The organism is Streptosporangium sp. NPDC000563, from assembly GCF_040299985.1.
Lineage (GTDB): Bacteria > Actinomycetota > Actinomycetes > Streptosporangiales > Streptosporangiaceae > Streptosporangium.
In genome coordinates this window covers 118,373-233,715 of sequence record NZ_JBEPDA010000004.1, presented here as the reverse complement: position 1 = coordinate 233,715, position 115,343 = coordinate 118,373, and the positions used below count along the sequence as shown (strand labels likewise).

Annotated in this window: 103 protein-coding genes and 2 pseudogenes (2 of these 105 running past the window's edge); 50 read left to right on the top strand and 55 right to left on the bottom strand. The window is 68.8% G+C overall.

Annotated features, from left to right (window positions below):
- On the top strand, positions 1-637 hold the 3' end of the coding sequence (locus ABT352_RS13870; protein ID WP_350945151.1) for an FAD-dependent oxidoreductase. It extends 653 nt beyond the left edge of the window; the window shows 637 of its 1,290 coding nt (coding positions 654-1,290); its start codon lies off the left edge, out of view; its stop codon occupies positions 635-637.
- 124 nt (positions 638-761) lie between these two features.
- On the opposite strand, the gene ABT352_RS13865 is transcribed toward ABT352_RS13870, so the two are convergent.
- Positions 762-1,619: a DMT family transporter gene (locus ABT352_RS13865; RefSeq protein ID WP_350945150.1), complete on the bottom strand. Its 858-nt coding sequence runs from the start codon at positions 1,617-1,619 to the stop codon at positions 762-764.
- 125 nt (positions 1,620-1,744) lie between these two features.
- Positions 1,745-2,110, bottom strand: a complete 366-nt coding sequence (locus tag ABT352_RS13860) for a VOC family protein (protein WP_350945148.1) — start codon at positions 2,108-2,110, stop codon at positions 1,745-1,747.
- 478 nt (positions 2,111-2,588) lie between these two features.
- Here ABT352_RS13860 and ABT352_RS13855 point away from each other — a divergent pair, with 478 nt between their 5' ends.
- From ABT352_RS13855 to ABT352_RS13845, 3 genes are all read left to right on the top strand, one after another.
- On the top strand, positions 2,589-3,764 hold the full coding sequence (locus tag ABT352_RS13855) for a DMT family transporter (RefSeq protein ID WP_350945147.1): 1,176 nt from the start codon (positions 2,589-2,591) through the stop codon (positions 3,762-3,764).
- A gap of 395 nt (positions 3,765-4,159) precedes the next feature.
- The gene (gene secA2, locus ABT352_RS13850) at positions 4,160-6,361 is read left to right on the top strand and encodes an accessory Sec system translocase SecA2 (protein WP_350945389.1); all 2,202 of its coding nucleotides are present in this window, start codon (positions 4,160-4,162) and stop codon (positions 6,359-6,361) included.
- A gap of 290 nt (positions 6,362-6,651) precedes the next feature.
- A complete protein-coding gene (locus ABT352_RS13845; RefSeq protein ID WP_350945146.1) occupies positions 6,652-7,455 on the top strand; it encodes a helix-turn-helix domain-containing protein in 804 nt (267 codons plus the stop codon).
- A gap of 114 nt (positions 7,456-7,569) precedes the next feature.
- On the opposite strand, the gene ABT352_RS13840 is transcribed toward ABT352_RS13845, so the two are convergent.
- The 13 genes and pseudogenes from ABT352_RS13840 to ABT352_RS13785 form a co-directional block, all read right to left on the bottom strand.
- Positions 7,570-9,039, bottom strand: coding sequence for a PepSY-associated TM helix domain-containing protein (locus ABT352_RS13840; protein WP_350945145.1), 1,470 nt, complete (start codon positions 9,037-9,039; stop codon positions 7,570-7,572).
- A gap of 321 nt (positions 9,040-9,360) precedes the next feature.
- A complete protein-coding gene (locus tag ABT352_RS13835) occupies positions 9,361-9,906 on the bottom strand; it encodes a hypothetical protein (protein WP_350945144.1) in 546 nt (181 codons plus the stop codon).
- Positions 9,907-9,969: 63 nt separating this feature from the next.
- Positions 9,970-11,097, bottom strand: coding sequence for a CU044_5270 family protein (locus ABT352_RS13830; RefSeq protein WP_350945143.1), 1,128 nt, complete (start codon positions 11,095-11,097; stop codon positions 9,970-9,972).
- Positions 11,090-11,725 (bottom strand): RNA polymerase sigma factor, encoded by a 636-nt coding sequence (locus ABT352_RS13825; RefSeq protein WP_350945141.1) that lies wholly within the window; start codon positions 11,723-11,725, stop codon positions 11,090-11,092. Before ABT352_RS13825 ends, ABT352_RS13830 begins: the two co-directional genes overlap by 8 nt.
- A 302-nt stretch (positions 11,726-12,027) precedes the next feature.
- Positions 12,028-13,851 carry a GH39 family glycosyl hydrolase gene (locus ABT352_RS13820; RefSeq protein WP_350945139.1) on the bottom strand — a complete coding sequence of 608 codons (1,824 nt, stop codon included), beginning with the start codon at positions 13,849-13,851 and terminating at the stop codon, positions 12,028-12,030.
- 102 nt (positions 13,852-13,953) lie between these two features.
- Positions 13,954-15,576, bottom strand: coding sequence for a glucoamylase family protein (locus tag ABT352_RS13815; protein ID WP_350945137.1), 1,623 nt, complete (start codon positions 15,574-15,576; stop codon positions 13,954-13,956).
- Between the two features lie 18 nt (positions 15,577-15,594).
- The gene (locus tag ABT352_RS13810; RefSeq protein ID WP_350945135.1) at positions 15,595-16,404 is read right to left on the bottom strand and encodes a carbohydrate ABC transporter permease; all 810 of its coding nucleotides are present in this window, start codon (positions 16,402-16,404) and stop codon (positions 15,595-15,597) included.
- A 68-nt stretch (positions 16,405-16,472) separates the two neighbouring features.
- Positions 16,473-17,420: a carbohydrate ABC transporter permease gene (locus tag ABT352_RS13805; RefSeq protein ID WP_350945133.1), complete on the bottom strand. Its 948-nt coding sequence runs from the start codon at positions 17,418-17,420 to the stop codon at positions 16,473-16,475.
- A gap of 2 nt (positions 17,421-17,422) precedes the next feature.
- Positions 17,423-18,673, bottom strand: a complete 1,251-nt coding sequence (locus ABT352_RS13800) for a sugar ABC transporter substrate-binding protein (RefSeq protein ID WP_350945132.1) — start codon at positions 18,671-18,673, stop codon at positions 17,423-17,425.
- Positions 18,670-19,728, bottom strand: a complete 1,059-nt coding sequence (locus tag ABT352_RS13795; RefSeq protein WP_350945130.1) for a LacI family DNA-binding transcriptional regulator — start codon at positions 19,726-19,728, stop codon at positions 18,670-18,672. The genes ABT352_RS13800 and ABT352_RS13795 overlap by 4 nt, the downstream gene beginning before the upstream one ends.
- Before the next feature lie 304 nt (positions 19,729-20,032).
- Positions 20,033-20,722 (bottom strand): NADP-dependent oxidoreductase, encoded by a 690-nt coding sequence (locus ABT352_RS13790; protein WP_502992865.1) that lies wholly within the window; start codon positions 20,720-20,722, stop codon positions 20,033-20,035.
- A gap of 42 nt (positions 20,723-20,764) precedes the next feature.
- Positions 20,765-21,073 (bottom strand): annotated as a pseudogene (locus ABT352_RS40770) (alcohol dehydrogenase catalytic domain-containing protein); the annotation flags it as partial.
- 64 nt (positions 21,074-21,137) lie between these two features.
- Positions 21,138-22,133, bottom strand: coding sequence for a zinc-binding dehydrogenase (locus ABT352_RS13785; protein ID WP_350945128.1), 996 nt, complete (start codon positions 22,131-22,133; stop codon positions 21,138-21,140).
- Positions 22,134-22,442: 309 nt separating this feature from the next.
- Here ABT352_RS13785 and ABT352_RS13780 point away from each other — a divergent pair, with 309 nt between their 5' ends.
- The 6 genes from ABT352_RS13780 (at position 22,443) to ABT352_RS13755 (ending at position 26,973) form a co-directional block, all read left to right on the top strand.
- Positions 22,443-22,787, top strand: coding sequence for a hypothetical protein (locus ABT352_RS13780; RefSeq protein WP_350945126.1), 345 nt, complete (start codon positions 22,443-22,445; stop codon positions 22,785-22,787).
- A complete protein-coding gene (locus ABT352_RS13775; protein WP_350945124.1) occupies positions 22,780-23,409 on the top strand; it encodes a DUF6879 family protein in 630 nt (209 codons plus the stop codon). The genes ABT352_RS13780 and ABT352_RS13775 overlap by 8 nt, the downstream gene beginning before the upstream one ends.
- Positions 23,410-23,686: 277 nt before the next feature.
- The gene (locus tag ABT352_RS13770) at positions 23,687-24,451 is read left to right on the top strand and encodes a hypothetical protein (protein ID WP_350945123.1); all 765 of its coding nucleotides are present in this window, start codon (positions 23,687-23,689) and stop codon (positions 24,449-24,451) included.
- Positions 24,452-24,725: 274 nt separating this feature from the next.
- Positions 24,726-25,472, top strand: coding sequence for a phosphotransferase family protein (locus ABT352_RS13765; protein ID WP_350945121.1), 747 nt, complete (start codon positions 24,726-24,728; stop codon positions 25,470-25,472).
- A gap of 279 nt (positions 25,473-25,751) precedes the next feature.
- Positions 25,752-26,174, top strand: coding sequence for an Rrf2 family transcriptional regulator (locus ABT352_RS13760; protein WP_350945119.1), 423 nt, complete (start codon positions 25,752-25,754; stop codon positions 26,172-26,174).
- 82 nt (positions 26,175-26,256) lie between these two features.
- On the top strand, positions 26,257-26,973 hold the full coding sequence (locus ABT352_RS13755; protein ID WP_350945118.1) for an NIPSNAP family protein: 717 nt from the start codon (positions 26,257-26,259) through the stop codon (positions 26,971-26,973).
- 68 nt (positions 26,974-27,041) lie between these two features.
- Here the strand turns inward: ABT352_RS13755 and ABT352_RS13750 are convergent, their stop codons facing one another.
- Both ABT352_RS13750 and ABT352_RS13745 read right to left on the bottom strand, forming a co-directional pair.
- Positions 27,042-27,650 (bottom strand): hypothetical protein, encoded by a 609-nt coding sequence (locus ABT352_RS13750; RefSeq protein WP_350945117.1) that lies wholly within the window; start codon positions 27,648-27,650, stop codon positions 27,042-27,044.
- A gap of 54 nt (positions 27,651-27,704) precedes the next feature.
- Complete coding sequence (locus ABT352_RS13745; protein WP_350945116.1) at positions 27,705-28,403, bottom strand: alpha/beta fold hydrolase; 699 nt, start codon at positions 28,401-28,403, stop codon at positions 27,705-27,707.
- A gap of 200 nt (positions 28,404-28,603) precedes the next feature.
- On the opposite strand from ABT352_RS13745, the gene ABT352_RS13740 reads away from it, so the two are divergent.
- The gene (locus ABT352_RS13740; RefSeq protein ID WP_350945388.1) at positions 28,604-29,254 is read left to right on the top strand and encodes a formylglycine-generating enzyme family protein; all 651 of its coding nucleotides are present in this window, start codon (positions 28,604-28,606) and stop codon (positions 29,252-29,254) included.
- Between the two features lie 103 nt (positions 29,255-29,357).
- Here the strand turns inward: ABT352_RS13740 and ABT352_RS13735 are convergent, their stop codons facing one another.
- Positions 29,358-30,302: an NADP-dependent oxidoreductase gene (locus ABT352_RS13735; RefSeq protein WP_350945114.1), complete on the bottom strand. Its 945-nt coding sequence runs from the start codon at positions 30,300-30,302 to the stop codon at positions 29,358-29,360.
- Between the two features lie 50 nt (positions 30,303-30,352).
- On the opposite strand from ABT352_RS13735, the gene ABT352_RS13730 reads away from it, so the two are divergent.
- The 3 genes from ABT352_RS13730 (at position 30,353) to ABT352_RS13720 (ending at position 35,674) form a co-directional block, all read left to right on the top strand.
- Complete coding sequence (locus tag ABT352_RS13730; RefSeq protein WP_350945113.1) at positions 30,353-30,970, top strand: TetR/AcrR family transcriptional regulator; 618 nt, start codon at positions 30,353-30,355, stop codon at positions 30,968-30,970.
- 166 nt (positions 30,971-31,136) lie between these two features.
- Entirely contained in the window at positions 31,137-34,037 is a 2,901-nt protein-coding gene (locus tag ABT352_RS13725; protein ID WP_350945112.1) for a DUF7824 domain-containing protein, read from the top strand.
- Between the two features lie 230 nt (positions 34,038-34,267).
- Positions 34,268-35,674, top strand: a complete 1,407-nt coding sequence (locus tag ABT352_RS13720) for a S41 family peptidase (RefSeq protein WP_350945110.1) — start codon at positions 34,268-34,270, stop codon at positions 35,672-35,674.
- 199 nt (positions 35,675-35,873) lie between these two features.
- On the opposite strand, the gene ABT352_RS13715 is transcribed toward ABT352_RS13720, so the two are convergent.
- The 6 genes from ABT352_RS13715 to ABT352_RS13690 form a co-directional block, all read right to left on the bottom strand.
- Positions 35,874-37,046 carry a sensor histidine kinase gene (locus ABT352_RS13715; RefSeq protein WP_350945109.1) on the bottom strand — a complete coding sequence of 391 codons (1,173 nt, stop codon included), beginning with the start codon at positions 37,044-37,046 and terminating at the stop codon, positions 35,874-35,876.
- A gap of 163 nt (positions 37,047-37,209) precedes the next feature.
- Entirely contained in the window at positions 37,210-37,863 is a 654-nt protein-coding gene (locus ABT352_RS13710; protein WP_350945107.1) for a response regulator transcription factor, read from the bottom strand.
- A gap of 282 nt (positions 37,864-38,145) precedes the next feature.
- A complete protein-coding gene (locus ABT352_RS13705) occupies positions 38,146-39,396 on the bottom strand; it encodes a hypothetical protein (RefSeq protein WP_350945105.1) in 1,251 nt (416 codons plus the stop codon).
- A gap of 296 nt (positions 39,397-39,692) precedes the next feature.
- On the bottom strand, positions 39,693-41,252 hold the full coding sequence (locus tag ABT352_RS13700) for a serine/threonine-protein kinase (RefSeq protein ID WP_350945104.1): 1,560 nt from the start codon (positions 41,250-41,252) through the stop codon (positions 39,693-39,695).
- A 339-nt stretch (positions 41,253-41,591) separates the two neighbouring features.
- Entirely contained in the window at positions 41,592-42,173 is a 582-nt protein-coding gene (locus tag ABT352_RS13695; protein WP_350945102.1) for a hypothetical protein, read from the bottom strand.
- A gap of 22 nt (positions 42,174-42,195) precedes the next feature.
- Positions 42,196-43,140: an SDR family oxidoreductase gene (locus ABT352_RS13690; RefSeq protein WP_350945101.1), complete on the bottom strand. Its 945-nt coding sequence runs from the start codon at positions 43,138-43,140 to the stop codon at positions 42,196-42,198.
- Between the two features lie 197 nt (positions 43,141-43,337).
- Here ABT352_RS13690 and ABT352_RS13685 point away from each other — a divergent pair, with 197 nt between their 5' ends.
- The 4 genes from ABT352_RS13685 to ABT352_RS13670 all read left to right on the top strand — a co-directional run bounded on the left by ABT352_RS13685 (position 43,338) and on the right by ABT352_RS13670 (position 46,656).
- Positions 43,338-44,177 (top strand): helix-turn-helix transcriptional regulator, encoded by an 840-nt coding sequence (locus tag ABT352_RS13685; RefSeq protein ID WP_350945099.1) that lies wholly within the window; start codon positions 43,338-43,340, stop codon positions 44,175-44,177.
- A 179-nt stretch (positions 44,178-44,356) separates the two neighbouring features.
- The gene (locus ABT352_RS13680; RefSeq protein ID WP_350945098.1) at positions 44,357-44,938 is read left to right on the top strand and encodes a hypothetical protein; all 582 of its coding nucleotides are present in this window, start codon (positions 44,357-44,359) and stop codon (positions 44,936-44,938) included.
- Between the two features lie 522 nt (positions 44,939-45,460).
- Positions 45,461-46,045 carry a hypothetical protein gene (locus ABT352_RS13675; protein ID WP_350945097.1) on the top strand — a complete coding sequence of 195 codons (585 nt, stop codon included), beginning with the start codon at positions 45,461-45,463 and terminating at the stop codon, positions 46,043-46,045.
- An 8-nt stretch (positions 46,046-46,053) separates the two neighbouring features.
- The gene (locus ABT352_RS13670; RefSeq protein ID WP_350945096.1) at positions 46,054-46,656 is read left to right on the top strand and encodes a DUF6461 domain-containing protein; all 603 of its coding nucleotides are present in this window, start codon (positions 46,054-46,056) and stop codon (positions 46,654-46,656) included.
- Between the two features lie 151 nt (positions 46,657-46,807).
- Here ABT352_RS13670 and ABT352_RS13665 read toward each other — a convergent pair whose 3' ends face one another.
- On the bottom strand, positions 46,808-47,176 hold the full coding sequence (locus ABT352_RS13665; RefSeq protein ID WP_350945095.1) for a hypothetical protein: 369 nt from the start codon (positions 47,174-47,176) through the stop codon (positions 46,808-46,810).
- A gap of 212 nt (positions 47,177-47,388) precedes the next feature.
- Between ABT352_RS13665 and ABT352_RS13660 the strand changes: the two genes are divergently transcribed.
- From ABT352_RS13660 to ABT352_RS13650, 3 genes are all read left to right on the top strand, one after another.
- Positions 47,389-47,853 carry an RNA polymerase sigma factor gene (locus tag ABT352_RS13660; protein WP_350945387.1) on the top strand — a complete coding sequence of 155 codons (465 nt, stop codon included), beginning with the start codon at positions 47,389-47,391 and terminating at the stop codon, positions 47,851-47,853.
- Between the two features lies 1 nt (position 47,854).
- Positions 47,855-48,769, top strand: coding sequence for a hypothetical protein (locus tag ABT352_RS13655; protein WP_350945093.1), 915 nt, complete (start codon positions 47,855-47,857; stop codon positions 48,767-48,769).
- A 206-nt stretch (positions 48,770-48,975) separates the two neighbouring features.
- A complete protein-coding gene (locus ABT352_RS13650; RefSeq protein ID WP_350945092.1) occupies positions 48,976-50,067 on the top strand; it encodes a hypothetical protein in 1,092 nt (363 codons plus the stop codon).
- Between the two features lie 230 nt (positions 50,068-50,297).
- Here the strand turns inward: ABT352_RS13650 and ABT352_RS13645 are convergent, their stop codons facing one another.
- Genes ABT352_RS13645 through ABT352_RS13630 form a run of 4 tightly spaced genes read right to left on the bottom strand, consistent with a single transcriptional unit; the run spans position 50,298 to position 51,937 of the window.
- Complete coding sequence (locus ABT352_RS13645; RefSeq protein WP_350945091.1) at positions 50,298-50,924, bottom strand: dihydrofolate reductase family protein; 627 nt, start codon at positions 50,922-50,924, stop codon at positions 50,298-50,300.
- Positions 50,921-51,412, bottom strand: coding sequence for an SRPBCC domain-containing protein (locus tag ABT352_RS13640; RefSeq protein WP_350945090.1), 492 nt, complete (start codon positions 51,410-51,412; stop codon positions 50,921-50,923). Before ABT352_RS13640 ends, ABT352_RS13645 begins: the two co-directional genes overlap by 4 nt.
- Complete coding sequence (locus ABT352_RS13635; protein WP_344746984.1) at positions 51,409-51,747, bottom strand: ArsR/SmtB family transcription factor; 339 nt, start codon at positions 51,745-51,747, stop codon at positions 51,409-51,411. Before ABT352_RS13635 ends, ABT352_RS13640 begins: the two co-directional genes overlap by 4 nt.
- Before the next feature lie 28 nt (positions 51,748-51,775).
- Positions 51,776-51,937, bottom strand: a complete 162-nt coding sequence (locus ABT352_RS13630; protein ID WP_350945089.1) for an NUDIX hydrolase — start codon at positions 51,935-51,937, stop codon at positions 51,776-51,778.
- A gap of 143 nt (positions 51,938-52,080) precedes the next feature.
- On the opposite strand from ABT352_RS13630, the gene ABT352_RS13625 reads away from it, so the two are divergent.
- A complete protein-coding gene (locus ABT352_RS13625) occupies positions 52,081-53,238 on the top strand; it encodes a hypothetical protein (RefSeq protein ID WP_350945088.1) in 1,158 nt (385 codons plus the stop codon).
- A gap of 103 nt (positions 53,239-53,341) precedes the next feature.
- Positions 53,342-53,695, top strand: a complete 354-nt coding sequence (locus tag ABT352_RS13620; RefSeq protein WP_350945087.1) for a hypothetical protein — start codon at positions 53,342-53,344, stop codon at positions 53,693-53,695.
- A gap of 391 nt (positions 53,696-54,086) precedes the next feature.
- On the opposite strand, the gene ABT352_RS13615 is transcribed toward ABT352_RS13620, so the two are convergent.
- The gene (locus ABT352_RS13615) at positions 54,087-54,275 is read right to left on the bottom strand and encodes a hypothetical protein (RefSeq protein WP_350945086.1); all 189 of its coding nucleotides are present in this window, start codon (positions 54,273-54,275) and stop codon (positions 54,087-54,089) included.
- A gap of 172 nt (positions 54,276-54,447) precedes the next feature.
- Here ABT352_RS13615 and ABT352_RS13610 point away from each other — a divergent pair, with 172 nt between their 5' ends.
- Positions 54,448-54,849, top strand: a complete 402-nt coding sequence (locus ABT352_RS13610) for a hypothetical protein (RefSeq protein WP_350945085.1) — start codon at positions 54,448-54,450, stop codon at positions 54,847-54,849.
- 94 nt (positions 54,850-54,943) lie between these two features.
- Here the strand turns inward: ABT352_RS13610 and ABT352_RS13605 are convergent, their stop codons facing one another.
- On the bottom strand, positions 54,944-55,231 hold the full coding sequence (locus tag ABT352_RS13605) for a hypothetical protein (RefSeq protein ID WP_350945084.1): 288 nt from the start codon (positions 55,229-55,231) through the stop codon (positions 54,944-54,946).
- 280 nt (positions 55,232-55,511) lie between these two features.
- Between ABT352_RS13605 and ABT352_RS13600 the strand changes: the two genes are divergently transcribed.
- Entirely contained in the window at positions 55,512-55,976 is a 465-nt protein-coding gene (locus ABT352_RS13600; RefSeq protein ID WP_350945083.1) for a hypothetical protein, read from the top strand.
- Positions 55,977-56,197: 221 nt separating this feature from the next.
- Here the strand turns inward: ABT352_RS13600 and ABT352_RS13595 are convergent, their stop codons facing one another.
- The 6 genes from ABT352_RS13595 to ABT352_RS13570 all read right to left on the bottom strand — a co-directional run bounded on the left by ABT352_RS13595 (position 56,198) and on the right by ABT352_RS13570 (position 60,025).
- Positions 56,198-56,941, bottom strand: coding sequence for a hypothetical protein (locus tag ABT352_RS13595; protein ID WP_350945082.1), 744 nt, complete (start codon positions 56,939-56,941; stop codon positions 56,198-56,200).
- 72 nt (positions 56,942-57,013) lie between these two features.
- On the bottom strand, positions 57,014-58,060 hold the full coding sequence (locus ABT352_RS13590; RefSeq protein WP_350945081.1) for a hypothetical protein: 1,047 nt from the start codon (positions 58,058-58,060) through the stop codon (positions 57,014-57,016).
- A 42-nt stretch (positions 58,061-58,102) separates the two neighbouring features.
- On the bottom strand, positions 58,103-58,645 hold the full coding sequence (locus tag ABT352_RS13585; RefSeq protein WP_350945080.1) for an NUDIX hydrolase: 543 nt from the start codon (positions 58,643-58,645) through the stop codon (positions 58,103-58,105).
- A 5-nt stretch (positions 58,646-58,650) separates the two neighbouring features.
- Positions 58,651-58,803 carry a hypothetical protein gene (locus tag ABT352_RS13580; protein ID WP_350945079.1) on the bottom strand — a complete coding sequence of 51 codons (153 nt, stop codon included), beginning with the start codon at positions 58,801-58,803 and terminating at the stop codon, positions 58,651-58,653.
- A 115-nt stretch (positions 58,804-58,918) separates the two neighbouring features.
- The gene (locus ABT352_RS13575; RefSeq protein WP_350945078.1) at positions 58,919-59,497 is read right to left on the bottom strand and encodes a hypothetical protein; all 579 of its coding nucleotides are present in this window, start codon (positions 59,495-59,497) and stop codon (positions 58,919-58,921) included.
- Positions 59,498-59,566: 69 nt separating this feature from the next.
- Entirely contained in the window at positions 59,567-60,025 is a 459-nt protein-coding gene (locus ABT352_RS13570; RefSeq protein WP_350945076.1) for an ATP-binding protein, read from the bottom strand.
- Positions 60,026-60,380: 355 nt separating this feature from the next.
- Between ABT352_RS13570 and ABT352_RS13565 the strand changes: the two genes are divergently transcribed.
- Genes ABT352_RS13565 through ABT352_RS13555 form a run of 3 tightly spaced genes read left to right on the top strand, consistent with a single transcriptional unit; the run spans position 60,381 to position 61,735 of the window.
- Positions 60,381-61,274: a helix-turn-helix domain-containing protein gene (locus ABT352_RS13565; protein ID WP_350945074.1), complete on the top strand. Its 894-nt coding sequence runs from the start codon at positions 60,381-60,383 to the stop codon at positions 61,272-61,274.
- 14 nt (positions 61,275-61,288) lie between these two features.
- On the top strand, positions 61,289-61,495 hold the full coding sequence (locus ABT352_RS13560; protein ID WP_350945073.1) for a DUF397 domain-containing protein: 207 nt from the start codon (positions 61,289-61,291) through the stop codon (positions 61,493-61,495).
- A gap of 30 nt (positions 61,496-61,525) precedes the next feature.
- Positions 61,526-61,735 (top strand): DUF397 domain-containing protein, encoded by a 210-nt coding sequence (locus tag ABT352_RS13555; RefSeq protein WP_350945071.1) that lies wholly within the window; start codon positions 61,526-61,528, stop codon positions 61,733-61,735.
- 64 nt (positions 61,736-61,799) lie between these two features.
- Here the strand turns inward: ABT352_RS13555 and ABT352_RS13550 are convergent, their stop codons facing one another.
- From ABT352_RS13550 to ABT352_RS13540, 3 genes and pseudogenes are all read right to left on the bottom strand, one after another.
- Entirely contained in the window at positions 61,800-62,705 is a 906-nt protein-coding gene (locus ABT352_RS13550) for a serine/threonine-protein kinase (protein ID WP_350945070.1), read from the bottom strand.
- Positions 62,705-64,900 (bottom strand): annotated as a pseudogene (locus tag ABT352_RS13545) (UvrD-helicase domain-containing protein); the annotation flags it as partial. The gene ABT352_RS13550 and the pseudogene ABT352_RS13545, both read right to left, overlap by 1 nt.
- 85 nt (positions 64,901-64,985) lie before the next feature.
- A complete protein-coding gene (locus tag ABT352_RS13540) occupies positions 64,986-71,516 on the bottom strand; it encodes a DEAD/DEAH box helicase (protein ID WP_350945068.1) in 6,531 nt (2,176 codons plus the stop codon).
- A 134-nt stretch (positions 71,517-71,650) separates the two neighbouring features.
- On the opposite strand from ABT352_RS13540, the gene ABT352_RS13535 reads away from it, so the two are divergent.
- A complete protein-coding gene (locus ABT352_RS13535; RefSeq protein WP_350945067.1) occupies positions 71,651-72,283 on the top strand; it encodes an NYN domain-containing protein in 633 nt (210 codons plus the stop codon).
- A 269-nt stretch (positions 72,284-72,552) separates the two neighbouring features.
- On the opposite strand, the gene ABT352_RS13530 is transcribed toward ABT352_RS13535, so the two are convergent.
- The 4 genes from ABT352_RS13530 to ABT352_RS13515 form a co-directional block, all read right to left on the bottom strand.
- Positions 72,553-77,754 carry a CoA-transferase family III protein gene (locus ABT352_RS13530; RefSeq protein WP_350945065.1) on the bottom strand — a complete coding sequence of 1,734 codons (5,202 nt, stop codon included), beginning with the start codon at positions 77,752-77,754 and terminating at the stop codon, positions 72,553-72,555.
- The gene (locus tag ABT352_RS13525; RefSeq protein WP_350945064.1) at positions 77,751-80,555 is read right to left on the bottom strand and encodes a DEAD/DEAH box helicase; all 2,805 of its coding nucleotides are present in this window, start codon (positions 80,553-80,555) and stop codon (positions 77,751-77,753) included. The genes ABT352_RS13530 and ABT352_RS13525 overlap by 4 nt, the downstream gene beginning before the upstream one ends.
- A gap of 10 nt (positions 80,556-80,565) precedes the next feature.
- The gene (locus tag ABT352_RS13520; protein WP_350945062.1) at positions 80,566-81,582 is read right to left on the bottom strand and encodes a serine/threonine-protein kinase; all 1,017 of its coding nucleotides are present in this window, start codon (positions 81,580-81,582) and stop codon (positions 80,566-80,568) included.
- An 81-nt stretch (positions 81,583-81,663) separates the two neighbouring features.
- Positions 81,664-81,804, bottom strand: coding sequence for a hypothetical protein (locus ABT352_RS13515; protein ID WP_350945060.1), 141 nt, complete (start codon positions 81,802-81,804; stop codon positions 81,664-81,666).
- A 368-nt stretch (positions 81,805-82,172) separates the two neighbouring features.
- On the opposite strand from ABT352_RS13515, the gene ABT352_RS13510 reads away from it, so the two are divergent.
- From ABT352_RS13510 to ABT352_RS13480, 7 genes are all read left to right on the top strand, one after another.
- Positions 82,173-84,074: a hypothetical protein gene (locus ABT352_RS13510; protein WP_350945058.1), complete on the top strand. Its 1,902-nt coding sequence runs from the start codon at positions 82,173-82,175 to the stop codon at positions 84,072-84,074.
- Complete coding sequence (locus tag ABT352_RS13505) at positions 84,074-84,610, top strand: hypothetical protein (protein WP_350945056.1); 537 nt, start codon at positions 84,074-84,076, stop codon at positions 84,608-84,610. The genes ABT352_RS13510 and ABT352_RS13505 overlap by 1 nt, the downstream gene beginning before the upstream one ends.
- A 10-nt stretch (positions 84,611-84,620) precedes the next feature.
- Entirely contained in the window at positions 84,621-85,289 is a 669-nt protein-coding gene (locus ABT352_RS13500) for a vWA domain-containing protein (RefSeq protein ID WP_350945054.1), read from the top strand.
- 157 nt (positions 85,290-85,446) lie between these two features.
- Entirely contained in the window at positions 85,447-86,280 is an 834-nt protein-coding gene (locus ABT352_RS13495; RefSeq protein ID WP_350945053.1) for a protein phosphatase 2C domain-containing protein, read from the top strand.
- 1 nt (position 86,281) lies between these two features.
- Positions 86,282-87,823: a hypothetical protein gene (locus ABT352_RS13490; protein WP_350945051.1), complete on the top strand. Its 1,542-nt coding sequence runs from the start codon at positions 86,282-86,284 to the stop codon at positions 87,821-87,823.
- Positions 87,820-89,163, top strand: a complete 1,344-nt coding sequence (brxD, locus tag ABT352_RS13485) for a BREX system ATP-binding protein BrxD (protein ID WP_350945050.1) — start codon at positions 87,820-87,822, stop codon at positions 89,161-89,163. The genes ABT352_RS13490 and brxD overlap by 4 nt, the downstream gene beginning before the upstream one ends.
- 71 nt (positions 89,164-89,234) lie before the next feature.
- The gene (locus tag ABT352_RS13480) at positions 89,235-91,331 is read left to right on the top strand and encodes a DEAD/DEAH box helicase (protein WP_350945048.1); all 2,097 of its coding nucleotides are present in this window, start codon (positions 89,235-89,237) and stop codon (positions 91,329-91,331) included.
- A 277-nt stretch (positions 91,332-91,608) separates the two neighbouring features.
- On the opposite strand, the gene ABT352_RS13475 is transcribed toward ABT352_RS13480, so the two are convergent.
- Positions 91,609-91,845, bottom strand: coding sequence for a type 2 periplasmic-binding domain-containing protein (locus ABT352_RS13475; RefSeq protein ID WP_350945047.1), 237 nt, complete (start codon positions 91,843-91,845; stop codon positions 91,609-91,611).
- Between the two features lie 380 nt (positions 91,846-92,225).
- Between ABT352_RS13475 and ABT352_RS13470 the strand changes: the two genes are divergently transcribed.
- Together ABT352_RS13470 and ABT352_RS13465 are read left to right on the top strand one after the other, a co-directional pair.
- Complete coding sequence (locus ABT352_RS13470) at positions 92,226-92,534, top strand: hypothetical protein (protein ID WP_350945045.1); 309 nt, start codon at positions 92,226-92,228, stop codon at positions 92,532-92,534.
- 115 nt (positions 92,535-92,649) lie between these two features.
- Positions 92,650-94,767, top strand: a complete 2,118-nt coding sequence (locus tag ABT352_RS13465; RefSeq protein ID WP_350945043.1) for an NACHT domain-containing protein — start codon at positions 92,650-92,652, stop codon at positions 94,765-94,767.
- Between the two features lie 810 nt (positions 94,768-95,577).
- On the opposite strand, the gene ABT352_RS13460 is transcribed toward ABT352_RS13465, so the two are convergent.
- The 4 genes from ABT352_RS13460 to ABT352_RS13445 form a co-directional block, all read right to left on the bottom strand.
- Entirely contained in the window at positions 95,578-96,033 is a 456-nt protein-coding gene (locus tag ABT352_RS13460) for a hypothetical protein (RefSeq protein ID WP_350945041.1), read from the bottom strand.
- Positions 96,034-96,392: 359 nt separating this feature from the next.
- Positions 96,393-96,770: a hypothetical protein gene (locus ABT352_RS13455; RefSeq protein WP_350945040.1), complete on the bottom strand. Its 378-nt coding sequence runs from the start codon at positions 96,768-96,770 to the stop codon at positions 96,393-96,395.
- 215 nt (positions 96,771-96,985) lie between these two features.
- Positions 96,986-97,663: an ARPP-2 domain-containing protein gene (locus ABT352_RS13450; protein WP_350945039.1), complete on the bottom strand. Its 678-nt coding sequence runs from the start codon at positions 97,661-97,663 to the stop codon at positions 96,986-96,988.
- A gap of 268 nt (positions 97,664-97,931) precedes the next feature.
- Positions 97,932-98,570: a TetR/AcrR family transcriptional regulator gene (locus ABT352_RS13445; protein ID WP_350945038.1), complete on the bottom strand. Its 639-nt coding sequence runs from the start codon at positions 98,568-98,570 to the stop codon at positions 97,932-97,934.
- 61 nt (positions 98,571-98,631) lie between these two features.
- On the opposite strand from ABT352_RS13445, the gene ABT352_RS13440 reads away from it, so the two are divergent.
- The 3 genes from ABT352_RS13440 to ABT352_RS13430 all read left to right on the top strand — a co-directional run bounded on the left by ABT352_RS13440 (position 98,632) and on the right by ABT352_RS13430 (position 100,863).
- On the top strand, positions 98,632-99,300 hold the full coding sequence (locus ABT352_RS13440; RefSeq protein WP_350945036.1) for a class I SAM-dependent methyltransferase: 669 nt from the start codon (positions 98,632-98,634) through the stop codon (positions 99,298-99,300).
- Between the two features lie 69 nt (positions 99,301-99,369).
- Positions 99,370-99,840: an SAM-dependent methyltransferase gene (locus ABT352_RS13435; protein WP_350945035.1), complete on the top strand. Its 471-nt coding sequence runs from the start codon at positions 99,370-99,372 to the stop codon at positions 99,838-99,840.
- 135 nt (positions 99,841-99,975) lie between these two features.
- Positions 99,976-100,863: a serine/threonine-protein kinase gene (locus ABT352_RS13430; RefSeq protein WP_350945033.1), complete on the top strand. Its 888-nt coding sequence runs from the start codon at positions 99,976-99,978 to the stop codon at positions 100,861-100,863.
- Here ABT352_RS13430 and ABT352_RS13425 read toward each other — a convergent pair.
- Positions 100,853-101,650, bottom strand: a complete 798-nt coding sequence (locus ABT352_RS13425) for a serine/threonine-protein kinase (protein ID WP_350945031.1) — start codon at positions 101,648-101,650, stop codon at positions 100,853-100,855. The two genes, ABT352_RS13430 and ABT352_RS13425, sit on opposite strands and share 11 nt — an antisense overlap.
- 882 nt (positions 101,651-102,532) lie before the next feature.
- Between ABT352_RS13425 and ABT352_RS13420 the strand changes: the two genes are divergently transcribed.
- Positions 102,533-103,177, top strand: a complete 645-nt coding sequence (locus ABT352_RS13420) for a DUF4352 domain-containing protein (RefSeq protein ID WP_350945030.1) — start codon at positions 102,533-102,535, stop codon at positions 103,175-103,177.
- A gap of 100 nt (positions 103,178-103,277) precedes the next feature.
- Here ABT352_RS13420 and ABT352_RS13415 read toward each other — a convergent pair whose 3' ends face one another.
- Together ABT352_RS13415 and ABT352_RS13410 are read right to left on the bottom strand one after the other, a co-directional pair.
- Positions 103,278-104,294 (bottom strand): CU044_5270 family protein, encoded by a 1,017-nt coding sequence (locus tag ABT352_RS13415; RefSeq protein WP_350945028.1) that lies wholly within the window; start codon positions 104,292-104,294, stop codon positions 103,278-103,280.
- Positions 104,287-104,946 carry an RNA polymerase sigma factor gene (locus tag ABT352_RS13410; protein WP_350945385.1) on the bottom strand — a complete coding sequence of 220 codons (660 nt, stop codon included), beginning with the start codon at positions 104,944-104,946 and terminating at the stop codon, positions 104,287-104,289. Before ABT352_RS13410 ends, ABT352_RS13415 begins: the two co-directional genes overlap by 8 nt.
- Before the next feature lie 286 nt (positions 104,947-105,232).
- On the opposite strand from ABT352_RS13410, the gene ABT352_RS13405 reads away from it, so the two are divergent.
- Entirely contained in the window at positions 105,233-106,600 is a 1,368-nt protein-coding gene (locus ABT352_RS13405; protein WP_350945027.1) for a hypothetical protein, read from the top strand.
- A complete protein-coding gene (locus ABT352_RS13400; RefSeq protein ID WP_350945026.1) occupies positions 106,600-107,382 on the top strand; it encodes a hypothetical protein in 783 nt (260 codons plus the stop codon). Before ABT352_RS13405 ends, ABT352_RS13400 begins: the two co-directional genes overlap by 1 nt.
- Positions 107,383-107,583: 201 nt before the next feature.
- Here the strand turns inward: ABT352_RS13400 and ABT352_RS13395 are convergent, their stop codons facing one another.
- The 3 genes from ABT352_RS13395 to ABT352_RS13385 are packed head-to-tail and all read right to left on the bottom strand — an operon-like array spanning position 107,584 to position 110,041.
- Entirely contained in the window at positions 107,584-107,769 is a 186-nt protein-coding gene (locus ABT352_RS13395; RefSeq protein WP_350945024.1) for a hypothetical protein, read from the bottom strand.
- A complete protein-coding gene (locus tag ABT352_RS13390; protein WP_350945022.1) occupies positions 107,766-108,719 on the bottom strand; it encodes a class I SAM-dependent methyltransferase in 954 nt (317 codons plus the stop codon). Before ABT352_RS13390 ends, ABT352_RS13395 begins: the two co-directional genes overlap by 4 nt.
- Entirely contained in the window at positions 108,716-110,041 is a 1,326-nt protein-coding gene (locus tag ABT352_RS13385; protein WP_350945021.1) for a cytochrome P450, read from the bottom strand. The genes ABT352_RS13390 and ABT352_RS13385 overlap by 4 nt, the downstream gene beginning before the upstream one ends.
- A 251-nt stretch (positions 110,042-110,292) precedes the next feature.
- Between ABT352_RS13385 and ABT352_RS13380 the strand changes: the two genes are divergently transcribed.
- The 6 genes from ABT352_RS13380 to ABT352_RS13355 form a co-directional block, all read left to right on the top strand.
- The gene (locus ABT352_RS13380; protein WP_350945020.1) at positions 110,293-110,679 is read left to right on the top strand and encodes a hypothetical protein; all 387 of its coding nucleotides are present in this window, start codon (positions 110,293-110,295) and stop codon (positions 110,677-110,679) included.
- Positions 110,680-110,769: 90 nt separating this feature from the next.
- Positions 110,770-111,723 carry an ABC transporter ATP-binding protein gene (locus ABT352_RS13375; protein WP_350945018.1) on the top strand — a complete coding sequence of 318 codons (954 nt, stop codon included), beginning with the start codon at positions 110,770-110,772 and terminating at the stop codon, positions 111,721-111,723.
- A 5-nt stretch (positions 111,724-111,728) separates the two neighbouring features.
- A complete protein-coding gene (locus ABT352_RS13370) occupies positions 111,729-112,559 on the top strand; it encodes an ABC transporter permease (protein WP_350945384.1) in 831 nt (276 codons plus the stop codon).
- A 51-nt stretch (positions 112,560-112,610) separates the two neighbouring features.
- Positions 112,611-113,813 carry a cytochrome P450 gene (locus ABT352_RS13365; RefSeq protein WP_350945016.1) on the top strand — a complete coding sequence of 401 codons (1,203 nt, stop codon included), beginning with the start codon at positions 112,611-112,613 and terminating at the stop codon, positions 113,811-113,813.
- Positions 113,803-115,038, top strand: coding sequence for a flavin monoamine oxidase family protein (locus ABT352_RS13360; RefSeq protein ID WP_350945014.1), 1,236 nt, complete (start codon positions 113,803-113,805; stop codon positions 115,036-115,038). Before ABT352_RS13365 ends, ABT352_RS13360 begins: the two co-directional genes overlap by 11 nt.
- Positions 115,038-115,343 carry the 5' portion of a Rieske 2Fe-2S domain-containing protein gene (locus ABT352_RS13355; protein WP_350945013.1) on the top strand. It continues 774 nt past the right edge of the window, so 306 of the gene's 1,080 nt are visible here — the first part of the coding sequence; the start codon lies at positions 115,038-115,040; its stop codon lies beyond the right edge, outside the window. Before ABT352_RS13360 ends, ABT352_RS13355 begins: the two co-directional genes overlap by 1 nt.

Here is a 115,343-nt window from a genome sequence, read left to right as displayed (position 1 = left end):
CCCCGCGGGCGGCGGCGGTGGAGACCAGCTGGCCGAGCTGCGACGCCTGTTCGGCGACTGGCACTCCCCTATCCCCGAGCTGCTCGCCGCGGCCTCATCGGAGAAGGTCCTGAGAAACGACATCCGCTACCTCGCCACCCCCCTGCCCGCCATGCACCGGGGCAGGGTCGCCCTGCTGGGCGACGCCGCGCACGCCATGACTCCCAATCTGGGTCAGGGCGCCTGCCAGGCGATCGAGGACGCGGTGGTGCTGGCCCACGTGGTCGGCGACGGCGAGGGGTTCACCGGCGGCACCGGAGCGAACGCCGTACCGGTGGGTGAGAGCCGCGCGACGACGGGCGGGAACGCCAGGGCGACGGGTAAGAGCCGTGGAGCGCACGACGGAGACACGGGGAACGACGGAGCGGCCGGCGGAAACGGTGAGGGTGACCTCTTGGCCGGTTACACCGCCGCACGGCTGGAGCGTACGTCCAAGATCGTGGCCCGGTCCGCCGCGATCTGCCGCGTCACCCGGATGCGCGGCCCGCTGGCCGTGCGGCTGCGCGACGCGATGACGGCGCTCAGCTGGCGGCTCGCCCCCTCAAGCGTGAACGGCCCGATGGACGAGGTGTTCGGCTGGACACCGCCCTCCGCGTGACCGTTTCTCCCGGGAAAATCACCGGAAAACCTCCGGGACCCGCACGAACGCGAGAGAATCGCCCGGCGGAAACCGTGCGAACGCGAGAAAGCCGCCTGGCGGAAACCCGTACGGACGACGCCCGCTAAACGACGCCCGCCTTCTCGCGCACCGCGGCGGGAACCCCCCGGTCGGGGGAGAGCCGCCCCAGGGTGATCGTCCCCCAGACGAGCAGCGCGGCGGCGAGAAGGGCGGGGATCACGTTCAGCCAGCCGCTGGGCACCGCCTCGTCGAGCAGGAGCGCCCCCGCGAGGATGGAGACGATCGGGTCGACGATCTGGACCGCGGCGTAGGACATGCCGAAGTAGCCCACCTCGTAGGTCTTCTGCAGCAGCACGACCGCGCAGACGAGCAGCACGGGGATGGCGAGCGTGAACCAGTTGAGCAGCGTGCGCAGGTCACCGTCGAAGCCGCCGCCCACCACCCGTACGAAGGTGGAGACGCTCGCCGTCACGGCCCCCGCCGCGACCGACAGCACGAGCGCGTGGGCCTGGCCGGTCATCCTCCGCCCCACCAGATGGGTCACGAGCACGACCAGCCCGACGCAGCCGAGGAAACCCAGCGCCTCCGAGTTCGTCATGTGCGGTTTCACCGGGTGCACGGGGACCAGCAGCAGCAGTCCGAGCAGTCCGACGGCCACCGCGCCCGAACCGACGAGCTCCGCCCTGTGCGGGCGCCTGCCGTGCAGCATCGCCGCCAGCGGTACCGCGAACACCAGCGTCAGCACGCTGATCGGCTGCACCATGATGAGCGGCGCGAAGCTGAGGGCGACGGCGTGCAGGGACGCCCCGGTGAAACCGACGATGCCGCCGATCCACCAGCGGGGCCGCCTCATCAGTTTCAGCGAGGCGCCCTCGGAGACCGCCTCGAACTGCTGGAGCGCGGCCCCCAGGGCGTAGCCCAGCGCCCCGACCAGGGCGATGGATATCCCGACCCAGGTCATCGCCACCCCACACAACGGACAAGGCATCCAGAAAGAAGCGAATCACGGGTCACCCCGCAAGCTTAGAGCGCCCGGCGAACGGGTAGGGAATTTCGCCGACTTGCACGAGATCCTGTCTGTGGTGGTCACTGACCGCTCGGCGGGCAGACGCAGAACAGGTGCCCCTCGGGGTCGGCGAGCACGACCCACTTTCCCTCGCCCGGCTGGAAGTCGGGGCGGGTGGCTCCGAGCTCCAGGTAGTCCCTGACGGCCTCCTCCAGGTCGGAGACGCGGACGTCCAGGTGGAACTGCTTGTCGGGACCGGGCCACGTGGACGGCTTGCGGTCGAGATTCTGCTGGAAGTGGATGCTCATCGTGTCGTCGCCGATGCCGGCGTAGGTGTCCTCCGCGTACCGAACCTCGTAACCGAAGACGGCCGCGTAGAACTCGGCGAGCCGCCTGGGCTCGGCACAGTCGATGGTCACGGCGATGAATTGCGCTTTTGCGGTCATGGAGCGATCGTCTCGCCCATACCTGTCAACCGCTGTCACGTTTGCCAGGACATCTCCATCCGTGTGGTGACCGCCGTGAGGGCACCTGATCCGTAAGCGGGGAACGCTGCGAGGAGGATCCGGTCCACAGGTGATGCCCGCCATGACAGGCGCCCGGCCCGTGAGCGGTCGCCGCCGCGAGGGGCGCCTGTCCCACAGGTGAGACCCTCGCAAAGGGCATCTGTCCCACAGGGGAGCCCCTCGTAAAGGGCATCTGTCCCATGAGCAGTGACCTGTGTGAAGGGCAGCGGCCCATAAGCGGTGGCCGCCGCGCAGGGCACCTGACTAGGGTTACCCCGTGCTTCCGATCATTTCCCCGCCCCCCGCCCTCTAGCGGGCGGCCTTTCTCTCCTGACGACCGGACCCGAGTGGTCCGGTGGGTGCTTGCCGTCCGCATACGTGCGACCTGACGACGACCACCTCACCTGGAGAGATCTCCATGACGCATGTCTCCGTACGGCGGGGCCTGCTGTACGTGTCCATCGCGGCGACCGCCTGGGGCACCGGCGGCGCGGCCGGCGCGCTGCTCCACCAGACGGGCGGGCTCGGCCCCGTCGCCGTCTCCTTCTGGCGGTTCGCCGCCGGAGCGGCCGTGCTCCTGCTGGCCAGATTCCTGTTCGGCCTCGGCAGGCCCGGGACCGCCGAAACGTCCACCACCATCCGGCGAAACCGTCCCACCCGATGGAACCGGACCCTCGGAAAAACCCAACGCACCGAACCGCTCGCCACCACCCCCCGGACCCGTCCCACCGAACCGCTCATCACCGACCGGCGAGGCCGTCCCACCCGATGCAACCCGGCCGCCGAGGAAACCCGACAGCCCCGACCACTCACCACCACCACCTGGAACCAGGCCGCCCAAGAAACCCGACGTACCGGACCGTTCTCCGTCCTTCGGCGGGCCCGTCACGCCCGGCGGGGCTCGATGCTCCGGCGGATCCTGGTCACCGGCGTGGCGATGGCCGTCTACCAGACGGCCTACTTCGCGGCGATCGCCGAATCGGGCCTGGCCGTGGCGACCGTGGTCACGATAGGCGCCACCCCCGTCCTGGTGGCCGCGGGCGGGTTTCTGCTGCTGGGCGAACGTCTGAGCGCCACGGGACTCGGCGCGGTCGCGATCGCCCTGACCGGCCTGGCCATGCTCACGCTCGACGGCGGGTCGGCGACGTTCTCCGCGGCCGGTATCGGCTGGGCGCTGCTGTCGGCGGCCGGGTACGCGGGGGTGACCCTGCTCAACCGGGCCTCCACCGACGAGCCGTACGTCACCGCGATGGGTGGCTTCGTCGTCGGCGGGCTCTGTCTGCTTCCCGTCGCGCTCGCCCAGGGTCTGCTGCCCTCGGGTGACCCACTCGCCTCCTGGGCGGTCGTCGTCTATCTGGGTACGGTCCCGACGGCCCTGGCCTACGGGCTCTTCTTCACCGGTCTCGTCGCGGTACGCGCCACGACGGCCGCCGTGATCTCCCTCGTGGAGCCGGTGGGCGCGGCGATCCTGGGGATCCTGCTGCTCGGCGAGCGGCTCACTCCGGCGGCGGTGTGCGGGAGCGCCCTGCTGCTCGGCGCGGTCGCCCTGCTCGCCCTGAAGGAGAGGGGTGATCGCGTCGGTGTAGCCGCGTAAAGGTCGGTGAGGGTCCCCGTACGAGGAATTCGTACGGGGACCCTCGCGGCGCCTCGGGCCGTCCCGACAGATCCGTGGGAGACCTCGCGACGCCCCAGGTCATCCCGACGAATCCGCACGGGCCCCTCGCGCGCCCCGGCCACCCGGCCCCTGGGCCGTCCCGTGGCATCCCGGCCCCTGAGCCCTGGGCCCTGGGTCACCCGGAAGGCCCGCCTTTTATTGGGGCGTATTGGCTAAAATCGCGTCCGACTTATCATGCTAAAGCGTGACAAGTCGCCGGTGCCCCGAAAGTTTGGCGGACGCACCGCGATCCTGAACGGCCGATCTTTGCACCACAATGTGCGAAGAGACGGAACGCGAGCCCGGAACCGGGCGTTGGAGGGAACGTGGCCTCGATTACCCAGCTCTTCCGGCGTTTCCTGGAACGCCCCGGCACCATCGACCTCTCGAAGTTCGAGCGGGTCGTCGCCGAGGCGGGGACCCGTGAGGAGCGGATCCGCGCGCTCGACGAGCTGCCCGCGCCCTCGGTCGACGACCTCCCCGAGTTCTGCGCGATCGTGCGGGAGGCCGCGCGCCGTACGCTCGACCTGCGCCCCTACGACGTGCAGCTGGTCGGCATGCTGGCGATGCTGTCGGGAAACGTCGCGGAGATGGCGACCGGCGAGGGCAAGACCCTGTCCGGTGCGATGGCCGCCGCCGGATACGCCCTGCAGGGCAAGCGCGTCCACGTCATCTCGGTCAACGACTACCTCGCCCAGCGTGACGCCGAGTGGATGGGCCCGCTGTACGAGGCGCTCGGCGTCTCCAGCGGCTGGATCGGGCAGAACTCCACGCCCGCCGAGCGCCGGGCGGCCTACGCGGCGGACGTGACGTACGGCTCGGTGAGCGAGATCGGTTTCGACGTGCTGCGCGACCGGCTGAGCACCTCCGTGGACGACCTGATCGTGCCCGCGCCGGCCGTGGCGGTGATCGACGAGGCCGACTCCGTGCTCGTCGACGAGGCCCGGGTGCCGCTGGTGCTCGCCGGTGCCGCCGACCCCGGCGACGCGGTTCCGGAGATGGCCGTGCTGGTCAGGCAGCTGGTCAAGGGCTACCACTACGAGCTCGACGACCAGGCGCGCAACGTCCACCTCACGAGCAAGGGCATCGACACCGTCGAGCAGGCGCTCGGCCTCGACCTCTACGACACCCCGGCCACACTGACCGAGGTGAACCTCGCCCTGCACGCGCACGCCCTGCTGACCAAGGACGTCGACTACATCGTCCGCGACGGCAAGGTGCACCTCATCAACCCCTCGCGGGGCCGGGTCGCGCTGCTGCAGCGCTGGCCCGACGGACTGCAGGCGGCGGTGGAGGCCAAAGAGGCGCTCTCGCCCTCGGAGACCGGTGAGATCCTCGACTCGATCACCGTCCAGGCGCTGATCACCCGCTATCCGGAGAAGTGCGGCATGACCGGCACCGCGGTCGCGGTCGGCGACCAGCTGCGGGAGTTCTACGACCTCAAGGTGGCCGTGATCCCCTCCAACCGGCCGTGCGTGCGCACCGACGAGCCCGACCGGCTCTTCGAGTACCGGATGGAGAAGGACCTCGCGCTGGTCGAGGAGATCGTCGAGGTGCACGCCACCGGACGGCCCATCCTGATCGGCACCATGGACGTGGCCGAGTCCGAGCGCCTCGCGCTCACCCTGAGCGGGCGCGGGCTGGAGTGCGTGGTCCTCAACGCCAAGAACGACGCCGAGGAGGCGGCCATCATCTCCCGCGCCGGGGAGCGCGGCGCGCTCACCGTCTCCACCCAGATGGCCGGACGCGGCACCGACATCCGCCTCGGCGAGGGCGTCGACGAGCTCGGCGGCCTGTACGTCATCGGCTCGGGCCGCCACACCAGCAGCCGCCTGGACGACCAGCTCCGCGGGCGCGCGGGCCGCCAGGGCGACCCCGGCGGCTCGGTCTTCTACGTCAGCGGCGAGGACGAGCTGATCGCCCACTACGTCGCCGACGAGTACGCCAAGGGCGTGCCCGAGCACTCCCTGGTGGGCCACGCCCAGCGGGTCGCCGAGGGCGTCAACATGGAGATCCACCGCAACACCTGGCGCTACACCCGCCTGCTGGAGCGCCAGCGCGGCCAGCTGCTGGAGCGCCGCGACCGGGTCCTGCGCGAGCGGGTGGCCGGTGACGCCCTCGCCGCCGCGGCCCCCGAGCGGTGGGCGGAGCTTCGCGAGAGCGTCGAGGAGGACGTGCTGCACGAGGCGGCCCGCCAGATCGTGCTCTTCCACCTCGACCGCGGCTGGGCCGAGCACCTGGCCTACCTGGGAGAGCTGCGAGAGGGCATCCACCTGCGGGTCCTCGGGCGGCTCAACCCGATCGACGAGTTCCACAAGGACGCCGTCCCCGCCTACCAGCGGCTGCTGGCCGAGATCGAGTCACGCTCGGTCGAGACCTTCGAGACCGCGACGGTGACCGCCGACGGCCTGGACCTGGAGGGCGCGGGCCTCAAGCGTCCCACCGCCACCTGGACCTACCTCGTCCAGGACAACCCCTTCGGCACCGAGTGGGACCGCATCCTCAACCGCCTCACCACCAAGGTCCGCCACCGCTGACGCCTCTTCAAGGGGCGGCCTTCACACCACTGAGGGCCGCCCTTCAGACGCTGATCAGGTCGGGGTCCATATGCCGCAGGGGAACCCGGGACCAGGGCGACCACCGACCGAAATCACCTCTCAGCGGGATCGGTAGGCGTCCGATCGGTGCTGGATGGTGATCACTTGGACCACGATCGTGCCGTCGTCGATCAGATAACGTCAGCCTCGGCTTCAGGTCCTGGACATCATGATGTGCGTTACGCATGCGGTAATGGTTTCACCGCACTCTCCCGGTTATCGTGACCTTCATGACCACCACCAGCGCGTCCCGGCCGGTAGGTGAGCTCCTGCGCCAGTGGCGGGAGCGCCGGCGTATGAGCCAGCTGGACCTCTCGATCCAGGCGGACATCTCCACCCGGCATCTGAGCTTCGTGGAGACCGGAAGGTCCAAACCGAGCAGGGACATGATCCTGCGCCTCGCGGAGGAGCTGGAACTCCCCCTTCGCGAGCGCAACCACCTGCTGCTCTCCGGCGGCTTCGCGCCGCTCTACTCGGAGACGCCGCTCACCTCGCCGCACATGGCGTCCGTACGGGAGGCGCTGGGGCAGGTGCTGAGCGGGCACGAACCGTACCCCGCGGTCGTCGTCGACCAGCACTGGAACCTCATCGACCGCAACGCCGCGACCGGGCTGCTGCTGCGCGGGGTCGCGCCGGAGCTGCTCGTCCCCCCGGTCAACGTGATGCGGCTGAGCCTGCACCCCAAGGGCATGGCTCAGCGGATCATCAACCTGGGCGAGTGGCGGGCCCACCTCCTGCACCGGCTCCGCCGCCAGATGAGCCTCACCGCCGACCCCGACCTCGCGGCGCTCTGGAAGGAGCTCGACGACTATCCCTGCGACCAGCCGGAGCCGGAGATAGACCGCCCCGGCCCCGGTGACATCGTGATCCCCCTGCGGCTGCGCCGCGGCTACCGGGAGCTCGCCTTCTTCAGCACCATGGCCACGTTCGGCACCCCGCTCGACATCACCGTCGCCGAGCTCGCCATCGAGGCGTACTTCCCCGCCAACCCCGAGACCGCCGCCTACCTGCAGCACCAGCACCACCCCGACTGACCGGGGGCGGGGGTGCGGCGTGCGCCCCACGCCGCACCCCCGCCGGCCGAGCCGGTCCCGGCCGAGGCGTCCGCTCTCGGCCGGTCCGGGTCCTGGAAGGTCTTCGCCGTGTCCTCAGCCGGGGATTCCGGCTCCGGACTCACTGGACTCGCCGACTTCGGCCTTCCCCGCCCGCGACGCCGCGATCCTGCCCAGGACGACGTCGATCACGAGGAACGCGAGCAGCGAGATGCCGAGCAGCGGGAGGAACACGCCCACCGCGATCGCCACGGCCGCCAGGGGCAGGGCGACGGCGAGGGGCAGCCGCCGCAGGCCGCCGCGCGCGTAGGGTGCGCCGAAACCGCGGGTCGGGCGGCGCAGCCACCACATGCGGTAGCCCCACACGATGACCGAGATCAGCGAGATCGCGAGCACGGCGAGGACGATCTGGTTGACCAGGCCGAACAGCACCCCCATGTGCACGTCGATGCCCCAGCGGGTCAGCTTGGCCCCGATGGGGAAGTCGGCGAAGCGCAGCTCGGCGCTCACCTGGCCGGTGGCGGCGTCGACCGCCACCTGGTCGTTGCGCTGCGGCCAGAGGCGGTCCGCCTCCTTGACGACGTACGGCTTGCCGGACTCGGCGGGCCAGACGATCTCCAGGGGTCCCGACAGGCCCTTGCCCGCCGCCGCCTGGACGACCTGGTCTGCGTCGGCTACCGGCGCGGCGCCCGCCTCCTGCCCGGCGGCGTGGCCGCCGTGGTCGCCGTGGCCGCCGGAGACGGGCAGCGACGGGGTGGACCAGCCGATCGAGGTCTGCAGCACGTCGATGTTGGCTCCCGCGTACTTCGACCAGGTCAGACCGGTCGCCGAGAGGGCGAGCAGGCCGATCAGCGCCCACGTGCCGACCGAGCCGTGCCAGGAGAGGGTCTTGCGCAGGCCGCGGGCGCCGCGTTCTGGAGCGACGACGCGCCGCAGCCGCTGTCCGGCGCGGCGACGGCGGGTGAGCCACAGCACCAGGCCGCCGACCCCGACCAGCCACAGCCAGCTGGCGGCCATCTCGCTGTATATACGTCCCGGCTCGCCCAGGTGCAGGTGACGGTGGAGCTGGGAGATCCAGGTTCGCACGGGCAGGGCGCCCGAGCTGCCGTAGCTCTCCAGCGCGCCGCGGACCTCGCCGTTGTACGGGTCGACGAAGACCGCGAGGCGGGTGCTCTCCGGAAGGCCGGGCACGTCGAGCAGCACCTGGGTCGTCGCGTCCGGCTCGTCATAGGTCCGTACGAGCGCGAGGGTCCCCTCGGGATGCGCCGCGGTGGCGGCGGTGACCTGCTGGGCGAGGGGCAGTCGCTGCTGCCCGGCCGGTACGGAGGTCGTCAGCTCCTTGGAGTGGACGATGTTCTCCAGCTGGAAGGAGGCGGCGTACAGCAGGCCGGTCGTCGCCGCCACCAGCAGGAAGGGGGCGACGAGGATTCCGGCGTAGAAGTGCAGGCGGAGCAGGAGCGAGCGCAGCGTCGCCCAGGTGGAGGGCACCCTGGCTGCGGGGGCCGGGGACGGACCGGCCGGGTCGGCCGGGTCGGCCGCGGGCGGGATGTCGACGTCGGATGTCATGGGGAGGTTCTCCGTTCGCAGGGAACGCGCGCACCGTCAGGTACGCGCCACCGCGGTGTGAGGTTCGGTTCGGCGTAGCGCGGGGCAGGCGGAATTCCGGCTCTCACCAGCGGGAGGGCATGGTGGGAGCCGGGCTCGCGGGCCCGTACGGCATGGGGGAGACAGGAACCTGCGGGTGCCGTCAGGCGCCGACGGGGCGGCGCTCGGGCTCACCGGCCGGGAAGGACGCGACGGCGCGACGATCCACGGTCGGGGAAGGTACGGCGCTCGGAGACGCGGGCCCGGCAGGGCACGGCGGCGTCCGGGCGCGACGGCCCGATGTCAGACGGCGTGCGAGGGAGCGGGCGGCCCGCGGCGCGAGACGGCGGCGGCGAGCAGCCGGGCGACCGGTGAGACCCGGTCGTCGGGCGCGGCGGAGAGGAGGGTGAGGCGGCAGGCGGCGGGCGCGTGCCACCGCAGCAGGGTGAGGAGCGAGGCGAAGAGCAGGTAGAGGAGCGTGGTCAGACCGCGCTCCCCCCGCTCCAGCCAGTGGGCCGACAGCAGCGCCATCACGGCGTGCACCAGCACCATGAACAGGCCGGTGGACAGGCCACCGGCGCCGTGCTCATGCCCGGTCGACGGCGGCAGCGCACCGGAGGTGAACCACAGGTGCATGCCGTACTGGGCGGCGAAGCTCGCCCCCAGCAGCATGCCGAAACCACGCCGCCGCCGGGCGAGCACGAACGCGCCCGCCGCGGTCGGCAGCACCGCCCAGACCAGCACACCCGGCCCCACCGGGCTGCCTCCGGCCAGCACGTGCATGACCAGCGACGCCGTCACGCACACGACCGCGAAGACCGCGGCGCGAACAAGACGGAAGGCGTGCATGGGGCAATGGTGGCAGAGAATGACGGATTCGCCACCCCCTTGTTCCATGATTAAAAGTGTGGATTAATACCCCTCGGGCTGTGTGTCACGATTGAGCGGTCTGTGCTGTTCAGGGGTCGAAGCGGGCGCGGCCACCTCGGGCGCGCGGTCGGCCACCTCGACCTTCAGCTGCGCCGTCGAGCTCAGCAGGGTGCCCTCGGGCGCTCCCGCCGCTCTCTCGTCCACCACGACGACGCGCTCGCCCAGGTACAGGTAGGTGACGGGGTCGAAGATGTACTCGTGCCGCACCCCGCCGAGCCGGTTGACCATGGCCACCGCGACCCCCCTGCGTCCGGCGGCGTCCTCGGCCTCGTCGACGGTCTCGACGCCGGGGATCGTCCCCGCCGCCCTGAACAGCGCGGCTCGCTGGGCGGACGGCAGGTACGCCTGAGTGATCATCGAGCCGACGCTCCCCCACGCCTTGTAGTCGGCGAGGGGATCGCGTCCCAGGCCCCGGTAGAGGTGTTCGCGCATCCCCTCGGGATCGGTGGGCAACCGGCTCAGCGAGACGTAGTCGGTGCGCTGGTGGTCGGGACGGATGTCGTAACCGGTGAGCTTCGACGGCGCCCCGGCGCCTCCCCTCCGCCGTTCGGCCTCGGCGGGCAGCGGTTCCCCGGGGAACGGCCTCGGCTCCAGGTGCTCGCTCGTCATGACCCCGCCGTCCAGGGGGGAACCCGCGACGGGCAGCCACACCCTGAACCGGCTGCGGTCGAGGTAGCGGACGTCCTTCCCGCCCTCCTTGAGCTTGACCGGGAACATGACCTGCAACTCGTAGGCGAGGAACTGCCCCGGCTTCGGGCGCAGCTCGTCCCGCAGGCTCACGGTGTCGGCGGCCCGCTGGAGGACCGCCGACATCGCCACGGGCGCCATCTGGACGGTCCTCTCCCGCTGGAGGTACGAGTCGGCGCCGACGAAGCCGAGTCCCACCACCACCGCGGCCCCGGCCCCCACCGCGAGACTCGTCCTGAGGCTCAGCCCGAGGTTCCCGGTGAGGCTCGCCGGACGGAGTGCCCTGCGTGCGGGCGGTGCCGTCGGCGCCGCGCCGAGGGCCGCGATCTCCGACAGCAGCCGCGACTCCTCGGCGCGCAACTCCGCCGGGCCCGGCCGGGGCACCTCGCAACGCAACCGGTTCACCTGGGTCATCTCATCCATGGAAGGTCTCCTCGCTGACGGACGTGGGATCGATCCCGCCGAGCTCCTCGCGCACCCTGCCTCTCGCCCGGTTGACCCGCGAACGGACCGTGCCCACCGGGACGCCCATCGCCCGGGCGGCCTCCGGGTAGGTGAGACCGCCCCAGGTCACCAGCAACAGCGCGTCCCGGTGGCCCGCGGGCAGCCGCGCCAGGGCGGCCGCCAGCCTGCGCCGCACGGCGTCGGCGCTCAGCCGCTCGTCGCTGCGCTCGGTGAACGGAACGGTCACCGGATCGACGCCGGTCCGTTCGAGAACGCGCAGCCGCCGCACCTCGACACGCTTGTGCCGTCTGATCAGGTTGGTCGCGATGCCGTACAGCCACGGGCGCGCGCCGGGCTGCGAGAGGTCGTAGCCCTCCCTCCCCCGGAACGCCGCCAGGAAGGTGTCCGCCACGACGTCCTCGGCCGCGTCCGCTCCCAGCCGCCGGGTGACGTAGCGCTTGATGTCGGGCGCGTGCCGGTGGAAGAGCGCGGCGAACACCTCCGGCTCCCGCAGGGACCGCCCGATGAGGGAGGCGTCGTCGGCCTCCGCCTCGTCGGCGGGAAAGGCGCCGCCCGCCCCTGTCCGGGTTCGGCTCGTTTCGCTCATATCCGGCCTCTCGGCTCTCGGTCAGGACACCCGTTGTTGCCCTCCCGCGTGCCTGCGGTTCCCGAAAAGCGCCATGGCGGTTCCGCTCACCCGCCACTCGGACGGACGCGCGTGCCCGTCACACCGGGGTGAACTCCAGGTAGGAGACGGCGGGCATCCCCGCATCACACCGGGGTGAACTCCAGGTAGGAGACGGCGGGCATCCCCGCATCACGCCAGGGTGAACTCCAGGTAGGAGACGGCGGGCATCCCCGCATCACGCCAGGGTGAACTCCAGGTAGGAGACGGCGGGCATCCCCGCATCACGCCAGGGTGAACTCCAGGTAGGAGACGGCGGGCATCGGCAGGGTGAACTCCAGCCGCAGGGTCCCGTCCTCCGCGCGGACGGTACGGGCGGGCTCCAGCTCGTCCAGGCCGTTCGCGGCGCGGAGCCGGTCCCACTGCCCGCCCTCCGGCCAGTCGGCGCCCCCGCCGATCTCCGCCCATACCGCCCGGATGTTGGAGTGCCGCTCGTCGATCCGGTGGTGGCCGACCGTGTACTCCCCCTCGGCGAGTCCCTCGACCGTGAGGGTGACCTCGCGTGACAGGATCGCCGCGCCGCCGGCTCTGTCCTGGTCGAGGGTGCCGTTCCACACCAGCACCCCGACGGCGCCGGTGGCCGAACGCGCCGCCCACACCTCGACTCCCGCGACGTCACCGGTGGCCGAGCAGGCGAGCTCGTCCTCGCCGAGGCGGTCGGCGAGGGTGAGCGCGAGGTAGCGGGGCTTGCGCAGGTTGCCGACCGTGAGCAGGCCGAACCCGCCGTGGAAGAGCGCCGGTGGGCGGCCCAGCTCCTCGAAGTGGTCCGAGGCCACCCAGTGGGAGAGCGCGTCCACCCGCCCGGCCGCCGACCTCATCCCGTGCAGCAGGAACGTCGCCCCGAACGGCCCGTCGCCGATGCCGTGGAAGTGCGTGGGGGTGGGGCCCCACTCCGTCCACCAGATCGGCGTGCCCTCGCGGCCGTGCCGTTCCAGGACGGGCCGCCAGTCGAGCGGGGCGTTGCCGTAGGTGTGGGTGGAGACGAAGTCGAGCGCCGCACCCGAGGCGTCCACGTGGTCGATCAGCTCCTGGACCCAGCCGTTCGCCGCCGAGGACGGGCCGCCGACGCGGATGTCGGGGTGGACGTCCTTGACCGCCGCCGCCGACACGTCGTACAGCCGGAAGAACTCCTGTGGCGTGCCACTCCAGAAGACCTCCAGGTTCGCCTCGTTCCACACCTCGAAGGCCCAGTTGTCGACCACCTCGCGCAGGCCGTACCGTTCGACGAGGTGGCGGGTGAGGTCGCGGACCAGGTCGCCCCACCGGTCGTAGTCCCTGGGCGGCGAGATGATCGCCCCGTAGCCGAAGACCGTCTTCGACGGGTCGGAGGCGAGGTCGCGGGGCATGAACGACAGCTCCACGATCGGCCGCATGCCGAGCGCGGTGATCGTGTCGTAGACCTCGTCCACCCGGGTGAAGTCGTGCACGGGCCTGCCGTCCACCTCCCGGTAGACGCCGAGGTCGTCGCAGAGGATCGCGTGGGCGCGCACGGTCTCGACGCCGAGTTCCTCCCGCGTCGTCCGCAGCGCCTCGACCAGTTCGGGGCCGATCGGGCGGCCGCCCACGGTGTCGGCGGAGAGCATGTACGACAGGTGCTCGGAGCCGATCATGTACTTCCACGGCCTGGGCAGGAGCCGCGTGCTGGTCGAGGCGTCGACCCGCAGGACCGTCGCGCCCGGCGCGGCGAGCGGCGCGGCGAACACCGCCTCGGTGAAGGGGCCGGCCCGTTCCATCGTGGTGACGGCGGCGACTCTGTACCAGGCGGGCTCCCCGTGCGTGTCGACGTAGCGCGGATCCGGCACGGCCGGTACGTCGACGTCGGGCTGCTTGGTGGAGGTGTACGGCCCCGCCTCGGCGGGCGCGCGGTGGACGAGGTAGCCGATGGCCCCGGCCACCCGTTCCCAGGTCAGCGTGACCTGTCCGCCTCCGCTGTCGGCGCGCAGTCCCCGGGGGGCGGTGACCTCGACCCGTCCGGCCGCGGTCACCTCCCCCGACGCCCGGTAGATGCGGGCCTGCCAGTCTCGGCGTGCGGCGTCGGCCGTGCTCATGGATACGTCTCCCCGATGGTCGGTGTGGGTGGGGTGGGTGTGCGGCTCACGCGCGAGGAACAACGCGCGTGAGCGGCACGATTCACTTGGCGGGCACGACGGTCACCTGGGAGGCACGACGGCCCATTCCTCCTGCCGCAGGACGGGCGCGAGCTTCGCCGTGACGTCGCGGGTCGCGAAGTGGCGGCGCAGGCTGTCGTCGGCGAGCGCGTTGCCGAGCGCGATCATGATCATTCCCTGGTCGAGGGCGAGATACTGCTTGGCGACCTTGCCGCTGCGCACGGCGACCGCGTCGTAGAAGCCGCCCGGCCCGTAGGCGTCGAAGTTCGTCCTGAGCCTGGCGAGGTTGTCGAGGGCCGCGCCGGGCGTGTGGCGCAGCGCGAGGAACGACGCGTGCGGGGTGACCACGCCGTCGCCGTAGGACTCCGGCTCCGGCTGCCCCTCGCGGCACCCCTCGAACCCGTAGTCGACGGAGGTGCGCTCCTGGTCGGAGGTGTAGCCGGGGGTGTCCATGCCGATCGCGTCCACGCCGTACTCGCGGTAGCCTCCGGCGGGGTCGTTGGACGGGGAGAAGCCCCAGTAGCCGTACTTCGCCTCGTTCATGCCGTGCTCGATCTGGGCGGCGATGTAGACGGGCTGGTTGCGGCCCCAGCTCCTGGCGCCCCAGACGTCCTCCGGTACGAGCTGGGTCACCATCAGCTCCTCGAACATGCTGCCGCCCCAGGTGGGCACCAGGCGCATGCCCCGGTAGCCGTACGTGCCCTCGAAGACGTTGACGCCCATGTAGGTGCGCCAGGTGCCGACCGGCTTCTGCTCGGCCCACGACCAGTCGCAGGTGTCGGGGAAGGTTCGCCACATGCCGTAGTAGTGCTGGGGCGGGAGCTGGCCGAGGGCGATGCCGACGTAGCTCGCGATCCTCGCCTCGGTGAGCGCGCCGTAGTGGTGGCAGGTCGAGTGGACCGTGGTCCCCGAGTCGTTGTAGTCGCTCTCGACCGAGCAGCCGGTGGGCTTCTCCGGCCAGAACCCGCCGCGCAGCAGCCCGGTGCCCGCGTCCGGCCGGGCCTGCGGGTCGTAGTAGGACTCGAACTCCATGCCGCCCAGCAGCGTCCCGGCCTGCTTGGAGACCTCGGGCACGGCACTGCGGATCATCATGAGGGCGGCCGCGAGCCAGCCGTTGTCGACGCTGGACAGGAACGGCTGTACGACGGAGCCGTCCTCGGGCCAGGTGCGCACGACCTGCAGCGTGCGCGGGTCGTACCAGTTGTAGAACTGCCCGGTGGGGGCGTGACGCTCCAGTTTCGCCGTCGAGGCGAGCGTCGCGGCGACGCGGCGCCGGGCCTCGTCCTTGGAGATGAGGCGGACCTCGCGGGCGGCCACCGTACTCCACAGGTAGGTGGCGATGTTGGTCGGCGAGGTCACCTTGGCGCGGGTGCCGGGGGCGAGTGAGCCGTCGATCTTGTCGGAGGGCAGGCCGGTCGCCGGGTCGGTCATCGCGACCATGGACTTCCAGGTGTCGGCGGCGTAGCGGCGCAGCACCTCCCGCTGCCGCCCCGCCGTCGAAGCCGTCGCGGGTGTCGACGTTGTCAAGGTGACATCGGGGGATACCAGGGGAGACTCGGAAGGGGAGACAGCGGGGGCGGGGGAAGGGGCGGCCGAGGCGGGAGAGGGGGCTGCCGCGATCAGGGCGAGACAGGCCGCGAGGGCGGCCGCGTGACGACGACGCACGGGGGCTCCTTACGTGGATTACTTGAGTCCGGTGGAGGCGATTCCCTGGGTGAAGAAGCGCTGCAGGAAGACGAAGAGGACGAGGACCGGCAGCACGACGACCACCGCCCCTGCGATGAGCAGGCCGTACTGGGTGCCCTGGTAGCCGTTGAAGATCGCCAGTGCGACGGGCAGCGTGTATTTGTCCTCGCTCTGGGCCACCACCGCGGGCCAGAGGAAGTTGTTCCACGAGCCGAGGAACGTGATCAGGCCGAGCGTGGCGAGGGCGGGCCTGCACAGCGGCATCACGATCCTGAAGAAGATCCGGAACTCCTTGGCGCCGTCGACCCGCGCGGCGTGGATCAGCTCGTCGGGGATGTCCGCGATGAACTGGCGCATCAGGAAGATGCCCAGCGGGGTGACGAGGCCGGGCAGGATGATCCCGAGGAAGGTGTTCACCAGGCCGAGCTTCGCGATGAGCACGAACTGCGGGATCATCACCACGATGGCGGGCAGCGCCATCTGCGTCAGGACCAGCGCGAACAGCACGTTCTTGCCGCGGAAGGCCATCTTGGCGAAGGCGTATCCGACCATCGAGCAGAACAGCAGGTTGCCCGCGACGGTGGCGAGGGCCACCACCGCGCTGTTGAGGAACACCTGCGTGATGTTCATCTTCTCCAGCAGCTCGCCGTAGTTGCCGAGCGTCCACTGCGTCGGCAGGAACTCCGGCGGATCCCGCCTGATCTCGGTCTCCGGCTTGAACGAGGTGAGCAGCGTCCAGACGAACGGGAGCACGACGAGCACGAGCCCGGCGCTGAGCAGCGCGTACGTGGAGAGGCGGCGTTTCACCAGGGCCCCGCGCCCCGGCCTCTCGGAAGCCTGGCCTCTCGCGGGGGCCTTACGACCCGAAGCGGTTGTCATCTGGACCTCCCGACCCGGAACTGCAGGACGGCCAGCGCCACGATCACGGTGAACAGGACGCTCGCCGCCGCGGCGGCGTAGCCGTAGTTGCCCGAGCCGAACTGGTTGTAGATCGCGAGCGAGGCCGAGGTGGTCGCTCCCGCCGGGCCTCCCCGCGTCATCACCAGCGGCTCCTCCATGAACTGGGCGAACCCGATCGAGCTGTAGACGGTGCAGAACAGCAGCGCCGGACGGAGCATCGGCAGCGTGACGGAGCGGAAACGCTCCCAGCGACCGGCCCCGTCGACCTCCGCCGCCTCGTACAGCTCCCTGGGGATGCCCTGCAGGGCGGCCAGCAGGACGACCATGTCGAAGCCGAAGCTCCGCCAGGCGGTCATGACGATGATCACGGGAAGCGCCAGGTTCTCGTCGGCGAGCCAGCGGGGGCCGTCCACGCCCACCGCCGCGAGCACCTGATTGACCAGACCCGCGTCGGGTTCGAGCAGGAACCTCCAGGCCACCGCGACGCCGATGATGCTGGTGACGTACGGCAGGTAGTAGCCGAGCCGGAAGAACGCGGCCGGCAGCCGGGCGATCCCCGAGTTCAGCGCAACGGCCGCGCCCAGGCCCAGGGCGATGGTGAGCGGGAGCGCGGTCACCACGAAGATCAGCGTGTTCAGCGCCGCCTGGCGCATGAGCTCGTCGTCGAAGAGCCGCAGGTAGTTGTCGAGTCCGACGAGGTTCACCGCCAGGGGGTCGCGCACGTCGGTACTGCGCATGTCGGTGAAGCTCATGCCCAGCTCGACGAGGAGCGGACCCGCCCAGAACACCGCGAACATCACGACGAAGGGCGTCACGAAGATCCAGGCCAGACCGGTGCGGCGGAATCCGCCCCGAGGGCTCCACTGCCTGGCGGGGGCCGGTGCGGTGGACTCACGCGAGTCCACCCGCTCGCTGACCACCATGGTCAGACCCCGGTCCCGATGGTCTCGGCCTGCTCCTGGACGCGCTTGGCCGTCTCCTCGGCGGTCTGCTTGCCCAGGGCCATCTTCTCGACCTCGGTCTCCATCACCTTGGCCACCTGCTCCCACGTCGGGACGGCGGGCACGGCCTTCGCGTCCTTGAGCTGCTCACCGAAGACGGTGACCCGCTCGTCGGCGGTGAGCGCCGGGTCCTGCCAGGCGGCCTCGACGCTGGGCAGCGCGTTGACCTTGGTGTACCAGGTGGCCTGGACCTTGGGGTCGACGAGCCAGCTCAGGAACTTCCAGGCCGCGTCGCGGTTCTTCGCGTCCTTGAAGACCACCATGTCGCTGCCGCCGACCAGGCTGGGACCTCCCGCGCTGCCCTTCGGGTAGGGCGCGACGGCGAACTTGTCCCCGAAGCCGTCGCCGCCCTCCTTCTCCAGGCCCGCGATCATCCACGGCCCCGAGTAGAAGGCGCCGACCTTCCCCTTGACGAACGTCTGCGGGAAGGCGCCGGTCGGCTGGTCGGTGCTGGAGAGCCCGCTCTCGAAGAACGAGCCGTACTGCTTGAGCGCCTTGACCATCTCGGGCGTGTCCAGCGTCCACTTCCCGTCGGAGACGATCTCGCCGCCCGCCTGCCACACCAGCGGCAGCACCTCCTGCCAGGAGCCCTGCCGGAAGTTCTGCTCCACGCCGAGCGAGGCGCCGCCCTTCTCCTTGAGCGCCTTCACGAAGGCGGTGGTCTCCTCCCAGGTGACTGGCGGCTTCACCGACGCCTTTTCCGCGAGGTCCTTGCGGTAGTACAGGGCGCGGGTCTCGACGTACCAGGGCACGCCGTACGCGGTCCCCTCCACCTCGACCGTGCCCCACGCGCCGGGGAAGAACGCCGACCTGTCGATCAGGTCGGCCGGGGTGGGGTCGAGGGCGCCGGTCTTGGCCATCTCACCCATCCAGGTGCTGCCCAGCATGGTGACGTCGGGGGTGGCGTTCCCCGCGATGGCCGCGGTGATCTTGTCGTGGGCGACGTCCCAGCCGAGCGGGGTCACCTTGATCGTGATGCCGGGGTTCGCCGTCTCGAAGTCCTTGGCGAAGGCGCCCAGCGCCTCCCCCTCCGCCCCGATCGCCCAGACCGTGACCTCCCCGGTGGCCTTGCCGGTGTCGACCTCCCTCGCCTGTTCCGCGGCCCCGTCCCCGCTCCGGCCGCACCCGGCGAGCACCAGTCCCAGCGCGAGGATCCCGACGGCGTACTTCTTCACTTTTCCTCCAGGGGGTGAGGACCGCAGCTGGATCGGACGATCAGCTGGGTGGGGAGAATCTCGGACTTCGGGACGTTGCGAGTGCCCCTGATGAGTTCGTCCAGCGCGCGGGCGGCACTGGCGCCGAGCAGGCGCATGGGCTGGCGCACCGTGGTGAGGGCGGGCCTGGCGTGGCGGGCGGCCATGATGTCGTCCCAGCCGGTGACCGCCACGTCGCCCGGCACGTCGAGGCCGAGTTCCTCGGCCGCCAGGATGACGCCGAGGGCCACCTGGTCGTCGGCGCAGATCACCGCCTGCGGCCGGCCCGCTCCACCGGCTCTTCCCGCCTTCCCTGCTTTCCCGGCTTTCCCGGCGAGCAGCGTCAGCCCCGCCTCGTACCCGCCCTCCACGGTGAACTCGCAGGGCAGCGGCTCGGGGGGCCGGATCCCGTGGTCGGACAGGACCCGTCTCACCCCGGTCCAGCGCTGGGTGACGTCACCCCCGTCGTCGTCCCCGGCCATCGCGAAGGTGGAGTAACCGTGGCCGAGCAGGTGGGCGGTGAGCGCCTCGGCCGAGGAGGTGTTCTCGCTGCAGACCGCGTCGGCCCGCTCGACGGGATCGCGTGCGAGCAGGACCAGCGGCGTCCTGCTCCTGACGATCTCGTCCACCACGGCGTCCTCGACGGTCCTGCCGAAGATCACCATGCCGTCCACCCTGCCGACCAGGTCCCTGACCAGGTCCTGTACGGCGGCCCGCCCGCGCGTGGACAGGATGAGCACGGAACGGCCGAGCTCGGAGGCCACCTCCTCGTAGCCGAGGAGGACTTCGGCGAAGTAGGGGCCCGACAGGTCGGGGAAGACGATCCCGTTGGCCGCGTGGCGGCCCTGGGCGAGGGAGACACCGAGGCGGCTCGGGGTGAAGCTGAGCTCCTCGACCGCCCTCAGCACCTTCTCGCGTGTTCCCGCCGAGACGGGTCCGGTGTTGCGCAGAGCCCGGGAGACGGTGGCGATGGAGACACCCGCCCGCTGCGCGACCTCGTAGATGGTCGCACCCTGACCTTCGTCGCTGTTTGCCACCTGTCGTCCGATCTCCCTGCCGAGTGGAAGCGCTTACACTCAACGACGACTGAAGGTGGAAGCGCTTACAGTGGATGCTCGGAGTCAACCACCGAACGTAATCACCGGTAAAGGTCTGTTACATCACCGTTACCAAATGAGTGCAGCGCCACATCGGGACCCGTGAGGTCCGGCCGGGAGGTTCACAGGATCCCGACCCGGGGCCTCGCAAGACCCGAACGAGAGCCTCATGAGGCCCTGCCCAGGAGTTCCACACCGATCTCACCTCGTCACCCCGGCGGAGCCGGCGACCGCGAATCCCACGTCACGGAACAGTGATCACGATCTTGCCGAGGAGATGTCCCTGCTCACTGAGACGGTGGGCGTCGGCGGTCCTTTCCAGCGGGAAGGTCCTCTCGATCGGCACACGCAGCGCGCCGCGCTCCAGCAGGGGGAGGACCTCGGCGAAGACCTCCTCCAGGGGATCCCCGCCAGCGCCGCTGGAGAAGCGCACACCATACTCGGCGGCCCGTCCGTCAGCGACGGTGACCACCCTGTCCGGACCACCGGCCAGTTCTACCGACATGGCGAGCACGTCGCGGCCGGAGGCGTCGAGGACCGCGTCGACACCTTCCGGGGCCGCGGCGCGTACCCGCCCGGCCATGCCCTCGCCGTCCCCGCCGCCTTCGCCGTACTCGACCGGCCGCACGCCCAGGTCGCGCAGGAAATCGTGACGGGCCTGGCTCGCCGTGCCGACCACCCGCACCCCCCTGGCCCTGGCGAGCTGCGCGGCGACCAACCCGACGCCACCGGCGACCGCGTGGATCAGCAGCGTGTGTCCCTCCTTCACGTCGAGCTCCCGCAGGGTACGCCAGGCGGTTTCCACGGCCACCGGCAGCGCGGCGGCCTGCTCGAAGGAGAGCCAGGCGGGCATGGCCAGCAGGTTCCCGATGTCGGCCGGGACATGGGTGGCCGCGGCACCGGAGAGGACTCTGCCGAAGACGGCCTGACCCACACTCCAACCCCCGACACCCGCACCCGCACCGGCACCCGCACCGGCACCGGCACCGGCACCGGCACCGGCACCGGCACCAAGAGCCTCGATCGTTCCGGCGAATTCGACACCGACACCGGTGGGCCCGCCCGGCCGCCGGCCACGGTCCATGAACCCGCTGCGAAGTTTCCAGTCGATGCCGTTGACACCGGTGGCCCGTACCGCGACCCGTACCTGACCTGGACCGGGATCGGGGAGTCGAGAGTGAGCACCTCGGGACCGCCGTAGCGGACATAGCGGATGGCCTGGGACATGGTTTTCTCCCTCTGAGCGCTTGTACGCCCGGTTGACGGCATGAACTGCCGGGCGCACGACCCCGGTGCGCCACGACGAGGGCACGGAAAGAAGTGGGGAGAGCGCCCGGCCGGTGAACCTCTCAGACCAGCAGCAGGGTCTTCCCCACGGTGTCGCGCGCCTCGATCGCGGCGTGCGCCTCGGCGGCCCGATCGAGGGGGAAGGTCTGTCCGATGACCGGTCTGATCCGGCCCGCCGCCGCCTCGGACAGCGCCAGCCCGGCCAGCCGCCTGCCTTCCTCCGGGGCGAACTGCACCTGCTCCATCCCGTGCACCCTCACCCCACGCCGTTCGGCCTCCCCGGGATCGATCTCCGCGAAGCTCCCGCCGGGCACGCCGTAGGTGAAGAACCTGCCGCCGCGCGCGGTGACCCCGAACGCGTCCTGGCCGATCCGGCCCCCGGCACCGTCGAAGACCACGTCCACCCCGGCACCGCCGGCCGCCCCAGGCAGCCTCCCGCCACCGGCCGCCTCCCGGACCCGCTCAAGCCACCCCGGCTCGGAGTAGTCGACCACGATGTCGGCTCCCAGTTCCCGAGCCAGGTCGAGTTTGTGCCCGCCCCTGGCGGTCGCGATCACGAAAGCACCGACCGCGTGGGCAAGCTGCACCAGCAGGGTGCCGAGCCCTCCGGCCGCCGCGGTGACCAGCACTCGCTCCCCGGGCTTGACCTCGGCCGCGCCGGCCAGGCTCAGCGCGGCCGGACCGATCTGGAGAAGCGCCGTCGCCTCCCGCACACCCAGCTCGTCCGGTACTGGGACCAGGGCCTCCAGCGGGACCACGACCCGCTCGGCGTACCCTCCGTCGCCGGTCATGGCGATGACGTCGCGGCCGACCCAGCCGGGATCAACCCCCTCCCCGGCGGAGACCACTCGCCCGCCCACCCCGCCCCCCGGCACGTACGGTGGCTTCTGGCCGAAGAATTCGGTGCCCCAACCGGTGCGAAGCTGCGTCTCAAGGGACAGCACATCCACCACGGACACTCCGACCACGACCTGCCCGGCTCCGGCGACCGGCTCCGCTGCCCGGTCCACCACCAGCACCTCTGGTCCCCCGAACGCGGTCACCTGAACAATGCGCATATCGACCACTTTCTCTCGATCTCTTCGCGCACAGTCTCAAACCTAAAGTTTGCTTGACGTCAAGCGGCACGCACCGCACCCGGCACCGACACCGCCGACGGGCGGAAACTCCTCAACGTCATCGGTACCCAGACCATGCGGCTGTCCTGACCTCCTCGACGAAGTCCTGATCGGTTGCCCCGCACGGCGAAGCCGACGGACGCCCGACCCACAGCCGGAAGGGGCGCGACCAACGAACCGGGTCGCCAGGCGTGGCAGGTTTCCCGACACGGGCTTTCGCCACTGTGGAACATGGCGGACACTGAACGCATGTCGAGACGCGCACTGACCTGGTCGGGGGTGGCCGTGGCGCTGGTGGCGCTGGCCGCGCTGGGGTGGTATTTCGTCGCGGTCGGCCTGGATCGCGCCGACAAGCTCGCCAGCGTTCTCGGGGCCTTTGTCGGACTGCTGGGACTGGGTCTCGCGATCTACGGCACTGTTTCCTCGCGCCCGGAAGCGGCCCAACCCGAACCGGGTGGCGTCCACAACGAGATCAGCGGCACCGTGCACGGCAGCGCGGTGCAGGCGAGGGATATCGAAGGCGGCATCACCTTCGGCTCCCCGAAACCGCTCAGAGCACAGGACACGGCGAAGACGGACATCCCCGATGCTTGATCCCGACGCCCCTTTCCCCCTTCCCCCACAGGGCGAGAAACTCGTCAGGGAAGCCTACCGACGTGACTTCCGGCAACGGGACGCGCTGATTCGCAATCATGACTCCTGGAAGTTCGAGCGGCGACAGCACTTCGAGGAGCAGGGCAGTCCAAGTCGTGACGCCTTTCGCCGAGGCGACTGGGACGAGGCGCTGCGGCTTCTCGACGAAAGACGGGACGACCTGCTCGCGCTCAGCCGGGAGGACGAACGTCGCGGCTCCTTCTTTCACCGGGTACGCGTGGTCGAGACACCGCTCACACCGTATATGCGATGGGAGTTGCACTCTCTGCGGATCCGCGCCGAGTGCGGTGAGAGGATCCGTGTGATCGGCGCGGAAAGGGTGCAGGCCCTGGAGAAGACCGATCCACTGCCGGAAGTGGTCATCCTCGGCGGCCGGACCCTCTACCACGTCCTCTACACCGCGACCGGCGTCCCGGACGGCGCGGTCCGCTACACCGATCCCGGCTTCATCGCAGGTTGGGAGAAATACATCCAAAGCCTCTATGAGGCCGGTGAAGATGTTGTTTCCTACTTCGACCGCGAGTTGGCCCATCTTCACTCGCCCCAGCCGAAGACGGAGTAGACGTCAGAAAGACCGGAGAGGGAGAAGAGCACTCCGGCGGTTCGCGTTCCGAGCTGTCAGGGTCCTCTCGTAATGTCGTACAAGCCAGAGACGTCAGTGGCGGAGTTCACTTCCACGACCACGGCAAACAGGGCCGAGGCGACTCCGCTCACCTCACCCCGCGGCAACTCCCCGCCGATGTGCGCGGGTTCGTCAATCGCACCGACGAGTTCCAAGATGCGCCCGACTGCCGCTCGCCCTGCGCATCGCCGCCGAACGCGCCGTCAGCAACCCGCATATGCGGCTGGACGACCTGATCGCCGACCTGCGTGACAGGTCCGCCCTGTGGGACGCCCTGAGCACGGGAGACGACGAAGAGGCCGGAGCCGTCCGTACGGTGTTCGCGTGGTCCTACCGCGCCCTGCCGGAGCAGGCCGCCCGGTTGTTTCGCATGCTGGGCCTACATCCAGGCCCCGAGTTCGGTCTCCACGCCGCCGCGGCCCTCGCCGCCCTGTCTCCCGGCCGGACCCGGCAACTCCTTGACTCCCTGGTCGGCGCCCACCTCCTGGAGCAGACGGCACCGGACCGCTACCAGTTCCACGACCTGTTGCGTGCCTACGCCGCCGACCAGGTACAGCAGGAAGAACCTTCCGAGGAACGGGAGAACGCGCTACGGCGGGTGCTGGAGTGGTACCTGCACACCGCCGACGCCGCCCAGAGCTGGATCAATCCCGCCGAGGCCCGGGTGGAACTCACACCGCCGGCGGACGGTGTGCAGCCGTTGACCTTCCCCGACTACAACGCCGCCGTGGACTGGTCCGAGCGTGACCACACGAACCTCCTGCAGGCGACCAGGATCGCCGCCTCGACCGGACAGGACCGGCTCACCTGGCAGTTGTCGGCCGTCCTGTCGAACGCGCTGTCTCCTTCGGCGCCGGTCGCCGGCTGGCTGGCCGTGGGCCACCCCGCCCGCGTCGAGCACCACGGCCGAGTCGTACGTACCGGCCAGGTCCGCGATGTCGTGGGTGGCCACGATGAGGTGGGCGCGCTCCCCCGCCCGTGAGACGATCCCCCGGAACCGCTCGCGCTGGACCGGGTCCAGGCCGTCGTCTTCGCCTTCGAGCAGGGGCTCGTCCGCTTCGGCTGACCCGCTCGCCCCCCGACTGCGACCCGGGTTCCTCTGACCCGCTCGCGCCCGACTGCGACCCGGGTTCCTCCGGCACCGGGCGAAGGCACCGAACCTCCTCGTCGACGCGACGACCAGCGGTCGGCCGCCGCGCCGTCGTACGCGACAAACCCGGCGACTTCGACGATCATCCCCGGGATACTGGCTGCCCATGGATGAGGTCGAAGTAGTCGTCGCCCATTCCGAGCGCGCGACCCTGCGCGTCGGGGACGTCTTCCTGAAGGTGGACGCCGATCAGGCGCGCATCGACGTCGAGGTCGAGGCGATCGCCCTGGCGCCGGTCCCGACCCCGGAGGTCCTGTGGCACAAGCCGCCGGTGCTCGCGATCACCGCGGTCCCGGGAACGGCCCTCGGTCGCCTCGGCGAGCCGTCGACCGCGTCACCGGCGGCGTGGGCCGCGGCGGGCGCCGCCATCCGGAAGCTGCACGACGCGCCGTTGCCGCCCCGGCTCGGCCAGGCCGGCCGGGGCGTCGAGGAGTTGGCGGCGGATCTCGACCGCGAGTGCGCGTGGCTCGTGACGAACGGCGTCCTGCCCGCCGACCTGGTCACCCGCAACCGCCAGGTCGCCGAGGTCGCGCTCCGGCCGTGGACTCCGGTGTTCACGCACGGCGACCTGCAGATCGCTCACGTGTTCGTCGACGGCGACGAGATCACGGGCATCATCGACTGGTCCGAGGCGGGCCGAGGTGACGCCCTGTTCGACCTCGCCACCTTCACGCTCGGACACGAGGAGCACCTCGGCGACGTGGTCACCGGCTACGGCACCGACGTCGATCTCGACGTGATCCGCGCCTGGTGGTCGTTGCGGAGTCTGCTGGTGGTTCGCTGGCTGGGCGAGCACGGCTTCGACCCGTTCGCGCCGGGCTGTGAGGTCGACGTGCTGAGGTCCCGGCTGTGAGGCCGCACGGGCCCGAATGCCGTTGGACCTGGGCTTTCACGAGGCGGCCCGCGCGACGGCGTTCGGGAAGGCGCTGCTCGCGCACCTTCCGGATACCGGGACCGCCTTTAATCAATGATCGGCCGATCCTGTGCCTCACCGTCCGAAAGACCTGAATCAGCTCACGTCGCCGCCGGTGAACACGTACGACCAAGCACCAGATCGCTTTTCGCGCGCTCCGCGTCCGGTTCCGCACCGGCCGTTTAGCTGTAACATGCCTTGTTACAGACAGGAGGGCCGATGGCCGCGAACAGCCGGCTGACGATCGCCGTACACGCGCTGACCTGGATCGCACTCGCCCAGCGGCGCGGGCAGGAGTGGCTCACCTCGGAGCAGGTCGCCGCCAGCGTCAACACCAATGCGGTGATCATCCGACGCAGCCTCGGCGATCTGCGCCGGGCGGGCCTGGTGGAGGTCCGCCACGGGGCCGGGGCCGGCTGGAGCATGGCCCGCGCGCCCGAGGACATCACCCTGCTTCAGGTGTACGACGCCGTGGAGCGAGAACCGCTCTTCGCCATGCACCGCACCGAACCCAACCTGGAATGCCCGATCGGCAGGGGCATCCGGCCCGTGCTGGACGTGGTCTACGACCGGGCCGACCAGAGCCTGCGCCGCGAACTCGCTCTCACCTCGATCGCCGACGTGCTGCGGGACTGCCTGTAGGCACACCGACGCCCACCTTCGGGCAACACGCGCCTTCAGTAGTAACAATGTTTGTTCCATCAAAACGGAAGGAGCCTCACCGGTGGAGGACAGTCGATACCCGATCGTCGAGCTCAGGCAGTACACCCTGCACGAGGGTGAACGCGACGTACTGATCGACCTCTTCGAGCGGGAGTTCGTCGAGCCGCAGGAGGCGACGGGAATGACCGTCATCGGCCAGTTCCGCGACCTCGACGCTCCGAACCGATTCGTCTGGCTCCGCGGATTCCCCGACATGGAGCACCGCGCCCAGGCGTTGCGTTCCTTCTACGGCGGTCCGGTCTGGAAGGCGAACCGCGATCGGGCCAACGCGACGATGATCGACTCCGATGACGTGCTGCTGTTGCGCACCCGAGAGGACTTCCCGGCAGCGGCACGGCCTCCACTCGGCGATGCCACTCCGACGTCGATCGTCGTCGCGACGCTCTGTCACCGCGACCGGCCGTTCGACGACGCGTTCGCGGACTTCTTCGACCGCTCCGTACGACCGGTGCTGACCGAGATCGGAGCACGGCCGCTCGCCTGCCTGCGGACCGAGTACGCAGAGAACACCTTCCCCGCCCTGCCGGTCCGCACCGGGGAGAACGTCTTCGTGTGGTTCTCCCGGTTCGCCGGTCCCGACGATCTCGCCGATCACCAGGAGCGGCTGGCCGGCTCACGCACATGGCGCGATCGGGTGCTCCCGGAACTGTCGGAAACCCTCACCGGCGCTCCGCGGCGGCTCCGGTTGGCGCCCACGGCCAGGTCGTCGTTGCGCTGAGGCGTGCGGCCCCATATCTCGGGATGGAGCACGACCTCGGGATGGAGCACGCGAAACCGAAGGCGGAGTCAGAGCGTCAGTGCCAGCACCGCCCACGCCACGCCCGCCCCGGTCACCGCACCCACGAGGGTCTGGGCGGGCGTGTGGTGGGAGACCTTCACCCGAGCCCACCCGATCACGCCAACGAGGACGGCACCCACCGCGAGCGTCACCGCGGCGGGCAGCACATGTGCCAGCACCACCACCGCCCCGGCGGACACCCCCGTGTGAAAGGAGACCTTCCACGTCAAGGTGATCGCCCCCATGACCAGGATCCAGCCGAGCATCACCCCTGCCGTGGCCGTCACGATGAGCGGCGCGTCCAGCAGGACCAGCACCACCAGACCGACGACCACCGCGATCAGCCCGGTGAGCATCGGCCCCCTGCGAGAATTCCGGTCGACCAGATGCATCGAGTCCAGGCGGCCCCGCCGCACGCCGACCGCGATCACCCCAACGGGCACACCGGCGCACAGCGCCGACGCGAGCAGACCCCACAGCGCGCCCACCCATCCGTGGGCGAGCAGACCGGCCACCGGCGGCAACGCGACCGCGACGTACTGGGGCGCGGCCATCTCGGTCACCGCCCACGCGAGACCGCCGCGCTCCGCCGCGGCACCCGCGCCCCGCTCAGGCACTCCCACACCGTCCACTCATGCGCCTGACAACAGTGGCCGGAACGGCGGTGACCATCACGCCGCGGCCTCGTCGAGCAGGATCCGCGCCAGCTCTCGCGGCCGGGAGAACATCGGCCAATGACCGGTGTCCATCTTGACCAGCCGCCAGTGCTCACCGCTCAGCAGCTTGGCGACGTCGTCGCTCGGCTCGTCGCCGTCGAGCAGGCATTTGACGTACGTCGCCGGTAGCTCGCCGAGCGGGCGTGCCAGCACCGCCGGCTCGGTCAACGTGGCGCCCGGATGCGGCGTCGCGCCGCTCACGATCCGGGCGATCTGCTCGCCGGTGAGACCCTGGCCGTCGTAACCGGCCGCCGCAGGCGGCGCCCAGAAGCCGCCGGTCTCGGCGATCGAGGCCTCCACCATCGCCCGGCCGTACGGCCAGCCGGACACGAAGGACTCTCCGTCGGCCGGAACGTCGGAGTCGACGAAGACCACGCGGGCCAACCGGTCACCGATCCGCTCGGCGGCCTGACCGACCGGGATTCCCGAGTAACTGTGCCCGACCAGGACGACGTCGCGCAGATCACGGTGTTCGACCTCGTCGACGATGTCCTGAACGTGGGTCCGCTGCCCGGCGGGCACGCCCCGCTTGTCCGCGAGACCGGACAGTGTCAGCGGATGGGCGCCGTGCCCGGCCGCGCGCAGCTCGGGCACCACCTCGTCCCACGCCCACGACCCGAGCCACGCACCTGCGACCAGTACGAAATCCGCCATGGCGGCAACGTAGCGGAACAGACCGACAATCCCGGCCGCGACCGCGAGACCGTCGGCCCGCCGACGCGCCTGGTAGCGTTCACGAACGGGGGTGTCCGCATGTCGTTCACCCGGACCGATCGGGTGGAGCAGGACGAACGATGAGCGCCGAGCCGACGCCGCGCGAGGCGACCGCCGTCGCCATCGCCATCGCCGAGCACATGGTCGCGATCCCGGCGGGAAACGTCTTCCTGCGGGACGAGGGCACGAAGGCGATCTGGAAGGTCGAGATCGGGGCCTTCGAGCTGGCCTCCTATCCGGTGACCCGCGAACTGTACCGCGCCGTCCTGGGCGAGGCGCCCGCGAGCCCGGCGGGGCCGCGGACGCCGGTGACCGAGGTCTCCTGGATGGACGCCGTCCGGTTCTGCGACCTGCTCTCGCGGGCGGAAGGGCTCGCCCCCTGCTACTCGATCGGCGACGACCCCGACGGCGAGGACGTGGTCTTCGACCGGGAAGCCGACGGCTACCGCCTCCCGACCGAGGCCGAGTGGGAGTACGCCTGCCGGGCCGGGACCACCGGCGTCCGCTACGGGGAGCTGGACGAGATCGCCTGGCACCGCGGCAACTCCGGCGGCGAGGTCCACGACGTCGCGACCAGGGCGCCGAACCCATGGGGGCTGTACGACATGATCGGCAACGTGTGGGAGTGGTGCTGGGACGTCTACGACCCCGAGGTCTACGGCCCGTACCGGGTCTTCAGGGGCGGAGGTGTGTCCGATCACCCCCGGGGATGCCGGGCGTCGTGCCGCCGCAAGAGCCACCCGACCCTCCGCATCGACGACCTGGGATTCCGGCTCGCCCGATCGCGCTAAGGACACCGCCTGCCCTCGATACGGGACCCGCGGCGGACGCGTTTCGTCTGGTTCCGACCGGCTGGGAAAGTGAACGCCCTGGCCGCCTGCCGCTTTCCGGAAATCAGTGCATCAGGATGATCTTGCCGCGGGCGTGACGGGTCTCGCTCAGTTCGTGGGCGGCGGCGACGTGGGTGAGCGGGAACGCGGCGGCGACGGGGATGCGCAGGCGGCCCTGGGCGGCGAGGTCGACGGCGAGGCCGAGGCCGTGTACCGCCGGTCGGTCGGCGTTCGCCGCGAGGGCGGTGCCGTCGTCGGGGACGCCGTGGGACATGTGGACGCCGTGCGCGGCCGCGGTGGTGTCGGCGATCGTGACGACCCGGGCCGGGTCTCCGGCGAGGGCGACGAGGTCGGGCAGTGCTCCTCCGGCGCAGTCGAACACCGCGTCCACCCCGGCCGGGGCCAGCGCTCGGACGCGTTCGACCAGGCCGGGCCCATAGGTCGTCGGTTCGACGCCGAGGGAGCGCAGGAAGTCGTGGTTGCGGGCACTGGCGGTGCCGATGACCCGGGCGCCGCGGACCGCCGCGAGCTGGCCGGCGACCGTGCCGACCCCACCGGCCGCTCCCTGGATCAGCACCGTGTCGCCGGAGCCGGCGGCGAGCCGGTCGAAAACCCGGGTGGCGGTCTCGACGAGGCCCGCCGCACCGCCCGCCTCCGCCCAGTCCCATACCGCGGGCTTGGGAGCCCAGGCGGTCAGGACGACGTGATCGGCGTTGGCGCCGCGCACGGCGGAATGCGCCATCCCGAACACCTCGTCGCCGACACGAACGCCGGTGACGCCGTCGCCGACCTCGTCGACCACGCCCGCGGCGTCGAACCCCGTCCGGTACGGGAACGTCAGCGGCACCACATGACGCATCTCCCCTGAGCGCAGGCGCGCCTCGCCCGCGGACAGTCCGGACGCCCGGACGGCGATGCGAATCTCCCCCGGTCCGGCGTGCGGCTCCGGAACCTCGGCCACCTGCAGGACCTCGGGTGGACCGTACTCGGAAAACTGGACAGCTCTCATGAAATTTGACGGTAACGGAGCACTTCATCCGCTTGTCTAAAGTGAGAGTCGTGACGGCGGAAGTGAGACAGAGTCGGCGCTCGGACGTCCGGGACAACCGCGCCCGGATCCTCGCCGCCGCCCGCGCCGCCTTCGCCCAGGAAGGCTTGGACGTGCCTATCCGGGAGATCGCCCGCCGCGCCCAGGTCGGCCCGGCGACCGTCTACCGGCACTTCCCGACCAAGGAGTCCCTGCTCACCACGGCCTTCGGCGAAGGGATGACGCTGTGCTCCCAGATCGTCGACGAAGGCCGGGCCGACCCCGACCCCTGGCACGGGTTCCGCGAGACGATCTTCAGGCTCATGGAGATGCGTGCCCTCGGCCGGGGCTTCTCCCACGCCTTCGTCTCACGACTGCCCGCATCGGTGGGCCTGGCCGCCGACCGCGACCGCGCCCTACGCGGGATACGCGAACTCCTGAGCAAGGCCAAGGAGGCGGGCGACCTTCGCGCCGACGTCGTTCTGGAAGACGTCGTCCTGACGATGACGGCGAACGAGGGCATCCGAGCCGAGTCCCCCGAACTGCGGGCGGCCGCCGCTCGCCGCTTCGCCGCACTGATGATCCAGTCGTTCCAGGCACACCCCGGACTCTCCCCTCTCCCGCCGGCCGTCCGGCTACCGCTCCGGTAAAACCGGTTCTCTCACAGCGCCCCTGGCGCCGCGGTCCCGCCGGCTGCGTGAGCTTCACCGTCGGCACCGGCACGGCCTCCGCCTTCCCCGCCTCCACCGCATCGCGTACCCGGTGCTGTTCATGTGAGATCCGGTTCTGTCGGGGGCGATCTCTACGGTGTGCGGCATGACGACACAATCCCCCGTGAGCGGGGCCTGGTCGAGCGTGCGCGCGGCCATCGCCGCCGGTGACCCGGCCCTGGTCGCAGACGCCGTGTTGGCTCTGGACGAGGCCGGGTGCCGGGAGGTGGCTCGCGAGCTGCCCGACCACATCGGCGTCGCCAGGACAGCGGTCGAGGAACGCGACCAGCGCCGGGGGGTATGGAGCGGCGGCGAGGAATGGATCGAGCCCATGCGGGTCGCCGGCGCGGGCGTGTTCGGCGGGGTGGCCGCCGTCGCGACCTGGCTGTATCGGCGCGACTTCACCCGTTGGCGGCCACCGCTGGACTCCGGGCCACTGCTGCGGGTGATCGCCGCGCGACCGCAGCAGTGGCAGGCCGGTCTCGCGGTGCGGCTGGCCCTGCGGCTGCGCGGCAACCGGACCCAGGCCAGGGACGACAGCATGCCGTTGGCCCTGGAGCTGCTGCGCCGTAGCGGTGCCGTCCCGCCCGAGCACGACCCGCTCGCCGTCGCCTGGGTGTCCCAGCCGCCGGATCTGGAGCACGACCCGTTGGCCGAGCACCTGGTGCCCCGGTTGTGCGAGGCCGAGGGCGTGGGCCGGGCGCTGCGCGGAGACAGCGTCGATCCGCCCTCGTGGGATCCCGGCCTCCGCACCTGGCTGGGGGCGCTGCGCGCCGCGGTCACGGCCGGCCGACTCGCCCCCGATCCGCTGGTCGACGGCTGCCTGCGCCGGTTCCTGCGCGGTGGCAACGCCGCCGACCTGCGTTTCTTCGTTCGCCTGCACGAGATGCTCGACCCGGCGCCGAGCGCCGAGCGCACTCGCGACTACCTGCGACTGCTGCCCGCCGCGCCGGGGCCGGTGGCCGAGCTGGCGCTACGGCAGCTGCGCGGTGCGGGCGGGCTGAGCGGCGAGGAGATCGACGAGGCGGTGTCGGCGCTGCTGTTCCGCCCCGAGGGCAAGCTCGTGCGGGCCGGACTGACCCTGCTCGACCAGGCCGCCCGCGACGTGGACGGCGACCTCGACGAGCTGGCCCCGGCGCTCGCCTCGGCATTCCTGTGCGAGCCCTACGAGGTGCGCGAGCGCGCGGTGCGCCTGGCCGTCAAGCACGCCCGGCGCTTCACGCCCGCCGGAGCCGAGGCCGTCCGCGAGGCGGCGAGCGTCCTGCCCGCCGAGCTGGCGGCGCGGCTCTCCCAGGCGTACGGGGTGGTGGCAGCCGAGCCGGAGGAGATCGACGACTTCGAGCCGGGGACGCTGCCGCCGTTCCAGCCACTCGCCCGCGAGCCGTTCCCACCGGCCTTGGAGGACCTGACCGCCGCCTACGGCCAGGTGGGCGACGTCATCATCTTCGAACGGTGGCTCGACGGTTTCGTCCGCGCCCCGTCCAGGCGACCGCGCCCCGGCCAGGGCCGTATTTACGAGCGGCGTCAATGGTGCCGCCTTGAGGAGTGGACGGAGGCGCTGCTGCGCGAGGCCGCCGACCCCGGGCAGGAGCCGCCGACCCCCGAGCCCGAACAGGCTCCCGAGTACGCCAGACATGTCATCGGCGTGCGCATCGCCGAAGGCGACGAGGAGCGCGACATCGAGGTGGACTTCGGCCGGTTGCCCGCCGAGATGCGAGAGAACATCGCCGCGGCCCTCACCGAGAACGGCACTCCGCTGGGCAATCTTGAGCACTTCACCCAGGGCCCGCCGCTCGAAGCGGAGATCCTGAACGTGTGGATCATGTCGTCGGGCAGCTGGAGAAGACTCGATGAGCAGGAGAAGCAGGAAAAGGCGCCGCACGACCGTCTGCCTGACCCGCGTCACCTCTCGGCACCGCACTACGCCATGCTGCTGCGCTGCGCCGAGGTCCACTCCGCGCTGAAAGCCGGGACGCTGCCTCCGTACCTGCTGGCCACCCCGACCCTGACCTCCGGTCACCTCGATCCCGCCGAGCTGGTGGCCCGCCTGGAGGGGTACGAGCGGGCCGGCGCCCAGGTCCTGCCCGCCGACCTGGGGCAGGCGCTGCTGCGACTGCCGCGCGAGGCGTCCGCCGAGGTGGTCGACCGTGCCGGGAAGCTGACCTCCCAGGCGGGCGCCACGCTGGCGCGCTGGCTGACCGATCGGCCGGAGCCGCAACTGCGGGTGGACTGGGCACACGCCGGCGGCGCCTACACGCACGACCGGCAGAAGGGCGAGCACTCCCCCCGACTGAACCCCCGCATCCGCCTCGAACCGACGGGGCTCGCGCTGATCGACACGCTACTGTCCGACCCGCGTTCCTGGACGGACGAAGACGACGGCAAGTACATGGAGTTCTGGCGGCTGACGCTGCCCTCGAATCGGGAGACGGTGGCCATGCACCTGCTGCCGCACCTGCTCGACACCTGGGAGCGGCCGGGTTACTTCCATCAGTACGTGACCGCGCTGTTCTCCCAGGACGGGCCGGTGGGTGAGGCGACGGCGCTGCTGATCGCCGTCCAGTTGGCCCAGCAGGGCATGTTCGCATGGCCCGAACGCGGTCTGCGGTTGCTGCTGGACGCGGCCGCCGCCGACTGCCTGCCCACCGTGGAATGCGGCCGTCAGCTCGGGCTCTCCCTGCGCAGGGAGGTGACCACGATGAGCCCCGTGCGCTCGGCGCTGGAGGAATGCGCGAAACAGGGTGCGCACCGGCAGGTGTGGGAGATCATGACCGGGTTGCTGCCGGTCTACCTGCCAGGACCCGACGAGCGACCGCATTCAAGCCACACCCAGGCGCTCTCCCTCGCGATCGACGCCGCCCGCTGGGCCGGAGCGCACGGCCCCGTCCCCGCGGTCGCCGAGGCGGCGGCCCGCAAGGGGACGAGCAACTTCGTACGCACCGCCCGCACCCTGCACGAACAACTACTGGGCCGACAGGAGCAGGCCGCGACACGGACACCCGTCTGAACAGGCGGAACCTTCTTGACCGGATGTCCCTCCTCCCCCGCTCTCAATGACGTAGCCCGGCTCCCTGTCGGCCGATCGGCCAAGCCGACACAATCGGTCGCGGCCGGTACCATCTCCCCGCGACCGGCGCCGGGCTCCCAAAAGCAGTGTTCCTACCGGAGGGACCGCTACGGCGGTGTTAACGTTCGCGTTCACATCCGGGCAACAGCATGATCGCGAAGCTCGGCGGCATGAGAAGCAGAAAATCGTTCGTCATCGCGATCGCGCTCGCCGCTCTCATCGGTTCCGGGGCCACCGGCGCGAGCGCCGACCGTGGGTACGGCGGCCGACCACCGGCGTGCGTGTCCCTGTCAGGACCGTCGGGGCCGTCCGAGCCTCCGCCGTTGAAGCCGACCACCGTCACCACCCTCGAGCAGGCATACCACTGCGTCTTCGCCAACTACTACAGCGGCCCAGTCTTGGATCCCCGCGCGCTGCTGGTGCCCGCGTTCACCGCGCTCACCCAGGAGTTGCAGCGCCGCGGACTCGACCGGCCGAACGCGACGATGCCCGCGCTCACCGGCGACAAGAAAGCCGACTGGGCTGCGTTCAGCGCCGTCTACCAGAAGGTCGTCGGCACGTTGCCCGCCGACCCCGAGGTGCGGCAGGCGGTCGCGGAGGCGACGATGCGGGGGATGGTGCGAAGCCTCGACGACAACCACGCGAACTGGGACCGCCCGACCCCCGGCGGGCTGTCCCTCGGCGCCCGCCTCTCCGGCATCCGTCCCCCGGGGGTGATCGATCCGGCGGCCACCCCGCCGCTCTTCGTCACCGACGTACGCCAGGAAGGTCCGGCCGCGAAGGCGGGGATCCGGCCGGGCGACGAACTCGTCTCGGTCGACGGGGTGCCGCTCTTCGTCAACGGGGTGCTCTCCCAGGGAGTCCTCGACGGGCTCATCAGGCCCCCGGCGGGCAAGGCGGTCCGGCTCACCCTGCGCCGTCCCTCCACCGGCGGCACCGTCGACGTCTCGGTGACCCCCGCCCCCTCCTCCGGCTCCGAGCCGAAGGTCGAGTCCAAGCTGCTCTCCGGCTCCGTCGCCTACGTCGCGCTGCCGGGCTTCTTCCCCGGCGCGGCGGACAAGGTCCTTGAGGCCATCGCCTCCCTGCGCGAGAAGGCGACCCTGCGCGGGGTCGTGCTGGACCTGCGCGGCAACGGCGGCGGCAGCCCGCAGGAGGTCTCCAGGTTGCTCGGTGCCTGGACGCACGGCAAGGTCACCAGCTACTGGTGCGACGTGCACGGCCGCTGCACCGCCAACCGGAGCGACGACACCGTGCCGCTGCTGGGTCTGCCCCTCGTCGCGCTCACCGACCGCAACTGCGCCTCGGCGTGCGACTCCTTCACCAGCACGGTCAAGGATCTCCGTCTCGGCACCCTGGTCGGCACCCGCACCGCCGGCGCGGTGTCGGGCCCGGGAGCCGGTTATCTGCTCGACGACGGCAGCGTCCTCATCCTGCCCAAGAAGCACGAGATCGGAGCGAACCGGGAGGTCGTCAACACCATCGGTGTCGCCCCCGACCACCAGGCCCCGATGACCTCGGCGGACCTGTCCGCCGGACGCGACCCGGGCGTCACGAAGGCCCTCACCCTGCTGAAGTAGCCCTTCCCCGCTCACGGAGCCCGGCGACCGCCGGGCTCCTTCCTCTGTGTCGCGGGCGAGGAGGCTCACGCTCCCTCGCCGCGTGCGGGGAAGCTCGTGGTCGGCTGCTACGTGAGAAGAGTCGCGCTCGACCGCTGTGGAGCTCACAGTCTGCCGTTGCGGAGCTCACGGTCGGCCGCTGCGGACGAGGAGACTCATGTCAGCCCCTAAGGACGGGGAAGATCACGGTCAGTTCGAGGCCGCCGCCGGGGTTGGGCCGGGCGGTGACGGTGGCGTGGTGGGCTTGGGCGATCGAGGCCACGATGGACAGGCCGAGACCGGCGCCGTCGGCGCTTCCGGTCCGGGAGTGCAGCCTGCGGAACGGCTGGAACAGCTCGTCGATCCGTTCGGCGGGCACCTCTGGGCCGGTGTTGCGTACGGTCAGCACGCCGGTCACGGTGAGGCCGACGTGTACGGTCCCGCCGGGACGGTTGTGGCGGACCGCGTTCTGCAGCAGGTTGGTCAGGAGCCTGCCGAGCAGGATCGGGTCACCCGCGACGACGACCGGCCGGATCTCCGAGGTGATGACGATGCCGTCGACGCCGTCGACGGCCGTCTCCTCGACCGCCTGGCGGACCAGCGCGTCGAGGGCCACCGGCTCCATGCCGTCCGGGCCGTGTTCCGCTTGGGCGAGCAGGAGCAACGAGTCGATCAGCCGCTCGGTCCTGCGGTTCGCGGTGAGCAGCTTCTCCCGTACCGGGACCAGCCGGTCCGGCAGCGGGTCGTCCAGCCCGATCTGGATCGCGGCCCGCTGGACGGAGAGCGGGGTCCGCAGTTCGTGGGCGGCGTTGGCGATGAACCGGCGCTGGCTGTCGACCGACCGTTCCAGCCGTTCCAGCATCGCGTCGAAGGTCTCGGCGAGGTCGGTGAGCTCGTCACGGGGACCGGCGAGCCCGATCCGTTCGTGCAGGTTGGACAGGGAGAGACGGCGCGCGGTGGCGGTGATGTGCCGCAGCGGGCTCAGCACCCGTCCGGCCAGCCACCAGCCGGCGACCACCGAGACGACGGTGAGCAGGGCGATCACGATCGCGCTCACCGTCCACTGATAGCGCAGCACCGCGCCGGACAGGGTGTTCACGACGTCGACGACCTCGGGGCGCGCCGGGAGGTCGGGCAGGTCTGGCGCCCTCGGCGCGGGCACCCCCAGGGGGAATCCTTCAAAGGGCGGAAAGTCCTCCTTGATGGATCTGACCCGGCTCTCCAGCGCGTTGCTGAGCAGCAAGTTCACCACGGTGAGCAGGATCGTCGAGGTGACCAGGAACAGGCCGGTGTACAGCAGGGTCAGACGCATCCGTACCGTGCCGAAGACCTTCCTGGCCGCGCGCCCGCTCACAGCGGCCCCCCGGCACCGCGCGTTCCCGGACCGCACGCCGGACGCACCGCCCTTCTCCGACGGTGTGCCGGGCATGCCGTGCCTTTCCGACCGTACGCCGGGCATGCCGCGCGCCTCCGGTCGTGTACCGGGAGCGCCGGGTTCCTCCGGGGCGTACGCCGGGTCACAGCAGGTATCCGGCGCCCGGCACGGTGTGGATGCACGGCGGGTCGCCCAGCTTGGCGCGCAACCGGCTGATGATGACGCGTACCACGGTGGTGAACGGGTCGGCGTGCTCGTCCCATGCCGACTCCAGCAGCGTCTCGGCGCTGACCACGGTCCCGTTCGCCCGCATCAGCACCTCAAGCACCGCGTACTCCTTCAACGACAGCCTCAGGAAGCGTCCGTCGCGGGAGACCTGCATCCGCTGCGGGTCCAGCACGATCCCGTGGCGTTCCAGCACCGGTGGCAGCGCTGCCTGGCTGCGCCGCCCCAGGGCACGTACCCGCGCCACCAGCTCGGTGTAGTCGAAGGGTTTGGGCAGGTAGTCGTCGGCGCCCAACCCCAGGCCCGCGACCCGCTCGGGGATCGACGCGGCCGCGGTCAGCATCAGGATGCGGGTGCGTGCCCCGGCCCGCACCAGGTCCCGGCAGATCACGTCGCCGGATATCCCGGGCAGGTCCCGGTCCAGCACGAGCACGTCGTAGTCGTTGACGGTGAGCCGCTCCATCGCGGCCTCGCCGTCGTACGCGACGTCGACCGCCATCGCGTGCCGCCGCAACCCCATGGCCACCAGGTCTGCCAGGTCCCGTTCGTCCTCCGCCACCAGTATTCGCATGATCGAAGTCGTATCCGATGACCGGTATCAGCGGCGTTAACGCCCGTGCCACACCGTCGCCGCCGGGGTGACGCGCGGGGGCACGGCTGCGTCGTCACCCGTCCCTCGGTACCCGGCAACCAGGCAACCAGGCAACCAGGCAGGCCCTACCTCTCTCGGTCCCGAACATGAACTCGCCTCCGACGGGTTCTCTTCCTGGAGCAGGATCTTCGCCGCCCCCACCCCAGCGTCGCAGGCTTCCAGCAGCGACCGGCCCACCTCCGGCGCACCTGTGCCGGTGTCTCAGCCTTCCTTGTCGCGTTCCTCGTTGTCGCCGCGCCGTCGGAGCACGCGCTCGGTGATCCCGCCGGAGAGCCTGCCGGTCACCGATCTGGCTCGGTCGAAGGTCTCGTTACCGAGGCGCCTGGCGGTATTGACGCCCTCCGCTCCCGTCTCCAGCACCCTGTCTCTCGCCTCCGCGGCCGCGTCCCCCCACCGTCTCGCGTCCAATGACTGCCGCCCCCGCTCGATCCCGAGCCGCCCGTGGAAGTCGACGACGGCGATCGCGACGTGGTTGCTCGAATGCACCACGGCTGGAGAGGCGGTCGGGTGCAGCAGCACCTTCGTGTTGGCCGCGTCGGCAGCCGCGACGACGCGGGCCATCAGACGCTCGGTGCTCCGCGAGATGAGCTCCATCCGGTTCTGCCGGGCGACCCGGAGTGCGAGGCGATGCCGGTCCAGCTCGTCCGGAGACGCGTCGAGCACGCGGTCGAGTTCGAGCACGGCGATCGCGTCGTGCAGTTGGAGGCAACGAGCCAGAACGGCGAGCCACTCCCGAACCGCGACCTCCGCGTCCTTGGACGCCTTGGCGAGATCACCGATCTTGGTCTTGTTCTCCATCTTCTCTGCGAGCGCGTCGAGTCGGCGCAGCGCGTAGGCCTGGGTTCGCGCGATCGTCATCGACGTGGCCTGCACCTTCGACCACGTGATCTCGGAGACCCGACCCACCTGCTCCCGGACGGTCATGGCCTCCTCGATGACGAAGCCCGCTCCGATCATGTCCGCCAGCACCACGTCCTTCTGGGCGCGGAGCACATCGTCGACTTTCTCGTCGATCGCGGCGAGATAGTCGGTGATCTCGTTCATGGCCTGCTGCATCGCGAGCTGCGCCATGAGCACCCCGACATTGGCCAGAAGCGCCGGGTTGGTCGGACGCAGTCCTGGCGTTTTCACGAATTCGAGGAGTCCCTTGATCTTGCCGTTCTCCGTCAACACGGCACGGTCGACGCCCGGACTCGAACCTTTCATCAGCTCGTACTTCTTGAGAGCCTGCGCGGACTCCTTGGTCAACTTCACCCAGCGGCCCGAGTTGGCGGCGATCTCGGAACCCGCCTGCGCGACTCCGGCCGCGGCGCCGAGGGTGGATCGGAGCCTTGGCAGTCCGAGATCCTTCGACGGCAGTCCTTCGGAGGCGAGGAAGCGTTCGACGGCCGCCGGACTTCCGATGACCGCCAGGCCGTCGCCGTCGCTGATCAGCTGAATGTCGTCATCCATCATCGGCTCCTGAAGTGGCTTTCCGTAGTCGAGGGCGTGAGCGGATCGTTCGCGCCTTCCGAAGTCACGGAGAAAAGTCCTCGTCGATTCCGAGCTTCGGCACGCCGTGTCCTCCGGGGATTCTCATGTGTGCAGGCGCCCTACAAGAATGCTCGCCCTGGTCAGTGGCGATCAGGGCTTTCCGGAATTTCCGGAACCGGGGGCTCCTGCCTTTTCCGTACGGCGAACGATGTCGACGTCGCCGGGGCGTCATCGACCTTTTCCGTACGACGAAGGACGCCGATGTCGCGGAGGCGTCATCGATCGTCGAGAGCTTCGAGGATCGCGCGGACCTTACCGGCTTCCGCGTGCTGCGGGCCGTACTTCCGCTCCAGGTCGCCCAGCAGGTCGCCCAGCGTGCGCCTGGCCTGGGTCCGGTGACCCGAACCGAGTTCCACCAGCCCGATCTGACGCCGGAGTTCGAAGATCCGCTCCTCGTCGGCACCGAACCGCCTCTCGTCGGCGAGGAGCTCGCGAAACTGCGTCAGGGCGAGGCTCATCTCCCCCACCGCCGCGTGGCAGTTCGCCTCCATCAACCGGCATCGCAGTGCGAGGTTGTTGCCGGGTCCCTCCACCTGGGCCACGTCGATCGCCAGCCGGCGGAACTCGGGCGCCGCCCGGCGGTAGTCCCCGCCAAGGAAGAGCGCCTCGGCGAGCTCGATCCGCAGGTCCACCACCTCGGAGCTGGCCGAGCCGAACGAACCCTCGGCGGGGCGTATCACCTCCGCGAGCACATCCGCCGCCTGGGTGAAACGGGACTCCACCTTGAGCTTCCTCGCGTCCCTGCGAGCGCGTTCAAGATCGTCCCCTCCGATCTGCGCCGATTCCGCGGCGAGCCTGATCCGCGGCGGCCGTACCGGATCGGCGGGCCGACGGTTCCGGTTCGCTCCCATGGGGGCGACGCGTCCGACGACCGCGGCGTACATGCGCACCGGGTGCGGCGCGTCCAGGTTCACGTAGCCGGGAAAGGGCGGCAGTTCGCGGCAGAAGTCCAGCAACCGCTCGTAGACCACCCCCGCGTTGGCCGGTCGTTCCTCGGGTGACTTGGCGAGCAGCCACAGGACGAGCCGCTCCAGACCTTCGGGGATGCCCTGCCTTCTGGCGCGCAGCGGCCGGGGCGGGACGTCCGTGTGGTTGCGCATCGAGGCGAGCGCGGTGGGGGCGGCGAACTGGTTCTCGCCCGTGAGCATCTCGTCCAGGATCACGCCGAGGGAGTAGAGATCACTCTGCGGACCGGCGATTCCGGTCATCGCCTGTTCCGGTGCCATGTAGGCCGGCGTGCCGAGTATCTCTCCTGTTCTGGTGAGCCGGGTCGTCTCCGTACCGGCCAGCGCGGCGGCGATCCCGAAGTCGAGTACCTTCACCGTGCCGTCGGGGCAGAGCACCAGGTTGGCGGGTTTGAGGTCGCGGTGCACCAGGGAGTTGGCGTGGGCCACGGCCAGCACCGAGCAGACCTGCGCGGCGATCGCCACCGCCCAGGCGACGGGCACCTGTGTCTCGTCGAGAAGCGAGGAGACGGGGGCACCGTTGACGAGTTGCATGACGAGGTAGAGGTCGTCGTCGTGCGATCCGCAGTCGTAGACCGTGGGGACCCCCGGGTGCTCAAGTCGGGCGGTGATCCGTGACTCGCGCACGAAGCGTCTTGCGAGTTCCTCGTCCTCGCGGCCGTCGGGCAGCTTGTCGATCCTGATGAACTTGATGGCGATCGGCCGGTCGAGGCGGTTGTCGTAGCCGAACCACACCTCGCCCATTCCTCCCGAGCGACGCGACAGAGGGTCCAGCTCGTAACGGGCTCCGATGATCGTCCGCCTGCTCACAACCGCCCGCCGTCTGGATCAGGGGCTTCCTGTTTGTTTTCGACCGGTCCGGCGGCGATTTCGGATGACAGATTAAGCCCTTGCCGTCTATCCCTTAAGTCCGGAAACAGGCCTTCCTGATCATTTACCACGCCCGCCGACACCTCTCGCGGAGTTCATGCCTCAGTCGTTCACTGAAACAAACTTAGCCCCGTTTTTGGCACGTCTCTCAATGTCTAAGCAGACATAAACGACATTGACGGATATATGAGGATATTTTTTATCCAGAACTCTCTACACCGCTGCCGCCAACCCGACCTCGCGGCAGCCCGGCGTCCCGGTCACCTGCGAGCCGCCGGTTCAGCCAGAGCCCGAATCGGCCTCGGGCGCGGGCCGTTGTCCCGGACACGGCGCCCCGATACCGATGTGCACCCGGTGCGGCTCACCGTTCCCGACTCGAACATCTACCGGAAGACAGGCAGCACGCCGGACGGTGTAGCCACCCGCGAATGCCGTCCATTCCTTGTCCGAGTCGCAGCGATCGACAATCACGTGGTCGCCCAGCGGCTCCGGCCTGCCCCATTTCATCCAGAACCGGTCCCGAAAATTCTCCGGAACGATCAGCTCGACAAGCTCGCCCCGCCGTACGAGCAGCCCTTGTTTCGCGAACAATCCCGTCTTCCCGTCAGGCAGCTTCACCTCGCCGGCCTGCAGGGCATGTGATCGATCACGGCTCGTCGGCAGCGCAACCGCACCACCGATGATCTCGAACCCGGCAGGGGGGACCTGCTCTCCGCCGACCGTCGCCTCACACTCGACGGTTACCGAGGTGGCGGGCGAGGACGAGGCCGGCACGCCGGTTTCCTGCCTTGCCGGAGAGGCGTCGGGAGTGCAGGCGACCGCGCCCAACGCCAGAATGAGGACGATCTTTCTGATGTGCACCCCCGTAGGGCCTCGGCGTGGGTCAAGTGGCCGGAACGACGGTCTTGGTGAGCTGCTCCGAGATCCGCCAGACGCGCTCGGCGTCCTCCGTACCGCGTAGCGGAGAATACATCCGCTGCTCGGCCGGTGCGCCGCCCAGGTCGCCGAGGCCCTTGGGGCCGTAGAGGACGCCGGGCTTGGCGTCGGGGTCGGTCGCGGCCATGAGCGCGGGCAGCATCGCGGTCTCGACGGTGCCGACGAGGATGCCGCGCGCCGAGAGCGCGCGGATCAGGCGGACGCCACCGGTGTCCCTGTCGCGGTTGAGCTCGGGGCGGGCGGCGAGGAGGCTGGTGGGGGCCACTCCGGGGTGGGAGAGGTTGCTGGTGATGCCCCATCCGTGGGTCTTGCTGCGACGGTCCAGTTCGAGACCGAAGAGCCCGAACGCGATCTTGGACTGCCGGTAGGCGCGCATGGCGTCGTAGTCGCGTTCCCAGTTCAGGTCGTCCCAGTTGATGCCGCCGCGTCTCACGGCGATGCTGACCTGCGACGTGACGCGGGCACGGCCGGCGCGCAGCAGCGGGAGGAGGTGGGCGACGAGGGCGAAGTGGCCGAGGTGGTTGGTGCCGAATTGGAGTTCGAAGCCGTCCGCCGTGGTCTGCCGGCTCGGCGGGGTCATCACGCCCGCGTTGTTGATCAGGATGTGGATGGGCCGCCCCTCCTCGCGGAGAGCCTCTCCGAGGGCCTGGACCGACGTGAGCGACGACAGGTCGAGACCGCGCAGCGAGAGCTTCGCGTTCGGGAGGTTCCGGCGGATCGCGGCGATCGCGTTCTCGCCCTTGCGGGGGTTGCGGACGGGCATGACGACCTCCGCGCCGGCCGCGGCGAGTCGCGCGGCCATGCCCAGCCCCATGCCGTCGCTGGCGCCGGTGACGAGCGCACGCTTTCCTGACAGGTCCGGAATGGTGATGTCGATTGCTTGACGCGACATTGCTCTGCTCCCTGTGGTGTCGTCTCGGATCCACGGTCCCGGAGGCGGCATGGATGTTCCAGGGACCACCGATCCATGGATGCGGCCTCGCCCACCTCGGAAACCTCGGAAACCTCCGAGAGGGGGATCGACGGTCCGTGGTTGCCGTCGCGCGAGGACGATAGAAACGGAGCAGCACCGCGAGCGGAGGGAATGCCATGATCGATCGCGCCGGGCTGGCGGAGTTCCTCCGAAGCCGTCGAGAAGTGCTGCAACCCGAGGACGTCGGCCTCCCGCGCGGCCCCCGTCGCAGGACGAACGGGCTACGGCGCGAGGAGGTCGCGACGCTGTGCCACATGTCGACCGACTACTACTCCCGCCTTGAGCAAGAACGCGGACCGCGGCCGTCGAGCCAGATGCTCGCCTCGATCGCCCAGGGCCTGCACCTATCGCTCGACGAGCGAGACCATCTGTTCCGTCTCGCGGGGCAGAACCCACCCGCCCGCAGCGGGGTCGGCGAGCACATCAGCCCCGGCCTGCTGCGCATTTTCGACCGTCTGGACGACACTCCCGCGGAGATCGTCACCGAGCTCGGCGAGACCCTGCGGCAGACCTCGATGGGCGTCGCGCTCACCGGCGACACGACCCGCTACGCCGGGCCCGCCCGCAGCCTGGGATACCGGTGGTTCACCGATCCGGCCGCACGGGATCTCTACGCGCCGGAAGAACATCCGTTCCTCACCCGGATGTTCGCCTCGGGACTGCGCGAGATCGCCACCCTCCGCGGCCCCGGATCCCGAGCCGCGCACCTCGCCGACCTGCTCCTCGCCCGCAGCGACGAGTTCCGGCGCGTGTGGGACGCCCACGAGATCGGGATACGCCCCCACGAGGTCAAGCACTTCGTCCACCCCGAGGTCGGAGCCCTGGAACTGACCTGCCAGAGACTGATCGACCCCGACCAGGCCCACTCGCTGCTCGTCTACACCGCCATTCCCGGCAGCGAGAGCCACGACAAGCTGAACCTGCTCTCCGTCATCGGCACCCAGACCCTCCACTGAAAACAGCGTGGAGGCGATGGTTTCGGAGACGGTGAACGACAGCTGGGAGGCATCAGAACCACTCGGGGCCGTCGAAGGGGTGCTCGCCCGGCCGTCACACCTCGGACTCCGGAGTGTCCGTGAAGCCCACATGACATGCTTCTCGTCTCATCCGGTGCCGGTGGCGGGAAGCAGGACAGATGCGGTTACAGCGGTGGTGGTTGACGGCCGCGTTGCTCGCGCTCCTCCCCTCGGTCATGGCCTGGTTCGGCAGCGACGCCATCGCGAGCACCGGTCTCTTCTACTACGACTTCCACGTCACCGACGGGATCGGGATCTTCCCTCTGGCGCAGGGCCTTGGCGTCGGCTATCTGGGCTCTGTCGGCGTGGACATCACGCAGGTGCTGTGGGATGTCGAAGTCGTCGTGCTGGCCTTCGCGCTCCCCGTCCCCATGGTGGCCGTGGCGGCCCTGCTCCGGCGAAGGTGGCAGGATCGAACCACCCTCGTCCTGGCGGTCTTTCTCGGAATTCTCGCGGTGGTCAACCTCGCCGCCAACATCGTCGGCCCCTGGTCGGACCTGACCCAATGCCCGCCGACCGATTACCTGTCTCTTCCCGACGAGTATTCCTGCTACAGGAACGGCACAGGGACGGGGATTCCGCCCTTCTTCTACAGTCCCGCTTACGCCTTCGCCGCCCACACCTTGATCGAGATCCGTCGCAACCTCACCGGCGTTCCTCACCGCTCTGAGGCGCGAAGCGGTGTCGACGCCGTTGACTGATGTTCGATCCGCGGACCACCTCTGCCTCGGTAGACAGTGACGCCGATGCTTCTGATCGCTGGTGGCGTGGCGCAAGAGTCGGTGAGTTCGGCCTGGCGCACCCAGATACGGATCGACTGGGCGAAGGACTCGAACCTCTTGGCGAGTTCCCCTGGCGCCCGTCCCATGCATCCAACTCCGCCATCTTCCGTGTCAACTTAAGCACTTCTTCCATTCTTCTGTCAGCTTATGTAGCTGACTATCCGGAATCTGCTGGGCACCTTAGTTCGCGAATCCACATCTCCATTTGGTCGTAGCGTGACGCCACGAAAGCAGAGAGTTAGAACATAAGGAAATAATCGCCTGCTGTAACGCTCCGACAAGTGGGGCGTCCTTGGCAGGTCAGCTTTTCATCACAACGGCGGCGTATGTGGCATTGTGGATATCATGCGGCACACTTTTTCCTGGCGCTCCGGGCTCGCACTGTTCTTGCGGCGACCAGGTCGACAAGCGCCCATGGCCCCCCAGTCAGACACCATACGGATGGCGGGACCGCTGCCCACGACAGAGCCGACCCCGCCACGATGGGAATCCACACAGCTCGCTGCAGCCGAATACACCTCCTTGCGCTCAGAGATCGTCGGCCTCACATCGCTGCAATTTCAGACCACCGCTGTGGCGACAGTCTCCTTCGGTGCCGTGCTGTCGGCGGGCTTTCAAGTCCGCAATGCAGCCATCATCTTGATCTACCCACTGCTGTCGCTTGCCCTGGGGATCATCTGGCTCTTCAAAGCCCACCTGATTACCCGCATCGCGGCCTATCTCCGGACCGAAATCGAAGATCGCGTCGGCCGGGAGAATATGGGCTGGGAGCACTACGTCCAAGATCACCCACTACCGCGCGGACGGTTCGCCTACTGGGGTTTGCGTGCGATCTTCCCCGTGACCTCGATGATCGCGATCGGAGCAAGCTTTGCCTTGGCACCCCAGGGAGCAGCCATGACCATCCTCTATATCCTGTCCTTTACAGTCACCATCGTCACCATTGCGGTGTTCATCCTGTGGCGAGAGCCATCTCCAGAAATTGGACAAAAAAGCTCTTGCAGTGAATCCCCGCCATCCATATGACAGACGATTTGGAACTCTACGATCTCCTTGATGAATACGACCTCGACAGCGAGGATTTCGGCTTCCGTGCGGCTTGGTGCGAAGGCCTGACCTGCGAGGAGGCCGCACGTCGCCTTCGAGTAGACCTTGACAGCGCCTACGCCTCCACCGTCGACGAACTGATGCACGAAGAGGGAGACCACGACTTCGATGAAGGCGCGGTCCTCATCGGTCCGGCCGGAGCCTGGACAATGATCCTGCAGCTCAACGGACTGGACTGCACTCGGTATTCGACACTTGAGGCATTGTCCGCCGGAGCCGGGCGAGCGATTGGAATCGGCTGGAGCGTCAATGGTGACGAGCGGCTGATCTACGCAGAAGATGGACGTGTCCTGGTCTCAATGGACTTCACGTTTCCAGAGGACCGCAGCGAGCCTGATCGTCAGGCGCTCGACCCGTATATGGAAGGGCTTGTTCTCGGGTACGAGGAGGGAGCCGATGTCGAGGAGAGCATCGACGCCGCCTTGACCTTGATCGGCCGAACGACCGGACATCCCATCGATCGCGACTGGATCGAGGCCCGCCACACGTTCTACGTGATTCCCCGAGACGCCTGGGCCTTCCAGTCGTAGGAGCGGGACGTCACGGCCCGCAAAGCCGGGGGTGTCCTACGGCGCAGAATTCGACTCGGTAGAGAGAACGGCCGCCTCACCTGGCCAACCGCTCAACGTTGCCGTACCGCACCAGAACCCGGGGCCGCCGGGCCCTGGGCACCCGAGCGGTTCAGTAGGCGGTGAAGCCGTCCGTCGCGGTGCGGCAGAAATCGCGGAAGCGAGTCAGCCACACGACCGTCGCGGAATAGTTGCGCCCGAGGTCGTCACGGTGGAACTCGTAGGTGTCGGGTTCCGTGACGATCGATCCGTCCAGGAGGACGCGGCCTTCGGCGGGAGCGGTCGCCAGGTAGGTGTCCAAGAACATGGCGATCCGCCGGGCCTGCTCGCCGGTCAGTTCCACGGCGATGTTGTAACCCAGCATTTCGGCCGTGTCGGCGTCGAGGAGACCGGATCTCTCCAGTAGTTCCAGAGCCGGTCGCCAGTTCCACGCGTTGACGTCAAGCGACTCGCCACCCGGGGTTTCGAGCGTCCAGGACATCGGCCCATCCTATCCAGACGTCAGGTGAACGTACGGGATGGCGGATTCGCACGTCAGAGCTCTTCAGAGGGCAGGTGTCCACCAACTTCAGCACTCCCCTGCCCCTGCTGCGACGTCATGCTTCCGGCGCATTGACCGGCAAGCCGTGTGACCATTCCCGCCGCGGTCGCGTCTGCATGTGACGTGACAATCGAAACCGTTCGGGGGGCGACATCATCGAGGAGCTGTACCGCGAGCACTGGCCGCTCGTGTGCGGGTTCCTTCTGCGCAGGACCCGCGATCCGCATCTCGCCGAGGACCTGGCGCAGGAGACGTTCATCAAGGCGACCAGGGCACTGCTCGGCTGGCGGGGGGAGAACGCGGCGGCGTGGCTGCTCACGATCGCGCGTAACACCCTGGTGGATCACGCACGCAGGAGCCGCCGCGAGCTCGCCCTTCCGAACCCCGACGAGCTGGGCGTGCCGCCACTTCACGTGGAATCACTGGACGTTCGCGACGCGCTGGAGCGGCTGCCCGAGCAGCAGTGCCGGCTCCTCACGCTGGTCTACTTCGAAGGCTTCTCGATGGTGGAGGTGGCCGCGATGACCGGCAGGTCGCACAACTCGATCAAAACCGCGGTGTGGCGGGCGAGAGCCGCCTTCGCAGACCTCTACGGGAGAGCCGATGAACATGCCTGAGATGCCAGACCTGCCGGACTTCGACCCCAAGCGCACCCGGCGTGCGGTCCGGCGAGGACTGTTCAGGACGGTCGCCATCGTCCTGGCCGTCCTGGCGCTGCTCGCGGTGGCGGCGACCGAGGGCTCGTCCCTGCTGCAGACCCGCGGCGACCGGGAAGACCGCATGCAGGCCGTGCTCGGCACCGCCTTCAAGATCTACAACCCGGCCTATACGGTGACGATCGACCCCTGCTGCCAGACCTCGCCCCTGTCGATGTCGTTCGATGTGGTGGCACGTCCCATAGGACCTGTCGGAGCCTGGCCGGCCGGGGGCGAATCGCACACCATCGGTCAGGACTTCTTCGGCCGCGTACGACGCCTGCCGCTGGGCCATACCTCCAACACCAGGCTTTCCCAGTCCCTGTTCGACGTCGGCACCAGGCTGGCGCCCAAGGACGAGGTGCGCGCCGTGCTCGCCCGGCTGCCCGCCGACCTCAGCGCGCTCGCGGTGGTTGAGTTCGAGCAGCCACTCGGCGAGGCGGACCTGAAGGCGTTCACGAAGCGGCACGGCTCCTGCGCCGAACGGATCGTGTACGAGCGCAGGCCCGGCTCCCTCCCGATCACCTGGGGCTTCGACTACTGGACCGACCCGATGGAACTCGGCATGAGCGGCGACATGACCGAAGAGATGTGCGGTGGCGGCCTGCCGCAGTTCCGCGACTGGGTCGGCCGGCTGCGTGACCACGACGACGCGAACCTGCGCTCCTTCGACCTGTCCCTGACCCGGCTGCGCGAGGCGGCCAAAGCCGGACTCGCCTACGGCTATGTGGACCAGCTCAGCTCGGTCCGCGAATTGCGGGAGTTGCTCAAGGACCCGAGGGTGCGCACGATCCGTCTGGCCGACGTGGCGTTCAACCTGGACCGGCCTCGCCCCTAACACGCGTCCTCTCGGGCATACATTCGGATCGCGGCGAGACCCCCGTATGACACCTGTTCTGCCGGGCACCTCAACGCCGCCACCGGCCGCCTTCAAGTGGCAGCAAATCCAGCCGGAGGGGTTCGCGGTGAACCCCCGGCCAATCGTCAAGGCGGATCCCGACTCGGTGTAGGCGCGGTGCCTCACCGGTATCTTGGGGGTCGCCGATGGACTGTGAGGACGTCATGGACACGATGGAGCGGGCCGGAGATCTCAAGGGCGAGTTGTCGGAGTACGCGCGGTCACCCCGGTTCGACCGGGCCGTCAGGGACATGATCTTTGAGGCGTTCCCCGGCGGCGTCGTCGACGACGAGATGACCTTCTCGGCGGCTCTGGACTCCTTCATCTTCACCAAGCGGCTCGACGGTGGGCAGACCGTGGTCGAGATGTTCGCCGAGCGATTCACCGGCGAGGACCGGGCGCTCGTGCTGTCGTGGACGGACTACGTACAGGGCGTCTTCGAGATCAAGGAGCCGTACGGCGATGACGGTTTCGTGGCCGTCAACCACATCGACGAGCTGACCTACCGGATCCGCTCCAACATGGGTCCGGCGGGCGTCGAACGGCTCACCCCGGGCGTCGTCATGGTCGGCGGCATCGTTCCCGTGGGAGACGACTGGATGATCAGCGGAGCATCGGCGGCCTTCCCCGCCGAGGACGCCTCCGACGCCCTCGCAGGCGTACGAGAGCTGCAGCTGAGGAATCCGAAGCTGGTCTTCCGCAACCCCGAGAAACTCGCTCGGGCCCGCGAGATTCAGGCCACCCAACGCGAATCCTTCATCGACCTCTATGGAAGCGACATGATCGCCGTTCCGGGAGACGAGGTGAAAGAGAAGGTTCTCGCCTTCTACCGGCACGACTACGAGCGGGCCGGGAGCAAGAGCGGCCCGTGGACTCCGCCCGACCTGCCCGATCCCGGCTTCGCCCAGATGGGGACGGTCGCAATCCTCTTCGACGAGGAGGACGGTCTCGGCTTCCACCCGGACTTCGACCTGCTCCAGGAGGTCTTCGCCGACCCCGCGCTCATCGCCCGCGGCCGGTATCGCGAGGTGGTCAGCGGATACCTGCGCGGCGACGACGTCAGCCCCCGCATCCTGCAACGCCTCGCCGCGCAGGACCCCGGCAAAGCGAGCGAGGTCTTCCGCAAGCTGCTCAAGAAGCCGCGTTTCTCCTGGGAACGCGACGGCGAGGCGCTACTGCGCAAGCACAAGGCCGACTGGTACGACGCACCCCGCCTCCCCAGGGTCATCCCCGTATAGGACCCGGGCCGCGAGAACGACAGAGCGGGTCGTCGAGTGCGGGCCTGAGGGTCTCGGTGAAGTGCCCGGGTGACGTGCTGTCTCAGGACGGAGTCGCCGATACTGTCGGCTTCACGCCAGGCGGCGGCGGTGACCTCCTGTCGTGCTGGCCACGTCGATCACCTGTTGACGTAGGAGAGCCGGATCGCCGCGACAGCGGCACGGAAACGTATTCGGTTCCGGTCACTGCGCTAGACGAAGGCCGTGACGCCCTCGTATTCCGCTGTCGGGGCGGCACCGGCGGCCTCGTACTGGAGCAGTAGCAGGCCTTTCGCCGTCACCTCGTGGCGGACGAGTCGAAGGCCGACGGGTCGGCTCGGATGGTCGAACAACCGCCGTCCGGAACCGGTCACGGCCGGGGCGACGACGAGCCGGAGCGTGTCGACGAGGCCCGCCGCCAGCAGGGCGTTGCCGAGCCGGGCACTCCCGTGGATCTGGAGTTCCCTTCCTGGCCGCGCCTTGAGTTCCCCGACGGTCTGGATCGGGTCGCCGCGAAGCACGGTCGTCGGATGCCAGCTCCCTTCAGTGAGGGTGTTGGTCACCACGTACTTCGGCAGTGCGTTCATCCGCGCGGTGTACGGGTCGTCCGGGTCGGTGATCTGGGGCCAGTCCCGGGCGAACGCCTCGTAGGTGCGCCGCCCGAGCAGCAGGCCGTCGGCGAGGTCCAGCCAGTCGGAGGTACGCCGGACGAAGAGTTCGTCCAGGTGGGGCACGAGCCAGCCGCCACGGGTGAAGGCGTCGCTCGTGTCCTCGGTCGGCGAGCCGGGCCCCTGGCTGACCCCGTCGAGGGTGACGAACTCGGTGAGAACGATCCTCACCGGACGACCTCGCTCTCCGCGACCCGGCTCTCCGCGACGACGGCGAGTTGTTTGACGACCGAGCCCACGCCGTCGAAGAAGCCGAGTTCCTCGTGGCGGGCGCGGGCGGCCGGATCACCGTGCCGGACGATCATTCGGTAGTCCGTGCCGTCCGGATGATCGCTCAGCGTGACCTCGGCTGTCATGAGCACCGGTGCGGGACTCGCGGGGCGCCAGGCGCTGTCGATCGCGTTCGTGTACACGATCCGCTCAAGCTCGTCGACGACGAGGAAGCTCGCGTCGAGGTGCGGGACGAAGCCGACCCCGTCCTCGCTCATTCGCGTCACGAGCGCGCCGCCGGGCCGGACGTCGAGGCGGTCGACGCGGCACACGGTCGGCGCCGGAACCCACCACTGCTCGAAGAGGGACGGATCGGTCCACGCGCTCCACACCGCGGCGCGGGGAGCGCGGATGACCCGCTGCAGGAGCAGGTCGAGATCGGGGTTCACGGGTGTTTCTCCTTCGGATCGGTGACGAGGCGTTCAAGCCGGTCGGTGCGCTCTTCCCAGACCTGGCGCTGCTCTTCGAGCCAGCCGTCGACAAGGGCGAGGCGGTCGCGGTTGAGCACGCAGGTGCGTACCCGGCCGAGCTTGACCGTACGGATCAGGCCGTTCGCCTCCAGCGTCCGCACGTGCTTCATGAAGGAGGGAAGGGTCATCGGGAACTCGCGGGCGAGATCGCCCACGCTCGTCGGACCGCGGCCGAGGCGTCGGATGACGCCGCGGCGCGTCGGGTCGGCGAGGGCGACGAACACACCGTCGAGCTCGGCCGAATACTGTGCCATGCGGCTAAGTATTGCCCGCCCCCAATACTTAGCGCAAGAGCAAAGTATTGCTAAAGGTCCGCTGCCGGACATCGAGGAAGCGGATCGCCTCGGCGAGTTCGCGCAGGGCCGCCTCCAGCAGGGTGGTCTCGGAGTCCTCCAGGTGACCGCCGGGCGGCAGTCGTCGATCCAGGGCGACGGCCTTGGCCATCGCCGTCTCGGTGCCTGCGCTTGGCCACCGGGCCGGCGGGGTTCCTTCTCCCGGCCCCACGCCCGGCCGTCTGCGTTCTGTCGCCGCCGTCCTCTACGCTCCGATCCCGTTGATCAATGGGCGGCGGCGGGAAGGCGGGTCCGATGGCGTGGCTGCTACGCGGTTGCGATGACGAGGTGTGGGTGCAGTTCGGGGAGCTGGGGGTCTTCTTCGAACGCAGCGACGGCGATCTCCTGCTGGAAAGTCCTGACGGCGAGAATCACCTCGCGGACATCCGGCTGGAGGCGTGGGATGGGCGGCCTTCTGATCCCGGGGCTCCGTGGTTCCTGGTCCAGGACACCACCATCGAGGGCGGTACCGGGTTCGTCACCGTGGGGTCGTTGGCCGAGGAGGCGAGCCGACAACTGATCATCGGCCCGCCGCACTTCCTGTACGGCGTCACCGCGCACACTCAAAAGGGCGGGGATCCGCCGGAGTTCATCTCTGAGGAGCAGTTCGAACGGGCGTGGGAGGAGCGCACGCCCGAGCGGTGGCTGATCAGGTTCTGGCCGATTCGAGACGTCTTCGATCCGGCCCGGCACGCACGTCCCGACAGGGCGGACGGCCGGCAGGCGCGCCCGGTCGAAGTGCCGGTCTCTACGGCCGAGCACTGGCCCGCAGCGCGGATCGGCCGTCGGCAGGCGGCCTTGAACAAGCACCTCGTCCGCCAGGGAATGACCATGGCCGACTTCCTGACGGCCCAGGGGCTGGCGCCGGACATGCCCTTTGACCGGTGGCAGGCGGCGATGGCGGAGCGGGAGGTGCCCGACATCGCCGAACGCGAGGGATGGCCGCACTGGCTGACCGAGCTCGTCAGCAAATACCCGCAGATCGCCGGCCACTGGCACCACCTGCCGGAAACGGTCGAACAGTGGGCTCCCGAGCAGCGTGAGGAGCGGGCCCGAGACCTTGCCGCGCGCCTACACGCCGCCGAGGTCCTGAACCCGGACGACGTCACCTTCACCGCCGACGTCCAGGCGTACGAGCCGCAGCCGGGTGGAACCTACCGGGGCTGGCGCTGGGACTACGCCGATCGGCCTGCCCACGAAACCTTCGGTGTTGACCGACGCGTCGCCTGCCACGACATCATGAGCGGAAAGGTGCTGGTCACCGGCGTCGTGACGGTCCTGGGGCACGACGGGCAGAGCGGTTACGAGGTCCGCGACGCCACACCGGCCGAGGCAGCCCGCCTCCGCTGCGCGGAGGCAGCGTGGAGCGGGCCGGACGTCGGCGAAAAGCGCGCAATGCGGCTCGGGCCTTGAAGCGGCCAGGAACGGTCGGCTCACTGACGCTGAATCGCTCCGTTGTCGCTCAATGCCTGATCCTGACGCTTGAGAACATCTGATACTTGATCGGGAGATGGGCATGATCTGGGAAAGCGACGACTACGCACACGAGGGATGGGCCGCTGCCGAGTTTTCAGACGGCAGGGTCTCGGTGGGCTCGGAGACCGGCGGTGCCGTGGTGGTGCGCTGGGGCCCGGAAGGCGAGGCCGAACCGGCCGGTCTGCTGGACGGCCGGGACGCGGTCGGCTGGTGTGCGGTGTGCGAGTGCGGCTGGCGCGGTCCGCTGTGGGCCCGAGTCGCCACCCCCGCCGAGCACGACACCGCGCGCCGCCGCGTCCACGCCGCCCCTGGCCTGCATGGTGACGCCCCCAACGACGTCGAGGACGCTCTCCGCCGCGAGTGGACGGACCACCTGGGGCCGGCCATGTTCTGATCGGCGCCTTGATAGGCGACCGGTTTCCAACTGGTTTTCAAAACGCTGACGGGGACATCGGCTGTGGTCGGTAAGGCTTGGTCACTGGATCTGTGCGGCAGCCACCCGGCCCCCCGGGACAAGGTGGTCGCCGAGCTGGTGGCCAGGAGCTGGACGGCGGCGAGCTCGCCGTCGGTGTACCAGCGGCGGTGTCGGACGCGTGCTCCCGCAGACGTTCGTCAGACGACCGTTGGATGAACACGCCGGACACGGCTACGGAAGGTCGTCTACGCCTGGAATCCACCGCGCCCGGATCTGCCGCCTGGGACGGCGGCGACTTGGGAGCGCGCGGCCCGGAACAACCGAAGACCATGCAGGCCTCAGAACTCAGCGCAGTCCCGCACAACCGCCCCTACCGATCGTCGCCGGTCACAAAGGCCACGATCGCGCCAATGAAAAAACCCACCGCGGCGACCGTGCATACAACAAGTGAGATGTACAGATATAGCCGAGTCGATCCGTTCTGGAGCATCGTATAGGCGGCCCACGCTGCGACCGCCGATATGGTGCCGCATACGAGGTACTTGGATCGCTCGGTCATGCGGGGTCCTCCGGCCTTTCTCGGTGAACGATCGAAGGGGGCGGCCAGTGCCGAACGGGCGTACTGGAACCACTTCGGGGCTCGCTTTTGACTCGCGACGAGCGGCATCATCGCGGGTCAGGCTTGCGATTCCGAGCTGCTGATTGTTCGCTTTGCGAGGTGGCCGATCAGGGTGGCGACGGGCACCATCGCGGAAGCGGAACCGTTTTTCCTTGTGCAGACTCACCCCTCGGGAGGCGCCGTGATGCTCGTACCGTTCGCCATCAACGTGACCAGCTGGGGTGGGGCGGTAGGCACCGGCATAGGACTGCTGACTCTGACCCTGGTGGAGCGCAGGAGAAAAGCCCGGCGTGAGCAGGAGCGCGCCTCCACTGTGGGGTATGTGCTGGGCTGGCGCCTGAGTGACGGCAGCTTGCACAGCGGTACGGCCTCGGCCAATGCCACTGAGGCTGAGGTGACCACCGCTGCCCGGCGGAAGTCGTTGGAGGTTGACGTGATGGAAGCGTGGGTTTCCTGGCGTACCCATGACGGCCACCGGGTCCGGCGGTCCTACGCGGACGGAGGACGACTGTGACTCGGCGGCCATCATCGCGCGTACGGGCGTAGGTTCAGTTATGGATCGGGCAGCCGCCCGGAGCTTCGCAGGCGCACTCTTCGAACAGCACAACTCAGCATTCAAGAGTGCGCCAGCGCTCGGGCCGCTTGACCGGGTCGATGCTCCGGAAGTTCTGGATGCTCCGGACCTCACCGTATGAGGCGCGACCGTCGGCAACGCAGTTGATCGGAGTGAGCGCGAACTGACGGCCACCGTCGTTGATGACGAGATGCTTGTGCTCTGCGCCGATCCGGATATCAAAGGTAACGGCGTCGCGGCTGGTTCCAGCCTTGATGTTCAGCGCCTCCCCCTTGCCGTAACTGTCCTGACTCCGGGGATTTAATCCCATTAGAACCGACATATCCAGTTCTCCTTCTTTGTTTCCCGCCGACCTGGGGCCCGTCTCGTCATCAGTACGTCCGAATGAACCGGCCCCCGGTCATGGAATGGGCGACGCCGGCCATCCTCGGCGACAGCACCACCTGCCTGATCTCCACATGTTCTCGTCACCCCTGGAAGCTTCCAGGTTCCCGGATCCCCGCCGGCGTTCGATCATTTGATCGAGTAACCGCCTCCCGACCAGACAGGTAGCACGCCGAATCGATTCCCCCGTCATTGGAAACGCAGGAGAGAAGGAAGAGATGAAACCATCCCGTCGTCTGGCAATCGCCGGCAGTTTGCTGCTGGCCGCGACCGTGGCGCCGTTCGCCGGTATCCAGGCCGCTCAGGCCGCCGTGTCGTGCGGCTCCACCACCTTCACCACGGATCCCACGGTCACCCACAAGGGGGCGGGTACCCCCTCGCAGAACAACGGCCTCACCTCGTTCCGTGGCCGCGTGTTCCAGCTGCGCACGGAACCGATCTTCGACTACAGCCAGGGCAACATCGCCTCCGGCTACAAGTCGGGCGACAAGGTGTGGATAGACGTCTCCGAGAACCAGGGACAGAGCTGGACCCAGTGCGGCCCGTACTACCGCGACCGGACCTACTTCTCCTACCACAAGGGGAAGTGGATGCGCGTGTGCGTCAATGTCGACGGCATCACCCAGTGCGCGACCAACGGCAACAAGACCGGGCCCGGCGGAAGCAAGTGGTGGGACGACTGACCTCGATCCAACAGAACGAACCGGTTCGGTAAATGGGCGCTGTTCCGGCAAGTTCGTCACTCGCCACCATCGAAGCCGATGCCATTCAAGGTGAAAAAGATTTACCGAAACCGCCACGGAGATCGAGATGGTCGATCTCCGTGGCGGCTTGTCAGGTCAGGATCGACAGAGAAGGGCTGTTTGCCTGTCCAGCTTGACGGATAAGCTGTGGCGCGTTGAGTTCAATCGGAAAAACCATTGCCTTTGAGTCGCGAGATCAGGTCGTCCATGTTTTTGGGCTCCGCCCATCCCGAGCTGACACCCGCGACGTCCAGCGGTTCGATTCCGCCCACGAGGGCCCGGCCGCCTGGACTTTTCCGCTGGACAAGCGTCTGGTCTTCGAACACAAGCCCCTGAGGCGGTGGGCTGGTGAGCACGGCCTCATCGGAGAGTGCGACTCCAGGTTTTATAACAGCACCTTCGTAAGGAAGATGATCGGCTGCGAAAACCATGGCCTTGGTGCCGGTGGGGATGGAACTTTCGAAGTCCTCCAAAGATCTTTTGGGTAGCCACTCCTCAGGTTTCTTGGAATCATCTCGGACCACGGCGCCTCGAAACAAATCCACATAGATCATTGAATTACTGCTTGCCCCCTCCGTGTCGATACCTTTCAAGAGGTGGGTGACCTTGATCCTGAGAATGACACGATGTTCGAGTGGCCCATTGGGATAGGTGGCCAGAGCCGGACCTTCCTGCCAGCCGTCGACCACGCCTGCGGCGACAATCGGCTGGACCTTTGCCAGCGCCTCCGGTGAGGACAGGGGCTGAAAGTCCGATGCCGCGACCCGGAGAATCGAGACGTCGAGTGCTTTGTGATTCCCCTGCGCGATCTGGCCTGTGGCCGGGTTGCCGAAGGTCTCATCGCCTGCGCACCCGCTTAGGGCAAGAGCCGAAACGAGAGCCAGAGCAGCGATAGGGCGCTTCATCGACGGACTCCTTTTTGGGGACGGTACCGGCGATAAACCTGATGGTGTCCACCGTCCCCCGCTCGCAGTTGTTCAGGAGTTGAAGAAGGTGACGACCTCTCCGAGCGCGTAGTGGCGGTCGAGGTCCCCGTTCTCCTCACTGAGGTAGGTGCCGCCGGAGTAGTTGACGACCTGCATGGCCCGCCGGAACGGATCCATGTCCGGATTCACCGCTGCCCTCAGTGCCTCGGCGGCGGCCCCCTTCAGCATCCATCGGCCGTAGTCGGTGTCATGGCCCGGTGAGGAGTGCCGCTGCCGGGCGCTGTCGGGCGAGGCCAGAAACGCCTCCGACGCCCGTCGCGCGAACTCCATCCGGAAGTCGCCCAGCCGCTCGGCCAGTTCGGCGGAACACTCGCCGGCCGCGATCAGGGCCAGCGCCTCCTCGACCAGAGGGCCATCGATGCCCGCCGTGGCCACGGCCATACCGGCCGCGATGGCGATGACCTCCGGCACCCGGTCGGGCGTGGGGTCGGCGATGATGCGGGCGATGCGAGGGTCGACGGCCGCGATGGCCCGCATGCGCCCGTCAACGCGCAGGGCCGGGCGCGCGGCGACGGTCATCGGACGTAACCAGTGCAGGGCGTGGGACCGGGCCGTCCAGTCGTCGTCGACGACCCCCGACAGGTGCTCGGCCACGGCGAACGCGGTGGCCCTCCAGTCGGCACGCCAGTCGGCCTCACCCACCGGCAGGCCGTCGAGCCACTCCCGGCCAGAGGCGCCATCGAGATCCAGGGCATCGAACGACGCGACGACCTCGCCGTCACGAACGTAGCTGACAAAGGTGGCCATGTTGACGGTCCACGCCACCCGGAACGCCTCCCCCTTCGCCGCGACCTCGCCCAGCAACACCTCGCTCAGCCCCCGGAACGCGAACGGCTCCACGATCACAGCCCACTCCCCATGGCGGGCCACCAGAGCCACACCGGTGGCATCGTCGGGAAAGTCCTCCGGGGCGATGCCGAACAGGCCGTCGAGGGTCTCCGGTTCGGCCACCAGGGGTTGCCCGCCGAACGCCCGGACCGTCTGATCGAGATCACCGGTCCTGATCCAGGTGAAGCAGGCGGACTCGATCTCAATCATCTGAACACTCCAAGAAGTAGCAGGACTCGGGACGGAAAGGGCTCAGCGAAGGGCTTGGATGATGCGCTGTCTCAGGATGGGGTCGCCGATGCTGTCGGGGTCGTGCCAGGCGGCGGCGGTGACCTCTTCGGTCTGGAGCGGGCCGATCGCACTGGTGGTGTGGAGGAGGAAGCGGAAGTCGATGTGCCGGTGGTCCGGTTCGCCCTTGGCCGGGTTGGCGGGAATGGGGTGGATATCGATCTGGAGGGGACGCTCCCCGGCCGGAGTGACGGCGGCGGTGGGGATGCCGGTCTCCTCGGAAAGCTCGCGCAGGGCCGCGTCCAGGAGGGTGACGTCGGATGCCTCCAGGTGGCCACCGGGCAGCAACCAGCTGTCCAGGACGAGGTGGCGGATGTGCAGGATCCGCCCGTCGGGGGCAGCGAGGATCGCGGCGGCGGTCGCGTGGCCACGGAACTCCTTGCGGGTCGTTATGTCCGCGCCGCCGTCCAGCAGTTCCAGGGCCGGGGCGAGGCTCTGCTTGTCCTCGGGGTACGCGTCGAGGTAGTCGCCGATGACGGCGCGGATGTGGTCTGCCGTGATGGCCAAGTCGATCACCTGTTGACGTAGGAGGGCCGGATCGCCGCGACAGCGGCACGGTCGGACGCGGAGACCTCATGCATACCGGGTGCGAGCTCTCCATGGGCGAGCTTTCCGATCCCGGCGAATATCTCGGCCTCACCGGTCTTGATCATGAACGCGATCACGGATGGCGATTGACAGGAGCGACGACGCAACTACGATGGGTGATGCGCGGTCGGGTACGAACCGCGAAGTGAGGCCGGGCTTCCCGCCGCATGACGGGCACCCGGCCATCGCGTTTTAATCGCTCTTTTCGGGCCTGTCGACACTCACCGACCTCAGCACCTCTCCCAGAAGTTCCGTGTAGACGGAAGTGCGGCCCAGCACCTGGGCCGCTGCCGCTCCCACCACGATGTCCGCCAGCCAGAGCAGCGGTTCGTCGGCCGAACTCCGATGGTCCATGGTGAATCGGGGTGGCCGCCCTGCCAGTCCGCCCAGAACTCGCCGGTCCACCGCGTTCTGCGCGTTCTGACGGCGGTCGAGAACCAGGTGACGGACTCCGGTGTCCAGCTCCAGAGCCATCCAGCTGAGCGCCCTGGCACGCGCCGCCTCCTTGCGACCGGGAGCGTCGAACCCGCAGGAGTAAACCCGCGCGCTCACCGGCATCGTGGAGACGGTCTTCACCAGACCGATACGGGTCAGATCGTCCTCGGCATGCCAGTGCACCCGACGTGCCGCCGGAATCAGCGCCGAGAGCTCACGACCCACCTGCGCGGAGGCATCAGGCTCGGCGAGCACCACCGCAAGTAGATACAGGCCGGGACGATCATGAATCGACTCATCGATGTAGCCAACACGGCCGATGGATACAGGGGGCACGACACCCCATGATTCCTAACCTTCCGAGTTGACGTGATTACATTTCGCTATTTGATGGAAGTGCGATGATCACTCGACGTGCCCCTCGGGAGGCGTCGGTGAGGCCGCGAGGGTGCACCAGACGATCTTGCCGCCGGGGGTGGGGCGGTAGTAGCCCCACTCGGTGGCGAGGAGATCGACGAGGTGCAGGCCGCGGCCGTTCTCGTCGTCGGGGTGGGGATCGCGGACGACGGGGGTGAGCGGGCTGGCATCCCAGACGCGGAAGACGACGGTCTCGCCCATCCGGTAGACGTCCATCCAGATCTGGTCCGGATCGGCGTGCGGGATCGCCTTGGCGGCCTCGGGGCACGCGGTGTGCGCGGTGATCGCGTTGGAGACCAGCTCGGAGACGAGGAGCTGGGCGGTCTCGATCAGGTCGTCCCGGTGCCAGCTCTCCAGTACGCGCCGGACGTGGACCCGGGCGTAGTAGGGCGAGGTGGGGAAGACGGAGAGTTTGAGGTACTGCGTGCTGCTGGCGACATCGGTCATTTTCCACCGCTCCTGGTTCGTACGTCGGACATAGGACCGGCACCGTTCGCGCGGCCGGGGACGCCGCGCTCCCCCACGGGGGACGAGGGGGCACGGTGCCGGTCCTACGGGAGTACGGCCGGGGAGCGTCGCAGATGTATCGCCGGTCGTACCGCTGAGGCCGGGCGGGCACCCGGTACGGGGTGGGCCGCACCGAGAGGGAAGATTGTCCGCCCGGCCGTCTGGGGAAATCCTTCGTTTTGCCTTCCGGCGGGAACCCCACCTGGAATGCTTACGGAGAGAGCATGCACCATCACACAAAGTAAAAGCAACCCGGGCTTTTACATTGCCTGCTTGATCCAGAAAGGAGCTAAAGATGCGAGAGAAAGAGGAGATGACCGGAATCGCGCCTCTGTCGTCGCCCAAGCGCCAGCCACCCACGGTCCGCCTACGCCGCCTGGCAGCCGAACTGCGTCGCCTCCGCGAGGAGGCTGGACTAACCCAGGCCGAGGTGACCGAGAAGACCGACCTCAACCTCGCAACCCTCTACCGGATCGAGACGGCCAAGACCAAGCCACAACTCCGGACACTCAACGCGCTGCTTGACCTCTACAACGCCACCGGAAGCCGCCGCGCCGACCTGGTCGCATTGCAGAAGGAGGCCAAGCAGCGCGGTTGGCTCCACAGCTTCGAGGCGAGTCTCCCCGACCAGTACACCGCCCTCATCGGCCTGGAGGCAGAAGCCGAACAGGCCATCAACTACGAGTCGCTGTTCATCCCCGGCCTGCTGCAGACCGAGGACTACATCCGGGCGATGATCTGCGGTGTGCGTCCAGCCGCCACCGACGAAGAGATCGAGAATCGCGTCAGCGCCCGGCTACAGCGACAAGCCCTTTTGGAGGGAGACACCCCTCTCCACCTGTGGGCGATTCTGGACGAAGCCGCTCTGCTCCGGCAGGTCGGCGGCGTCTCTGTCATGCGTGCCCAACTCAAGCACCTGACCCAGCAGGCTCGACGCCCGCACATCACCGTCCAGGTCATCCCATTCTCCGCTGGAGCCCATCCAGGAATGCCCGGCAGCTTCATCGCCCTGAAGTTCGCCGAGGACGACTTCGATGTGGTCTACATCGACAGCATGGCCGGCGACCTATTCCTTGAGAAGGAATCGGATATCGAGATGTATAACCATATGTGTCAGCATCTTCGCGCGATAGCGCTCAGTCCAGCCGACACAGCCGCGCTACTCGCTTCTCTAAGCGAAGATCATTAGCGGAAGGAACCGCGATGCAGCCAGATCTATCCGGTGCACGCTGGCGCAAGAGCAGCCTCAGCGCCGACGGCGCAAGTTGCGTCGAGATGGCCTTCGTCGGCAACGACGTCGCCGTCCGCGACACCAAAGACCGCGACGGCGGCACCCTCGTCTTCAGCCGCACCGAGTGGCACGCCTTCATCGGCGGCATCAAGAACGGCAACCTCGACGCCCTCCCCTAACCCCTGACCCCCACCCACCGAGGACACAGGATGCGGAAACCTGACCTCTCCCGAGCACGCTGGCGCAAGAGCAGCCTCAGCGCCGACGGCCCGAGCTGCGTCGAGACGGCCTTCGTCGGCAACGACGTCGCCGTCCGCGACACCAAGAACCGCGACGGCGGCACCCTCGTCTTCCCCCGCACCGAGTGGACCATCTTCATCAACGGCATCAAGAACGGCCACTACGACAACCCTGTCTGACCGCAGAACCCCGGGAAGTGTGCCGTCGTACAAGACGGGCGCTTCCCGGAAACAACCGTGAACCTCACATGCTCACGTTCCGGATGGCCGCCGCGTACATGTGCACCGGGTCGGTGGTGAGGTCCTTGCTGATCAGGCCCGGTAGTGGCGGCAGCGGCCCGATCAGCCGGAGCAGGCTCTCGAAGACCGACAGGGCACTCGCCGGGCGCCCTTCCGGAGACTTGGCGAGCAGCGAACGCACCAGCTCCTCCAGCTCTTCGGGGGCGTCGGGGCGGTCCAGCGCGGGAGGGGGCTCCCTGAGGCTGCGGCCGATCTCCGTCATCAGGTCCTTCGAGGCGAACGGGCGCGAGCCGGTGAGCAGTTCGTGCAACAGGCAGCCCACCGTATAGAGGTCGCTGAGGTGGCTCGCCCCGGCTCCTTCCGCCAGCTCGGGGGCCATGTAGCGGGCCGTGCCCGGGACGTGTCCCGTCTGGGTGATCCGCGAGAACTCCTTGGCTCCCAGCGCGGTCGCCACCCCGAAGTCGATCACCTTCACCGTGGCGTCGGCGCACATCATCAGGTTGCCGGGCTTGACGTCTCGGTGGATCAGGTCGACGGCGTGGGCCGCGGCCAGGACGGCGCAGACCTGGGCGCCGATGAGTGCCGCCCAGGAGACCGGCAGTGGTGAGTGCTCGGCGATCAGGTCCGCGACCGTGTGGCCTTCGAGATACTCCATGACCATGAAGAGCTCCCCGTTCTCGCTGCCGAAGTCGTAGACGACGGGCACGCCGGGGTGCCGCAGGCGGGAGGTGATCCGTGCCTCCCGGTAGAAGCGGCGGGTGGCCTCGTTCTTCGCGACGAGGTCGTCCTGGTGGATCAGCTTGACCGCGACGGGGCGGTTGAGCCGTAGGTCAGAGCCCTGCCAGACGGCTCCCATCCCGCCTCGGGCGATGGGAGCGGTGAGCCGGTAGCGGTCGGCGATCGTCCTCACGGCAGGAATCTGCTCTTCTGGCCGTGCCAGGAGATCACGAGTGTGTCCCTGGCCCGGGTGGCGGCGACGAACAGCAGCGAGCGGGCACGTTGCAGCTCCCGTCGGTAGCGCAGCGGGTCGCTCTCCCGGTACGGGGAGATGTGCCGTGAGGGAAGCAGCCCCTCCGCCACGCCGACGAGGATCATCCGCTGATACTCCAGGCCCTTGAAACGGTGCATCGTGCCGACGTGGATCGCGTCGTACAGCTTCGGCCCGTCCGATCCGATGGCCGCGGCCTTGATACCCGCCTTGCCCAGCCGGTTCTCGACCTCGGCCACCATGCGGCGCTCGGGGACGCAGATCGCGATCGCCGCGGGCGCGACATCATCCCACTCCTTGACCTGCGCGACGACGGCGTCAAGCTCGGCGTCCCAGGTGGACGCCGGGCGCAGTACGGGACGTGTGCCGTGCAGGATCGAGCGGTAGCCGAGCAGGTCGTCGCGGCCGTCGTCGAGGTCGTCCCAGTCCTCGGTGCCGAGCAGCCCCAGTGCCGTGCCGAGGATCTCGTGCGTGGTCCGGTAGCTGAGGGTGAGCTTGGACGAACGTCCCCGGATGTTGACGCCGAGGCTGCCGAGCGAGACGTGGTTGCCGTAGATCCGCTGGTGGGAGTCACCGACGAGGAAGATGTCGTTCGGCCCCTCGGGGACCATCGCGCGGAGCATCTTCCAATGGGCGCTGCTCAGGTCCTGCGCCTCGTCGACGACGACGTGCCGGTAGCGGGGACGGTGCCAGATCCCCGACTCCCGCTGCACCTTGACCGAGCTGACCTGGTCTGCCTCGTAGGAGGCCCGCTCCCTGGCGCGCTCGATCTCCAGCCGCGCGGCCCGCTCCGCCACCTGACGGAAGGTCCACAGCTCCTTCTCGTCGAGCCGCTTGACGTACCGTTCGACGAGCTGCCAGATCGCCGCGCGGTCCTCCCTGCTGATGGGGCGGCCACGTCCGGCGCGGCGGGCCCGGAAGTAGTCGGCCCGCGAGTTGATCGCCTGGCCGAGGATGACGTGGGACCACTCGGCGTGCAGGAACTCGTCGTCCCAGCGTGTCTCGTCCTGCTCCAGCAGCAGTTCCCGCCACTCCTGCAGCGCCCTGGCGTCGTCGATCCAGCGGCGGCGCCCGCCGGGCTCGGCTTCCGCGACGATCTGCGTGGCGAGCTTGTCGATGTTGACGATCTCCACCCGCCGGGCCACCTCGGTCCCCGCGAGCTCAAGCAGTCGCCTCTTCAGGTCGGCCGCCAGGTTCTTGTTGAACGTGGTGAACAGGACCGCCCTGTCGTCGCCTGGCCCGAGCCGGTCCACCAGGTATCGCACCCGGTGCAGCGCGACGATGGTCTTCCCGGTCCCCGGCCCCCCGCTCACCCTGGCCGGTCCGCTGTAGGCGCGCTCCACCACCTTGTGCTGGGTGGGGTGCAGGAAGACGCGCCAGCGGCCGAAGTCTTCGCCCAGCACCTCCTGCAGGGCCGTGTCGTCGGTGGTGACCTGGGTGGCGGGCCTGGCCAGGGCCGCCTGGTAGTCCTCGGCGTCGACCGGCTCGGGTGCGGTGACCGGGGTGGTGATCTGGTCGAGGACCTCCTCGACGCTCTTGCCGTCGTGCAGCCCGAGCAGCACCTCCGTGGTGAGCTGCGGCGCGTACTCGGCCAGACCGAGCAGCTCGTCCTCGGTCGTGATCTTCGCGATCAGCCCGAGCAGTGGCTCCGCCACCCCGAGCCCGAGCAGTTGTTCCGCGGTGAAGGCCGCGAACAGCGGCTTCGGCTCCTCGGAGACAGGAGGTTCGTGCCGGACTCGCTCATCGGAAACGGGAGGCTCATGCCGGACCCGCTCCTCGATGGTGACCAGGTCGACGAACTCGATGCCGCCGGTGACCGGGTTGATCTGGTAGGCGAACCGGTCGAGGTTGTCGTAGACGTCCCTGCGGTGCTTGACCGCCACCAGGATGTAATCCGCCTCGCCCGCGTGCAGCAGCAGCGCGCGATACTCCTGGTTGACCCGCGCCGAGTACAGCCGGGGATGCCCCTTGAGCTGCTTGAAGTTCAGGCCGGGATTCGCCGGGCTCTTGCGGAATTTGTGCTGGAAGTCGTAGATCGCGCCCTTGACGTCCCTCGGGAGCTTGAGGATCTCCTTGTCCGCCTTGTCGAGCAGCCGCAGCGTCGCCTCACCCTGCATGTTCACGTGTCCTCTCGCCGATCCGCCCGCTGTCCGACCGCTCCGTTCACCGTGCTCGCCCCCGGCCGCGTCACCGGACCGGCGCTCATCCAGCACCTCCACCACGGACGCGCTCGGCCAGTTCCGCCGGGTCCCAGCCCTTCACATCGCGTACCTCCCACCCGGCCGCCACGAAGGCGGCGTTGCGCCGGTGCGCCTCGTCGTCGTCTCCGGCCAGCACGATCGCCACTCTGGCCGAGGGCCAGGCCAGCTCCGCCTGCCAGGCCTGCTCGCCCAGCTCGAATCCCACCTCGTCGGAGGCGGGGGCGGGGATCTCCAGCCTGGCGAGTTCACGAGCGAACGCGGCCAGCCCCGACTCTCCGGGGTCGAGCACGTCGTAGATCTTCTCCCAGCGCGGATCCTGTCCCCCGGTGCCGCCTCCCGGCACGGCCCGTTCGACCGGCAGCGCGGTGGGAACCCTCGGGAAGGGGACGGTCTCGGTCTGGGAGCTCTCCCGTGGCGGCCGTACGGTATCCGCAGGAACGGTCACCTCACCCTCGTCGTCTTCGAGGGGCAGCAGGCTCAGCACGGAGGCGGTCCCCTCTCCCCCGGCCACCGCGAGGAGCGAGGGATCGAAGGCGTCCAGGTCGGTGAGCGCGAGCTGCCCGCCCTCTCCGGCGCCCGCGTCCAGGAACTGCAGCAGGTTGCCCCAGTAGAGCCAGGCCGCCCAGCGCCTCTCGTGTGCCTCCCTGTCGGCCTTGATGGTCTCCCTCCGGTCGTCGATCAGCACGAAGGCGGTCCATCGGTAGCCGTCGCGGCCGTCGAGCACCACGACGAGCGGGCAGGGTGCCGCGTCCACGGCGCGCAGGGTAATGATCTTCTCGCTGGTCGGAGCAGGAAGGGACGCGCCACGGAGCGCGGCCGTCACCCGTTCCGGCACACCGCCGGGCCCTGAGCGGCTCTGGCCCTTCGCCGACCCCATCAGTCCGGCGACGGCGGCTTCTGCCCGGTGCAACCACACGTCGGGCCGGGGGTCGCCGAGGAAGGCGAGCAGCGTGTCGACCGGGTTCGCCCACACCGTACGGACCAGCTCGTCGGGGTCCCGGCCCGCGCTGACCTGCTGGTAGATCTGGCGCGCTCTGGCCTGCGCGTTGCCCTGGTAGGGGGCACGCGGCGGCTCTCCCTTGACGAAGGGCGCGTGCTCGCGTGCCTCCCAGTCGGCGATGTCGTCCCAGGTGAACTGGAAGACGACCCGTCCGTCGGCGCGCAGCCTGGCCCGCTTCGCGGCGTCGCCCGCCAGCCGGTTCTTCTCCAGCGAGGCGTGGTAGGTGTAGCCGTCGAGGTAGACCGCGACCTCCAGCGGCGCGTCGTCCAGCCGCCGGAACAGCACGTCGGGGCGGGTGCCCTTGATGGTGTTCTGCAGGATCATCTGCCAGTGCACGATCGAGCCGTCCGGCCCCTCGATGCGCAGGTCCGCGGTCTTCTTCTCGTTCAGCACACCGGCCATGCCCAGCGTGCCGGGGGTGTCCGCACGGCGGGCCCAGGACTGCAGGCCACCGAGGAAACGGGCCTCCAGCTCGCTCTCCACCTGGTCCCAGAGTGAGATCGCGTCGGTGGTGGCGACCCGCGCGGGCTCCCAGGTGTCGAGCAGCTCGCGCAGCATGACGAGCGCCTCGGCCCGGCTGACCACGTCGTACTTGGTGCCCGGCACGTGCGAGAGCAGGCAGCGGTGGCAGGCCGCCCTGCGCTGGTCCTCCTTGCAGGGGCACTCCTCCACGATCCGCAGCGCCGCTTCGAGCACCTCGCGGAAACCCTCCGGCGAGGAGAGGCGGTGCAGGTATCCGGTGCCGCCGGGCAGCGTGTCGTGCAGCACCAGGAAGCGTCGGCGCCGGCCGGTCTCCTGGTCGGGCATGGTGGCGGTGACGACCGCGAGGTGGTCGGGGTCGCCTCCGTACCTGGCGGCCACCCCCGCCATCAGCGCGGCCTCGAAGGAGGCCATCCGCTCCTCGATCAGCAGCGTGGCGACCGGGAGCAGGATGCGCAGCGCCTCGGTACGCAGCTCGTGCGCGAGGAGCAGCCGCAGGTGCTCGGCGTCCTGGGGTTCGCGCCGGTGAACGCACCAGGGTCGGTGGTGCTTGCGTCCGGGATCGGTGTACGAGCTCGCGACCAGCGCGTCCTGCTGGGAGGACACCGGCGGCCCGTCCACGGTCGTGCCACCGCAGGCCGGGCAGGTGTGGAAGGGATTGAGCCGAACGTCCTCGCCCGCGAACCGGTCGGTCGCGGGCCGGTCGTAGCGGGTCGCGCCCAGGTTGAACCGGCGGATGACCGCCTTGCGGGTGAAGTCGAGGCCGAACACCACCTTCCCGTGCCGCCACGACCCGGGCGCGATGTCGGCGGGGTCGATGTCCACCGCGACGGCCGTCTCGTAGTAGCGGCGCTGCCGGTCGTCGTGGTCGTCGCGGATCTGGGCGTCGTCGCGCCGGTCGTGCGCGGTCACCCTGGTTGGCCGCAGCACCCCGTACAGGGAACCCAGCTCGCCGATGTCGCGGCCCTCGCAGCGCGGGCAGGGGCTCGTGTCCTCGGCGGCGAGGGTGGTCCGCACGTAGCCGCAGCCGGGACAGACCCGCCATCGTTCCCAGGCCGGACGTGACGCGGTGCCGATGTCCAGGCCGGTCACCTCGTGCTGGTAGCCGCGCATGTAGAAGGAGTTGCCCGGGGCGAGCTCGGTGAGCGCGAGCCTGGCCGGACGCTGATACTCCCGCACCTCGCCGTGGTAGCGTCTGCCCGCCTCGACCTCCTCCTCCCAGGTGATCGTCGCCTCCAGGGTGGTGGTCGAGTCGATCAGGGAGTAGTTCGGCAGCAGCCCGAGCTCGACGAGCGCTCCCTGGGCGTTCTCCCTGCCGAGTTCGCCGATGCGCTTGGCGACCGCCCGCCGTTCGGCGGTGAGCGCCCGTTTCTGGGCACGCTGGACGGGGTCGGACTCCACCAGCGCCTCGATCGCGGTGTCGATGACCCCGATTCGTTCCCGCAGGTCGGCGAGGCGCCGCCGCCACGCCTCCGTCGCCTCCGCCACGACCCGCGCCAGGTCCTCGGTCGCGAACCCGCGCAGGTCGGCGACCGCCTCGGGTGTGAGTGTCGTGCCGAACAGGTCGAGGAACCCCTGCACCGCCGTGTCGCCGACCGCGAGGGCTGTTGTGGTGAACCCGGCCAGCCAGCCCGTCTCGCCGAACAGCGCCGAGGCGAGCCTCGGCAGCGGCGCCACCCCGTCCAGCTCTCCCCGCGCGCACAGGTCGACCAGGTGGGCGGTGTACTGCCGGTGCAAGATCTCCACGGCCGACAGGTAGCTGCCGGGCGGCACGATCTCACCGGCGATCATGTCGCGCGGCTCGTCGAGGAAGTACAGGTCGCGCGGGGAACGTCCGACCATGGTGACCAGGAACGCGTTCCCGCTGCGGCGGCCCGCGCGACCGGTCCGCTGCACGTAGTTCGCCGGACCCGGCGGCAGCGAGGCGAGGATCACCGCCGACAGGTCGCCGATGTCGATGCCCAGCTCCAGGGTGGGCGTGCAGGAGAGCACGTTCGGGTCGCTGTAGCGGTCGCCGTCGCGGAAGCGCCGCTCGACCTGCTCGCGCTGGCCTCTCGTCAGCGCGCCGGTGTGCTCGGCGGTTACCACGCGGAAGGCGCCCTCGCCGCCCTGGGCGAGGTAGAGCCGCCGGTAGTAGTCGCGCTGGTAGTCCTGGCCGCCCCGATCGGTCAGGTGGCCGCCGCAGCGGTAGCGCGGGCAGGGCTGGCCGTACCAGTCGCCGAGGATCTCGGGGTGGACGGTCTGCTCCCAGGCACACCGGTCGCAGCCGATCCCGGCATCGTTCACCTGGTCCTTCTCCAGCAGACGGATCTGGATGTGCCCCGGCTGCAGCCCGTACACCCTGGTCGCGCCGTCGTCGGCCGGTCGTACGGAGATCACGCCCTCACCGGCGAGCAGCGGCAGCAGCCGGGAGAGGTAGTGGCCGGCCGTGCCGCGTTCGAGGCCGAGGCAGCGGGTGGTCCAGTCCTGGTACCAGCCCTGGTCGGCGTCGATCCGGTCGAAGTCCGACTTCCGCTTCTTCCTGTCCAGCAGGAACATCGGCGCGGACAGCCCTCGGGGAAACGCGGGCATCCCCTCGGGACGCCTGCCCCAGATCGCGCCGTACCTGCTGCTTCCGCCGTTGCCGATCCACTTGTCCAGCCACACGTGCTTGATCGCGCCTCGGTAGCGCAGCCGTTCCAGCAGACCCCTGACGTAGACGAGATAGCGGTCCTCGGGGGCGAGTTCGACCATCCCGGGCATGTTGACGTGCACATCGCGCGCCAGAGCGGCGACCTTCACCGGATCGCCGAGCACCACCTCGGCCGCCGCCGTACGGGTCAGCTCCAGCGTGCGGCCCTGCCGGGAGCGCAGCCCGAGCTCCATGATGGTGGCGAACGCGAGCCGTTCGCCGATGAGGTCCCACGCCTGCGGGGACCCGGCGGTCTCCCGCGCCAGGATCGCGTCGATCTCCGGCCGGTCGTGCAGGTCGGGCGGGACCACCGAGGGCAGTACGTCCTCCGCGCTCGCCACCGCGGCCAAGTCGGCGACCAGGTCGTTGAGCAGGATCGGCGTGCCGGGATCGAGCCTGGTGGTGAGCAGTCGCCGCAGTGAGAAGGCGTACGACCGGTTGGCCACGAAGCCGGCCCGGTGGGCGGCGTCCTGCACCGAGTCGTTGAAGAGCAGCGTCTTGCGCTGCTTGGCCTCCAGCTGGTTGCCCGCGAAGAGCTGGGTGACGGCCACCGCGGCGAGCGAGGCCAGACCGGCACCGAGGAAGCGGATGCCCTGGTCCATGTCGCAGGCCGGGCAGCGGTCCTGCTCGGCGGCGTTGTTCGCCTCGGACTTGGTGCTCAGGTCGACGAGGACGAAGACGAGGTCGCCCTCCTCGTACCGGTCCTTCTCCGGATCGACGGGCCGGACCCGCTCGCCGTCCAGGATCGCCAGGTTTCTGGCCTTCCCCTCGGCCTCGCCCCGGGTGGCCATGATGAGCGGACGGACGCGCTTCTTCTCCGACCCGACGGCGGCGCGGTAGATCTTCTCCGGGCTGGTGACCAGCTCGGCGGGGTCCCGCTCCGGTGAGTACGCGGCCCAGCCCGAGCGTCCGCAGTGGCGGCAGTAGACCGAGGGCAGCAGCGTCTTGCCCATGATGTCGAACGTCGAGTCGGCGTCCAGCACGGCCGACTCGCCGATCCAGGCGAAGGCCGAGGTGTGACTGACCAGCCGGAGCAGCCGGGAGACGGCCCGCACCCAGATGTGGGTCTCGATGTGCAGGAACGGCCGCTTGGAGTCCTCCGGACCTTCCTCGCTCTTCGGGTCGCGGGCGTGCGAGAGCAGCGCCACGAACCTGGCGAGCGCGGTCGCCGCCTGGGTGGGCGACTGGCGGATGGCCGCACCCCAGTTGTACGCACCCCGGCGCGGCAGGAGTTCGAGCATCTCGGCCGGTGTCGCCGGGCCGTCGCCGAGCAGGTCGAGCACCGCCTGAGTGAGGATGTGCTTCCGCAGCACCCCGCCCAGCTCCTGCGAGCTGAGGCCGCTCCTGCCCGTGACGGCCTGGCTGATCAGCTCCATCGCGGCCGGGTTCCTGAGCGGGTCGGGGAGGGCGGCGAGTTCCCGCACGTCGGGCAGCGGCAGCGTGACGTCGATATCGCCGACGAACTCCTCGGCGGTGAGCCGGTCCTCCCCGACGACGGCGTCCTCGCCGAACGCGGTGCCGAAGACCTGCTCGGCGACCTGCCTGATGACCACGCTGTCGCCGCCCTCGCCGAGGGTGGCGGAGGTGGCGACCGGGCAGATGTCACCGAGCGGCCTGCCGGGCCGCGAATGCCCGGTCGCCGAGGCGAGCCGCCGCAGCAGCATCGCGACATCGGTGCCCTGCGCGCCGTCGTAGGTGTGGAACTCGTCGACCACCACGTACGCCAACTCGGCGTCTTCCCAGAGCGGCAGGTCGTCGGAACGCTGGAGCAGCAGGTCGAGCATCTTGTAGTTGGTGATCAGGATGTCCGGCGGGTTCCTGCGGATCTCCGCCCGCCGGGTCATCACCTTCGGGTAGCCGACCTCGGGGGTGTCGCCGATGTAGAGCCCGGCGGTCACCTCGTGCAGGCCGGGCTGCTGGAGATAGTCGTTGAGCCGGTGCGCCTGGTCGGTGGCGAGCGCGTTCATCGGATAGAGCAGCACGGCCTTCACCCCGCGCTTCCCCTTCGCCCTCTGTCTCCTGCAGTGGTCGAGCACCGGGACCAGGAACGACTCGGTCTTGCCCGAACCGGTCCCGGTGGTGATCAGCGTCGGCTCGGCCGCCTTGTTCAGCGTGCTGAGCCGCCGGAACGCCCGCGCCTGATGCCGGTACGGCGTCCAACCCCCGGGCGGCGTCCACTCCAGGTGGTCCTTCCAGCCCTGGTCGGCGGTACGGAACGGGGTGCGGATCCGCAGGTAGGGGCCACGGAAGATGCCCTGCTCGGGATGGTTGAGGAAGCGCTCCAGCGCATCGCGGACCGGCTTCTCCGCGAGCGCGAAGGTGGTCGTGAGATATTGCGTCAGGCTCCGCTGCAACTCGTCAGCGGCCAACGTCGGCTTCACACCGTCTCCCCATGAAGTCGTCCGGACGAAGTCGCCCGGCCTCGCCCAGCCCCACCGGGCCTCGTCCGCGCCCACGCCCGAGCGGCGCACGAAACCCGCGCCGCTTTAACTTTGCGTGACGATATATTCACTCTGTGCTGACGAACGTCTACGTCGACGGATTCAACCTCTTCTACGGCCGCCTCAAAGGCAGGCCGTACAAGTGGCTGGATCTCGATGCCCTCGCCCACCATCTCCTGCCGAGGCACGAGATCAACCACATCCGTTACTTCACCGCTCGGGTCATAGCCTGGCCCAACGATCTCGACAAGCCCGACCGGCAGGATCTCTATCTGCGGGCGCTGTCCACCATCCCCCACCTGAGCATTCACCTGGGACGGTTTCAGGTGAGCACGGTCCGCATGCGCCTCGCCAACCCTCCGCTCGACGGCCCGAGCGTCGCAGAGGTGATCAAAGTCGAGGAGAAGGGCACCGACGTCAATCTGGGCGCCTACCTCGTCGCGGACGCGCTGACCTGCGACTACGAGGCGGCAGTGGTGATCAGCAACGACGCCGACCTCGCGGAGCCCATCCGAATGGTCCGTCAGGACTACGGCCTGCCCGTGGGCATCTTCAATCCCCAGCATCCCCGCAAACGCAGCGGGGAGCTCGAAAAGACGCAGCCATGGTTTTTCAGGCAGCTCCACGCCGGCGATCTCATCGGCTGCCAGTTTCCCGAGAGGCTCTACGACCGGGATGGGGAGATTCAGCGGCCTAAAGGCTGGTGAGAAAAGCGCAGGGCCCCGCCCAGTGGACGGGGCCTGCTCCACCGGGACTTGCCCGGTGGCGTGGTTGAGACCAGTAAACCGGCCCCTCTTCGTGTCTGTCAACTCACTTGGAGTAACAGCGACATCTGCCCGCCCAGTGCATGCCGGAGCGGACAGCGCGAAGACCGGACGCCCGATTCCATCGGTGGTCCCGGCCTCACTTCCGCACTCACCGGGAGTACGGCACGGCCAGTGTGCGTCACGTGAGGTGACCAGGCAACCGATTTCCGTCACGATGCGCTCTCGCTGTCGGGCGTGGACGACGCCTGCCAGCCGGACTTGCGGAGGCGCTCGGAGAAGACGGCGTGGGCCTGGCGGTACTCGGCTTCCCGGTCGGCCTTGTAGAAGGGGGCGGTGTAGCCGTCGGGGACGGGGCCGTTGACCTCGGGGTCGAGATGGGCCATGAGTTGCTCATAGTGCTGTTTCGTCTGGCCATAACCAAAAGCATAGGGATCAGCGGCGACCCTTCGGCCATTAGCATCAAACCACATCGCAGCTTCGCGGTCCCCAAGAATCGGATAGCGAGCTCTGTAGATTGCGATCAGCTCATCGATTCCGATACCGAGCCATACTGCGGCAAGAGCATCGATCTCGACCAATGCAGCCCTTCGTTCCTTTTCCGTGCGAAGCGGCGTAGCGTATGCCCAATGCAGCTGGACATTTTCCGGGGCTGCTAACAGTTGAAGATCAAGCCAATCAACTGCCCAGCGTTCTTCCAAAACCCATTCTTGCTCAAATTGTTCGGACCACAGATCCGCGTAGCTCTCAGTGATACAGTTCAACCTAAGTGTTCGCAGTAGCAATGGAGCAGAAAGCGGGTGATTCGGCCGAGGAATTGGAAGCGCTCTCGCCTTTCCGGGTTCAAGGTTATTTTCTCCGGTAATACGGAGAAGATAATCCAAAGGAAGAGAGGACCACATTCCTGCAGCAAGGACGGTTTCACGGTTACTTGGCAGTGCGCAGCTAACAACGCCATGGATATGAGCAGGTCCAGGAGGAATTATCGACACAAAAAGAGAGCGTTCCGTACTCTTAGGATCAATCATTTTCCGCCAGGACATGCGATAGTAGCTTACATATGATTGACCATTCCATCTCTCTTGGGCAGAACGGTAAGTCGACTCTTCGCATGCTCGAACGTATGTGCTACGCGGAATAGCATCTTTAGGAAGTGAAGTTAAATCCCAGGGGATCCAATCTTTGCCGTTTTTGAACGGATCGTTCGGTTCTTTTGCATATGGAGTAGAGATTCCGAAGTGAGTTCCCTGAAGTATCACATCATCCAGAGATTCTGGGCGTCCCACTTGACTACGAATAAGCCCAGCATCCTTTGCTCCTTTCTCATGATAGCCAGAACTAATAAGCGGACTATAGGAGCCTAGACGGGCAGGGTAGGAACCAAGAGCAGCGATGGCCTCCTGTTCACGTGTAGTGATTGGGTAGAGCAGGGGAGTCTGCTCTGCAGGAGATGAAGAATTACTCGCAAGTTTCCGCCACTCCCCAAGGAGAACCGAATCCACACGGATCACGCGATCCGCATGAGGCCGACGGTCCCAATCTCCACGATATTTTTGCCCCGGCGAGTCCCCAGAACCGTCATGCGAAAGCGAGTCAGTTAGAACTTTTGCATCGTACAGTTGACTAAGATGCAGGAAGTCAATTTTCTTCGGAGATCCATATACATGGACTCCAAAGTCGAGCGTACGTCCTGCCTCGAAAGCCCAATTGCCGACATTAACAAAGCTTCCGTGAATTCGCAGATGCGCATATGCCGCTCGGCGAAGCCCTCCCTCTTTAACTCCACTCAAATGGGTGTCAGGGTGAATTAGTCCGCCCACTCCTCCTTCCCTAAAATGGGACCATACTTGACACATAAAGGCTCGATATAGATCAGGCTGAGTTCCTGTCAGAAGCGGATAGGTAGACGACGACCCAAGAAATGCAACGATACCTGAATTTCCGGCGCGCTCATCGAGGTAAAATCGCAAACCGTTTGAAGTAAGCAGCTTCGCACGACGAACACGCCATTCATTTACATCAGGCTTCTCTGTGAGTTTGAACCAGGGATCCAACTCGGCGATTACTGCAGGCTCGTCCCAGTCCGGTCGAACCCAAGGCGGGTTACCAGCCTGAAGATCAAATCCCCCTCTGTTGAATATTTGAGCAAACTGAAGTGGCCAATGGAAGAAACCCTGCTGATCTGCAATTTCTTCCGCGAGCTGGAGCCAAGGAAAACGCTCCGCGGTTTTAGCAGGAGATTCCATTCCCATCCAGAAGACGATGTCGTCCTCGTGGTGTTCCATCTCGTCCAGCGTGGTGAAGACCGTGGTCAGCCCCTTGCGCTGCTCGGTGTCGCCGTGGTCGATGTCCACCCGGCCCAGCAGGGCCTCGGCGAAGTCGAGCCAGTCGTCGAGGTCGGCCAGCGGGATCACCTGGCGAAGGGGGGCGAGGGACGGGCGTTTGGGGGCGGGCTTCGGGCGGGCGGCCCGAGCCGCCTCCTTGAGCTCGTGGGCCATGCTGTCCAGGTCGAGCTGCTCGTCGCCCATGCCGAAGAGCGCTTCCTGCTTGCGGACGCGGAAGCCGATCGTCTCCTCGGCCGTCGGGAACAGCCCGACCGCAGGAAGCGTCTCCTCCGACGGAGGCGTCTCACGAACCGCCTCGGGGGAGCCGTCCGTCGCGGTGGGAGCTGTCGGCTCAGCAGAAAGAACGGGCGGGGCGAGCCTGGCGTAGACGTCGTCGGAGCCGTCCAGCAGCCCCGCGCGGTCCAGCGGCCAGAACCACAGCGCGCACCAGGCGTCCATCACCTTCTTCAGCCGCCAGTACGGCGTGCCGGGGGCGATCAGGTCACCGAGAACCTTCTCCTTGGTGACGGCGTCGGCGGGCTGGTCGATCCAGTCGGCGCCCCATACGTCGATCTTGCGGCTGATCTCCCGCTCGGAGATGGTCAGGCGCTGAACGACCAGGTTCCACAGGTATTCGGCCCGGCCCGACAGGGCCTGAAGGCGCTGGAGCTGGGTGAGTTTCTGGCCCTGCCGCTTCTTGTCGGAGACCTTGGCACGCATCTTCTTGCGCCAGTCGGCCAGCTTCTTCGCCTCGGCGGGAGCCAGCTCGCGGGCCTCCTTGGCTCCGGCGACCGCGCCCCAGCCCTCGGCCGGGAGCAGGAAGTGGTGGACCTTCCCCGAGGGGAGATCCCCCGCCGAGAACGGCAGGTCCTCGGGAGCCTCTTTCAGCCAGGACCCCTTGGTCAGCGACGCCGCGCCGTACACCCGGCGGCCCGCGCCGATGAGGGAGTTGCCGTGGCGCAGGTGCAGGCCGAACCAGGGGGCCTGCAGTCCCGGGTGCATCACGTTGAGCCAGACGGAGACCTCGGCCAGCTCGATCGCGGTCTCGTTGAGGTCGACGCCGTAGGAGTTGTGCAACGCGACGTACGCCTTGACCCGCTGCAGCTCCTCCTCGTACCGCTCCGGGTCGATCGAGACGCCGAGCTCCTGCTGGCGGCGGCGGAGATACTCGGCCGACACCTGGTTGATCGCCTCGTTGAGGAAGGCTCCCGAGCCGAGGGCGGGCTCGCAGATCTTCCAGCTCAGGATCTCGCGGGCCGGGGTGACGGTCCCGTCCTGGTCGAGGCGGTGTTTCAGGGCGAGCTCGACGGTGACCTGGGTGAGCGACTCGGGCGTGTAGTAGGAGGCGCTGGTCTCCCGGTCGCGGCCGGCGAGCCGGTAGACGAACGCGCCCTTGACGTATCTCTTGTACTCGTCGGTCTTGTTGCCGTCCTCGTCCACCCTCCGGACGAAGACGTCCTCGGGGTAGTCGTCGACCTTGGAGGCGGGGATCGTCCAGGTGCCGCCGTGGGAGTCGCCGTTCTTGGCGACCTCGTACAGCTCCTCGGTGGAGATGAACCCGGTGTAGGACATCAGGCCCTCGTACACCGCGCCGAGCTGGTTGATGCCGAGCTGGGCGTAGGAGATGAAGCCGCCCCGCTCCTTGCGCCGTCCCTTGGTGAGCATGAGTGCCTGGAGCACCCGGTGCAGCGTCGCGTTCCTGAGCCGGGTGTCGATCTTCGGCGCGGTCGGGTCGTCCTCGTCGTAGCCGGGCATGGTCAGTGCGGCACGGCCGATCAGTTTGGTCTTCTTCGGGTTGAACAGGTCGGCGCGGAGCGGCTCGAAGCGCAGCCCCTCCCCCGCGGAGCCCGGTGAGCCCGACGAACCCGGTGAGCCCGGCGAGCCGTCGGCGCTCCGTGGTCCCTCGGGGTCGCCCGGCTTCGGGTTGTCGCCGTTGACCAGGCGGAAGAGCAGGTCGAGCGACTCGTACAGGTGGAAGGAGTTTCGTGCCTCCTCGCCGGTCAGGTCGCGGACCACCAGGTCGCCCAGCCGGGACAGGCTGTAGCCGCGGCCGTAGTCCTCGTCGTCGGTCGGCAGGATGCCCAGCTCGGGGCGGGCCTCGGCGTACAGCAGGAACAGGATCCGGTAGAGGTAGCGCAGCGACTCCTTGCCCAGCTCCTTGGCGAGCGCGCCCGGCTCCATGATGTCCTCGGGCCGCACCGCGCGGACGGTGCCGTCCTCAAGGCGCATCTCGGCCTGGCGGATCCGGTCGAGCACCTCGTTCGCGATCAGCTCGACGGAGTCCTTCAGCCCCTTGCGGAGCTCGGTGGAGACGCCGACCGCGTGGTTACGCGAGTTGGTGAGCAGCTCGGCGAGCGGCTCGGAGCCGCCCTCCTCCGGAGGCAGCAGCGAATCGGCGCCGAAGAGCGCGGCGACGACCTCCAGCTCGGCCGGGTTGTTCCTACCCAGTGCCACATCGAGGCTCACGGCCAGGTAGCGGCCCTCACCCCAGGTCGCCCGGTCGGCGAGGACCACCACACCACCGGCGAGGATCAGCACGTAGCGGGGCGGGGCATCGGCCGCGAACAGCCAGGACGCCAGCTTGGTGCCCGAGGTGATCTGCTCGCCGCCGTCCAGCCGGACCGGGGCGGCGAGCAGGCCCTCCCGCTCGTCGTCGAGGGCGGCGTCCACCTCGACGGCCCAGCCGCACTCGACGGCGACCAGGTGCTGGTCGGCGTACGCCACCGGGACGGCGTGCTCCCGGCCCGCCCGCTCCACGGTCAGCTCGCGCGGCTGCGCGGCGAACCCGAGCGCGCGCAGCACGTCGCCGTGCAGCTCGGCCAGCTCCTTGCGCCACTCGGCCCTGTCGTCGGGACCGATGGGCTCGCCCTCGCGCAGCCGCGCGTCGAAGTCGGCGAAGAACGGGCGGTCGGCGAAGTACGGCTTGCCCAGCGCGCGCAGGCCCCGGCGCGGTGTGTCGCGGTCGGCCTTCTCGTCCTCGCTCCAGCGGGCGAGCAGGCCACCTGACTTCCTCAGGTCCTTGGGCAGCACCTCGGCCAGGTAGTGCGCCGAGAAGTAGTCGCCGCGGTTGACTATCGAGTCGAAGCTCATCGCTGCCCGTCCTGCGTGGTCACGGCCGAGTTCGGCATGGGAGTCAGTACGGCGAGAACGCGGAGCAGCGGTTCGCCGGTGGTCTGCAGGGATTCGAGGAGCTGCTCCTGCTCGGTGACGGTCCGGCGCACGTCGGCCTCCCTGCGGCCACGCTGCGAGACGTGCACGCCGTCGAGCGTGAGCTGTCGCCAGTCGGAGAGCCGGGCGCGGTAGGTGTCCAGTGGCGCGACCACCTCGGTGTCGTAGCGGGCGCGGCGCTTCTCCAGGTGGGTGCGCGCGACCTCGACGGCGGGCTTCACCAGCTGCTGGAGCGGCCCGAGGTCCAACAGCCGGCCCGTGTTGATCATCCCGGGACCGACCTTCGCCGCCCTGAGAACCTCGACCATCTCCTCGTCCCGTACGGTGAGCGCCTCGGGCGGCCCGCTCACCGCCATCCACTCCACGACCGTGGGCCGGCCACGCCTGTTGGAGTAGATGCCCTGGACGAGGATGACGGGCTCGTCCACCTCGGCGGTGATGACCGGGGCCTTCTTGCGGCCGAGCCGGACGAGGACCTTGTCGGTCAGCCAGTCGACCATCGGGTGCAGGTCGGACAGGTAGGCGATGTCCGGCCACATGGTCTTGGTCTTGCGGGCCTCGTCGAGCTTGCGCTGGGCGAGCGTGCGGCTGAAGGTGACCTTCATCCGCTTCCTGACGTCGTGAGTGCGCAGGTAGGAGGAGGGCAGCACGGAGAGCCGGTGGATGAGGTCCTTGGGCGGTTCGAAGGCGAGCATCTCGCCGTCGTCCTCCATGCCGTCGAGGAGCTTGAGCGTCCTGACCGCCTCGTGGACGAACTCCTCGGTGCTGTCGAAGAGCCGGGGCACCTTCGCCCTCGGCGGTTCGGGGGGCAGCGCGTTGCTCTCCGGACTCGTCTCCTCGTTGAAGAAGTCGGCGAGGAAGTCGTCGGCCGCGTGCGACTCCAGTGACTCCTCCACGCTCTTGCCGTCGAGCAGGTCCTGGATGAGACGGCGCTCCTCGCGCTCGGCGCGATATTCACCGGTGACGGCCTCGGCGGTGCCCAGGCTCTGGTGGGCCGCCGACTCCTTGGTCAGCAGTTTCTCGGCCACGGTCCGGTCGTCCTTCGCCCCCTCGACCTCGGAGGTGAGGATCAGCGCGCCGAACTTCGGCGGGTTCTCCTGCCCGTAGCGGTCGATACGGCCGTTGCGCTGCTCGATCCGGATCAGGCTCCACGGCACGTCGTAGTGGATCAGCTGATTGCACTGGCGGTGCAGGTTGACGCCCTCGGAGGCGACGTCGCCGGTGAACAGGACGCGCACCTTGCTGTCGGAGAGCGAGAACCGCTCGACGATCTCCTGCTGCTGGGTGTCGGAGAAGCCGCCGTGCATGACGTCGATCGCGTCGTCCTTCAGCCCCAGCCGCGCCGGGACGACCTTGCGCAGCCACTCCAGGGTGGGCACGCTCTCGGAGAAGACCACGACCCGGGTCTCGCTGCGCGGGCCGACACCGATCTCCTTCAACCGGGCGACCAGGGTGGCGAGCTTGGCCGAGTCGTCGTCGGTCATCCGCGCGGTGAGATCGCGCAGGGTCTTCAGCGCGTCGATCTCCCGGGGCTCCTTCGCGTTCTTCAACCGCTTGCCCACCGTGGTCGCCAGGGCGACGTGCGAGGAGAGGAAGGACTTGAGCAGGGTGTAGGGGAAGAGCCGGTTCTTCGCGTCGACCACCGGTCCATCGGCTCGCTGGTCTCCGGCCAGCCAGACCTGGGTGAGCTCCTCGAAGATCTTCTCCTCGGCGCCGGTCGCCGGGCAGTGGACCGGGATCGAGGGACCTCGATCGGGCCACTTGCTGCCCATCTGGTCGCGCACCTCGGGGTTGATCTTCGTACGGCGCAGGTAGAGGTGGTCGATGTCGCGCGCCGAGTAGCGGGTGTCGTCGGCGATCGCGGCCGGGTCGAGCATCCGGATCAGCTCGGCGAAGGACTTCGGCTCGCCGTTGTGCGGGGTGGCGCTCGCCAGCAGCAGCGCGTCGGTGTTGCGGGCCAGCAGCTTCGCCAGCCGGTTGCGGAAACTGTTCTCGCCGATCAGGTTGTGCGACTCGTCGATGACGACCGCGTCCCAGTGCATCTTCTCCAGGTGCTGGCCGTACTTTCCCTGGTTCTTGAGGGTGTCGATCGAGACGATGATCCGCTTGTAGTAGGTGAACGGGTTGCGGCCGGCCGGGATCTGCCGCTGGATGCGCTCGATGCCGACCGAGTCGAGGCGGATCAGCGGGATGGAGAACCGGGTCCACAGCTCGTGCTGGAACTGCTCAAGCACCTGCTGCGGGGTGACGACGAGAATCCGTTCGCCCCTGCCACGGCGGATCAGCTCGGCCAGGATGAGCCCGATCTCCAGCGTCTTGCCCAGGCCGACCACGTCGGCGAGCAGGATGCGCGGCCGAAGCCCCTTCAGCGCCAGCTCGGCCGGGCGCCACTGGTAGGGCAGCGGGTCGAGCAGGAAACGGTCCGGCAGCGCGAGGCCCTTCTCCGTCTGGGGCAGCGGCGTCCTGCGCAGGACCGCCTCAAGGAAGAGGCGGCTCTTGGCGAACCTGGGGGTCTCGTCCTGCTCCAGGATCGTGTCCTCGGGACGCATCAGCTCAACGGTGTCGAACTCGGTGAAGAACACCGCGTCCTCGTCGCGGACGAACTCCGACGCCCCGATCGCGGTGATCCGCTGCCCCGCACCTCTGGTCTCGCAGGTGCGGACGATCCACTCCGCGTCGCGGACCTCGATCCGGGCACCTGGCGGATACTGGGTCTCGGTCACTGCTCTCCTCTTAGAAACGGGCGTTCGAAGCGTAGGCGCCACGCAGACGGGTGGCGAGCAGGGCGACGACCGAACCGGGGACGATCACCTGGCTGATGTCGCGCCGCCGGGGAAGCGGTGGCTCGATCTCCGGAGGGTCGGACGAGCGCTCCACATAGGTCGCCACCGCCAGCCTGCGAGCGGCCACCGGCAGGGGCGTCCCTCCGGCGGTCGCCAGGTCGGAGAGCCAGGTCGTCGCCTGCGCGAGCCCGGGGCGTGCCGCCGGATCGTGCGCGAGCATCGCGGCGACGATCGGCTCGAACGCGGCGGGAAGGCCGCCGAGGTCCGGGGCGATCTCGGGGTTGACGATCCGCATGAACAGCGCCGCGACGTTCGGCGCGTCGTAGGGATAGTGCTTGGTCAGCGCGAACAGCAGGGTCGCGCCCAGGGCGTAGACGTCGGTCGCCGACGTGACGTTCTTGGGGGTGTTGGCCTGCTCGGGTGACATGCAGGCGGGCGTGCCGAGCGTCGACCCCGAGGTGGTCAGGTCCGACGGACCGTCCGCGAAGGCCACCAGCCCGAGGTCGATGAGCTTGGGCCCCTCCCTGCCCATCAGCACGTTGCCGGGCTTGAGATCCCGGTGGAACAGGCCGGCCGCGTGAATGTCCCCGAGCGCGCTCGCGAGGAGCACGCCGAGGACGGCCGCGTCACCGGCGTCGAGCGTGCCCTGGGAGTCGACGAACTCCTTCAGGCTCAGCCCTCTGACGTACTCGACCGCGAGCCACGGCCGCTCGTCGTCCTCCTCCGAGGCGTCGACGAGCCCCGCGACATGCTCTCCCTGGACGGTGCGGAGCGCGTCGATCTCCCTGGCGAAGCGGGCCCGCACCTCGGCGCGACCGGCCAGGTCCTCACGGATGACCTTGACGGCGACCTGCTCGTGGTCCGGTGTCAGGCCGTAGAAGACCCGGCCCATGCCACCTGCCCCGAGCCGCCCGTGCAACGTGATGTCGCCGACGTGTTGGGGGTCGGAACGGTCCAGGGGGTCCACTCGCACCTGCCTCGAATCGCAGAACCACCGTCCGGTCAGGGTATGACCCCATCGCGCACGCGAAAGTGGCGAACTCCGAAATCAGAGGTCCGCGCACAGGTCGTCATTCCTCTCACCCACGCCGAACAGCAGCAACACCTCGGCGGGGAACATGTCGTGGCTCGGGTCACGATCCAGCCGGACGTGAACGAGATCCGCCAGGTGAGTGACGATACACATCATTGAGGCAAAGTCACAAGGGTTAATTTTGTGCACTAAGTTCACAACTTGTGATGCAAGGACCATTCCACCGCACCCGCGAGCGACTCCAGGCCCGACAACCCCGAGAACGCCACCTTCCGCCATCCGGGGCCGACAGGGCGACCAACGCCTCCGGCGACCCTCGCAGCCAGAAGCACGTTCGACGCGAGTTGGCGCCCCTGTCTCGTTCTCATCTCGGGCCATTGAGATGGTAAACCCCGATTCTTTCTGATGCGTCCGCTAACAGAAGCGTCGCATGCTCCGCATTGTCATAAGTGTGTCTACGCATGACATAAGACGTTTTTGTGGATTAATGTCCGAATTTATTATTGAAAGGGTGGTGGTTGTCCGTGAGGCAGCACGTGCTCGCCACTGAGCTGCGCGAACTCGCCGCCGATCCCCGCCTGGCGGCCCGTAAAGCCGAGTTGAACGACCTCGCACATGCGATCACCGACTCCGACGAGGCCGAACGCTGGTGTGAGATCGATCTGTTCGCCGCCTTCTCGCCCGAGGACAGCATCGTCCCGAGCGGAGAACCGGCGGAGACGAAACGGAAGAAGACCTTTCGCGGGTTCGGCATCTTTCTGAGCTCCTCCCTGATCTTCGCCCCGATCTTCATCACCTGGCTGGGCCTGAAGCAGGCCACCGAGGCGTACGGCGAGGTTCTCCAGGCCAACGGCCCGGAGGCCGCCCGGCAACCCTTTCTGGAGATGTGGCAGCAGGGCTTCGACGGCCGTCTGAACGGGTTCTTCAAGTTCGACAACATCGCCCTGTACACGCTCCTCGCGATTGGCCTGCTCGTCTCCTGGACCGTCTACGAGAACGTCAAGCGGAACCGCGGGGAACGCAGGGACGACACCTCCGAGCGTGATCTGGCACTCCTGCGTGCCCGGCTCCGCAGAGCGCTGACCAGGGCGAGCCTGCTGCTCGGTCAGGTACGGCTCTCCTCACCCGCCCGGTTCGGCGCCGAGCTGACCAAGACGGTGAACGAGCTCAACCTCGTCGGTGAGACCGTACGCAAGGCGCAGACCGAGCTGGTCGACGCGCTGTCCCAGACCTCGCAGGCCGCCCAGCAGACCACCGAACTGCTCGCCGGGAGCGCGTCGGACGTACGGGAGACCATGGCGACTCTCCGTACCCACCTGGAGTCCGTCAACATCGCCTACGACGACGTGAGCGCGGCGGTGGAACATGCCTCGGCCTCGATCGAGGCCGTCGGCTCCAGCACGGGTCAGGCCGTCGCCACCGTCGGAGACCAGCTCGCCGCGACCATCACGCAGACCACCCTCGACATGCGACGCGCGTTCGTCGAGGAACTGGAACGATCGGCCGCATCCGTCCAGAACACCATCGGCGAACTCACCGCCGCCACCGGCACCATGAAGGACACCTTCAACGACGGACTCGCCCGCTCCATGAAATCCGTCCAAGGCACCATTACCGACCTCGACTCCCGCGTCGGCGAACTCGTCACCGCCACCGGCACCATGAAAGAGACCTTCAACGACGGGCTCGCCCGCTCGATGAAAACCGTTCAGGGCACCGTTACCGACCTCGACTCCCGCGTCGGCGAACTCGTCACCGCCACCGGCACCATGAAGGACACCTTCAACAGCGAACTCGCCCGCTCGATGAAAACCGTTCAGGGCACCGTTACCGACCTCGACTCCCGCGTCGGCGAACTCGTCACCGCCACCGCGGGCATCGAAGGCGCGGTGAACCGCGCGGCCCTCTCGATCGACTCGGTCGGCGCGACGACGGAGAAGGCCGTCGGTCTGATCGGCGGTCAGGTCACCGACTCTCTCGTCGTCACGGCCGCGGAGTTCCGTCAGACGTTCGGAGCCACCGGCGCGGAGATCCGCGAAGCCCTCGGAGACTGGTCCAGCACCGCGCACGCCCATGCCTCCCGGATCGAGATGGTCTCCGACACCTCGGGGCGGACGATCACCCTGCTGGAGCAGACCCACGACTCCCTCGACCGGCTCCCGGCCGTGATCTCCACCGCCCTGGCCGAGTTGCCGGTCCGGGTGAAGGAGATCTCAGGAGGCGACTTCGCCGAGCTGGGGAGCGCGATCACCCGGCTGCGGTCCGCGGTGGACCGGGCTACCGAGGCCGTCGAGACCTCCGCCGCCCGTGACACCTCTGCTCCCGCCCTTCCTTCCACCTCCGCTTCCGGCTCGGGGTCCGGCTCCGGCTCCGGCTCCGGCTCCGGTTTCAGTTTCGGTTTCGGCTCCGCACAGAAGGACCGGTGATGGCCGACCGGCGCCGGAGCTTCACACCGATCCTGCTGGCCGGATGGCTCTTCGCCGACCTGCTGCTCGGTCTCACGATCATCATGCTGGGTGCCCAGGCACCGCCTCCGCGACCCGTCGTACCGGTGGCAGGAAAGGGCAGCGGCACCCCGACCCCCACCCCCTCACCGACGCCGTCCCCCTGCGCGACCCGCATCGGTGGTGTCGGCGCCAAACCGACCAAGATCACGTTTCGGGTGAACCCGGGGGCCGACGACAACGCGCTGGCCGCGAAGGTGCGGAGGGAACTCCTCAAGCACAGGAAACACCTGGCCGGTCGGCACGCGGGCATGGTCCTCACCTTCGGCGCCAACGGCGTCGCCGGCGAGGGTGTCCACCTCGCCACCCGGATCAACACGGCGCTGCGCAAGACCTACCCGAACATCTTCCGTACCGCGGCGACCCGTAACTTCCACGACCTCTCCGCCCCCAGCGGGTCGATCTCCATGGAGATCTACTTCGTGACGGACGGCTGCGCCCCTACCCCCAAGAACTGAGGAACACCTGATGGGTGAGCAGGTACTGCCCTTCTACCTGGTCTGTGACGAGTCCTACTCGATGCAGGGTGAGCCGCTGGACGCCATCAACCAGGAGCTTCCGAACATCTACCAGGAGATCGCCAGCAACCCGGTGGTCGCCGACAAGACCCGCCTCGGCATCATCGGATTCAGCGCGGGAGCCGAAGTGCTGCTCCCCCTCGCCGACCTCAACGAGGTCCAGTCACTCGTACAGCTGACCCCCAGAGGTGCCACCAACTACGGCGCCGCCTTCTCGCTGCTCCGCGCCACGATCGAGCAGGACATCAGGGATCTCAAGCAGGCCGGGCACACGCCGTTTCGTCCGACTGTCTTCTTCCTCACCGACGGCCAGCCCACGGACGACTGGTACGCCGCTTACCAGGAGCTGATCAGCCCTGACTTCAGGGCTCGCCCGACCATTCTGGCCTTCGGGTTCGGTCAGGTCGAGCCCGCGACGCTGCGGCAGGTGGCCACCTTCAGGGCCTTCATCGCCGACGGCGACCTGTCGCCCGCTCAGGCGCTCCGCGAATTCGCCAGACAGTTGCTCAACTCCGTGGTCCAGTCGGCGGTCGCCTCCGCCAACTCGTCGAACGGCGCGCTGATGGCCTTCCCCGAACAGGCCAAGGGCTACACGGTGCTCGCCGCAGAACCCGTCTGATCCCCCCAACCGGACCTCAGAGGAACACCACGTGGAGCAGTCATCCGGAAGCGCACGACCCGAACCGACCGCGTCGGTCCCAGCGCTCTCCGAACCGTCGACGTCGGCCTCGGCGCCCCCCGAAGCACCGACACCGGTCCCGACGATCCCGGAGCCGGTGGTCATCGGCCGGCGGCCGATGCTGCGCTCGGACCCCGGCGGCCTACCGGCCCCTCATGCAGACCACCCCGGACGCCCGGACAGTGAGCTGGACGGCGCCACGCTGCCCGGCCTGGTCGTACGGGCCGCCTCCATCCGGGGGGACGCGCACCGCTACTACGGCACCCCTCGTCAGGACGCGATGGGACTGTGGCAGACCGGCGAGGCCCAGCTGCTGGCCTGCGTCGCCGACGGGCTCGGCAGCAAGGAGCTGTCTCACGTGGGAGCCTCCCTGGCGTGCGCATCCGCCTACCGGAACATCAACGTTTTCCACGCGTACAGCGACCTCCGGACGGCGGCGGAGTATCTCATCGAGGGCATCGCCGATGCCCTCGACCGGCAGGCACTGAAGCACGAGGTTCCGGCGGACGCGCTGAGTACCACGTTCCTCGCCGCCGTCATCGACCAGGAGACGGACACCTCACCACATCGCGCCCGCCTGATGCGGGTCGGTGACAGCACGGCGTTCCTCCTGCACAAGGGCAGCTGGGAGGAGTGTTTCGGTAAGAAGAGCAGCGAGGAGACGATCGCCGACTCGGCCACCCACGCGCTTCCCGGCGGCATCGGGCACGTCGAGGTCGCGGTCGCCAACCTCGAAGCGGGTGACATGCTGCTGCTCTGCACGGACGGCATCGCCACGCCGCTGACGCGGAACCACGAGGTCGGTGACCAGCTCTCGGCGTGGTGGAGCCGGGCGGAGCCGCCCTCACTGCCGGAGTTCTTCTGGCAGTCCAGCTTCCGCGCCAAGAGCTACGACGACGACCGTACGGCGATCTGCGTCTGGAGAGCCTGACATGATCTCCGGCACGTCCCCCCACGACCGGCAACGCGCCTCACTGATGCTGGAACCCGAGCCGCTGGGCGAGGGCGGCCAGGGCGTGGTCACCCGCGTGCACGGCCCCGGTCCGCTCGTCTACAAGGAGTACATGCCACAGGCCGGGACGGTGAACGGCCACGCCCTCGCCGACCTGGTGAACTTCGGCCACGCACTCCCCCTCGGAGATCGGCAGCTGCTGTTCGCCCACTGCGCGTGGCCGGTGGCACGGGTCCTGCACGGCGACCGGGTGACCGGGTTTCTCATGCGTGAGGTTCCCGGCGAGTTCCGCGGGACCATCGGCGGCAAGTCCAAGCTGGTCGAGTTGCAGTATCTGCTCTACACCCCCAACTGGTCGTGGCAGGACCTGCACCAGCCGGACCTCGCGGGCCGGGTCACCATCGCCCTTCTCGCCACCCAGTTGGTCGACCTGCTGCACGGCCACGGGTTCGTGCTCGGTGACATCTCACTCCGTAACCTGCTGTGGCGACCGGCCCCGCCGTACCGGATATTCGTCCTCGACTGCGACGGCTTCCGCCGTCACGGCGGTGAGCCCGTGCTGCGGCAGGCGCACACCCCCGACTGGGACGATCCTCACCAGCCCGCCACCGGCCCCGACCTGGACACCGATCGCTACAAACTCGCGCTGCTCATGGGCCGTCTACTGACCCGCAACGCCTACGTCCGCCCCGGTCAGGACGTGGAGCTGCTCGCAGGACTGGATCCGTACGTGGTCGCCGCGGTCACCGAACTGTTCACCCAGGCAGCCGAACCGCGTGGGCTCCGCCCGACCGCCGCGGAGTGGGCTCAGGCGGTTCGCGGCCGTAGACGGATCCTGCTGAAGCGGCCCCCGGTCCGGCAGGTCGCCACGCCTCCCGAGCGCGCGGACCTTCACCTCCCCGGCGGCAAACGGCCCTCGCAGCCGATCCGGTCACCACTCGACAACCGCGCGTCGACGGATGCCTCTTCTTCGAGAACGCCGTCGAAGGAGCCTCGCATCTATGTGCCGATCTCCCTGCCCCTCTCCGCACCGCCCTCACCACCTCGGCGGTCTCCGTCCATCGTCACGCCGTCCGCGCCGCGCGGAAGCACCCCCGCACCCTCGGCACCCGCCGCACCTGCCGCCCCGAACCGTTCCGAACCGGCCGCCCCGAAGCCTCCCCCAACGCTCCGCGCACCGGCCACCCCGCCCCGTTCGCAGACGCTCGGCGAACGGGTCGTCGCATCCGAGGTGTTCGCCGACCAGCGGCGGGCCTCCCCCGGAGGCATCTCCGACGACAAGGTGATCCTGCTGCTCGACGGCCTGGAGGCGCGGGGCGGTCGTCTCGCCGTGGCGGAGGCGGCGAGGCTGATCGGTGAGCCGGTGGACAGGACCCGGCTGCTGATGACCGCGGTGAAGCGGCTGCTCAACGTCGACGGCTACGACGTCCTCACGCTCAAGGACGGCGACCGGACCGTCGACCTGAACCGAGGACTCCTGAAAGAACAGTTTCTCGACGAGGACGAGGAGGCCAGGCCATGACACGCAAGGTCAGCCGGGCGAGGCGACGGCAGATCATCGATGCCCTGGGGCGTGGCACCGTACCGCAGAACGGTCTCGATCTCTTCGCGGTCGGTATGGAGCGATTCGAGAAGGCCCTCGACGAGGATCTCACCGCCGTGACCGGGGGCGGCGCCGGTTTCAAGGCGATCCGCGGCGAGTACGGCTCGGGCAAGACCTTCTTCGCGCGCTGGCTCGCCGAACGGGCGAAGCGGATGAAGATGGCGACCAGCGAGATCCAGATCTCGGACACGCAGACGCCCCTGCACAAGCTGGAGACCGTCTACCGCGCACTGATCGGCGGGCTCACCACGGCGAGCAGCCCGCCGAGCGCGCTGCGGGAGATCGTCGACACCTGGCTGCTCACCCTGGAGGACGACGCGAGCGCCGCGAAGGGAGTCGCCAAGGAGGACCGGCGGGCGATGGTCTCCGCGGTCGACGAACTCATCGAGTCCCGGCTGGAAAAGGCGGCCCAGACCGCTCCGGCTTTCGCCACCGCGCTGCGCTTCTACCGCCGGGCCAGGCTCGGCGGGGACCAGGCCACCGCGGATGGGCTACTGGCGTGGGTGGGCGGGGATCCGAACGTGGCGGCGTCGGTCCGCCGATACGCGGGCATCAAGGGGAACCTGGACTCGGGGAACGCGCTCGGTTTCCTTCAGGGCCTGCTGACCGTGCTGCGCGACTGCGGTCACCCCGGGCTGCTCGTCGTACTCGACGAGATCGAGACGTTGCAGCGGATGCGCGCCGACAGCCGGGAGCGGAGCCTCAACACGCTCAGGCAGCTCATCGACGAGATCGACAAGGGCCGCTTCCCCGGCCTCTATCTTGTCATCACCGGAACCCCCGCGTTCTACGACGGGCAGCAGGGGGTGCAGCGGCTCACGCCGCTCGCCCAGCGGCTGGCCACCGACTTCGGCACCGACCCACGCTTCGACACGGCCCGCGCGGTGCAGATCCGGCTCACCGGTTTCGACACCGACAAGCTGGTCCGGCTTGGCTGTGCCGTCCGTGACCTCTACGCGGAGGGGAACCCCGCCGAGGCCAGGATCAGGGCGCTCGTCGACGACGGTTACGTCAAGGAACTCGCCGTCGCCGTCGCGGGCCATCTGGGGGTGGGTACGGCGCCGCGGACGTTCCTGCGCAAGCTCGTCATGGACGTGCTGCACCGGGTGACCGAGCACGAGGAGTTCGACCCCCGCAGGCACTACCGGCTGACCGTCCTGGACACCGACCTGAACGACGACGAGCGCAACGCGACCCGCCGCGCGCACCGGCCGCATCGGGCCACGTCGGCGGACGAGGTGGAGCTCGACCCGCTGTGACCAAACCCGCTGTCCCCACGCCGACTGTCAGCACGTCCGCTGTCACCACGCCGACCGTCACCACGCCCGCTGTGACCACGCCCGCTGTGACCACGCTGCACCCGACGCTCGCCCACCATGTCGCCAACACCCTCGGCTGGCCCCGGCTCCGGCCGTTGCAGGCCGAGGCCCTCGCCCCGCTCGGCGCCGGGCTCGACGCGCTGCTGGTCGCCCCGACCGCGGGAGGCAAGACCGAGGCGGTGATGTTCCCGCTGCTCTCCACGATGGAGGAGCGGCGATGGAGCGGCCTGTCGGTGATCTACGTGTGCCCGTTGAAGGCACTGCTCAACAACCTGCTGCCACGGCTTCAGGGGTACGCGACCTGGTTGGGCAGGCGGGTGGAGCTCTGGCACGGTGACGTCCCCGCCTCGCGGCGGCAGTCGATCCTGCGTGATCCGCCGGACGTGCTGCTCACCACCCCCGAGTCGCTGGAGGCGATGCTCATCGGCACCCGGGTCGACCACCGGCGTCTCATGCGGGAGCTGCGGACCGTGGTGGTGGACGAGGTGCACGCCTTCGCCAAGGACGACCGGGGCTGGCACCTGCTCTGCGTCCTGGAACGCCTCACCCGTCTCGCCGGGCGCCCGCTGCAGCGGATCGGTCTCTCGGCCACCGTCGGCAACCCCGACGAGCTGCTCTCCTGGCTGCAGGGAGCCGGTGCGGGCCGGCCCGCGCGGGTGATCGCCCCCAAGGCGGTCACCGGTTCCCCCGCCCCTGATATCGAACTGGACCACGTCGGCTCCGTCGCCAACGCGGCACGTGTCATCGCCGCGTTGCACGCGGGTGAGAAGCGGCTGGTCTTCTGCGACTCCCGGCGCATGGTCGAGGAGCTGGGAGAGACGCTCCGCGGCCACGGCGTGACCACCTTCCTCTCTCACGCCTCGCTCTCCGCCGACGAGCGCCGCCGCGCGGAGGAGGCCTTCGCCCAGGCCCGCGACTGCGTCATCGTCTCCACCTCCACCCTGGAACTGGGAGTCGACGTCGGTGACCTGGACCGGGTCATCCAGATCAACGCGCCCCGGTCCGTCGCCTCGTTCCTGCAGAGGCTGGGCCGTACCGGACGGCGCCCGGCGAGCACCCGCAACTGCCTGCTGCTCGCGCTGAGCAGGGACGACCTGCTCGCCGCGGCCGGACTGCTGCATCTGTGGGGAACGGGCCATGTCGAGCCGGTGCGACCGCCACCGGACCCACGGCACATCGTCGCGCAGCAGTTCCTCGCCCTCACCCTGCAGGAGGGGAAGGTCGGCGACTCGCTCTGGCCGGACTGGTGGAACGGCCTGTCCCCCTTCGAGTTCCGTTCCGCCCAGCCCGTACTCGATCACCTGATCGCCGAGGGGTTCCTCGAACGAGACGGCGGCTCGCTGCTCATCGGCCCAGAGGCGGAACAGCGCTTCGGGCATCGCCACTTCATGGACCTGACCGCGGTGTTCACCGCGCCGCCGGAGTTCACCGTGATGCACGGCGGCTCCGAGATCGGCCGTACCGGTCCCGCCCTGCTGACCACCTCGGTTCAGGGCCCACGCCTGCTCCTTCTGGCGGGGCGAACCTGGAAGGTCGACTGGATCGACTGGAAGCGACGGCGCTGCTTCGTCGAACCCGTGGAGGGAACCGGAGGGGAGGCCCGCTGGACGTCCGCCGCTCTCGGTGGCACCTCCTTCGCGCTGGCCCGCGCCATGCGGGACGTCGCCCTGGGGACCGACCCCCCGGTACGGCTCACCCGCAGGGCCGTCGACGCACTCGCCAGGGTGCGCGCCGAGATCGCCCACACCGTCCACCCCGACGGCACCGTGATCGTGCGCGAGGACGGCGACCTGCACTGGTGGACCTGGGCGGGTTACCGGGGCAACGCCACCCTGAAGGCCACCCTGGGCACGCTGGCCGATCCCGTGCATCGAGTGGAGGACCTGTACGTCAGGCTCCGCGCCGATCTCACCGGGCCACTCCGACGCGCCGACCTTCGCGCGCTCCACCTGCGGCACCCGCAGGTGGACGAGCGGGCGCTGAACGGGCTGAAGTTCAACACCGCGCTACCGCGCGAACTCGCCGTCGAAACGCTCTCCGCCCGCCTGGCGGACTTCTCCGCCGCGACCTCCGTACTCGGCGAGCCCACACGTCTTCTGGTGCGGTGATGAAGCGTCCGGGTCCGCAGAGGTACCACGCGGGGTGTCGCGGGAGAAATACCGAGGTTTTGGCCTGTCCGGTGCAGCGCAGGTCAGCGGCGAGGTAGCACGCCCAGGAGGGTTGCGGTCAGGGCCGGCTTCAAGGAGTCCTTCAGTTCCAAGTGGAAGCGGGCCAGTTCTGGCTCGGCCCGGTAGGCCGCCTGCAGGCCCGGCGCCCGACCGGTCCGCAGCCACCGTCCCGCCCGACCTGAGCAGGTGAGCAAGGTGCGCGTCCCGGAGGTGAGCCTCAGCCTTCCGAGGCCACTGCCCCAAGGGCGTGCCCGACCGCTGCCTTGGTGAACGCCCGGGTCGCCGCCGTCTCCGCCGCCTTCACCCAGGCCAGGCCGAGGATCGAGGGAGGCAGCCCCATGACGGGGACGAAGCTGACGTCCGGGCGCCTGTGGTGAGCCGCCGTAGGGGTGCAGAACAACATGCCGCCCCGGTCGAGCGCCACCTGGGTGAGCCCTTCCTGGCTGGTGGACACCGTACCGGCCAGGGGAATGGGGCGGCCGGAGGGCGTCGTGGGCGGCGGCCCACGGAGACCACACCCGGGCGTTCCCGGCCTACGAACGGGAGATCGGCGACTATGTACGGCGCAGCCGCACCTACGCGGTCGGCGCCGCCAAACGGCTCATCCCCGACACCCGCCTGGGCCTGTGGGGCCTGATCCAGGGAGCGCGGCTGATCAGCCATGTCCCCACGCCGATCTCCCGCACTCTGGTCGGCTTCGGCGGCAAGGGCACACGACTGCACGACGAGGTCACGCTGAAGCACTATCCGCAGGGACCCGCTGTGAAGAGCGCCGCAGCGCCTGACCTTCAGGACGGTTGACCGCCGGATCAGCCAAGAGCTCGGCGCTGATCGGTGCCCCTCCGTCCCGGCCTCGGCTTCCACCCGGACTTCGACCTGCTCCAGGAGGTCTTCGCCGACCCCGCGCTCATCGCCCGCGGCCGGTATCGCGAGGTGGTCGGCGGATATCTGCGCGGCGACGACGTCAGCCCCCGCATACTGCGACGACTCGCCGCGGAAGACCCCGGCAAAGCGAGCGGGGTCTTCCGCAAGCTGCTCAAGAAGCCGCGTTTCTCCTGGGAACGCGACGGCGAGGCGCTACTGCGCAAGCACAAGGCCGACTGGTACGACGGCCCCCGCCTCCCCAGGGTCATCCCCGTATAGGACGCGGACGGCGAGAACGGCAGAGCGGGTCATCGAGTGAGATGCCGCTTTTCTCGCATTCGGTCGTTTTTGTCTTTGCGGTTTTCTCAAGGCGGCGGAATGCCAAGATGATGACATGACGGGTACGGGGCTGCGGTCCGCCGCGTTGTCGTCGGCGGGGGTCCTTCTTCCGGTCGCCCTGAGCGTGGCGGTCAATCAAGTGCTCAACTCAGGCGTGTGGAGCAGGCCATGGATCGTGGTCACCGTGGTGCTGGCCTTCGCGGGATGGTACGTCACCCGCCTGATCACTCGCGTCTCGACTTCGGCCGCCGGGGACCTCACACAGGTCAAGGGGCGGCTGGCGGGGCTGGTGGTCGATTTCTGGAATACCGAGATAGCGAAACGGTCTCTCGGCGATCCGCCGATTCCGGTCTCTTGGCATCTCACCCAGCGGACCAAACTCATGGACCATCCGCACCTGATCACCGAGGGTGAGCTGTCTTTCACCGGCCGATCCGACGACATCGCCGAGCTGGCCACCCGCTTCCGCCGACTACCCCGCCGTCGCCTGGTCATCACCGGCGGCGCCGGGACGGGAAAGACCACCTTGGCCGTTCAACTCCTCGTACAACTGATCGACACCCGCGAGCCGGCGGAGCCGGTGCCGATGTTGGTGCCGGTCGCCGACTGGGACACAGAGCTCCATCCGCGCTTACACGATTGGATCGCAGAGCGCCTGCGGAATGACTATCTGGCTCCGAAAATGCCCGAGCAGAGCCGCGATGCCGCCGAAATATTGGCCTCGGGTGGTCATATCCTGGCCATTCTTGACGGCCTGGACGAGCTGCCCGAACTCGCTCGCGCGAAAGTGATCACCCAGCTGGGCAGAACCCTGGCCCCGCGGGATCAGGTAATCATCACCTCCCGCACCGGCGAGTATTCCGATGCCCTCGTGAACGCACGACGCGCGGTCCGGGCCGCCGCTGTCATCGCCCCCAAGGCGCTGATCCCCACCGTCGTCGGCGACTATCTGGCCACCTGCCTCCCGCCTCACCCCCCGCAGCCCTGGAGCACGCTGCTGCGAGCTTTGCGGACCGGCGCGACGCCTGCTCTGGCGGCCGTATCCTCGACCGCGTTGGGACTGTGGCTGATCCGAACGGTGTACGTCGACCAAGACCGGGACCCGACCCCGCTGTTCACGGTCTACCGCGACGATGTTCCCGCACTGCGCGCGCACCTGATGGACAACCTCATCGAGGCGTTGCTGATCGCCCAGAGGCTGTCGGGGACGACTCGCCGGAAAATCCCACGAACCTGGGATGCCGAGCGGATACGCCGGTGGCTGGTCCGGCTCGCGACGTACGCCGCAGAACGCGGAACACCCGATTTCGCCTGGTGGCAGATGAACCAACCTCGGCAGGGCGGATTGAGGGTGCCACCTCAATGGGTCGTCTCGCTGGTTGTCGTACTTGTTTACGCGCTACCTGTCGCGGCCGCCGCCGCGCTGGCCGGGAGCCCGATACTTGGACTTGTCGCCGGTTTCGGCTTCGCATTCGGAAAATCGATCGACACACCCGAGCCACCGGAGTTGAGGCGACTACAGGTCTGGCGACGTGTCACCACAGCGCTACGCGAGAACAGTGGCCGCATTGCTCCCGTATTTCTCACGATGAGCCTGCCTTTGGCAGTAGGGGTGACGGCCATTCAGGGGATCGGAGCCGGGATCTTCTCAGCCGTGACTTCCACGCTCACCATCTGGGTTGGCCTCGCGCTGCTGGAGAAGTCCCCGCCAAAGGATTCCGGCCAGGCGCCGGAGGATCGGCTTCCGCAGTTCACCAACGCTCTCACCCCCCTGTCCGCCTGGAAGATCAACCGGTCTTTGGTAGGACTTCAGCTGATGGGAGCACTGGTTTTTGGGGCGGTTTTGGCGATCTCCTCGGACTGGGTGCTCTCATATTTCCCCGGGCCGCGAGACATCTGGAGTGACATTGGACTGGGGCTCATAGTCGGATGCAGTGCCGGTCTGACACAGCGGTCACAGCACGTCTGGTTGACGTCCCGGATCACGTTCGTATTCTTGGCCGTCTCGGGCGATCTGCCGGTGCGCACGGTGAGGTTCTTCGATGAAATGCACCAGCTCGGCCTGCTACGCGCGGTCGGCCCGTTCTATCAGCTCCGGCATGCCGAACTACATGACCATTTCACAGCGGTGGCCGACAGAGACCAGCCGCCTTCGGGTGGGGGCGCGCTGTGACCGTCAATGGCCAAGTGCGTGTCGCCGCCGGTGGCCGTGATCGACGGCCCGACTACGGTGAGTGGCGCGTGGTCGAGTACGAACCGCGAAATGAGGCCGGGCTTCCCGCCGCATGACGGGCACCCGGCCATCGCGTTCTGATCGCTCTCTTCGCACCTGTCCGCGACCCCAACCGCCGCCCCTCTCACGGCGGGATCCAGCTCCTTGGGGGAATTCTTCGACGATCGGTGGGCCCGGCCTCGGGTCCCGGTGTTTGAGCTGAGGCCAGGCCCATGGTGATGCTCACCGGCCTGCCCCTCGGGAGGCGATGAGGCTGTCAGGACGGGCCAGGAAATCTTGCCGCCCGGGCCCGCGGACAGCGCCTCGGCCGACCACCCGCTATGGACGCGGAGATAGTGGCTCGTGCTCGGCGGCTGCCGATCGTGTCACGGGCGGCGCCGTACAAGTACCTGCCCGAGCCCCCAGGGCCCCGGCGAGTTTGTGATTTGGTCAGTGTGATCCTTTAGGTCCGATCTTGAAAAGGTCGAGGATGCGCTGATGGTCGTAAACGTGGTGGCGTCGGGCGTGGGCGATGTTGACATAACCCGCGTGGCGCAGAGCGCCGATGGCCAGGTTGCGAAAGGTGGCCAAGGCGCGGGGCAGAGTGCCGGTCCGGCTTGATGGACATCCTCATGGAAGGTGACATCGCGGACATGGTGGGTGCCGTTTTCGATGGCCTTCCAGTGATCACGGATGTAGGTGACGCCACTCAACGAAACGACGAAACGCCCGCCCCTCCCGAAGGAAAAAGCGGACGCTTTCATGACGACGTCAGGACTGGTCTGCGTACCAGACGTTGGCACATTGAAGAGCTCCGTTGTGGCGGAGGCAAACGCGTACTGGCCGATGCCAGTTGTTAATCATGGGAGAGTGGACAGTGCTGCCTGTCGTGCTGACCGTCTTCTGACAAAACTCCCAGCCTTTGATCTGATCTGTGAACCACCACTTCTTGGTGGTGTTGACCTTGTCGGAGTCGGTAGTTCGATCGATGGAGACGATGTCCCCGGCGGTGGCGTTCTCCACCTTGGCGTAGGACTGGTTGAAAGCGCCACCGTTCATCAGCCTGACGGTCTTCCCATGAAGCTTGGCCGGATAAGCGACGTCACGACCATTCCACCGGGCGCTGCCCGAGCTGTAAAGCACTTCCTTGTACACGTCAGGAACCGGTGTGTTGCAGGCCGACGAGTCGGCGTTCGCGGTCGGCGCGAGGCCCGTCACAGAAGCCATCACAAGAATGGAGGCTGACGCAGTGCGGACTAGCATCCTCTTCAAACTGTGAACCCTCTCTGGTGGGATCGAGTGTTACGTGAACCCCGGCAGTAAATTATCAAGGATCCTGAGGGGACCCAAGGGCCTCGGCGTTCTGGAGGTTTCTACCAATTTGTCCCTACGCAGAGGACCCTGCTCTGGCGACTGAAAGCCCTTCCAATCTGGGACTTCCGTTTGCGAGCGCAGAAACGGACCTACAGGGGAAACGGACAAATCTCTAGAACGCCGGGGCCCTGCCCGAGCCCCGGCCCGAGTGTCCGAGCCTGCCTGCGATCGATCAGCAGGCCGAGTGAGCTCAGAATTCCCGACCCAGAAGTCTAGAGATAGATCTCCGGGCCGCAGACACCGTTGCTGTTGCAAACGTGGAAGCTGCGGAACCTGGACTTGCTGGTGATCGGATTTTTTTGCAGGCATTTACCCCTTCCCGCAGAGTAGGAGCCGCCGATTTCCCGGCCCGGGATTTCCGACTCGGTATAGTACAAAGACCCGTACTGCATGGTTGAGCTTGTGCAGAGCTGGGAGAGGGTTGGAGTCACGGTCCCGATGACACCCGGAATCGACTGACTCGCGGCCGATGCCGGCGGCGCCCATGCCAGCGAGGCGAGTCCGCCGAGCGTCAAGGAAAGTGCTACCGCCGACAAACGTCGGGTGAGGCGGTTGTGACGCGACGTGGTGGATCCCTCGTGTCCTGCCATGCGAAAATTCCTCCATCGATTTGAAGAGAACCTAGGCAATTAGAACTATTTGGTTGCGATTTCGACAACCTATAAGTTTCCAGGGTGTCGCTGAGGCGTCGATCAGGCAGGGGGAACGCGTGGTCGAACAGCGCGGATTCATCGATCGGCTCACCACGCTGACCGGCCAATCGAATACGGGTTCTCCTGAGGTGCCGTGCCGGCCTCGATCACGGTCAGGGGCGGGCGCGGCGGGCCTGGGCGCGGTAGTGGTCGAGGACGTCCTGGCGGAGGAGGTGGCCGAAGCCCGCGGCCTCGACGCGCAGGCCGAGTTCGTGTTCGGTCACGCCGAGCGAGACGGCGGTGTCGGCCACGCTCCAGCCCGCGGCGGCGAGGCCGGCCAGCAGGTGACCGCGCCGGACCTGGTTCTCCGACAGGCGGAACGTCTTGAGGTACGCGAGTCGGCCAGCGCCGTCGGTGATGAGCTCGCCGATGTGGTTCTCACGCCGGCGTTCGAAGGGCGGAAGGAAGCGTGACAGGCGATACCCGCCCATCTGGTAGACGCGCTGGTAGGTGTAGTCCGTGCCCAGCAGCGCGCCCGCCATGACCCGGTCGTGGAAGGTGGCCCACTCCTCCTGCTGCCGGCGGGCCCCCGCGCGCAGGTCGGCGAGCGAGTGCACCGTCGCGTCCTCGATGCGGGCGCGGAAGTCGGCCACCGGGCCGCTGAGCAGCGCGTAGTGGTAGATCAGCTCGCCGTACAGGTCGTGGACGAGGGTGGTGTGCAGGGCGCGGTAGTCGTCGGGGTGCGGCACCACGAACGCGGCGGCGAGCGCGTCCGCGACGTAGACGAGGACGCCGCCTCCGGGGGTGCGTACGGGGTCGGCCGGGGAGTGGGGGCACGAGCTGCGAATCATCGCTTCAAAGGCGGGTCCCGGAAGTCGCACCGAAGTCCCGCGGCCGCCCCCGGAAGGCTAGCACCGGCATATCGCCTTCTTCCTTATTTACCGCCGCCATGAGGGCCGACGATCCTTGATGAGCGGTAGGAGCCCTTCGCGGTCGAATGCCCGCTCGGCGGTATCCAGGTAGGCGTCCGCGATCCGCCGCGCTCTACGTCTCCTCCTCTTTCTCCTCTTTTGATGCGTCGCCCCTGCGGGATCCGCCAGACGTGCTGCTCACGTCCGCTTAGCCCGGGTCGGCGCAGAGCTGGGAGGTCAAGGTGGTGCGTGCCCACTCTTCCCAGGTGTCCGGTGACCAGTCCCGGTCACGGACGAAGATCAGGTAGAGCTGCGGGCTGAGCAGGCCGAACAGCAGGTCCGCCGCCGTCTCGACGGAGAGGCCGGGACGGGCGTCGGGCTTGCCGACCAGGGCTTCGGCCGCCGCGTACTGCACGGTGTAACGCGGGTCGGGGCCGTCCGGCCACTGCGCGGCGATCTCGGGGTCGGTGGCCGCGGCGGCCGCGATCAGCGGCATGATCGGGGCGACCCGGCCCAGGATCTCGCCGGTGCCGTGGACGTGCGCGCGCAGTTGCCCGGCCGCGGTGGGCTCGGCGCAGGCGGCGCGAAACCAGTCACGATCCATGGTGGCGACCGGCTCGGTGTCCCCGGCGATGGACGTGTCGACGACGTCCTTGAACAGGGTGCGCTTGTTGTGGAAGACGAAGTAGACCGTCTGGACGGCCACGCCCGCCCGGTCCGCGATCTCCTGCAGGCTCGTCGCCCCGTACCCCTGCGCGACGAACAGCTCGCGAGCCGCCTCGATGACCTTCTCACGGGTGCGGCGTGAGCGCTCGGTCCGCTTGTCCGGTCGCTTGACTTTGTCCATATTGCGAGTATATCTCTAGAGTATGACACTAGAGTTCAACTTTAAATTCTTGGAGGAGCCGATGGACCACCCCAGCACGCCTCAGACGACGGAAGCGGACCCGGCCTCGACGCGGCGAGACCCGGAGGAGGAGTCCGTCCAGCGCGCACTGGAGCGCTACTACCGCACCGGCAAGCCGCCGTGGGACACCGGTGTGACGCCGCCCGAGCTGGTCGCCCTGGTGGAGGGGCACGGCGCGCTGCCACCCGGCCGCGCCCTCGAACTCGGCTGCGGCACGGGGACCAACGCCGTCTACCTCGCACGGCACGGCTGGGAGGTGGCGGCCGTCGACCTGATCGACCGCGCCGTCGACCAGGCCAGGAAGAGGGCCGCGGCGGCGGCGGTGGCGGTACGGCTGCTGCACGGGGACGCCACCCGCCTCGACGAACTGGACGTGCCCGGCCCCTTCGACCTGTTCTTCGACCTGAGCTGCTACTGCGGGATCCCGCCGCACCGCCGCGACGCCTACGCCGCCGGGCTCACCCGCCGCGCCGCCCCCGGAGCACGGCTGCTGATGTTCGGGTACGGCCCCGAGCCGCTCGGCAATCCGATCCCCGAGGTCACGTCGTGGGCGGCGGGCGTCACAGCCGACGAGCTCCGCGCCAGGTTCACCGGCTGGGAACTGCTCGACGTCACACCGGGCACCAACTCGGTGCCGACCTTCTGGTTCACGCTGCGCCGCGACGCCTAGCGATCTCCGGTCGCGGATTTCTGTAGGTTTGTGGAAAGTTTCCCGCCGCCCGAGCACGTGGAGGCCACCATGACAACCGACACCGTGACCCTGCGACCGGTCGGCCGGGTGGTGGGCGGTCGTAGCGAGATGGTCGAAGACGACTGGCACGACATTCGAGCCGTCATTCGACTGGACGACGAGACTTTCACCGCCTCGGCGGTGCTCGGTCTGGAGGACTTCTCCCACCTGGAGGTCGTCTTCCTCTTCGACCGGATCGCCCCGGGCGAGGTACGCACCGACCCCCGTCCCCCGCGAGGGAACCCGAGCGCGGCCCCCGTAGGGATCTTCGCCCACCGGGGGCCGTACCGCCCCAACCGTCTTGGCGTCTCCCGCTGTCGACTCCTCGCCGTGGACGGCCTGGACTTGCACGTCGCCGACCTGGACGCGCTGTCAGGCACCCCCATCCTGGATGTCAAGCCGTACCTGATCGAGTTCGCCCCCCGCCATCCGGTCACCCAACCGGCCTGGGCCACCAGGCTCATGAGCTCCTACTACTGAGGTTCGGGTCATCCAGATCAACGCGCCCGACTCGCCGTCGAGACACTCGCCGCCCGCCTGGCAGACTTCTCCGCGGCGGCCTCCGTGCTCGGCGAGCCCACACGTCTTCTGGTCCGGTGATGAGGGAGGGGTCCCATGATGGTCGCGCAGCGCTACGAGCTGCGGCAGCCGATAGGCCGGGGCGGTATGGGGGAGATCTGGGAGGGGGTCGATCTTCATCTGAACCGCAAGGTCGCGGTGAAGCGGGTCCGGCGCGACAGGCTCACCGAGGAGGCCCTCCGGCGGTTCAGGCGCGAGGCGCGGATCATGGCCCTGCTCCGTCATCCCGGTGTGCCCGCCGTCCACGACTTCGGGCAGGACGACTACGGGTTCTTCCTGGTGATGGAGTTCGTCGACGGATGGCCCGTCACGCACGTGCTCGACGCGCACGAGAGGCTCCCCCTCTCCTGGACCGCTCTGATCGGCGCGCAGCTGTGTGCCGTGCTGTCGGCGGCCCACGCCCGCTCGCTCGTGCATCGGGACCTGAAGCCGGGCAACCTCATGCTCTGCCGCGACGCGACCCTCGTCGTGCTGGACTTCGGGCTCGCGACGGTCCAGGGGTCGTCCGACTTCTCAGTGATCACCGGGACGATGGAGGCTCCGGGAACCGAGGTGTACATGGCTCCCGAACAGTTTCATGAGGGGACGACCAGCGCGCTGACCGACCTGTACTCGGTGGGCTGCATACTCCACGAGATGCTCACCGGTCGCCGGGTCGCCCATCCGGCGGGTTTCGCCACCGAGACGAGCGGACGTTCCGGCGTTCCTTCGGCATCGCTGACAACCGCGGCGCCGAAGGAGTTCGGCGAGCTGGTGACGGCACTGCTGGAGAGGGAGCCCGGCCGGCGTCCGCAACGCGCCGACGAGGTCTTCCACCGTCTCCTGCCGTTCGTACGCGACCTGCCCCCGCTGCCCGGCGTCGTCGACCGGGTGACGAGGCCGATCCACCTGTATGCCGAGGCACTGTCCAGGGTCAGCTGGTGACCAGCGTCATCGCCTCGGCGGCCGTCGGCCGGCCCGCCGGATCCTTGGCGAGGCAGGCGGCCAGCGGGGCCTGGAGCGCGATCGGCAGCACGGACAGATCCGGGTGGTGAGTGACGATCCTCCGGTAGACGAGAGGCGTGGAGCCCGCGTCGAAGGCGTGCCTGCCCGTGGCGCCGAAGAGCATGGTCGCGGCCCAGCTGAAGACGTCGGAGGCCGGGCCGACGTGCTCACCGGAGATCTGCTCGGGGGACATGTAGGCCATGGTGCCCTTGAGGACGCCCGAGGTCATCGTGACCTGGTCCAGCGCTCTGGCGATCCCGAAGTCGATCACTCGGGGACCGTCGGGGCCGAGCAGGACGTTGGCCGGCTTGAAATCCCGGTGCACGATGCCCGCGGCGTGAATACCCGCCAGCGCCCCGGCCGTCCCGATGGCGAGCCGGGTCAGGCTGTCGCCGTTCCTCGGTCCCTCCTGCCTGACCAGCCGTTCCAGTGACGGTCCTGGCACGTACTCGCTGACGATGTAGGCCACGTCCCCCGTCACGCCGACGTCGATCACCTTCGCCGTGGCGAAAGGACGCACCCGCTGGGCCATCGCGGCCTCCTTGACGAAGCTCTCGCGTTCGGCCGCGCCACCGATGATCCGGCGGTGCAGCACCTTGACCGCCACCCGCTGGCCGCCGGGACCGTACGCGAGGTAGACCGCGCCCTGCCCCCCTTCGCCGATCTTCCGGTCCAGCCGGTACTGCCCGATGTCGCCGAGGGGACGGGAGTCGGACGCGGTGCCCATCGGATAGGTGGGGGACGGGGGGAAGCGCGGGGCGGAGGGCGGAGTCGGGGCGGGAGTCGGGGTCGGGGTCGGGGTCGGGGTCGGGTGAGCTCGATAGGGGCGGGAGACGGGAGCCTGATAGGGCGGGGGCGTCGGAGGCCGATATTGAGGCGGCGGCATGGGGTGGTACGGCCAGGCTCCCGGAGGGGGGCGGAGCGTCGGGCGGGTCCGGAAGACGGATGACCGAAGGACGAACGCGTGCGCCGTGCCGCCCATCCAGCCCACGATGATCCATATTCCAATGATCACATCGACGGGCGCTTCCTTCGTTGTGGGGTCGTTGTCGCTATAAATTCCGGAAATGATGACGAACGCGAGCAGAAAAAAACCGTAGACACCGGTCGCGAGCCCGACGATCCGGCTTTTCAGCTGCACCGCGGCATGTCCGATGATGAAGGGCGTCGCGAATCCGGCGGTGTACAGCGGGGCCAACGCCCAGACCAGGCTGAGCGGGAAGTTCCACCAGGGAGGCCGCGTGGAAAAACGCCCATCGACATTGTGGTGATGGCGAGGTGCGGAGCCACCGGCTGAGAACACGGACCAAATAATACGGACCTATCGCCGCCACCGAGGATGACGGCGATTACGGAGCCTCCATTTCCGACAACCTCCCGGGCCGAATCCAGAGCCGGGGGCGGCTCTCGATCGTCATGACGTCGGACCGACGGGCGAATCACGGAGATCCGGGGTCTACCGGGCCTCGATCCGGCCGGGTGTGAACGAGGCCCACCGGCGGCGATACACACCGCCGGGTGAGTCACACTCATTGGAGTTGTGCGCTGAGTTCACAGTATGCTTCACTGGCATCGCACAGTACATCGCCACCGGAGAGCGAGACCAGCCATGCACGGCAACCCTCAGCACCCGCAGTACGGCTACTCCCAGCCCGCTCCGCAGACCGTGATCGTGCAGCGGAAGGGGGGCGGTTGCCTGCGCGCGGTCCTCGTCGGCGCCGCCGTGCTGGCCGGCCTGGTGGTGATCGGCGGACTCCTCGGCGGAGGCGGCAAGGACGGCGAGGACTCCACGGGTTCGGCCGACACCACGGTCGCCGAGGCCGCCGCCCCCGCGAAGAAGACCGAGCCCAGGCGGGCCGGACTCGGCGACACCGTCAAGGACGGCAAGTTCTCCTTCAAGGTCACCAAGGTCGAGAAGGGCGTCGAGCGGGTCGGCGGCGAATACCTCGGCTCCGACGCGCAGGGGCAGTACGTCCTGGTGCACGTCACCGTGAAGAACATCGGCGAGGAGTCCCAGCTGTTCAGTGACTCCTCGCAGAAGCTCATCGACGCCCGGGGCAGGCAGTACGACACCGACTCCGGCGCCGCCGCCCTCGGGCTGAAGAATTCCAACGCCTTCCTCAACACCATCAACCCCGGCAACACGGTCAAGGGGATCCTGCTCTTCGACGTGCCCAAGAGCTTCAAGATCAAGGCGATCGAGCTCCACGACTCCGTCTTCTCCGACGGCGTCACCGTCGCCCTGAACGACTGACGACGCACCGGCCGCCGGATGGCGACGCTCCGGTGGCTCTCGGTCCCCCGGGTGTCGAATCCCTGCTCCGGCGGCGCCCGATCCCCCGAATGTCGAATCCCTAAGGGACCTGTCCGGGTTCGTCGACGACTCCCGCCGCTACCTCGGCGGTCGCGAAGACGCTCCCCTTCGGGAAGATCAGCTCGCCGTTGATGCGGTAGTCCCGCAGGTACTCCGTCCGCGAGCCGAGGTGGTTGTAGGTCGTGCTGTCGAGGACGACGTAGGAGCGTTCGACGACCTCGCCGTTCTCGTCGCGCCGCGTGCCGGAGCCCGGAGAGTCCGCCTCGTAGGCGATGCCCATGCCCGACCTGCCCACCGCGTCGCGTACGCCGAGGTCCACCCGGACTCCCGGGATCCTGGCCAGAGCGCGGAAGATCGCGGCCTCCAGCTTGGGCGGCATGTACTCCTCTCGGCCGAGGTAGACCGACAGCACCCGGAACGCCCGCGCGTCCGGGTCCTCGTGGAGACCGCGCTCCTCGACCGGATTGTCCCTCCAGTGCAGGTCGCCCTTGACGTGGGCGAGCAGCTCGTCCGGGTCGGTGGGCAGCTTCGCCAGCCTCGCCGCGTACTGCCGGGGGGACAGGTCGTCGTCACCCGGGTCCGGCTCGATCGTCCGCCTCTCCAACGGGCCCGAACCCAGCCGGGTCGCCTGCTCGGTGCCGTCGTAGCGGGTCCAGTACTCCTGCGTCTCGACCGCGCCGTCGGCGGGCTGCATGACGACGCTCTTGCGGTACAGCCACTGGCCGGGACGGGGCGGGGTGTCCTCGGGCCGGCGCTTCTCGGCCGTCAGCGCCGCCTGCCGCAGCATGACCTGCGCGCTCACCGGCGTCACCTCCACGATGGCGGGCGGCGGCACGGCCGACCGGCCGTCGCCGTTCACCATCACGACCACCGCCGCGACCGCCGCGACGGCCGTCATCGCCGCCGTCGTGGCCATCGGCAGCGAGAGTACGGGTCGGAACCGGCGCCGGGGCCGGGGCCGGGGCCGCAGGGAGCGCGCCCGCAGCGTGCGCAGGCGGGCGGCGTCGGGCTCGGGCGCGTCCGCCCGCAGCTCACTCAGCAGCTTCAGGTCATCCACGGCCGGTCTCCTCCTCCGAGGCATCTGCTATATCCGTTGCATCCGCGATATCGGCGATCTTCACGACATCCGAGACATCCGAGACATCCGAGATGGCGGACGGGTCGATCCCGCCCAGGGCCTCGCGGGTCTTTCTCCTGGCACGGTGCAGGCGCGAGCGCACCGTGCCGATGGGCACGCCGAGCGCCCGCGCCGTCTCCTCGTAGCTGAAGTCCGCCCAGGCGATCATCAACAGCACCTCGCGGTCCTTCGGCGACAGCGTGGCGAGCGCCCTCACCAGATCGCGCTGCGCCGCCGACGCCGTCACCCGGGCCTCCACCCGGTCGGCGTAACTCTCGGCGACCTCGTCCACCCCGGTCCTGGCCAGCGAGAGGTACGCCCTCACCTCGGCACGGCGGTGCTTGCCGATGAGGTTGGCCGCGATGCCGTACAACCAGGGGCGGGCATTGGGATAGTCGGTGTCGTAGCGCCCGAGCCGCCGCAAAGCGGTGAGGAACGTCTCGGAGACGATGTCGTCGGCCACCGAGTCTCCCAGTCGCCGCGTCACATAACGGTGCAGGGCGGGGGCGTGCCGGTCGAACAGCACCGAGAACGCGGCGGGATCACGCCGGGCATGCCTGATCACCTCCGCGTCGTCCAGATCCGTCTCCACATTCAAGCGTGAGCTCCGTTCCTCGATCCGGGTTCCTCGGTCCGTCACCCCCTTTCACCCGGTACCGCGAATCGAGTTCTCCACGCCCGCGCTCGGTGTCCGTCGCACGGCGCCGTCCGCGTCCGGAGGAGAGCACGCCGTCGGTCCGACGTGCTCTCCTGCGGGACGAACCGTTTCCTCCGCCGACATGCGCGCCGTATGCCAAAATGATCACTCTCCCGGAGGCGTGAATCGGTCCATCCGGATTACCGAGAAGGCACTCAACGCCATCAGGAGAGGATGTCGGTTGTCCGTGACGGATCTGGAGACCGCCTGCGAGCTTCGCGAACTCGCCGATCACCCCCACCTGGCGGCCCGTCAGGACCAGCTACGTGATCTCGCGGACGCGGTCGCCGATCCCGACAGGGCCGGGCACTGGTGTGAGGTCGACCTGTTCGCCGCCTTCTCCCCCGACGACACCATCCTGGTGGACGGGGAACCGGCGGAGACCACGTCCTCGCCGAGGAGGCCGGGATGGCGACGTGGGCTCGGCGGCGCCGTCGGTCCCGCCCTCGTCTTCGTACCGATCTTCATCACCTGGCTCGGCCTGATGATGGCGACCGGCGCCTACGGCGACCTCCTCACGGCCGGTGGCCTGGAGGCGGCCCGGCGGCCCTTCCTGGAGATGTGGCAGCAGGGCTTCGGCGGCCGGTTGCCCGCGTTCTTCAAATTCGACAACATCGCGCTCTGTACCCTCGCGGCCATCTTCTGCCTCATCTGCTGGACCGTGTTCGAGAACGTCACGCGGAACACCAGGGAGGACGCCTCGGAACGGGAGCTGCGTGCCCTCCGCGTCCGGCTCCGCGCGGCCCTGACCGGGGCGAGCCTGGTGCTCGGACAGGTCCGCCTCTCCGCACCGGAGCGGTTCGGCGCCGAACTCAGCAAGGCTGCGGCCGACATCGGCTTCGTCGGGACCACGGCGCGCAAGGTGCACACCGAACTGGTCGAGGCGCTCACCCTCACCCTGGAGGCCACCCGTAAGACCACGGACGCACTGGCCGGTAGCGCGATCGACGTGCGCGACGCCGTCGAGCACCTGGGCGGGCACCTGGCAGCCGTCAACAGTACCTGTGACGACCTCGCTGCGGCGGTGGCCCGCTTCTCGGCCGTGATCGACACCGCGGGATCCACGGCCGGTCAGGCCGTCACCGACGTCGGGAACCGGTTGTCGACGACCGTCTCCCGGACCGCCCTCGACATGCGCCAGGCGTTCAACGAGGAACTCGTACGGTCCATCACGTCGGTCCAGGGCAGCGTCTCCGCTCTGGATCTCCGGATCAACGAGCTGGTCGGCGTGACGGCGGGCATCGGCCACGCCGTCGACCGCGCGGCCATCTCGATCGATTCCGTCGGCTCCTCGACGGAGAAGGCGGTCGACCAGCTCGGCGCACGGGTCACCGACACCATCGCGGGTACGGCCAGGGAGCTTCACCGGACCTTCGAGGGCGCCGGTGCGGAGATCCGGGGGGCCCTCGCGAGCTGGTCCGCCGTCGCCGGGACACACGCCTCCCGGATCGACACCACCATCGAGACGGTCACCGACACCAGCACCGACGGAACGGACGACAGCTGCGACGACGAGCCGGACTCACAGCGGAAAGTCCGAAGCTCGTAATGACCACCCGCAGAAGAACCTCCACCACGACCCTGTTGGCCGGTTGGCTCTTCGCCGACCTGCTGCTCGGACTCACGATCATCATGCTGGGCGCGCAGGCGCCGCCCTCCTCCCCCACCGACCTCGTGACGGACGGCACCCGCTTCCAACCGGACCCCTTCCGGTCCCCGCCCGACTCGACCCGGCTCCCGAGCGAAGAGTCCCCGGAAGAAAAGTCCTCGGCAGAAGGGCCTTCCGCCGAGAAGCCCTCGGAGGAGACCTCGGAGAAGCCCGCAAAGAAGACCTCGGGAGGAGAGCTCCGGACCGAAGATTCCAAGGAGGAGAAGAAGCCGGGCAAGAAGGAATCAGAAGAGAAGAGTCCCGCCCGGCCCGACCCTTCGCCGTCCCCCTGCACCGGCCTCGTCGGAGGCGTCCGGGCGAAACCGGTCACGCTCTCGTTCCGGGTCACCCCCGGCGCCGGTGACGGTGTACTGGCCGCACAGGTCCGCCAGGAATTACGCAGGCACCGGGACAGGCTCGCCGGACGGCGCGTCGGCATGCTTCTCACCTTCGGCTCCGACGACGGTGCCAGGGGCGGTGTTCAGCTCGCCTCCAGGGTCAACGCGGCCATCCTGGAGGCGTACCCGGGCACCTTCGGCACGGCCGTGACCCGTGACTTCCACGACCTCTCCGCCCCGAGCGGGTCGATCTCCGCCGAGATCTACTTCGTGACCCACGGCTGCGCCCCCACGTCCGCGGCGCCGAGGTCATTCGACGAAGGAGCGGGCTCCCCCGTCGAATGACGTGCGGGTCGTCGAGTGGCCCCTCGGGCTCCGTCGTCCGCCGATCCGGACACGCCGCACGGCCAGGTGGAACGCCGCTTTCGGCAGGCTCAAGCGGCGGCGGCAGGTGCTACCCGCCGACCGCTGCTCTGCGGACGCCGCCGTCGCATGCCTCATGCTCCGGCAGCGCCCTACCGAGCCCCGCCGAGCCGTCAGACCTTCCTAGTAACGGGGTTTGCGGCTCAGGGCGATGCCGGCCACCAGGAAGATGCCGCCGATCACCCCGGCGCCGATCGCTCCCGGAGTGTTGGCGGGGGTGCTGCTCGCCTGGAAGACAGCGGTGACGAGGCCCATCACGCCGCTGATGTAGCAGAAAATGGTGATGAAGATCTTGACGTTGGTGCTCACTGGATTCCTTCGGTGGGGCGACGGCCGTCTGCGGGCGCGTCGGGGGCGGTACCGGCTGCGGTGAACCCGAGGAGCATCACCCAGGCGTTGGGGTCTGCGCGGAACCGGTTCCAGCGGTCGGCGGCGAGGGCGAACTCTCGAAGCGACAGCACACCGGCCGCGAGAAGCGGCTGCAGCCGTCCCGGGCCGAGGTGGGGGGCGAAGTCATCCGTCGGTCGGGTGTCGTTGGTCGTGGCGAACGGGCGAAGGGCGACCTCCGTGAAGCCGGTGTCACGTAACAGGCGGGTGAGACGGCGGCCGATCGTACGGTCGCCACCGGCGGCCTGCTGGGTCGCCGCCATCTTGGCGTGGATCCCGGCCAGCTCCGGATAGGTCGGGTCGGCCAGGCCCCAGCAGGAGGCGTCCACCTCGGTGACCAGGATCCGGCCACCGGGGCGGAGGATCCTGCGGGCCTCCGCGAGGGCGGGTGCGGGGTCGGGGAGATGCTGAAGGACGTACCTGAGGAGTACGTATCCCGCGCTCGCCGTCTCCAGCGGCAGGTCGGCGGCGTCGGCGACGACGAGTTCGGCACCGGCGCCCTCGGCGTGGGCGAGCAGGTCGGGGTCGATGTCCACGGCGACGAGCGACAGGTCGGGCATGGCCCGGCGCAGCCGCCTGGTGATCGCGCCGGAGCCCGCGCCGACCTCGACGAGCGGGCCGTCCGACGCGGTCAGTCCCAGCTCGCGCAGCAGGCTCAGCTCCTCGTCGAACGAGAGCGCCGCCTGGGCCTCCAACCGTGCCAGCTCTCCTGCCATCCCACCCGCCGTGGTGGCGGCGGGGTTGTACGAACCGGCGTTCGGCGCCGAGGTGGCGGGGTCTCGCCGGACGGGGACGGGCCGTGCGGTGTCGTGGCCGGTGTCGGTCAGATGAGCGGAGGTGGCCGGGTGCGGAGGGGTGGGGGCGGTGGTCATCGGGGGCTCACGGTCATGCGCATGCCGTGCTTCGGCCGTAGCGTCACCAGCGCCTCGGGCTCCACCGGGAAGCCGGGTTCCAGCGTGAGCCGTACCGACTGGGCCAGCATCGCGAGGACCAGCGTCGCCTCGGTGAGCGCCAGGTGCCGGCCGATGCAGACGCGCTCGCCGCCGCCGAACGGCAGGTACAGGTGGCTCGGCAGGTCGGCGCCGTCGAAGCGGTCGGGTACGTACGCATCCGGGCGGTCCCAGTAGCGAGGATCGCGGTGCAGGACCCACTGGCTGACGCACACCAGCGTGCCGGGTGCCACCGGATGGCCGTCGAGCTCGTCGTGACCGGTCGCGCGGCGGGAGATCAGCCAGACCGGCGGGTACAGGCGCATCGCCTCCTGCACGGCCCGGCCGCACAGGGGCAGGTCGAGCAGGTCCGCGGCCGTGGGCCGGCGGCCGCCCAGGACGTGGTCGACCTCGGCGCGGATCCGTTCCGCCTCCTCGGGGTGGCGGTCCAGGAGGTAGAGGGTCCAGGTCAGGGCCTTGGCGGTGGTCTCGTGGCCCGCCATGATCAGGGTCAGCACCTGGTCGCGCAGGTCGGTGTCGGACAGCGAGCCGAGCATGGTGTCGAGCAGGGTGCCGACGGCCTGGGGATCCTGGGGAGAGGCTCGGCGGGCGGCGATCACGGTACGCGTGATCATGTCGAGGAGGGCGCGGGCGCGTACGTAGCCCCGCTGCCTGCGGACGGTGTCGGCGGGATCGGGGTCGGGGTCGGGTACGTAGTGGCCGATGAAGCGGTTGACGTCGTCCACCGCCCGGCCGAACCCGTCGCCCGTCCCGCCGAGGTCCACGTCGAGCACCGCGCGGGTCAGGATCGACAGGGTGAGCGAGGTTAGCTGGTGGTCGATCGGCTGGGGGGCGCCGGTCTCGGCGGGGCCGCGCCAGCGGTCCAGCAGGGCGGCGGTCTCGTCGGTGATGATCTCGTCGAAGGAGGCGACCGCGCCTCGGCGGAAGGCGGGGGCGCACAGCTTGCGCTGACGTGACCATTCCGCGCCGGTGCTGGTGAGCAGGCCGTTTCCGAGCAGCGGGCGCAGCATGTGGTCGTCCGGCGTGTTCTTCTTCGTGTAGTTGCCGACGTTGTCCTTGAGGATGTGCCGGGCGAGGTCCGGGCGGTGCGCCATGAGGACGGTCTCGCCGTTCGCGTGGTGGGCGGTGACGTCGCCGTACCGGCGGGCCAGGCCGGTCACGAACCCCAGCGGGTCGCTGCGCATGCGTCCCATGTCCACGGGGTCGGCCGGGCCGGGGGGAAACCGCGTGCCTGTGGTGGTCACCGACGCCTCCGTTCAACGTGCTTAAGTATCCGCATTACGTATTCACGGGTGCCGGATATACGTATTGAGTATTGTTGATGATTCCATCCGTACTGTGGGATGCTGCTAATGTAACACCGCACAGAAGAAGGTATCAATACTTACATGAATGGCACACAAGTTAAGTCTTGGTAAGCGCCGCAGAGCATGCGACAGTCCATTTCAGTTGCCGATGCAAAAAGCAGCGGCAAACACCCGAGAGGGAGAATCGCATGGCTCTCGAACCGCAGGAGCGCGCGGAGTTCATCAACGCCTACACCCGTACGCTCATCACCGCCTGGTCGGACGAGGAGTACGCGGCCCGGCTGAACGCGGACCCGCGTGCCGCGCTGGCCGAGTCCGGGCTGGTGGTTCCGGAGGGCGCCGAGATCGTCATCGTGCGGCACATCCCCGAGGGGCACGAGGAGGGCAACCTGGACGTCCAGGTGGGGCTGTGGGAGGTGGGCCTGGCGACCGGGCAGTTCGAGTTCCACATCCCTGAGACGCCGGTGGTCGACGCCGCCGAGCTCAGCGAGGGGGACCTGTCCGACATCGCGGCCGGCGCCGCCGACGCGGCCGCCTGCTACTACTGCTGCTGCCCCTGCTGCTGCTGCACCTGATTCCCGGCGCAATTCCGGCATAATTTCCGGCGCCGTTTTTTAAAATCGCCATGCCGTTCCCGTCAACGTCTCCATCGGAGGAATAAGTCGATGGCTTCCGCCGCCGCGGAAAAAGATCCGGTCGCCGTCACCGGCCTGAACAAGCGCTACGGAGAGCACACGGTGCTCACCGATCTGAGCCTGCGGGTGCACCCCGGCGAGGTGTTCGCCTTGCTCGGGCCGAACGGCGCGGGGAAGACCACGACCGTGGAGATCCTCACGGGAGTACGGCGGCGGAGCGGTGGAGACGTACAGGTCCTCGGCCAGGATCCGGCCAGGGACCGTCGGGAATGGCGGGCGCGTATCGGGGTGGTCGGCCAGTCCACCGGCTCCTACCCCGATCTCACCGTGGGTGAGGTGGTGCGGCATTTCGCCGCCATGTACCCCAGGCCGCTGCCGCCCACGCAGGTGCTCGACATGGTCGGCCTGGGAACGTACGAGAAGAAGAAGACCACGGAACTCTCCGGCGGCCAGCAGCGCCGCCTGGACGTGGCGGTCGGCGTGATCGGCGACCCTGAGTTGATCTTCCTTGACGAGCCCACCACCGGGCTCGACCCGGTCGCCCGCCGCGAGGCATGGGAGCTGGTGCGGTTCTTCTCCGGGCGCGGCTGCACGACGGTGCTGACGACCCACTATCTGGACGAGGCAGAGACGCTCGCCACCCGGGTGGGGGTGATCGCGGGCGGGCGCCTGGTGGCCTGCGGGCCGCCGGCCGAGCTGGGCGGGCGGGCGACGACCCCGGCCACCGTGTCGTTCCGGCGTTCCGAGGCACTGGCCGGCCGGGAGCTTCCCGACCTGCCCCGGGGGGCGGTGCTCGAACCGGGGCCGACGGGCGCGGGCGACCCGGTCACCGTGCTGACCTCGGAGCCGACCCAGCTGGTGAGCCTGCTCGGCGCCTGGGCCGGAACGGAGCTGCCCGACCTGATCGTGCACCGGCTCACCCTGGAAGAGATCTACCTCAACCTCATCGACCGGCATCGCGAGCAGCCGGAGGAGAACACGTGAGCGTCATGGAATCCGTCCACGCGCCAGGTCGCGGTTTTCTGCCCGACCTGTGGCGGGCCAGTGCCGCCCGGTCGTCGGTCGAGCTGAAGTCGTTCTTCCGTAACAGGCAGTCGCTCGTCTTCACCCTGTTCTTCCCGGTGATCCTGCTGGTGGTGTTCGGTGCGATCTTCACCGGCAAGGTGCAGGGCACCGAGACCGACTTCCGGCAGGTCTTCATGGCGGGCATCGTCGCCGCCGGCGTGATGAGCACCGCGTTCTCCGGGCTCGCCATCAACATCGCGATCGAGCGGGACACCGGCCTCATCGGCAGGCTCGCGATGACGCCGATGCCCAAGGCCGCCTACTTCATCGGCAAGCTGGTGAAGGTCGTGGTGACCACCGTGGTGGAGATGGTGCTGCTGCTGGGCATCGCGGTGACCGCGTTCGGGCTGCCGCTGCCCAGCACCGCGCAGCGCTGGTTCACCCTCGCCTGGGTGCTGACGCTGGGCACCGTCACGTGCGCCCTCACCGGGATCGCCTACAGCGCGGCGATCCCGAACAGCCGCTCGGCCGCGGCGATCGTGACGCCGGTGTTCATGGTGCTGCAGTTCATCTCCGGAGTCTTCTACCCCTTCCACCAGCTTCCCGCGTGGATGCAGAACACGGCCGCGCTGTTCCCGGTGAAGTGGATGGCGCAGGGGTTCCGTTCGGTGTTCCTGCCGGACAGTTTCACGGTCGTGGAACCGGCGGGCAGCTGGGAGCTCGGCCGTATCGCGCTCGTTCTGGGGCTGTGGGCGGCCGGCGGCCTGCTGCTCACCGCGTTGACGTTCGGCTGGCGCACCGCGCGCGTGCGGTGATCCGTCCAGGAAAGCAGCTGATCAGGCAAGCGACAGCAAGGGAACCGACGCGTGACGGCAGGCACTCAGATCCGTCTCCCCGCCCACCTCCCCCATCCCTTCTCCCCCGCGGGACGGGTCGATCCCTATCCGGCCTACGACTGGCTGCGTTCCCGTGCCCCCGTCCACCACGACGTGATGTCGCGGCTGTGGCTGGTGACCGGGCACGCCGACTGCGCCGCCGTACTGCGTGACCGGAGGTTCTCGGCGAGCGCCGGGCAGCAGGGGCGGGCGCGCGGCGAGGAGTTGCCGCCGTCGATGCTCACCACGGACCCGCCCGACCACACGCGGCTGCGCGCGCCGGGACTGCTGCTGCTCGGCCCCGCGGCGATCGCGTCGGTGGCCGGGGGGATCGCCGCCGACGCGGACGACCTTCTCGAACGGCTCGCGGGCGAGACCGTGGTCGACGCGGTCAGGCAGATCGGGAGCCCGCTGTCCACCTCGGTCTTCCTGCGGCTGTTCGGACTGGCGGAGAGCGACAGGAAGGTCTTCGAGCAGCTCGCCCAGGCGGCCTCGATCAACCTGGATCCGCTCGCCGGGCCACAGGTGGCGGCGCTGGGCAGGTCGGCGATGTCGGAGCTGAGCCGGTTCCTGGACGAGCGTCGCGCGAGCGCCGCGCCCAGCCCGCTGACCCGGTTCGCCGCCGACGACCGGCTCACCCGGGCGGAGATGCTCGGGGTGCTCGGGCTCGCCGTGGTCGGCGGGTGGCAGCCGCTCGCCGAGGCGATCGGCAACGCGCTGTACTGGCTGCTCCCTCGGCCGCGGGCGCTCGCCGCGCTGCGCGAGGGCGGGGACGAGTTCGCGCGTACGGCGATGGACGAGTTGCTGAGGCTGGAAGCGCCGATCCCCTTCACGGCGAGGGTCGCGGTCGAGAACGTGACACTGCCCAGCGGTGAGGTGCCCCGGGGGGCGAGGGTGCTCGCGGTCGTCGCCGCCGCCAACCGGGACCCGGCCGTTTTCGACAGACCGGGGGAGCTGCTGCTCGACCGGACGCCCAACCCGCACCTCGCCTTCGGCGGGGGGCCGCACTTCTGCCTGGCGGCGCAGCTCGTCCGGCAGACGGGGGCGGTGCTGCTCGCCCGGCTGGCCGGGCGGTTCCCGTCCGCGTCGCTCACCGACGAGAAGCCGGCCTGGGCCGCCACCCTCATCCCCCGGCGGCTGCGCTCCCTCCCGGTGAACCTGGGAGTGGACTCGGGAGGCGGGGATGCGTACTGAGGTGCTCGTGATCGGCGCGGGGGTGAGCGGGCTGACCTGCGCCACCCGGCTGGCCGAGGCCGGGGTACGTACGGCGGTGGTCGAGGCGAGGTCACGGGTGGGCGGGCGGATACGGACGTTTCGCCCCACGGACGGCGGCCCCTCGCTGGAACTGGGCGCGCAGGTCGTCCACGGAGACCTGAACCCCGTCCACGGGATCGTGGACACCGAGACGGCGCCGCGGCCGACCGCGGCGCGGGTGGTGAGCGGGCGGGTGGGCCGTCCTATGGGGGCGCCGGCCCGCACGCCGCAGCCGCCGTGGGCGCTGGAGGCGAGGCTGAACGCCGAGGGCGCGGGGATCGGTGAGTCGGTGAACGACTGGCTCGTGGACAGGGGCGGCCCGTACCCGGTGGCGAGCGAGTGGTTCCGTCAGATCTGGGCCACCGATCCGGAGCGGCTCAGTGCCCGGGGCGTGGCCGAGGCCCATCGGGGGGACACCGCGGGGCGGGGGGAGTTCGTGGTCTCGGGCGGGTTCGACCTGCTGCCGAGGCGGCTGGCCGCGGGGCTCGACGTGCGTACGGACTGCCCCGTCCAGGTGCTCGGCTGGTCGCCGGGGCGGGTCTCCGCGCAGACGCCGGCCGGGGTCGTGGAGGCGGAGCGGGTGGTGGTGACCGTGCCGCCCTCGGTCGTGACCCACGGCACGCTCACCGTCAAGGACCTGCCGGAGCCCAAGGTCGAGGCCGCGCGTGCCCTCGCCGGCGGGGACGGTTGCTGCGTCGTCGCGACCCTGTCCGTGCCCGCGCCGGAGACGGCGTCGGTGTTCGACGCGGACGGGATCGGCGGTTTCGTGAGCTGCCGCGAGGGGCGTCCCGAGGCGTTGATCGTGGCCAGGGACGCGGCGGCGGTCCACGTGCGCGCCGCGACCGCCGGCTACGGCCCCGCGACCGCTTCCAGCACCGGCTCCGGCCTCGCGACACTCCTCGCGGTCGCCCTGCCGTGGGCCGCGCGGGCCGAGGTGGTGGACATCGAGGTCGCCGACTGGGGGGCCGACCCGTGGAGCCGGGGCGCGTTCACCGCGCCGACGGTGGGCGCCGAGTGGGCTCCGGTGATCTGGGCCGAACCGGTCGCGGACACGCTTTTCTTCGCGGGCGAGGCCACGGTCTCGGGGACGCGCCTGCCGTGGGTTCAGGGGGCGATCGCCAGCGGGGTGATCGCCGCCGACCGGCTCCTGGAGGCGATGGGCTGATGGCATCACATTCGGAAGATCCACGACAGCCGACGCGGCCGACGACACCGCATCCGGAAGAATCACGACAGTCGGCGCGGTCCATGACACCGCATCCGGAAAAGTCACGACAGCCGGCGCAGTCGGCGGCGTCACGCCCGGAGAAGTCACGGTATCCGGAGCGGTCGGCAGCACCCCAAACGCACTCGACGGCACCGCACTCCGGCTGGTACCTGCCCGCCTTCACCTCGGAGCTGGAGGCCGAGGTGACTCCCCTGGAGATCGGCACCCGGCGGCTGGTGGCGGTGCGGACCGAGACGGGGCTC

Bases quoted from the DNA above. Each gene is read 5' to 3' on its own strand.
- ABT352_RS13865 (WP_350945150.1), bottom strand. From the start codon at position 1,619: ATGACCTGGGTCGGGATATCCATCGCCCTGGTCGGGGCGCTGGGCTAC.
- ABT352_RS13860 (WP_350945148.1), bottom strand. From the start codon at position 2,110: ATGACCGCAAAAGCGCAATTCATCGCCGTGACCATCGACTGTGCCGAG.
- ABT352_RS13855 (WP_350945147.1), top strand. From the start codon at position 2,589: ATGACGCATGTCTCCGTACGGCGGGGCCTGCTGTACGTGTCCATCGCG.
- ABT352_RS13845 (WP_350945146.1), top strand. From the start codon at position 6,652: ATGACCACCACCAGCGCGTCCCGGCCGGTAGGTGAGCTCCTGCGCCAG.
- ABT352_RS13840 (WP_350945145.1), bottom strand. From the start codon at position 9,039: ATGACATCCGACGTCGACATCCCGCCCGCGGCCGACCCGGCCGACCCG.
- ABT352_RS13835 (WP_350945144.1), bottom strand. From the start codon at position 9,906: ATGCACGCCTTCCGTCTTGTTCGCGCCGCGGTCTTCGCGGTCGTGTGC.
- ABT352_RS13830 (WP_350945143.1), bottom strand. From the start codon at position 11,097: ATGGATGAGATGACCCAGGTGAACCGGTTGCGTTGCGAGGTGCCCCGG.
- ABT352_RS13825 (WP_350945141.1), bottom strand. From the start codon at position 11,725: ATGAGCGAAACGAGCCGAACCCGGACAGGGGCGGGCGGCGCCTTTCCC.
- ABT352_RS13820 (WP_350945139.1), bottom strand. From the start codon at position 13,851: ATGAGCACGGCCGACGCCGCACGCCGAGACTGGCAGGCCCGCATCTAC.
- ABT352_RS13805 (WP_350945133.1), bottom strand. From the start codon at position 17,420: ATGGTGGTCAGCGAGCGGGTGGACTCGCGTGAGTCCACCGCACCGGCC.
- ABT352_RS13785 (WP_350945128.1), bottom strand. From the start codon at position 22,133: ATGCGCATTGTTCAGGTGACCGCGTTCGGGGGACCAGAGGTGCTGGTG.
- ABT352_RS13780 (WP_350945126.1), top strand. From the start codon at position 22,443: ATGTCGAGACGCGCACTGACCTGGTCGGGGGTGGCCGTGGCGCTGGTG.
- ABT352_RS13775 (WP_350945124.1), top strand. From the start codon at position 22,780: ATGCTTGATCCCGACGCCCCTTTCCCCCTTCCCCCACAGGGCGAGAAA.
- ABT352_RS13770 (WP_350945123.1), top strand. From the start codon at position 23,687: ATGCGGCTGGACGACCTGATCGCCGACCTGCGTGACAGGTCCGCCCTG.
- ABT352_RS13765 (WP_350945121.1), top strand. From the start codon at position 24,726: ATGGATGAGGTCGAAGTAGTCGTCGCCCATTCCGAGCGCGCGACCCTG.
- ABT352_RS13760 (WP_350945119.1), top strand. From the start codon at position 25,752: ATGGCCGCGAACAGCCGGCTGACGATCGCCGTACACGCGCTGACCTGG.
- ABT352_RS13745 (WP_350945116.1), bottom strand. From the start codon at position 28,403: ATGGCGGATTTCGTACTGGTCGCAGGTGCGTGGCTCGGGTCGTGGGCG.
- ABT352_RS13740 (WP_350945388.1), top strand. From the start codon at position 28,604: ATGGTCGCGATCCCGGCGGGAAACGTCTTCCTGCGGGACGAGGGCACG.
- ABT352_RS13735 (WP_350945114.1), bottom strand. From the start codon at position 30,302: ATGAGAGCTGTCCAGTTTTCCGAGTACGGTCCACCCGAGGTCCTGCAG.
- ABT352_RS13725 (WP_350945112.1), top strand. From the start codon at position 31,137: ATGACGACACAATCCCCCGTGAGCGGGGCCTGGTCGAGCGTGCGCGCG.
- ABT352_RS13720 (WP_350945110.1), top strand. From the start codon at position 34,268: ATGAGAAGCAGAAAATCGTTCGTCATCGCGATCGCGCTCGCCGCTCTC.
- ABT352_RS13710 (WP_350945107.1), bottom strand. From the start codon at position 37,863: ATGCGAATACTGGTGGCGGAGGACGAACGGGACCTGGCAGACCTGGTG.
- ABT352_RS13705 (WP_350945105.1), bottom strand. From the start codon at position 39,396: ATGGATGACGACATTCAGCTGATCAGCGACGGCGACGGCCTGGCGGTC.
- ABT352_RS13690 (WP_350945101.1), bottom strand. From the start codon at position 43,140: ATGTCGCGTCAAGCAATCGACATCACCATTCCGGACCTGTCAGGAAAG.
- ABT352_RS13685 (WP_350945099.1), top strand. From the start codon at position 43,338: ATGATCGATCGCGCCGGGCTGGCGGAGTTCCTCCGAAGCCGTCGAGAA.
- ABT352_RS13680 (WP_350945098.1), top strand. From the start codon at position 44,357: ATGCGGTTACAGCGGTGGTGGTTGACGGCCGCGTTGCTCGCGCTCCTC.
- ABT352_RS13675 (WP_350945097.1), top strand. From the start codon at position 45,461: ATGGCGGGACCGCTGCCCACGACAGAGCCGACCCCGCCACGATGGGAA.
- ABT352_RS13665 (WP_350945095.1), bottom strand. From the start codon at position 47,176: ATGTCCTGGACGCTCGAAACCCCGGGTGGCGAGTCGCTTGACGTCAAC.
- ABT352_RS13655 (WP_350945093.1), top strand. From the start codon at position 47,855: ATGCCAGACCTGCCGGACTTCGACCCCAAGCGCACCCGGCGTGCGGTC.
- ABT352_RS13650 (WP_350945092.1), top strand. From the start codon at position 48,976: ATGGACTGTGAGGACGTCATGGACACGATGGAGCGGGCCGGAGATCTC.
- ABT352_RS13635 (WP_344746984.1), bottom strand. From the start codon at position 51,747: ATGGCACAGTATTCGGCCGAGCTCGACGGTGTGTTCGTCGCCCTCGCC.
- ABT352_RS13630 (WP_350945089.1), bottom strand. From the start codon at position 51,937: ATGGCCAAGGCCGTCGCCCTGGATCGACGACTGCCGCCCGGCGGTCAC.
- ABT352_RS13625 (WP_350945088.1), top strand. From the start codon at position 52,081: ATGGCGTGGCTGCTACGCGGTTGCGATGACGAGGTGTGGGTGCAGTTC.
- ABT352_RS13620 (WP_350945087.1), top strand. From the start codon at position 53,342: ATGATCTGGGAAAGCGACGACTACGCACACGAGGGATGGGCCGCTGCC.
- ABT352_RS13615 (WP_350945086.1), bottom strand. From the start codon at position 54,275: ATGACCGAGCGATCCAAGTACCTCGTATGCGGCACCATATCGGCGGTC.
- ABT352_RS13605 (WP_350945084.1), bottom strand. From the start codon at position 55,231: ATGTCGGTTCTAATGGGATTAAATCCCCGGAGTCAGGACAGTTACGGC.
- ABT352_RS13600 (WP_350945083.1), top strand. From the start codon at position 55,512: ATGAAACCATCCCGTCGTCTGGCAATCGCCGGCAGTTTGCTGCTGGCC.
- ABT352_RS13595 (WP_350945082.1), bottom strand. From the start codon at position 56,941: ATGAAGCGCCCTATCGCTGCTCTGGCTCTCGTTTCGGCTCTTGCCCTA.
- ABT352_RS13590 (WP_350945081.1), bottom strand. From the start codon at position 58,060: ATGATTGAGATCGAGTCCGCCTGCTTCACCTGGATCAGGACCGGTGAT.
- ABT352_RS13570 (WP_350945076.1), bottom strand. From the start codon at position 60,025: ATGACCGATGTCGCCAGCAGCACGCAGTACCTCAAACTCTCCGTCTTC.
- ABT352_RS13565 (WP_350945074.1), top strand. From the start codon at position 60,381: ATGCGAGAGAAAGAGGAGATGACCGGAATCGCGCCTCTGTCGTCGCCC.
- ABT352_RS13560 (WP_350945073.1), top strand. From the start codon at position 61,289: ATGCAGCCAGATCTATCCGGTGCACGCTGGCGCAAGAGCAGCCTCAGC.
- ABT352_RS13555 (WP_350945071.1), top strand. From the start codon at position 61,526: ATGCGGAAACCTGACCTCTCCCGAGCACGCTGGCGCAAGAGCAGCCTC.
- ABT352_RS13530 (WP_350945065.1), bottom strand. From the start codon at position 77,754: ATGAGCTTCGACTCGATAGTCAACCGCGGCGACTACTTCTCGGCGCAC.
- ABT352_RS13515 (WP_350945060.1), bottom strand. From the start codon at position 81,804: ATGATGTGTATCGTCACTCACCTGGCGGATCTCGTTCACGTCCGGCTG.
- ABT352_RS13505 (WP_350945056.1), top strand. From the start codon at position 84,074: ATGGCCGACCGGCGCCGGAGCTTCACACCGATCCTGCTGGCCGGATGG.
- ABT352_RS13500 (WP_350945054.1), top strand. From the start codon at position 84,621: ATGGGTGAGCAGGTACTGCCCTTCTACCTGGTCTGTGACGAGTCCTAC.
- ABT352_RS13490 (WP_350945051.1), top strand. From the start codon at position 86,282: ATGATCTCCGGCACGTCCCCCCACGACCGGCAACGCGCCTCACTGATG.
- brxD (WP_350945050.1), top strand. From the start codon at position 87,820: ATGACACGCAAGGTCAGCCGGGCGAGGCGACGGCAGATCATCGATGCC.
- ABT352_RS13465 (WP_350945043.1), top strand. From the start codon at position 92,650: ATGACGGGTACGGGGCTGCGGTCCGCCGCGTTGTCGTCGGCGGGGGTC.
- ABT352_RS13460 (WP_350945041.1), bottom strand. From the start codon at position 96,033: ATGGCTTCTGTGACGGGCCTCGCGCCGACCGCGAACGCCGACTCGTCG.
- ABT352_RS13455 (WP_350945040.1), bottom strand. From the start codon at position 96,770: ATGGCAGGACACGAGGGATCCACCACGTCGCGTCACAACCGCCTCACC.
- ABT352_RS13450 (WP_350945039.1), bottom strand. From the start codon at position 97,663: ATGATTCGCAGCTCGTGCCCCCACTCCCCGGCCGACCCCGTACGCACC.
- ABT352_RS13445 (WP_350945038.1), bottom strand. From the start codon at position 98,570: ATGGACAAAGTCAAGCGACCGGACAAGCGGACCGAGCGCTCACGCCGC.
- ABT352_RS13440 (WP_350945036.1), top strand. From the start codon at position 98,632: ATGGACCACCCCAGCACGCCTCAGACGACGGAAGCGGACCCGGCCTCG.
- ABT352_RS13435 (WP_350945035.1), top strand. From the start codon at position 99,370: ATGACAACCGACACCGTGACCCTGCGACCGGTCGGCCGGGTGGTGGGC.
- ABT352_RS13430 (WP_350945033.1), top strand. From the start codon at position 99,976: ATGATGGTCGCGCAGCGCTACGAGCTGCGGCAGCCGATAGGCCGGGGC.
- ABT352_RS13425 (WP_350945031.1), bottom strand. From the start codon at position 101,650: ATGGGCACCGCGTCCGACTCCCGTCCCCTCGGCGACATCGGGCAGTAC.
- ABT352_RS13420 (WP_350945030.1), top strand. From the start codon at position 102,533: ATGCACGGCAACCCTCAGCACCCGCAGTACGGCTACTCCCAGCCCGCT.
- ABT352_RS13400 (WP_350945026.1), top strand. From the start codon at position 106,600: ATGACCACCCGCAGAAGAACCTCCACCACGACCCTGTTGGCCGGTTGG.
- ABT352_RS13390 (WP_350945022.1), bottom strand. From the start codon at position 108,719: ATGACCACCGCCCCCACCCCTCCGCACCCGGCCACCTCCGCTCATCTG.
- ABT352_RS13380 (WP_350945020.1), top strand. From the start codon at position 110,293: ATGGCTCTCGAACCGCAGGAGCGCGCGGAGTTCATCAACGCCTACACC.
- ABT352_RS13375 (WP_350945018.1), top strand. From the start codon at position 110,770: ATGGCTTCCGCCGCCGCGGAAAAAGATCCGGTCGCCGTCACCGGCCTG.
- ABT352_RS13370 (WP_350945384.1), top strand. From the start codon at position 111,729: ATGGAATCCGTCCACGCGCCAGGTCGCGGTTTTCTGCCCGACCTGTGG.
- ABT352_RS13360 (WP_350945014.1), top strand. From the start codon at position 113,803: ATGCGTACTGAGGTGCTCGTGATCGGCGCGGGGGTGAGCGGGCTGACC.